At 62.0% G+C, this 114347-nt stretch carries 107 protein-coding genes, 1 tRNA gene, 1 other RNA gene and 1 pseudogene (2 of these 110 running past the window's edge); 76 read left to right on the forward strand and 34 right to left on the reverse strand.

Features of this window, described 5'->3' with window-relative positions; translation table 11 throughout:
* From AAZQ98_RS14590 to AAZQ98_RS14600, 3 genes are all read right to left on the reverse strand, one after another.
* Positions 1-1754 carry the 5' portion of a protein kinase domain-containing protein gene (locus AAZQ98_RS14590; protein WP_434693288.1) on the reverse strand. The gene continues 463 nt to the left of window position 1, outside the view, so only the first 1754 of its 2217 coding nucleotides appear in the window; its start codon is at positions 1752-1754; the stop codon falls past the left edge of the window.
* Between the two features lie 202 nt (positions 1755-1956).
* Positions 1957-2205 carry a WhiB family transcriptional regulator gene (locus AAZQ98_RS14595; RefSeq protein ID WP_013348560.1) on the reverse strand — a complete coding sequence of 83 codons (249 nt, stop codon included), beginning with the start codon at positions 2203-2205 and terminating at the stop codon, positions 1957-1959.
* 638 nt (positions 2206-2843) lie between these two features.
* Complete coding sequence (locus AAZQ98_RS14600) at positions 2844-6653, reverse strand: FtsK/SpoIIIE domain-containing protein (protein WP_434693291.1); 3810 nt, start codon at positions 6651-6653, stop codon at positions 2844-2846.
* A gap of 249 nt (positions 6654-6902) precedes the next feature.
* On the opposite strand from AAZQ98_RS14600, the gene AAZQ98_RS14605 reads away from it, so the two are divergent.
* The 14 genes from AAZQ98_RS14605 to AAZQ98_RS14670 all read left to right on the forward strand — a co-directional run bounded on the left by AAZQ98_RS14605 (position 6903) and on the right by AAZQ98_RS14670 (position 18205).
* Complete coding sequence (locus AAZQ98_RS14605; RefSeq protein ID WP_434693293.1) at positions 6903-8123, forward strand: CpaF family protein; 1221 nt, start codon at positions 6903-6905, stop codon at positions 8121-8123.
* Positions 8124-8125: 2 nt separating this feature from the next.
* Positions 8126-8977 carry a type II secretion system F family protein gene (locus tag AAZQ98_RS14610; RefSeq protein ID WP_434693295.1) on the forward strand — a complete coding sequence of 284 codons (852 nt, stop codon included), beginning with the start codon at positions 8126-8128 and terminating at the stop codon, positions 8975-8977.
* Positions 8974-9915: a type II secretion system F family protein gene (locus AAZQ98_RS14615; RefSeq protein WP_434693297.1), complete on the forward strand. Its 942-nt coding sequence runs from the start codon at positions 8974-8976 to the stop codon at positions 9913-9915. Before AAZQ98_RS14610 ends, AAZQ98_RS14615 begins: the two co-directional genes overlap by 4 nt.
* A gap of 63 nt (positions 9916-9978) precedes the next feature.
* Positions 9979-10212, forward strand: a complete 234-nt coding sequence (locus AAZQ98_RS14620; RefSeq protein WP_434693299.1) for a hypothetical protein — start codon at positions 9979-9981, stop codon at positions 10210-10212.
* Positions 10213-10218: 6 nt separating this feature from the next.
* Positions 10219-10638 carry a TadE family protein gene (locus tag AAZQ98_RS14625; RefSeq protein WP_434693301.1) on the forward strand — a complete coding sequence of 140 codons (420 nt, stop codon included), beginning with the start codon at positions 10219-10221 and terminating at the stop codon, positions 10636-10638.
* The gene (locus tag AAZQ98_RS14630) at positions 10631-11077 is read left to right on the forward strand and encodes a hypothetical protein (protein WP_105658364.1); all 447 of its coding nucleotides are present in this window, start codon (positions 10631-10633) and stop codon (positions 11075-11077) included. Before AAZQ98_RS14625 ends, AAZQ98_RS14630 begins: the two co-directional genes overlap by 8 nt.
* Positions 11078-11126: 49 nt before the next feature.
* Complete coding sequence (locus AAZQ98_RS14635) at positions 11127-11525, forward strand: hypothetical protein (protein ID WP_332487271.1); 399 nt, start codon at positions 11127-11129, stop codon at positions 11523-11525.
* Positions 11526-11917: 392 nt separating this feature from the next.
* Positions 11918-13033 carry a peptide chain release factor 2 gene (prfB, locus tag AAZQ98_RS14640; RefSeq protein WP_105658366.1) on the forward strand — a complete coding sequence of 372 codons (1116 nt, stop codon included), beginning with the start codon at positions 11918-11920 and terminating at the stop codon, positions 13031-13033.
* A 280-nt stretch (positions 13034-13313) separates the two neighbouring features.
* The gene (ftsE, locus tag AAZQ98_RS14645) at positions 13314-14111 is read left to right on the forward strand and encodes a cell division ATP-binding protein FtsE (protein ID WP_105658367.1); all 798 of its coding nucleotides are present in this window, start codon (positions 13314-13316) and stop codon (positions 14109-14111) included.
* Positions 14108-15022, forward strand: coding sequence for a permease-like cell division protein FtsX (ftsX, locus tag AAZQ98_RS14650; protein WP_434693304.1), 915 nt, complete (start codon positions 14108-14110; stop codon positions 15020-15022). The genes ftsE and ftsX overlap by 4 nt, the downstream gene beginning before the upstream one ends.
* A gap of 52 nt (positions 15023-15074) precedes the next feature.
* Positions 15075-16538 carry a peptidoglycan DD-metalloendopeptidase family protein gene (locus tag AAZQ98_RS14655; protein WP_434693306.1) on the forward strand — a complete coding sequence of 488 codons (1464 nt, stop codon included), beginning with the start codon at positions 15075-15077 and terminating at the stop codon, positions 16536-16538.
* A 54-nt stretch (positions 16539-16592) separates the two neighbouring features.
* On the forward strand, positions 16593-17072 hold the full coding sequence (gene smpB, locus AAZQ98_RS14660) for an SsrA-binding protein SmpB (protein WP_105658370.1): 480 nt from the start codon (positions 16593-16595) through the stop codon (positions 17070-17072).
* A gap of 113 nt (positions 17073-17185) precedes the next feature.
* Positions 17186-17554: a transfer-messenger RNA gene (gene ssrA / locus AAZQ98_RS14665) on the forward strand.
* Between the two features lie 177 nt (positions 17555-17731).
* The gene (locus AAZQ98_RS14670; protein ID WP_434693307.1) at positions 17732-18205 is read left to right on the forward strand and encodes a DUF2568 domain-containing protein; all 474 of its coding nucleotides are present in this window, start codon (positions 17732-17734) and stop codon (positions 18203-18205) included.
* A 48-nt stretch (positions 18206-18253) separates the two neighbouring features.
* On the opposite strand, the gene crcB is transcribed toward AAZQ98_RS14670, so the two are convergent.
* The 7 genes from crcB to aroA form a co-directional block, all read right to left on the reverse strand.
* Positions 18254-18634, reverse strand: a complete 381-nt coding sequence (crcB, locus tag AAZQ98_RS14675; RefSeq protein WP_434693310.1) for a fluoride efflux transporter CrcB — start codon at positions 18632-18634, stop codon at positions 18254-18256.
* Positions 18634-19095 carry a CrcB family protein gene (locus AAZQ98_RS14680; protein ID WP_434693312.1) on the reverse strand — a complete coding sequence of 154 codons (462 nt, stop codon included), beginning with the start codon at positions 19093-19095 and terminating at the stop codon, positions 18634-18636. The genes crcB and AAZQ98_RS14680 overlap by 1 nt, the downstream gene beginning before the upstream one ends.
* The gene (locus tag AAZQ98_RS14685) at positions 19092-19577 is read right to left on the reverse strand and encodes a universal stress protein (protein ID WP_434693314.1); all 486 of its coding nucleotides are present in this window, start codon (positions 19575-19577) and stop codon (positions 19092-19094) included. Before AAZQ98_RS14685 ends, AAZQ98_RS14680 begins: the two co-directional genes overlap by 4 nt.
* Before the next feature lie 75 nt (positions 19578-19652).
* Positions 19653-20282, reverse strand: a complete 630-nt coding sequence (locus tag AAZQ98_RS14690; protein ID WP_434693316.1) for a metal-dependent transcriptional regulator — start codon at positions 20280-20282, stop codon at positions 19653-19655.
* Positions 20283-20296: 14 nt separating this feature from the next.
* On the reverse strand, positions 20297-21103 hold the full coding sequence (locus AAZQ98_RS14695; RefSeq protein ID WP_434693318.1) for an inositol monophosphatase family protein: 807 nt from the start codon (positions 21101-21103) through the stop codon (positions 20297-20299).
* A 14-nt stretch (positions 21104-21117) separates the two neighbouring features.
* Entirely contained in the window at positions 21118-22209 is a 1092-nt protein-coding gene (gene rsgA / locus AAZQ98_RS14700; RefSeq protein ID WP_434693320.1) for a ribosome small subunit-dependent GTPase A, read from the reverse strand.
* Complete coding sequence (gene aroA / locus AAZQ98_RS14705; RefSeq protein WP_434693582.1) at positions 22209-23525, reverse strand: 3-phosphoshikimate 1-carboxyvinyltransferase; 1317 nt, start codon at positions 23523-23525, stop codon at positions 22209-22211. Before aroA ends, rsgA begins: the two co-directional genes overlap by 1 nt.
* A gap of 295 nt (positions 23526-23820) precedes the next feature.
* Here aroA and AAZQ98_RS14710 point away from each other — a divergent pair, with 295 nt between their 5' ends.
* Together AAZQ98_RS14710 and rsrA are read left to right on the forward strand one after the other, a co-directional pair.
* On the forward strand, positions 23821-24474 hold the full coding sequence (locus tag AAZQ98_RS14710) for a sigma-70 family RNA polymerase sigma factor (RefSeq protein ID WP_434693323.1): 654 nt from the start codon (positions 23821-23823) through the stop codon (positions 24472-24474).
* Between the two features lies 1 nt (position 24475).
* Entirely contained in the window at positions 24476-24736 is a 261-nt protein-coding gene (gene rsrA / locus AAZQ98_RS14715) for a mycothiol system anti-sigma-R factor (protein WP_105658379.1), read from the forward strand.
* Positions 24737-24809: 73 nt separating this feature from the next.
* Here the strand turns inward: rsrA and AAZQ98_RS14720 are convergent, their stop codons facing one another.
* The 3 genes from AAZQ98_RS14720 to AAZQ98_RS14730 all read right to left on the reverse strand — a co-directional run bounded on the left by AAZQ98_RS14720 (position 24810) and on the right by AAZQ98_RS14730 (position 29562).
* Positions 24810-24884, reverse strand: coding sequence for a 50S ribosomal protein bL37 (locus AAZQ98_RS14720; RefSeq protein WP_369299107.1), 75 nt, complete (start codon positions 24882-24884; stop codon positions 24810-24812).
* Positions 24885-24982: 98 nt separating this feature from the next.
* Positions 24983-25588, reverse strand: coding sequence for a GDSL-type esterase/lipase family protein (locus AAZQ98_RS14725; RefSeq protein WP_105662568.1), 606 nt, complete (start codon positions 25586-25588; stop codon positions 24983-24985).
* A 215-nt stretch (positions 25589-25803) separates the two neighbouring features.
* Positions 25804-29562, reverse strand: coding sequence for a multifunctional oxoglutarate decarboxylase/oxoglutarate dehydrogenase thiamine pyrophosphate-binding subunit/dihydrolipoyllysine-residue succinyltransferase subunit (locus tag AAZQ98_RS14730; protein ID WP_434693326.1), 3759 nt, complete (start codon positions 29560-29562; stop codon positions 25804-25806).
* A 429-nt stretch (positions 29563-29991) separates the two neighbouring features.
* Here AAZQ98_RS14730 and AAZQ98_RS14735 point away from each other — a divergent pair, with 429 nt between their 5' ends.
* The 5 genes from AAZQ98_RS14735 (at position 29992) to AAZQ98_RS14755 (ending at position 34914) form a co-directional block, all read left to right on the forward strand.
* On the forward strand, positions 29992-31308 hold the full coding sequence (locus tag AAZQ98_RS14735; protein ID WP_434693328.1) for a hemolysin family protein: 1317 nt from the start codon (positions 29992-29994) through the stop codon (positions 31306-31308).
* A complete protein-coding gene (locus tag AAZQ98_RS14740) occupies positions 31301-32374 on the forward strand; it encodes a hemolysin family protein (protein ID WP_332594812.1) in 1074 nt (357 codons plus the stop codon). Before AAZQ98_RS14735 ends, AAZQ98_RS14740 begins: the two co-directional genes overlap by 8 nt.
* A gap of 130 nt (positions 32375-32504) precedes the next feature.
* Positions 32505-33338 (forward strand): metal ABC transporter ATP-binding protein, encoded by an 834-nt coding sequence (locus tag AAZQ98_RS14745; protein WP_105662569.1) that lies wholly within the window; start codon positions 32505-32507, stop codon positions 33336-33338.
* Between the two features lie 9 nt (positions 33339-33347).
* On the forward strand, positions 33348-34205 hold the full coding sequence (locus AAZQ98_RS14750; protein ID WP_105658383.1) for a metal ABC transporter permease: 858 nt from the start codon (positions 33348-33350) through the stop codon (positions 34203-34205).
* Positions 34206-34284: 79 nt separating this feature from the next.
* Positions 34285-34914: a maleylpyruvate isomerase family mycothiol-dependent enzyme gene (locus AAZQ98_RS14755; protein ID WP_434693331.1), complete on the forward strand. Its 630-nt coding sequence runs from the start codon at positions 34285-34287 to the stop codon at positions 34912-34914.
* Between the two features lie 45 nt (positions 34915-34959).
* On the opposite strand, the gene AAZQ98_RS14760 is transcribed toward AAZQ98_RS14755, so the two are convergent.
* Both AAZQ98_RS14760 and AAZQ98_RS14765 read right to left on the reverse strand, forming a co-directional pair.
* A complete protein-coding gene (locus AAZQ98_RS14760) occupies positions 34960-36420 on the reverse strand; it encodes an HNH endonuclease (RefSeq protein ID WP_434693333.1) in 1461 nt (486 codons plus the stop codon).
* A 113-nt stretch (positions 36421-36533) separates the two neighbouring features.
* Positions 36534-36959 (reverse strand): Fur family transcriptional regulator, encoded by a 426-nt coding sequence (locus tag AAZQ98_RS14765; protein ID WP_105658386.1) that lies wholly within the window; start codon positions 36957-36959, stop codon positions 36534-36536.
* A 152-nt stretch (positions 36960-37111) separates the two neighbouring features.
* On the opposite strand from AAZQ98_RS14765, the gene AAZQ98_RS14770 reads away from it, so the two are divergent.
* From AAZQ98_RS14770 to AAZQ98_RS14785, 4 genes are read left to right on the forward strand one after another with little or no spacing between them, the layout of a single operon-like run.
* Positions 37112-37816 (forward strand): MBL fold metallo-hydrolase, encoded by a 705-nt coding sequence (locus AAZQ98_RS14770; protein WP_434693335.1) that lies wholly within the window; start codon positions 37112-37114, stop codon positions 37814-37816.
* Positions 37813-38649, forward strand: coding sequence for a sulfurtransferase (locus tag AAZQ98_RS14775; RefSeq protein ID WP_434693338.1), 837 nt, complete (start codon positions 37813-37815; stop codon positions 38647-38649). Before AAZQ98_RS14770 ends, AAZQ98_RS14775 begins: the two co-directional genes overlap by 4 nt.
* A 29-nt stretch (positions 38650-38678) precedes the next feature.
* A complete protein-coding gene (locus AAZQ98_RS14780; RefSeq protein WP_105658389.1) occupies positions 38679-39107 on the forward strand; it encodes an HIT family protein in 429 nt (142 codons plus the stop codon).
* 3 nt (positions 39108-39110) lie between these two features.
* Entirely contained in the window at positions 39111-39491 is a 381-nt protein-coding gene (locus AAZQ98_RS14785) for a hypothetical protein (protein WP_434693340.1), read from the forward strand.
* On the opposite strand, the gene AAZQ98_RS14790 is transcribed toward AAZQ98_RS14785, so the two are convergent.
* Entirely contained in the window at positions 39488-39922 is a 435-nt protein-coding gene (locus tag AAZQ98_RS14790) for an Lrp/AsnC family transcriptional regulator (RefSeq protein ID WP_400290744.1), read from the reverse strand. The genes AAZQ98_RS14785 and AAZQ98_RS14790 overlap by 4 nt on opposite strands.
* A gap of 81 nt (positions 39923-40003) precedes the next feature.
* On the opposite strand from AAZQ98_RS14790, the gene AAZQ98_RS14795 reads away from it, so the two are divergent.
* Together AAZQ98_RS14795 and AAZQ98_RS14800 are read left to right on the forward strand one after the other, a co-directional pair.
* Positions 40004-40780: an AzlC family ABC transporter permease gene (locus tag AAZQ98_RS14795; protein ID WP_434693342.1), complete on the forward strand. Its 777-nt coding sequence runs from the start codon at positions 40004-40006 to the stop codon at positions 40778-40780.
* A complete protein-coding gene (locus AAZQ98_RS14800) occupies positions 40770-41093 on the forward strand; it encodes a branched-chain amino acid transporter permease (protein WP_332504321.1) in 324 nt (107 codons plus the stop codon). Before AAZQ98_RS14795 ends, AAZQ98_RS14800 begins: the two co-directional genes overlap by 11 nt.
* On the opposite strand, the gene hrpA is transcribed toward AAZQ98_RS14800, so the two are convergent.
* Positions 41088-45047: an ATP-dependent RNA helicase HrpA gene (hrpA, locus tag AAZQ98_RS14805; RefSeq protein WP_434693345.1), complete on the reverse strand. Its 3960-nt coding sequence runs from the start codon at positions 45045-45047 to the stop codon at positions 41088-41090. The two genes, AAZQ98_RS14800 and hrpA, sit on opposite strands and share 6 nt — an antisense overlap.
* Positions 45048-45445: 398 nt before the next feature.
* Between hrpA and AAZQ98_RS14810 the strand changes: the two genes are divergently transcribed.
* The 3 genes from AAZQ98_RS14810 (at position 45446) to AAZQ98_RS14820 (ending at position 48242) form a co-directional block, all read left to right on the forward strand.
* Positions 45446-46441 (forward strand): ABC transporter substrate-binding protein, encoded by a 996-nt coding sequence (locus tag AAZQ98_RS14810; protein WP_434693347.1) that lies wholly within the window; start codon positions 45446-45448, stop codon positions 46439-46441.
* A gap of 99 nt (positions 46442-46540) precedes the next feature.
* A complete protein-coding gene (locus AAZQ98_RS14815) occupies positions 46541-47458 on the forward strand; it encodes an ABC transporter permease (RefSeq protein WP_105658396.1) in 918 nt (305 codons plus the stop codon).
* Complete coding sequence (locus AAZQ98_RS14820; protein ID WP_133834474.1) at positions 47451-48242, forward strand: ABC transporter ATP-binding protein; 792 nt, start codon at positions 47451-47453, stop codon at positions 48240-48242. The genes AAZQ98_RS14815 and AAZQ98_RS14820 overlap by 8 nt, the downstream gene beginning before the upstream one ends.
* 261 nt (positions 48243-48503) lie before the next feature.
* On the opposite strand, the gene AAZQ98_RS14825 is transcribed toward AAZQ98_RS14820, so the two are convergent.
* The 4 genes from AAZQ98_RS14825 to AAZQ98_RS14840 form a co-directional block, all read right to left on the reverse strand.
* The gene (locus tag AAZQ98_RS14825; RefSeq protein ID WP_434693349.1) at positions 48504-48629 is read right to left on the reverse strand and encodes a hypothetical protein; all 126 of its coding nucleotides are present in this window, start codon (positions 48627-48629) and stop codon (positions 48504-48506) included.
* An 826-nt stretch (positions 48630-49455) separates the two neighbouring features.
* Positions 49456-49938, reverse strand: a complete 483-nt coding sequence (locus AAZQ98_RS14830; RefSeq protein ID WP_434693352.1) for a hypothetical protein — start codon at positions 49936-49938, stop codon at positions 49456-49458.
* Positions 49939-50214: 276 nt separating this feature from the next.
* Positions 50215-51051: an SDR family NAD(P)-dependent oxidoreductase gene (locus tag AAZQ98_RS14835; RefSeq protein WP_332727315.1), complete on the reverse strand. Its 837-nt coding sequence runs from the start codon at positions 51049-51051 to the stop codon at positions 50215-50217.
* Positions 51052-51234: 183 nt separating this feature from the next.
* Positions 51235-51310, reverse strand: a tRNA-Arg gene (locus AAZQ98_RS14840).
* Between the two features lie 166 nt (positions 51311-51476).
* On the opposite strand from AAZQ98_RS14840, the gene argS reads away from it, so the two are divergent.
* From argS to AAZQ98_RS14945, 21 genes are all read left to right on the forward strand, one after another.
* Complete coding sequence (gene argS, locus AAZQ98_RS14845; RefSeq protein WP_105662579.1) at positions 51477-53120, forward strand: arginine--tRNA ligase; 1644 nt, start codon at positions 51477-51479, stop codon at positions 53118-53120.
* A gap of 6 nt (positions 53121-53126) precedes the next feature.
* Positions 53127-54548 carry a diaminopimelate decarboxylase gene (gene lysA, locus AAZQ98_RS14850; protein WP_434693354.1) on the forward strand — a complete coding sequence of 474 codons (1422 nt, stop codon included), beginning with the start codon at positions 53127-53129 and terminating at the stop codon, positions 54546-54548.
* Complete coding sequence (locus AAZQ98_RS14855) at positions 54549-55835, forward strand: homoserine dehydrogenase (protein ID WP_105662581.1); 1287 nt, start codon at positions 54549-54551, stop codon at positions 55833-55835.
* A gap of 1 nt (position 55836) precedes the next feature.
* Positions 55837-56937, forward strand: a complete 1101-nt coding sequence (gene thrC, locus AAZQ98_RS14860; RefSeq protein ID WP_434693357.1) for a threonine synthase — start codon at positions 55837-55839, stop codon at positions 56935-56937.
* 129 nt (positions 56938-57066) lie between these two features.
* Positions 57067-57999, forward strand: coding sequence for a homoserine kinase (gene thrB, locus AAZQ98_RS14865; RefSeq protein ID WP_434693359.1), 933 nt, complete (start codon positions 57067-57069; stop codon positions 57997-57999).
* A 335-nt stretch (positions 58000-58334) separates the two neighbouring features.
* Entirely contained in the window at positions 58335-60566 is a 2232-nt protein-coding gene (gene rho / locus AAZQ98_RS14870) for a transcription termination factor Rho (RefSeq protein ID WP_434693362.1), read from the forward strand.
* A gap of 188 nt (positions 60567-60754) precedes the next feature.
* On the forward strand, positions 60755-61828 hold the full coding sequence (gene prfA, locus AAZQ98_RS14875) for a peptide chain release factor 1 (protein WP_105658405.1): 1074 nt from the start codon (positions 60755-60757) through the stop codon (positions 61826-61828).
* A gap of 7 nt (positions 61829-61835) precedes the next feature.
* Positions 61836-62693 (forward strand): peptide chain release factor N(5)-glutamine methyltransferase, encoded by an 858-nt coding sequence (gene prmC, locus AAZQ98_RS14880; RefSeq protein WP_400290763.1) that lies wholly within the window; start codon positions 61836-61838, stop codon positions 62691-62693.
* Positions 62694-62727: 34 nt separating this feature from the next.
* Positions 62728-63411, forward strand: coding sequence for an L-threonylcarbamoyladenylate synthase (locus AAZQ98_RS14885; protein WP_105658407.1), 684 nt, complete (start codon positions 62728-62730; stop codon positions 63409-63411).
* Positions 63408-64529, forward strand: coding sequence for an MraY family glycosyltransferase (locus tag AAZQ98_RS14890; protein ID WP_332488148.1), 1122 nt, complete (start codon positions 63408-63410; stop codon positions 64527-64529). Before AAZQ98_RS14885 ends, AAZQ98_RS14890 begins: the two co-directional genes overlap by 4 nt.
* A 247-nt stretch (positions 64530-64776) precedes the next feature.
* Positions 64777-65133 (forward strand): hypothetical protein, encoded by a 357-nt coding sequence (locus AAZQ98_RS14895; RefSeq protein WP_146112315.1) that lies wholly within the window; start codon positions 64777-64779, stop codon positions 65131-65133.
* 285 nt (positions 65134-65418) lie between these two features.
* Positions 65419-66210 carry a F0F1 ATP synthase subunit A gene (atpB, locus tag AAZQ98_RS14900; protein WP_105658410.1) on the forward strand — a complete coding sequence of 264 codons (792 nt, stop codon included), beginning with the start codon at positions 65419-65421 and terminating at the stop codon, positions 66208-66210.
* 107 nt (positions 66211-66317) lie between these two features.
* A complete protein-coding gene (locus tag AAZQ98_RS14905) occupies positions 66318-66530 on the forward strand; it encodes an ATP synthase subunit C (protein ID WP_013348621.1) in 213 nt (70 codons plus the stop codon).
* An 80-nt stretch (positions 66531-66610) separates the two neighbouring features.
* Positions 66611-67165, forward strand: coding sequence for a F0F1 ATP synthase subunit B (locus AAZQ98_RS14910; protein WP_013348622.1), 555 nt, complete (start codon positions 66611-66613; stop codon positions 67163-67165).
* Positions 67165-67977: a F0F1 ATP synthase subunit delta gene (locus tag AAZQ98_RS14915; RefSeq protein ID WP_133834462.1), complete on the forward strand. Its 813-nt coding sequence runs from the start codon at positions 67165-67167 to the stop codon at positions 67975-67977. The genes AAZQ98_RS14910 and AAZQ98_RS14915 overlap by 1 nt, the downstream gene beginning before the upstream one ends.
* A gap of 125 nt (positions 67978-68102) precedes the next feature.
* Positions 68103-69740, forward strand: a complete 1638-nt coding sequence (gene atpA, locus AAZQ98_RS14920) for a F0F1 ATP synthase subunit alpha (protein ID WP_133834461.1) — start codon at positions 68103-68105, stop codon at positions 69738-69740.
* 76 nt (positions 69741-69816) lie between these two features.
* Positions 69817-70710: a F0F1 ATP synthase subunit gamma gene (locus tag AAZQ98_RS14925; RefSeq protein WP_133834460.1), complete on the forward strand. Its 894-nt coding sequence runs from the start codon at positions 69817-69819 to the stop codon at positions 70708-70710.
* A 35-nt stretch (positions 70711-70745) separates the two neighbouring features.
* On the forward strand, positions 70746-72191 hold the full coding sequence (atpD, locus tag AAZQ98_RS14930) for a F0F1 ATP synthase subunit beta (protein ID WP_133834459.1): 1446 nt from the start codon (positions 70746-70748) through the stop codon (positions 72189-72191).
* A gap of 2 nt (positions 72192-72193) precedes the next feature.
* Entirely contained in the window at positions 72194-72463 is a 270-nt protein-coding gene (locus AAZQ98_RS14935) for a F0F1 ATP synthase subunit epsilon (RefSeq protein WP_038990466.1), read from the forward strand.
* An 8-nt stretch (positions 72464-72471) separates the two neighbouring features.
* Positions 72472-72900, forward strand: a complete 429-nt coding sequence (locus AAZQ98_RS14940) for a DUF2550 domain-containing protein (protein WP_105658413.1) — start codon at positions 72472-72474, stop codon at positions 72898-72900.
* Between the two features lie 258 nt (positions 72901-73158).
* Positions 73159-74145, forward strand: a complete 987-nt coding sequence (locus tag AAZQ98_RS14945) for an NAD-dependent epimerase/dehydratase family protein (protein ID WP_434693372.1) — start codon at positions 73159-73161, stop codon at positions 74143-74145.
* Positions 74146-74168: 23 nt separating this feature from the next.
* Here the strand turns inward: AAZQ98_RS14945 and nagA are convergent, their stop codons facing one another.
* The 3 genes from nagA to nucS form a co-directional block, all read right to left on the reverse strand.
* Positions 74169-75377: an N-acetylglucosamine-6-phosphate deacetylase gene (gene nagA / locus AAZQ98_RS14950; RefSeq protein WP_434693374.1), complete on the reverse strand. Its 1209-nt coding sequence runs from the start codon at positions 75375-75377 to the stop codon at positions 74169-74171.
* Positions 75378-75506: 129 nt separating this feature from the next.
* A complete protein-coding gene (locus tag AAZQ98_RS14955; RefSeq protein WP_434693377.1) occupies positions 75507-76229 on the reverse strand; it encodes a DUF4126 domain-containing protein in 723 nt (240 codons plus the stop codon).
* Between the two features lie 200 nt (positions 76230-76429).
* Positions 76430-77125: an endonuclease NucS gene (gene nucS / locus AAZQ98_RS14960; protein ID WP_426734849.1), complete on the reverse strand. Its 696-nt coding sequence runs from the start codon at positions 77123-77125 to the stop codon at positions 76430-76432.
* Positions 77126-77184: 59 nt separating this feature from the next.
* On the opposite strand from nucS, the gene AAZQ98_RS14965 reads away from it, so the two are divergent.
* Positions 77185-77556 (forward strand): hypothetical protein, encoded by a 372-nt coding sequence (locus tag AAZQ98_RS14965; RefSeq protein ID WP_105658418.1) that lies wholly within the window; start codon positions 77185-77187, stop codon positions 77554-77556.
* 23 nt (positions 77557-77579) lie between these two features.
* On the opposite strand, the gene AAZQ98_RS14970 is transcribed toward AAZQ98_RS14965, so the two are convergent.
* The gene (locus AAZQ98_RS14970) at positions 77580-78947 is read right to left on the reverse strand and encodes an AI-2E family transporter (RefSeq protein WP_426734847.1); all 1368 of its coding nucleotides are present in this window, start codon (positions 78945-78947) and stop codon (positions 77580-77582) included.
* Positions 78948-79108: 161 nt separating this feature from the next.
* Between AAZQ98_RS14970 and AAZQ98_RS14975 the strand changes: the two genes are divergently transcribed.
* From AAZQ98_RS14975 to AAZQ98_RS15000, 6 genes are all read left to right on the forward strand, one after another.
* Positions 79109-80803, forward strand: coding sequence for a hypothetical protein (locus AAZQ98_RS14975; protein WP_434693380.1), 1695 nt, complete (start codon positions 79109-79111; stop codon positions 80801-80803).
* Positions 80804-80808: 5 nt separating this feature from the next.
* Positions 80809-81720: a co-chaperone YbbN gene (locus AAZQ98_RS14980; RefSeq protein WP_434693382.1), complete on the forward strand. Its 912-nt coding sequence runs from the start codon at positions 80809-80811 to the stop codon at positions 81718-81720.
* Between the two features lie 139 nt (positions 81721-81859).
* Complete coding sequence (locus AAZQ98_RS14985; RefSeq protein ID WP_105658422.1) at positions 81860-82618, forward strand: ABC transporter ATP-binding protein; 759 nt, start codon at positions 81860-81862, stop codon at positions 82616-82618.
* Positions 82600-84165: a transporter gene (locus AAZQ98_RS14990; protein WP_434693384.1), complete on the forward strand. Its 1566-nt coding sequence runs from the start codon at positions 82600-82602 to the stop codon at positions 84163-84165. Before AAZQ98_RS14985 ends, AAZQ98_RS14990 begins: the two co-directional genes overlap by 19 nt.
* Positions 84166-84466: 301 nt before the next feature.
* On the forward strand, positions 84467-84718 hold the full coding sequence (locus tag AAZQ98_RS14995; RefSeq protein ID WP_105658424.1) for a DUF3039 domain-containing protein: 252 nt from the start codon (positions 84467-84469) through the stop codon (positions 84716-84718).
* A 55-nt stretch (positions 84719-84773) separates the two neighbouring features.
* Complete coding sequence (locus tag AAZQ98_RS15000; RefSeq protein WP_105658425.1) at positions 84774-86540, forward strand: DEAD/DEAH box helicase; 1767 nt, start codon at positions 84774-84776, stop codon at positions 86538-86540.
* Positions 86541-86618: 78 nt separating this feature from the next.
* Here the strand turns inward: AAZQ98_RS15000 and AAZQ98_RS15005 are convergent, their stop codons facing one another.
* Both AAZQ98_RS15005 and AAZQ98_RS15010 read right to left on the reverse strand, forming a co-directional pair.
* Positions 86619-87212: an isochorismatase family protein gene (locus AAZQ98_RS15005; protein ID WP_434693387.1), complete on the reverse strand. Its 594-nt coding sequence runs from the start codon at positions 87210-87212 to the stop codon at positions 86619-86621.
* Positions 87213-87316: 104 nt separating this feature from the next.
* Positions 87317-88615 (reverse strand): nicotinate phosphoribosyltransferase, encoded by a 1299-nt coding sequence (locus AAZQ98_RS15010; RefSeq protein ID WP_105662594.1) that lies wholly within the window; start codon positions 88613-88615, stop codon positions 87317-87319.
* Between the two features lie 142 nt (positions 88616-88757).
* On the opposite strand from AAZQ98_RS15010, the gene clpS reads away from it, so the two are divergent.
* The 4 genes and pseudogenes from clpS to AAZQ98_RS15030 form a co-directional block, all read left to right on the forward strand.
* A complete protein-coding gene (gene clpS, locus AAZQ98_RS15015) occupies positions 88758-89042 on the forward strand; it encodes an ATP-dependent Clp protease adapter ClpS (protein ID WP_105658428.1) in 285 nt (94 codons plus the stop codon).
* A gap of 2 nt (positions 89043-89044) precedes the next feature.
* Positions 89045-89623 carry a DUF2017 domain-containing protein gene (locus AAZQ98_RS15020; RefSeq protein ID WP_434693390.1) on the forward strand — a complete coding sequence of 193 codons (579 nt, stop codon included), beginning with the start codon at positions 89045-89047 and terminating at the stop codon, positions 89621-89623.
* A gap of 3 nt (positions 89624-89626) precedes the next feature.
* Positions 89627-90550 (forward strand): glutamate racemase, encoded by a 924-nt coding sequence (gene murI / locus AAZQ98_RS15025; protein ID WP_434693393.1) that lies wholly within the window; start codon positions 89627-89629, stop codon positions 90548-90550.
* Positions 90547-91341 (forward strand): annotated as a pseudogene (locus AAZQ98_RS15030) (MBL fold metallo-hydrolase); the annotation flags it as partial. The gene murI and the pseudogene AAZQ98_RS15030, both read left to right, overlap by 4 nt.
* 227 nt (positions 91342-91568) lie before the next feature.
* Here the strand turns inward: AAZQ98_RS15030 and AAZQ98_RS15035 are convergent.
* Positions 91569-92033, reverse strand: a complete 465-nt coding sequence (locus AAZQ98_RS15035; RefSeq protein WP_434693395.1) for a hypothetical protein — start codon at positions 92031-92033, stop codon at positions 91569-91571.
* 88 nt (positions 92034-92121) lie between these two features.
* Between AAZQ98_RS15035 and AAZQ98_RS15040 the strand changes: the two genes are divergently transcribed.
* From AAZQ98_RS15040 to rdgB, 3 genes are all read left to right on the forward strand, one after another.
* Positions 92122-92778 carry a helix-turn-helix transcriptional regulator gene (locus tag AAZQ98_RS15040; protein ID WP_434693397.1) on the forward strand — a complete coding sequence of 219 codons (657 nt, stop codon included), beginning with the start codon at positions 92122-92124 and terminating at the stop codon, positions 92776-92778.
* Between the two features lie 89 nt (positions 92779-92867).
* Positions 92868-93602, forward strand: coding sequence for a ribonuclease PH (gene rph, locus AAZQ98_RS15045; RefSeq protein ID WP_105662598.1), 735 nt, complete (start codon positions 92868-92870; stop codon positions 93600-93602).
* On the forward strand, positions 93599-94231 hold the full coding sequence (gene rdgB / locus AAZQ98_RS15050; RefSeq protein WP_434693401.1) for an RdgB/HAM1 family non-canonical purine NTP pyrophosphatase: 633 nt from the start codon (positions 93599-93601) through the stop codon (positions 94229-94231). Before rph ends, rdgB begins: the two co-directional genes overlap by 4 nt.
* Before the next feature lie 66 nt (positions 94232-94297).
* Here the strand turns inward: rdgB and AAZQ98_RS15055 are convergent, their stop codons facing one another.
* Entirely contained in the window at positions 94298-95425 is a 1128-nt protein-coding gene (locus AAZQ98_RS15055; protein ID WP_434693403.1) for an HNH endonuclease, read from the reverse strand.
* Complete coding sequence (locus AAZQ98_RS15060) at positions 95400-95594, reverse strand: hypothetical protein (protein ID WP_434693405.1); 195 nt, start codon at positions 95592-95594, stop codon at positions 95400-95402. The genes AAZQ98_RS15055 and AAZQ98_RS15060 overlap by 26 nt, the downstream gene beginning before the upstream one ends.
* Before the next feature lie 214 nt (positions 95595-95808).
* Between AAZQ98_RS15060 and AAZQ98_RS15065 the strand changes: the two genes are divergently transcribed.
* The 5 genes from AAZQ98_RS15065 to AAZQ98_RS15085 all read left to right on the forward strand — a co-directional run bounded on the left by AAZQ98_RS15065 (position 95809) and on the right by AAZQ98_RS15085 (position 99723).
* Positions 95809-96168, forward strand: a complete 360-nt coding sequence (locus AAZQ98_RS15065) for a GntR family transcriptional regulator (RefSeq protein ID WP_181148913.1) — start codon at positions 95809-95811, stop codon at positions 96166-96168.
* 29 nt (positions 96169-96197) lie between these two features.
* Entirely contained in the window at positions 96198-97115 is a 918-nt protein-coding gene (locus AAZQ98_RS15070) for an ABC transporter ATP-binding protein (RefSeq protein ID WP_434693408.1), read from the forward strand.
* Positions 97112-97807 carry a hypothetical protein gene (locus tag AAZQ98_RS15075; protein WP_400290805.1) on the forward strand — a complete coding sequence of 232 codons (696 nt, stop codon included), beginning with the start codon at positions 97112-97114 and terminating at the stop codon, positions 97805-97807. The genes AAZQ98_RS15070 and AAZQ98_RS15075 overlap by 4 nt, the downstream gene beginning before the upstream one ends.
* A gap of 189 nt (positions 97808-97996) precedes the next feature.
* Positions 97997-98494, forward strand: coding sequence for an SRPBCC family protein (locus tag AAZQ98_RS15080; protein WP_434693410.1), 498 nt, complete (start codon positions 97997-97999; stop codon positions 98492-98494).
* Between the two features lie 227 nt (positions 98495-98721).
* A complete protein-coding gene (locus AAZQ98_RS15085) occupies positions 98722-99723 on the forward strand; it encodes an exonuclease domain-containing protein (protein WP_105658459.1) in 1002 nt (333 codons plus the stop codon).
* 77 nt (positions 99724-99800) lie between these two features.
* On the opposite strand, the gene AAZQ98_RS15090 is transcribed toward AAZQ98_RS15085, so the two are convergent.
* Entirely contained in the window at positions 99801-100739 is a 939-nt protein-coding gene (locus tag AAZQ98_RS15090; RefSeq protein WP_434693412.1) for a hypothetical protein, read from the reverse strand.
* A gap of 51 nt (positions 100740-100790) precedes the next feature.
* On the opposite strand from AAZQ98_RS15090, the gene AAZQ98_RS15095 reads away from it, so the two are divergent.
* From AAZQ98_RS15095 to AAZQ98_RS15105, 3 genes are all read left to right on the forward strand, one after another.
* Entirely contained in the window at positions 100791-101957 is a 1167-nt protein-coding gene (locus tag AAZQ98_RS15095) for an exonuclease SbcCD subunit D (protein ID WP_332498733.1), read from the forward strand.
* Complete coding sequence (locus tag AAZQ98_RS15100; protein WP_434693415.1) at positions 101954-105046, forward strand: AAA family ATPase; 3093 nt, start codon at positions 101954-101956, stop codon at positions 105044-105046. The genes AAZQ98_RS15095 and AAZQ98_RS15100 overlap by 4 nt, the downstream gene beginning before the upstream one ends.
* 113 nt (positions 105047-105159) lie before the next feature.
* Entirely contained in the window at positions 105160-106434 is a 1275-nt protein-coding gene (locus AAZQ98_RS15105; RefSeq protein ID WP_434693418.1) for an MFS transporter, read from the forward strand.
* A gap of 115 nt (positions 106435-106549) precedes the next feature.
* Here AAZQ98_RS15105 and AAZQ98_RS15110 read toward each other — a convergent pair whose 3' ends face one another.
* Positions 106550-107245: an IclR family transcriptional regulator gene (locus AAZQ98_RS15110; RefSeq protein ID WP_434693420.1), complete on the reverse strand. Its 696-nt coding sequence runs from the start codon at positions 107243-107245 to the stop codon at positions 106550-106552.
* 268 nt (positions 107246-107513) lie between these two features.
* On the opposite strand from AAZQ98_RS15110, the gene AAZQ98_RS15115 reads away from it, so the two are divergent.
* Positions 107514-108854, forward strand: coding sequence for an MFS transporter (locus AAZQ98_RS15115; protein WP_105658444.1), 1341 nt, complete (start codon positions 107514-107516; stop codon positions 108852-108854).
* 197 nt (positions 108855-109051) lie between these two features.
* Here AAZQ98_RS15115 and AAZQ98_RS15120 read toward each other — a convergent pair whose 3' ends face one another.
* Positions 109052-110059 (reverse strand): LacI family DNA-binding transcriptional regulator, encoded by a 1008-nt coding sequence (locus AAZQ98_RS15120; protein ID WP_105658460.1) that lies wholly within the window; start codon positions 110057-110059, stop codon positions 109052-109054.
* 112 nt (positions 110060-110171) lie between these two features.
* Positions 110172-111860 (reverse strand): glycoside hydrolase family 13 protein, encoded by a 1689-nt coding sequence (locus tag AAZQ98_RS15125; protein ID WP_434693423.1) that lies wholly within the window; start codon positions 111858-111860, stop codon positions 110172-110174.
* A 268-nt stretch (positions 111861-112128) separates the two neighbouring features.
* On the opposite strand from AAZQ98_RS15125, the gene AAZQ98_RS15130 reads away from it, so the two are divergent.
* A complete protein-coding gene (locus tag AAZQ98_RS15130; RefSeq protein ID WP_105658446.1) occupies positions 112129-113397 on the forward strand; it encodes a sugar ABC transporter substrate-binding protein in 1269 nt (422 codons plus the stop codon).
* Between the two features lie 116 nt (positions 113398-113513).
* On the forward strand, positions 113514-114347 hold the 5' portion of the coding sequence (locus AAZQ98_RS15135) for an ABC transporter permease subunit (protein WP_434693425.1). 762 nt of this gene lie beyond the right edge of the window; only the first 834 of its 1596 coding nucleotides appear in the window; it begins with the start codon at positions 113514-113516; its stop codon lies beyond the right edge, outside the window.

Here is a 114347-nt window from a genome sequence, read left to right on the forward strand (position 1 = left end):
ATCTCGCCCTTCGTCACCGATTCCGAGTAGGCCTCGGATTCCTGGACATCTTCGAAACCGATTTCATCGAGCAACTTGGTGGCCTGATCCAGGGTTTTCCCGGTGAAATCCGGAACTGCAAAAAGCTGAGGGCCTTGCGAAACGATCAGATCGATTCCCTGGAACTTCATGATGTTCTCGCCGGTCCCCGGCTGCGAGTCGACCACCCTGCCGATGGCAATCTCATCGTTGTAGGTCGTGCCTACCCGAACTGGAACACCTTGGCCATCCATTTGCGCGACTGCCTGCGATTGAAGCATGCCGGTCAATGACGGGATGCGGATGACGGTTCCGGGGCCGCGGCCGAAGAACCATCCGGCACCTGCGACCAGAGCCACGATGAGGATCCACATCACGGTGATGACGAACTTCTGCGTGCCCGAGCGAGGCTGACGCAACCGGTGAGTGGGTACCTGTGCTTCCTTGCGCCACTTTCTTGCAGCCTGCTTCTGCGCACGCTTTTGGCCACGTACCGACAGCGGTGCTTCGGAATCGGCGTCATTCTCGTGGGCCGGTTCCAGCTCGCGGCCGCGGGTGTACACCGACGTTGCGGCTATGCCAGAATCAGCGGCAAGATCAGTGGGACGAGGCTGGGCCAGTGTGGCTTGCGCATCGCGAAGATCCAAGACTTCGGTGGCGTCAACCGCGGCAATGACGGTTGTCTGGTCAGGATCGGCGGGGGCATCATCAATAACGTAGCTGTCCTCGTGCTGAGCAGTATTCCGCTTCAGCCATAGCTGTTCACGCTCATCTTCGCGCTCGCGTTGCATCGCATCAAGACGCTGCTGCAGCGTAGTGGGCATCTGCGCCATAGTTTGCGGGGTGAGATCTTCAATCCCGCCGAGGTCCTCGGCGCCCAGGTCCAGTTGCGCATCGTTGAGCGTTGAGCGGATCTGGATGATCTCCTCCAGCAGCAGCGAAGCATCCTGCGGGCGCTTCTCTGGATCCTTCTCGGTGCACCATCGAACCAACTCATCGAGATCTTCGGCCAATCCCGGAACCAAGTCCGAGGGCATGGGCATGGGGGAGTCCAGATGATGCTTCATTAATGCAGCGGCATTGGTCTCGGTATACGGTGCTTGTCCAGTCAGCATCTGGTAGATCATGATGCCCAGTGCGTAGATGTCGCTGCGCGAATCGGCTGGTGCCCCTGAAACTAGTTCGGGGGAGACATGGGACAGCGTGGCGACGAGCGTGGCTGACTGGGTATGGGCGCTGGCAGCACGGGCCAAGCCGAAGTCGGTAACTTTCACTTCGCCGGTATCGGAGAGCAGCACATTTGCCGGTTTCATATCCCGGTGGATGATTCCCTCGCTGTGCGCGGCGCTGAGACCGTGGCAAATTTGTTCAAGGACGCTGAGCGCCTGACGCGGAGTAAAGCGGCCACGTTCTTCAATGACCTGTTCGAGGTTTCGTCCTCGAACATACTCCATCACGAGGTACACCAGATTATCGCTCACGTTGTGATCACGGATGGAGACCACATTCGGATGAGTGATATTCGCAGCGATGACAGCTTCGGATTCGAATCGCTCACGCACTGTATGCTCGCTGGCAAAGTTGTCGTTCAGGATCTTCACGACAACCGCTCGATGCAGGCGCTTGTCCATGCTGCGGTAGATGCGTGACATGCCACCCAGGGCAAGCAGATGGTCCAGTCGGTATCGACCATCCAGCGTCTTGCCCAGGTTGGGGTCAGTCAGGGCCGGGCTCATTTTGCGGTCGCACCTGCCTGAACGGTGCACGCGAAGCGGGCCAGAGTCACTAACGGATCCTTTCGAACATGAATACTACTTTTAATGTACCTAGCTGAGCTGACAATTTGTCGCTTAAACTCGAAATCCGCCAGTGGTGTTTACCTCTGGCGGATTTCGTATAGCGTCTCGGGTTGCGAGAATTACCTCGAGCGCAGCTTAATTATGAAGCGCGGCGAGCTCGTGCTGCGCGACGCTTCAAGGCACGACGCTCATCTTCGCTCATGCCACCCCAGACGCCTGCATCCTGGCCGGACTCAATAGCCCACTGCAGGCAGGTTTCGGTTACTTCACATCGACGGCAGACGCTCTTGGCCTCTTCGATCTGCAACAGGGCCGGACCGGTGTTTCCCACTGGGAAAAACAGTTCCGGGTCCTTTTCCAGACACGCCGCGCGGCTACGCCAATCCATGCTTATTGATGCTCCTTGAAATCTGAGAGGGTGTGAAACACCAACGACAATCAACACACAGGCAAAAAATAACTAGGAGTGAAATGAAATCCTGGTTGCCTAGCGGTTAACATCTGGCGTCTCGAAAGGTCGGAGAAGTCCATTCGGGCACTTCGTTTAACCGACCACATAAGGTTTTCATGTAACGCGGAAGTAAACAAGAGTCACGGTAGCGAAATGTTGCTGAATGCCTGAGTGCTTTCTCACATGGCATTTGGCACTAGGATCCGCTAGTTATCAGAGGTGTGGCGCGAGCAACAGCAAAAGTCAATTGTTGCGGTTTGAGTTCCTGCAGAAGGTCAACGAAAATTGTTGATGTGAGCAACGAAAATGCAATCTCGTCCCGCCCAACCAGTGTTTTCGTGGTTGCCGCGCTTGTCCTAATTGAGGCCCTGGCTGTTCTGGCGTACGCCATCAGCTACATGTTGAACCTCGACACCAACGGAACAGTCAATATGGGCGGGCAGTTATTCATGCTGGCCCTGTGCTTGCTTCTTGCCGTTTGGCAAGGCTCGGTAGCTGTCAACTTCTTCAAGGGAAAAGCGTTCACTCGTGCTCCGATTGTCGTTTGGCAACTATTCCAGCTCATCCTCTCTGTTTCATTCCTGAGCTCCAATATCCCGATGGTGACGGCCGCGGCGGTACTTTCCATCGTGGTCGCCGGAACCACTGTGGTGATGCTCTTCGCGCCGAAGACCACCGCATTCCTCGGAGACCGGCCAAACCGCTGAATTGCCAGCAGATAATTCGTACGGAATATGAATCATCCGCGGTTTGCCTCGTTTGGAGATGACCGCGCACCAGTAGTCTTTGGCTCCTTGATGAGGCACCTGATGGATTGGCTGCCAATTCATCGGTTGAAGATCTTGCGGATGATGGGCTTCGACAGCGACTACCTGGCGATCATCGAGCCCGTTGGCGCTCAATCCCAGGTCGAAGGCCATCCTGCTGGACGGCGGAACGAATAGCGCGACACCGATTCCCCTCGAATTCAGAGCGCTCAAGAGCGGTGGCAACCGAGAGTCATTGGTGGTTTCGAGGAAGAGGCAAAGCAAGTCCTGCCGAACACGGTACGAGCCGTCCTCGAGAGAACGTACGAACCGTTCAAAGTCCGGTAGGCCGCAAATATGCGGGGAGTTCCAACACGCAGCGAGTACGGCAGACAGCTGCAGGCGCTGTTGCGTATCGGGGCACAGCACAACAACCATCGGACCTGCTGGTCGAGGGACCGCTTCACCATCGAAGGGCGAGTATCCCAGAAAGTTTGCCGGTTGAAGGGCAGAACTTGAAGGCATCTGCCAAGCTGAAGGCACTTCGGGCCAGGTGCTTCCGGGGATTTCAGCTAATTGAACTTCGGTGAGTTGGAAGACCTGCGGAGGATGCCCCGAACTCAGCTTGACCCCTCGACCCGGCAAGAGCGAACAGGCCGGGATCTTGGGCCACATCATCTTTAATGACTCGGTAGCGTTGAATGGGAAGAACCATTGCTCTGTACAAAGACCGGTGGACTTCAACGCGTTTTGGTCGCGGTCAACTGAACAAATCACCATAGGCGATTGCGGGCCGCCGAAACGCAATAGCGTACCGAGTGCTTCGTCCAGGCGTTGGAAATGTTGCGGGTGGATATTGGACTGCAACTGGGCCAGTGAATGAACGAGAATGATCAATGCTGGATCACTGGGCATGGATTCCAGGAAGTCGACAGCATCGAAAAAGCCATAGGGATCCTCACCCGTGACAACCTTGACGTTTTCAGTGGCATCCGGGATCGGCGGCGGACCGAAGCAAAGTATTTTTCTGGGCGAACGGGCGAGGGAAGCGAACAGGGTTCGGGCACCGGCTTCTGGCAAGCCGCAGATCAATGTTGATCGTGAACGGGCAGGGTCAAGAATCAAAGGTTCAAGCCGGGCCAAATGCAGATTATCTGCAACGCCGCAGTAAATCGTTCCTCGTTCCTTCCCATCCCACGTATCTGGCGAGTGCGTTGGTTCTGCTGGCCGAGGCAACGCTGGAGCAAACCCAGATACCGGGAGCTCCGAAGTGGACCACTGTGAGGAAAGTTCTGCTGCATGGTTTTGCAAGCGATCTCCGGCGACTGACGCGATGCTCTTTTCGAATCGGCACAACGGACGAAGGCTGAGATCTTGACGATTCCGCTCGAATAGTTCGCCGTGCAGTGGCGGCTCGATGGCCAGCTGGAATTGCATGTTCCTAGTGGGCTTGGAAGCGCCCTTGATGATCGCCTGTCCGGGGTGGAGGAGTTTGGACGCCTCGGTAGAGCCCACCAGTTCCACGGACTCACCCGGGTCGTTTACCCTCAATGCGATTGTCGTGTTTAAGTTCGCCTTGGTTTGTCCCGTCAAAGCGCCAGCCGGACGTTGCGTGCTGAGAATCAGATGGATTCCTAGAGCTCGACCCACCGCAGCTAAACGATCAATTCTGGCGCTGGCTTGAGGAAGCGTTTCGACGAAAACACGGAATTCGTCAATGACTACCAGCAAGCGAGGCAGAATCGGGCCTGATTCGTCGAGATCTTGATATTCCGCAATGTCGCTGCAGCCTTGTGCTGCCAGAAGCTCCTCGCGCCGCCGCACCTCATGTTCTAGTTGTTCCAACGTGCGCTGAGCCGCTGCCTCATCGAGGTCGCTTGCGAAGAGCTGGACATGGGGCAAACCTGCATAGACGCCTAGTCCAGCTCCACCCTTGAAATCAATAAGTGCGAAGGCAAGCTGAGTCGGCGGGTAGTTCCGGGCAAAATCAGCAATCAGGCGCCTGAGCGCTTCTGACTTGCCTGACCCTGTAGTGCCGCAAATCAGTACGTGCGGACCATCCTCATGAAGATCAAGGAACACGTCCTCTTGCTGTTCATCGAGGCCCAGATGTGCCCGTACAGCTAGTGACGGGGATGCAATGGCTTCTGCGTTCTTGGTTATTGCCTGCTTTTGCAGCTGCACATACTGCTGCACCATCCTGTCGAACCGCGAAAGGCTCAGCGTGCTTAGGTTCTGCAGCACTAAGCGTTCGTCGGGCCAACGCGAGGACACGGGGCTTGGAACAATCCAATTCTCCACGGATTCGGCCAGCACCGGTGAAACGCCCAGCACCAGGGCGCCGGAAATAGGTTGAGGTTCCTGGGCAGTGACGTACAACGTCGCCAGGTTGGTTTCCTCTTTCCTGGTGAAGCTCGATTCTTCGGGAATCGACAGGTGGGCCACGGAAACGTTGCTCATCAAAAGCAGCGACGCCGGAAGACACCTGATACTGGGATCGAGCACGAGCCGTATCTGGCCGGAATGTATGGCCGGGAGATAGCGTGCAAGTACTGCGGCCAGAATAGCCCCAGCGCTTTGCCCTTGTGCAGAATTCAGCTGCCAGACGCTCGGGGTACTCGGGAAAAATACTGGACCGAACCAGGGCGCGTCCGACTTCGTCTTCCTGAGGCTACGAAATACTTTGCGGATCCCCGTGGGATCAGAACGAGAAGTGTCCTGCGGAGACCACAGTCCCTCGCCCCAAACCAGTGGTGGTATCCGGGCATGCGACAGTCCCAAAGAAGCGGAATCCAGTCCGGCTACGAACGATTCTCCGAGAGCCGGAGAATATTTACTTCTCGCGATAATGGCGGAAGCTCGTTGCACTTCCATTTCCCTTTTCCATTCGCGACGCTCCACGAACAGTTGACCGGCAGGCACCATGCCCATAAGGGCCGAAACTCCACTCAAGATCAGAAAGAGCATCGAACCGGTAACCAAGGCAAGCAAGACGCCGGAGATGATCGGAACGAATGCTGCGAGGACCAGAGCAATTAAGCGGGACAGCTCGGGCTTGGAAGGTGCTTGGATTTCCAATTGTTCGGGGGTTACCAATTGACCGGATTGGGCGGTTAATGGATCACCGACAGCGAATTCGGTGTTGCCCAGAAAGAAGCGCGATCCGTGCTCCAATTCCACGGACTCGCAGCGGCTGCCATCTGGCATGGCAAGTTGCTGCTCAGAGCAGGCTACTAGGCGCAGGCTCCGGGTTGTCACGAATAACTTCGCGTGAATCCGGGACACCAGCGGATCTTCTAACCATAATGGGGCGGTTCTGCCGATGACATGTTCTCCCTTTGTGAGCGGAATCCAGGCACCAGCGTCGGGGCCGCGAACTACATATAACTTGAGGCACGAAGCTGTGGTGCTTGTGGCGCGAACAGGTTGGGGCAATTCATTGAGCAGAAGACGTTCAGACGCATGCAGGATCCCCAACTCTTCTATCCGCGTTATTCCCGAATACCATCGTTGTCCCGGGAAATGCTGCTGCAGCAGTGCGGCGAGCTGCTCGCCCGATATTCGTCCGGACATGACAAGTTCGAATTGCCGCGGATGCTGGAATTTTCGGGAAATCAGAAGTAATTCATAGCGGACCATGAGGTCTCCTGAATGTAATGGAATGTTGTCGTTCCCATCTAAACCAGCATTGAGGGCGGCGCTGGAAGATAAGAATCTTGGTGTGGAGAAAGTACCAAGAACTATCCACAACTTCGGGAACCTCTTGAAAGCGGTCTCTGCTGCAGATAGCATCCCTTGTCATACGAATAGGTATGCTGCACCGACGACGCGCTCGCCGATAGTCCCCGAGATCGGGATCCTCCAGTAGGGAAGCAAAAGGAGTCAGTCGTGGATGCGCTGTCCATTGTCGAAGACGAAGTACGCGAGCTGGTTCGCCGGCGTGGATTGGACCCGGCAAAGCAGCCAGAGATGATCCGATCACTGATTGAAGAGGTCATTCGCGACTACGACGAACGCGCATTGCTTGGCGCCGTGCCTTCACTTGGATCGCTAGAGGCCGCCCAACGTTCAGTATTCGATAATGTGGCCGGGTTCGGAGCGCTGCAACCCTTATTGGATGATCCTTCTGTTGAAGAGATCTGGGTAAATTCTCCACATCAAGTATTTTGCGCCAGAGGTGGCCAAAGCGAACTGACCCACATACGCATGGAATCGGCAGAAATCGCGGCTCTAGTAGAACGCATGCTCAAAACGTCGGGCAGGCGTCTGGACCTTTCCCAGCCATTCGTCGACTGCCAATTGCCTGATGGGTCTCGTCTTCACGTCGTGATTCCAGACATCACCCATGAGCATTGGGCCATCAACATTCGTAAGTTCATTGCTCGCGCGGGAAAACTTGAAGATCTAGTTGAGCTGGGAGCCTTGAGTGAACAAGCAGCGAGGTTCCTTTCTACGGCAATCAGTGCCGGTCTGAATGTCATCGTTACCGGCCCTACGCAAGCCGGCAAAACGACAATGCTCAACTGTCTGGCATCAGCGATCGGCCCCAGGGAACGCATTATCACCATCGAGGAAATCTTTGAGCTGAATCTTTCACTAAGAGATGTCGTTGCAATGCAAACTCGCCTCGCCAATCTTGAAGGCACCGGTGAAATCACGATGCGCCGGCTGGTCAAGGAGGCCTTGCGCATGCGCCCGGAACGGATCATTATCGGCGAGGTCCGCGAAGCAGAGTCCTTGGATATGCTCATTGCCCTGAACTCGGGAATCGCGGGGCTATGTACCTTGCATGCGAATTCTGCCCGCGACGCCATCACAAAAATTTGCACTTTGCCGTTGCTTGCAGGACCAAATATCACCAGCGACTTCACCATCAAGACCGTGGCTGCATGCATTGACCTTGTGGTTCATTGCGTGCGGAGTCCACAGGGCCATCGCTATGTCAACGAGATTCTCAGCGTGCGCAACCGCGTGGAGGAAGGGCAAATTGAGTCCTCGACGCTATTCGAGCGGCAAGCCGATCGCCTGCTGCCGGCTCGGGGAGCCGATTGGTCCCATGAAAAGTTTGATGTCGCTGGAATCAATATTGCCGAATTGATGGCGGTGTAGCGGTGGTTGCTTTCTTTGCTCTCCTTGGCGGGCTAGGCATTGCTCTCATGGTTGACTGGTTGCTCTTCGCCCCGTGGGCAAAATCGCCCAAACGTAGCTCGGCCATCAAGAATGCTCTTTTGCATGCAGGAATGAGCAATCTGGCTCCGGCAAAATTCATCGTGATTTGCCTGGTCTGCGGGCTGGCTTCCGCGTTGGTGACGTTGGGACTCACCGCTTCGTGGCTCTTCGCCTTGGTGTTTAGCATCTTCGGTTCATTCGCACCATGGGTCTACCTGCGCCATCAAGCCACCAAGCGCCGCGCAGCATTGCAAGAACAATGGCCAGAGGTGGTTGATCACTTGCGAAGTGCCATCCGGGCGGGCCTATCTCTTCCCGAAGCATTGAGCCAATTGGCTGTCGTCGGCCCGCAGGTATTGCGTCCGCTATTTCGGGATTTCGCGTTGGACTATCGAGCCACAGCGAACTTCTCCGTGGCGCTGGACCAGCTGGGCGAACGCTTGGCAGACCCGGTAGCCGACAAGATTCTCACGACATTGCGGATTACTCGTGAAGTCGGGGGCACCGACTTGGGGCATACGCTCACAACTTTGTCGGCATTCTTGCGCGATGACGTGAGAACACGAGGGGAACTCGCGGCCCGCCAATCATGGATTGTCTCGGCAGCGCGTTTGGCAGTCGCCGCGCCATGGATTTTGCTGTTGGTCTTGGGCACCCAGGAAGCTGCGAAGGATGCATATATGACGGTCGGGGGAGTGATAGTGCTATGCCTGGGCATGGTGGTTTCCCTCGTTTGCTATCGAATCATGCTCCGGCTGGGCACCTTGCCAGTAGAAGAACGAGTCCTGGCATGAACAGCTATACGCCGTGGGCGGCGCTTTGCGGTTTGGGACTTGGCATAGGCCTTTGGCTGGTCTTTGTGAATCTGCCGGGCTGGCGAAGAATGGCCTTCGCTGATCGTATTGCGCCCCATGTTCGCGTTGGCGTTCGAAGCTCACGCATGCTGGAAGACTCATGGCACTCTGACTCCGGGCACTCGGCTTTAGGCCAACTCGCTGCCCCCATGCTGCTGCAAATCAAGAAGCTGGCTAGCCTGCACAGTCCTTCGGCAAGTACTCTTCGGAAGCGTCTGAACGCTGCCGGATTGGACATGAGCGTGATTGACTACCGGTCTCAAGAAATTGTTTATGCTCTGGCAGGCCTAGTAGCAGGTTCTGCGTTCATGGCCTTTGCCGCCGTTCAGTATCATGTCTCTTTGATCCTATCGGTGCTAGTCGTTATTGGTTTCGGGATTGTTGGCTATGCATTGCGTGGTTGGTGGCTTGGCGAACAGATCCATCTGCGGGCCAGGAAAATATTGACTCAGTTTCCAACCGTGGCCGAAGTCCTGGCGCTAACTGTCGGCGCAGGCGAATCAACCACCGGGGCCATCGAAAGAATTTCACGAATTTGCCACGGGGTGATCGGTGACGAATTCACCAAGACTTTGAACGACATTCACGCAGGCACTCCGATGGTCCAAGCGATGCAGAATATGTCCGACCGGATGCAAGTTGGGGCCATGACGCGCTTTGTCGATGCAATCGTTGTTGCAACGGAGCGAGGCACACCATTGGCTCAAGTGCTCAGAGACCAAGCACAAGACGTCCGCGATGCGTCCAAACGAGAACTTATGGAAGTTGCAGGAAAACGCGAGATTTCCATGCTGGTCCCGGTCGTGTTCGGAATTCTTCCTCTCACGATCGTTTTCGCCGTATTTCCCGGTCTGGCGTTATTGGAGATGAGTTATTGATCGGAGCATAGAAAAGCTTGAATCTCCCACTTTGAAATCCTTTAGCAAGTTAGAAGGGCCGTCATGAATCACATACAAGAAATGATGCTCAAACTGGTATTGCAAATCACTGCAACCGGTGAACTACTCTTTCGTAAGGTTTCCCCGAAACTCAGGGAAAGCAGAGGCGACGTGCCCGGATGGGTCATGATTACTCTCATGTCCGCGTTGCTGGTTGCCGCCTTGCTGGCCGTTGCAGGGCCTAGGCTGCAGGACCTGTTCAATCAAGCGATCGATCGAGTTTCCGGATTGGGATAACCGCGCATGTGGTCGAGTGCGGGGTCTCCAGGAAATTCGGAATCTGCGGAACTTGTTGATGGCGAGAACGGGTCTGCTGTAGCCGAATTTGTCATGGTCACAACGTTGCTTGTCGTCATCGCAATGGCGCTCATCCAACTCGCGTTGGTACTGCATGTGCGTAACACCCTGATTGACGCAGCATCGAACGGCGCCCATTACGGTGCTTTGGCCAATCGGTCAGTATCCGATGCTCGAAGCAGAACCCGGATGTTGATCACCGAAAGCTTGCATGGCGGATTTGCCCGAGACATTGCTGTGAGCACAACCCGCGTCGGTGATAGCCAGTTGGTAACCGTATCGGTTAACACGAGGGTGCCTTTAATCGGGTTCTTGCCCAACGGGTGGGATTTGCAGGTTCAGGGAGAAGCTGTGCGTTATGGGTAGAGCCAAGTATCTCGCTGCCGCGATGCACAAGAGAATCCGGGCCGAAGATCGCGGCAGCGCGATAGTGGAGTTTATTTTTGCTTCAACTGTCTTGCTGATTCCCATGGTGTACCTGATCCTGGCCGTCGGACAGCTGCAAGGCGGTAGCTATGCCGTGGTTGGAGCTGCTGATCATGCAGCGAAGGTTTTCGCCGCCGCCGATAACCCCGCCCAGGCAAGGTCAGATGCGCACGCAGTCGTACGAAGAACCATGAACAACTTTGGATATGCCGACGCTCGCACATCGATTAGTTGCGACAAGGAATGCTTGAGTCCGGGCAGTGTCGTCACCGTGACGGTAGCGTTGGATGTTCCCCTTCCTTTCGTTTCCGACTGGGCAGAGGTATCTGCTTTCACCGTGGATTCTTCAGCCTCGCAAAGGACTGATCGCTTTGGCTAGGACAAAACGCACTGCCCTGAATCCACGGGACGAGGATGGACAATCCTTAGTGCTGGCAATCGGCTTGTGCGCCATCACTTTGCTGACTATTTCAGTGGTGCTAGCAGTCAGCGCAGTCAACCTCAAAGCGCGTCAGCTGTTGTCAATTGCCGACGGGGCCGTCGTGGCTGCCGTGGATGAATTCGAATTTGTTGCGGACAATGGCGACCCGAGGATTCAGTTGGACCAGCAGCGCGTGCAACAAGCCGTGCAACAGTACCTTTCGGATGTGGGTGCGGCCGGCCGCGTCGACAATCTACGCATTGGCCGGGTGCAGATCACGCCTGATGGGCAAGGTGCGAATCTCGTGCTGCAGGGTTCGGTGCAACCGCCGATAGTGGGGTGGATCGTTCCAGACGGAGTACCAATATCTGTAGATTCATCAGCAAGAACTGTACTGAGCAGGTGAACACATCCGCGCAGAGCAGCATGGATGTTCCAGGGAAGCGGGAAACGCACAAGTACGGGGAAGCAAGAGAAAGAACGTGTCAGCGAGCAACGCTGCTGCATGCCCCAGGAGCGGAATCCAGGAAGGATGGATCCAGCGCAACCGGATCCATCATTTTTGCGGTAGTTCGGGCTTCATTGGAAGCTTGCGGACCCCACCTCGAAATCCCAGTTCAGAAAACACTGTTCGAGAACTGACTGGCCGGCTTCCCGATCGACCCGTGGATGCAAGCCTTGCACGTTGGCTAGGGGTTCCACAGCGTGATTTTCAGTGAATACCTCTATTGGAACTTCTTTTCGGCGATAGCACCGGACTCATTGATCAATGGCTAAATGACGTAGTCTTAGAGGACCATGGCAAAAACTGACTTCTCCGCTGAAATCCGCTCACTGCGTTCTACATTCTCCGCAATTGAAGACGTGAGCGATGTCGAGCAGATCAAAGCTGACATCGCAGTCCTCTCGGAGGAAGCTGGCGTTCCGAACCTCTGGGATGATCCGGCCGCCGCGCAGATCGTTACCAGCAAGCTATCGCATCGCCAGTCTGAGCTGGAACGGCTGACCCGGCTGAAGACCCGCATCGACGATTTGGAAGTCTTGGTTGAGCTTGCTGAACTTGAAGACGACGATGATACGTTGCACGAAGCGGACAGAGAGCTCGTCAGCGTCCAGAAGTCCCTTGCCGAACTCGAAATTGTTACCCTTCTCAACGGTGAATTCGATGCTCGCGGAGCGGTTGTCACGATTCGCTCCGGTGCCGGCGGCGTTGATGCCGCCGATTTCGCAGAGATGCTTTTGCGCATGTACCTGCGCTGGGCTGAACGCCGTGGTTACAAGGCCACCGTTATGGATACCTCGTATGCCGAGGAAGCCGGCCTCAAATCGGCAACCTTCGAAATCGACGCACCATATGCCTTCGGCACACTCTCGGTAGAAGCCGGCACGCACCGTCTGGTTCGCATTTCACCATTCGATAATCAGGGACGTCGCCAGACGTCGTTTGCCGCGGTGGAGGTCGTGCCGCTGATTGAGCAGACTGACACCATCGAAATCCCTGAATCTGAAATTCGCGTGGACGTCTTCCGTTCCTCTGGCCCTGGCGGACAGAGCGTTAACACCACCGACTCTGCAGTACGCATGACGCATATTCCTACCGGAGTTGTCGTCTCGATGCAGAACGAAAAGTCGCAGATCCAGAACCGTGCTGCCGCACTTCGAGTTCTGCAGTCGCGGTTGCTGCTTCTGAAGAAAGAACAAGAAGACGCCCAGAAGAAGGAATTCGCCGGAGATGTGAAGGCATCTTGGGGCGATCAGATGCGTTCCTATGTGCTTAATCCGTACCAAATGGTCAAGGACCTGCGTACCGAACATGAAGTCGGCAATACCCAGGCAGTACTTGATGGTGAAATTGACGATTTCATTGATGCAGGCATCCGCTGGCGTGCAGGACAGCGTCGCCCTAGTAAGTAAGCGAAATCGCGAATTCCAGCTGGTCTAAACGCTTTTGCCACAGAGGGTGTAAGTATCATCACCGTTACGAACTCCGTTTCGCTAATTCCAGCTAGTCATGCCTAAGCTGGGCATTCTGCGTTAGCTGTATGTACGGCATGAATCTCGCAACACACCTTATATTTCGGCTGGTTAGCTACCTGGCACCGATAGTGTTTGGAAGACTGGCGCACCAAAAGACGTTTGATCTCGAGATTGGTATTCGTGGGTCGCGCCCCGACGAAGACTAGCGATTGAAGACATGATTAAATTCGAAAACGTCTCGATGGTTTACGAGCCAAAGCAGCAGAATGCAGCTTTGGACGATATAAACATCGAGATAGACCGTGGCGAGTTCGCCTTCTTGGTTGGCGAATCCGGTTCGGGTAAGTCGACCTTCCTCAGCTTGGTGCTGCGCGAAAAGCGCTCCACCGACGGATCCGTCTACGTGGCGGGACAGAACCTCAACCGCATTCCGAGCCGCCGTGTGCCTAAGCTGCGCCGTGACATCGGTTTCGTTTTCCAGGACTTCCGCCTGCTGCGCGAGCGCACGGTCTTCGACAACGTCGCGTTCGCCATGGAGGTCATTGGAGCTTCACGGGCCCAGATCCGCGAGCGTGTGCCAGATGCACTTAAAATGGTCGGTCTTGAAGATAAGGCGCGTCGCAAGCCAACTGAACTTTCCGGTGGCGAGCAGCAACGCGTCGGCATTGCCCGCGCCATTGTGAACAGGCCCTCGATCCTGCTTGCCGATGAGCCTACGGGTAACCTCGACCGCAAGAACAGCATCGAAGTCATGAACGTGCTCAACCGCATTAACCAGAACGGTACGACTGTCCTGATGGCTACGCACGCACATGAATTGGTGAGCGAATACCGCCACCGCGTTATTGAACTGAGTCGCGGACAGGTCATCCGCGATGAAATTGATGGACAGTACGCCCCGATGACCACCGTGGTGAACCAGGACGGTTCGCGAGAACTGCTCGTCGGCGATTCCGCCGTGGAGTACGACGAAGAGTCACAGGTTGCTGAGGACAAGAAAGACGAGGACCAGTGAGACTAGGATTTATTCTCCGCGAAGCGGCGAAGGGCCTGCGGCAGAATGTCGTCATGGTCGTCTCTGTGGTGCTGGTGACTTTCGTATCGTTGACCTTCGTCGGTGCCTCGGTATTACTGCAGCTCCAGATCAACCAGATGAAGGGCTACTGGTACGACCGCATGGAAGTTGCGGTGTACCTCTGCGATGACACGAGCACTTCGCCCAACTGCGCTGGTAGCGCGGTTTCCGAAGAGCAGCGCCAGAGCATTGAAGAGATGCTCAAATCAGAGCAGCTCGCGCCGTATATCAAGGAATTCGCCTACGAGTCGAAGGACCAGGCATACGAGAACTTCCTCGACCAATACGAGAACTCGGCGTTGGTTGACCAGGTCACTGCTGAGCAGCTGCCTGAATCATTCCGCGTCGCACTGGTAGATCCGGAGAAGTATCCGGTGATCAACGAAGCGTTCTCCACGGTACAAGGCGTTGACTCGGTCATTGACCAACGGGAACTGCTTGAAAAGGTCTTCCAGTTGGTGCGCGTGGCGTCCGCCGCCGCTGCTGTCGTTGCAATCGTGATGATTGTTTGCGCGGTGCTGCTGACCGGTACGACTATCCAGCTCTCAGCCATGCACCGGCGACTCGAAACAACGATCATGCGACTGGTTGGTGCATCGAAAGCAACGATTCAGCTGCCGTTCATTATCGAAGGAGTCATCGCGTCGCTGATTGGTGGATTGCTGGCTTCTGGCACCTTGTGGATGCTGCTGAAGTTCCTCGTCGAGGATAAGTTGGCCAATGAAAACGTCGGTGTAGCGTTCATCTCCACCGGTGAAATATGGCTTGTTGCTCCGATACTCTTGATTATTGGTATCGTTTTGGCCACAATTTCATCAGTGGTAACGTTGAAGCGTTACCTGAAGGTTTAGCTGAACGTTATCTAGGCTTGAACTGAAGTACGCAATTTCTAAAAGGAGCTTTATGCTGTCGAACGCAGTGCGACGTAAATTCTTACGCGCCTCCATCGGTGGAGCAATGGCTCTCGCGCTCACGCTGCCCGCAGGGCTGGTAGCCGCCGATGAGCTGGACGACAAGAAAGCTCAAGTCGAAAAGAACATCGATACCCTCGAGAACGACATGGAATTCTTGGATGCCGACATTCAAGAAACCGACAGGAAATTGCGTGACCAGCAAGCACAGGTTCCTGTAGCCCAGCAGGCATTGGCTGACGCGCAAAGCCGCGTAGCCAATGCACAGGCCACCCTTTCCGATCTCAACAACCGCTTAATCAGCGCGCAAGCGACTCGTGATGAAGTGGCTAAGCAGATCGAGGAAAACGCGGCTAAGCTTTCCGACGCTCAAGATGCGATGGCGCAGATCGCTTCTGAGGCTTATAAGCGCGGCGGCGTTTCTGGCGGGCTGGACATGATCCTCAACATGGATTCCGCGACCAAGATGGCCGATGGCCTGGACATGGCCAACCGCGCCATGGAATCCCAGAATGCCGCATACAATGACCTGGCCCAGGAACAAGCCAGCAATGAAAGCAACAAGCTTCGCCTGGTTGCTGTTGAAAAGGAAATTTCCTCCCTGAAAGCCCAGGCTGAGGAAGCCTTGGCGCAGGAGCAGGCGGCGCGAGATGCTGCGCAGAACGCCAAGAACGAACTGGATGCGCTGGTTGCCAGCACCGAAGAACTCAGTGCTGAACTTGAAGCGCAGAAGCCGCGTATCCAGGCGAAACTGCAATCGCAGCAGAAGGAATACGCCGCGGTCAACCAGCAGATCAAGGAACGCCAGGAGCGCTTGATCAGGGAAGCTGCCGAACGCAAGCGCAAGGCAGAAGAAAAAGCGCGCCGCGAGGCGGCAGCCGAGCGAAAGCGCATCGCTGAGGAAAAGGCGGCCTACGAAGCTGAGCAGGAGCGCAAGGCCGCGGAAGCTCGCGCAGAGAAAAAGGCCTACAAGAAGAAGGCCTATGTAGCACCGAAATCCGAGCCAAAGGCACCGACATATGCCGAGCCAAGCAGCTGGGGTTTGGTTAAGCCCACTACCAGTAACCGATTGACCTCGACCTTCGGCTGGCGCCCGACTCCAGCTGGAACAATCGACTATGGCGGCCGTGGCGGCTATGTCCACGCAGGCATTGACTGGGGATTCGGCGGCCAGTGCGGCTCGCCAATCACGGCTGCTGCCTCCGGTGAAGTGTGGATGGCCGGTTGGGGCGGATCCTCGGGTAACAAGGTCACCGTTTCTCACGGCGTCATCAAGGGCAAGGCCCTGGCCACCAACTATCACCACATGTCCCGCATCGCGGTAAGCGTCGGCCAGCATGTGAAGCAGGGCCAGGTTATAGGCTACGTTGGCACCACCGGCAATTCGACCGGCTGCCATCTGCACTTCGAAACGATCATCAATGGTTCACATGTGAACCCCTTGGGACTTCTCTAGCGCTAGACTTGTAATCTGTGCGCGGGAATCCGCCCGCGACATGCAAGGAGTAACGTGGCTAAGAAGAATCAAGAAGATCGAGTAATCGCGAGCAACCGCAAGGCGCGCCACGATTTCGAAATACTCGACACCTTCGAAGCTGGCATGGTGCTCACGGGTACTGAGGTGAAGTCGCTTCGCGAAGGCAAGGCCTCGCTGGTTGACGGTTTCGGCCAGTTCTACCGTGGCGAGCTGTACATCGAGAACGTCTACATCCCCGAGTACCTCAATGGATCGTGGACCAATCACGCGGCCCGTCGTCGCCGCAAGCTCTTGCTGCACCGCCAGGAACTGCTCAAGATCGAACGCAAAATCAGTGAAGCCGGCCTGACCGTCGTCCCGCTGAGCTTGTACTTCAAATCCGGTCGGGCGAAGCTGGAGATCGGCGTTGCCCGCGGTAAGCGCGAATACGACAAGCGGCAGACCTTGAGGGAAAAGCAGGATAACCGCGAGGCGTTGCGTGCCATGCGCGAACGCAACCGCGGAAACGCATAAGGCTAGCTTGTGGCGCATTTCGCATTGGGGGAAACCCGGGCAGTGCGCTATGATTGGTAGACACGCCCTAGGGTGTGGTTGTACCCGGGAGACCGGGACTGACAACAAAATACGGGGATGATCGGTTTCGACGGTGTGAGTCGCGACAGATGAAGCGGGCCGAGGACGCAAAGTTATCTCGTAAACGCCCTTTGCAAACCAATAAGTGCCGAATCAAAGCGCACTGACTTCGCTCTCGCTGCCTAAGCAGCCAGACGGTCCGTTAGCCAGGGGACGCTATCGCCCCTGTTCCTAACGTCATTTAGATAGCCAATGTATCCAGCGGATGTTGCCGCTTCTGGATACACATTTAGGCAACTGTGCCCGGATCAACCACATGTTTGCGTGATGGTTGGGGCAGAGAAAATCCGCAGCAAACTGCGCCCGGAGAAGACCTGGCAACACCACATCGGACGGGAGTTCAATTCTCCCCATCTCCACAATATCCAGCTCCGGAGCCAGGCCCATAGGTCTGGCTCCGGAGCTTTTTGTTTGTTTCGGAGTCCGCAGTCACATCGCGAGCCTGTTCGCGGGATGGAGAATTTACACATAGACTTGAAATGAAAGTCCAAGGCTTTCGAAACGACAGCGTGTGCAGAAACGGAGTGAGATTGAAGTCGATGGGTAAAAACAGTTCCCAGCGGGTATCGCCTTTCCTTTCAGCAAGCTATGCGGCAGTTGCCTTCCTCTTGGAAGTAGGATTGCTTTTCGCCGCGGCACTAGCCGCTATCGCTTTCATCCCATGGCCGACAATCCCAGCAATCCTTGTAGTAGTTGTCCCGCTGCTGATCCTCTGGTCGATCTTCTTCTCGCCGAAAGCCGTCATCAAGTTGAGGCTGCGAACCCGTCTGCTCCTGGTCCATATCATTTACCTCATCGGAGCCTACGTGCTGTGGCTGAGCGTCGACCATTCCTTCTACGATCAATCGCAGATTTGGGCCATCGGAATGCTTGCGTTGACCGGCATCAGCGCCATTCTGGTCATCGCCACTGGCGGATACGTGGTCCCGCACGATCGAACCAAGCAGCCACCGAAGCAAGTTCCGAGCCGGGCACGAGCGGGTGTTCCCAAGGGACGCCGGGCAGCACGCTAGAACTGATGGAATGCCAAGCCGAAAAGCTTGGCATTTTTTCGTTTGCGGCTAGAAGAGCCCAGCGACGTGGTAGCCGAGCAATGCCGCGAGCACCGCTCCAGCGAGGGTCCCCAATGCATTGGCCAGGCTGGCTGCGAGGCGGCCGGCCTGGAGCAGCCGGACAGTTTCGAAACTGGCCGCCGAAAACGTCGTGTAGCCGCCGAGCAGTCCTGAACCTATGGCCGCAAGCCATTGCGCCGACAACAACTGCTGGGCCATCAGCCCGGTCAGCGCACCCAGCGCGAAGGAGCCGGAGAGATTGACCAGGATCGTGCCCCAGGGCAGCGGGGCTGGAAGCCACCGCTTGATCAGGGCATCGAGCACGAAACGCAGGCAGGCGCCAATGCCGCCGCAGAGCGCAACGATAAGAAATAAGCCGGGGGAGAGCACTAGTGAAGCCCTCCCGATTTCCGGGCCATGCGCCTAGCCCCAGCGGCGATTCCGCACCAGGTTGCCAATGCACCGAAGAACACCGTGAACAGTGCATAGCCCAGGGCATGGAGCGCTGCGCCGGATGCGAACATCTGCATGCTGCCGGTGGCCAGCGCGCTGTAGGTCGTGAAGCCGCCCAAGAAACCGGTGCCCAGCAGCAGCCGCAGCCGGTGATGCTTGGGCTCGTCGTGGCCGGGATGCGAAAGCGCCTCGAGCAGCAGGCCGAGCAGGAACGCCCCCAGCATGTTGGCTAGGAAAATCGCGAGCGGGAAACCGCCGGGATCTGGCAGCAGCAGGCCCAGGCCTTGGCGGCAGGCAGTACCGGCAGCGCCGCCAAGGAATACCAGCAGCAGGAAACGCGGGTTGAGGAAGGAACCCTGCGCGGTGCGCTGGGCCATGGGTGTTGGCGGACGGGTCATGAATTGCGAATCTGTTCTGCGCGGCGTGGCGGGATGAGGAGCACCGGATGGCGCTGTCGATGGGTCAGATGCACCGCTACCGAACCGTTGAGCAGTTCCCGGATGGTGTTGGCCATGGAACGCTCCCGAACCCCGAGCACAATCAGCGCCGCATCATGCTGCAGGGCTAGGTGCGACAGCTGCTGACCGGGGCCACCGGCCGCGGCATGCGCTTGCCATTGCAGTCCCGATCCGCCGAGCTGGGCTTCGAGTTGCTGCAGAAGCCGTGCCGGGAAGCGCTCAATTGCTTCGTCCCCGGATTCGGGATCCAGCGGTGCGCTGCGGATGGTGCCATCGGGAAGCTCTTCGAGCGGATAGCGGGTGGGATCCACATGGACGCAAAGCAACCGCGCTCCGAGCGCGCAGGCCAGGTCTGCGGCTGCGGCCAGAACGTGGGGATCGAGGCGATCCGGGATGCCCAGGATGATCGGTCGTGTCTCCAATGGCCCTCCCTTTTGGCAGCCGGGCGCACCTGGCAGCGCGTCGCTGCTTTTCATTCTTGCACAGCCGGCACGCCGCTAGGCTTTGCGCACCCAGATCAGCGAAGCCTCAATGAAATCCAGCTGATGCGGCAATTCGATGACCGCCCCGGGAACCAGCCCCTGGGCGGCGGCACGACGCAGGAACTGGGGGTCTTCATCGCTGATCCGGTCGATGACGGCCCGGGCACCGGAGAAGCGGTCAAGCCGGATCGCCCCGGAGACCGGCAGTTCCCCTTCCGCGCTGGGAATCGCGTCGCCATGCGGATCGTGGCGCGGGTGGCCCAGCCGGGCTTCCAGGGCGTTGATGAAGCGGTCGGTGACGGTGTGCTCCAGCGCCTCGGCCTCGTTATGCACCTCATCCCAGCCATAGCCCAGCTCATCGCGCAGGAAGGTTTCCAGCAGGCGGTGGCGGCGCACCATGCGCAAGGCCTCGCGCCGGCCGGTGCCGCTGAGCGTAATGGCTCCGCGCGGCACGTGATGGACCAGGTGCTTGGCTGCGAGCTTCTGCACCATGGCGGTGGCCGAGGCAGGGGACAAGCCCAGCTGGTCGGCCAGGGCGCCGGTGCCCACTTCGGTGTCTTCCCATTCGGTGAGCAGGTACACCGCCTTGAGGTAGTCCTCTTCGCTGGTGGTCAGCCCGGCCGGCCCGCGTCGTGCAGTTGCCATCGTCCTCGCGCTGCCTAGCTGCGGTTCAGGTAGGGAAGGATCGCCTCGTGCAGCTTGCCGTTGGTGGCCAGGGCGTTGCCGCCATGGCAGCCCTCTTCCCCGGCCACCGAGGTGAAGCGGCCCCCGGCTTCGCGTACCACCGGCACCAGGGCGGCCATGTCGTAGAGCTCCAGTTCGGGTTCGAAGGCCGCGTCGACCGCGCCTTCGGCCAGCAGCGCGTAGGACAGGAAATCCCCGTAGCCGCGGGTGCGCCACGCGGTATCCAGCAGTTCCAGGAAGCCCTCGAGCTTGCCGGCCTCCTTCCAGCCGTTCAGCGAGGCGTAGGCCAGTGAGGAGTCAGACAGCTCGCTCACCGAGGAGACCTTGATCTGGCGGGTGGCGGTGGTACCGGCCGTGGCACCCGGTTCGGTGACGAACGCGCCCAGGCCGCTCGCGGCGTGCCAGCGGCGGGTCATGGCCGGGGCGGAGATGACTCCCAGCACCGGTTCGCCGTCGATCTCCAGCGCGATCAGCGTGGCCCAGACGGGTACGCGGCGCACGAAGTTCTTGGTGCCGTCGATCGGGTCGATGACCCAGCGCCGGGAGCCGGTGCCGTGCACGCCGAATTCTTCGCCGAGCACCGAATCATCGGGACGGTGGGCGGCCAGTTCGGCCAGGATCAGCTGCTCGGCGCCGCGGTCGGCGTCGGAGACCGGGGTCATGTCCGGCTTGGATTCGACCACCAGGTCGTTGGCGCCGTAGCGGGCCAGGGTGAAGGCGTCGACCTTCCCGGCCAGGGCCAGGGCGAAGTCGAGATCTTGCTGCAGGGTGTATTCAGCCATGGTGTTGCGGGCGCCTAGAGCGCGCCGAGCTCCTTTTCGTGCGTGGTTTCCTCGGTGGTGACCAGCCGGCGGTAGGAGGCCAACCGGTCTGCGGCCTGGGTGCCTTCGGCATTTTCGGCCCAGGCTTCCAGCGCGCAGCCCGCCTCGCCGGCGGCATGGGTGCAACCGCGCGGGCAGCCGGTGGCGATTTCTGCCAGGTCCTCGAAGGCGGCCAGGATATTGTCCCGGTCCACCAGTCCCAGCCCGAAAGAACGGATGCCAGGGGTGTCGATCAGCCAGGATCCAGGGGTTTCGCCCAGGCGCAGGGCCAGGGCGTTGGAAGAGGTATGGCGTCCGCGGCCGGTGACCGCGTTGACGTGCCCGGTGGCGCGGGTCGAACCGGTCAGGGCGTTGACCAGGGTGGACTTGCCTACTCCGGAGTGGCCCAGCACTACCGAGACGCAGCCGGAGAGGATCTCTTCGAATTCGGCCAGCGCGCCGGCATCCAGCCGGGCGCTGGAACCGTCGGCGCCGCGCGCGTCCACACCGGAGGCGTCGGCAGTGGTGGTACGGGAGATGACCACGGGGAACTCCAGTCCCTCGTAGTGCTTGAGGAAGTCGGCCGGATCCTTCACATCCGCTTTGGTCACGCACAGCACCGGCTGGATGCCGGCGTCGAAGGCGGCGACCAGCGCGCGGTCCACGAAGCCGGTGCGCGGCTCGGGATTCGCGGCGGCCACGACGATGACCAGCTTGTCCACATTGGCCACGACCACGCGCTCGGTGGCGTCGGTGTCGTCGGCGCTGCGGCGCAGCAGCGTGGTGCGCTCTTCGATGCGGATCAGCCGGGCCAGGGTATCGGGCTTTCCGGAGGTGTCGCCCACCAGTCCCACCAGGTCCCCGGGCACGATCGCCTGGCGGCGCAGCTCGCGGGCCCGGGCGGCGATGACGATGCGCTCCGTGGCGGTGTCCTCATCCAGGATTGCAGTGTAGCGGCCGCGGTCCACGGTGATGATGCGGCCGATGACCGCCTGTTCGTAGGCCGGGCGGTCCTTGGTGCGCGGACGGCTGCCCTTCTTGTTGGGGCGGACGCGGACCGAGGATTCGTCGTAGTCGGAGTAGCGCATTAGCCCTGGCCCTTTGCGGTAGCCGCCATGCGGGACCATAGCTGCGGGAAATCCGGCATGGTCTTGGCGGTGGTGGCGATGTTTTCCACGCGCACCCCGTCGATGGCCAGGCCCAGCAGGGCACCGGCGGTCGCCATGCGGTGGTCCTCGTAGGAATCGATATCCGCTGCCTGCAGGGTTCCGGGAACGATTTCCAGGGCGTCCGCGGTGGCGGTGATTCTGGCGCCCACCTTGGACAATTCGGTTTCCAGCGCGGCCAGACGATCGGTTTCATGGCCGCGCAGGTGCCCGATGCCGGTCAGCTTGCTCGGCGAATCGGCCAGCACGCACAGTGCTGCCAGGGTAGGGGCCAGCTCGGAGGCATCGGCGTAGTCGATGCCGCGGATGACTCCGGTTCCGCGCACGGTGAGCACGCCATCGCCGCCGTGGCTGACTTCCGCTCCCATCGCGGCCAGTATTTCTACCCACTTGCCGCCGACCTGGGTGGTCCGGGCAGGCCAGAAGGGCACGCGCACGGTGCCGTGGCTCGCCAGCGCGGCGGCCAGGAACGGCCCGGCGTTGGACAGGTCCGGTTCCACGGTGACGGTGAAGCCCGCCAGCTGGCCCGGGGCGATGCTCCAGCCGCGCGCGTCGGCATCGACGCTTACCTCTACGCCCAAATCGCGCAGGGTCTGGACGGTCATCGCGATGTGGTCCGGGGAAGCGATAGGCCCCGGCGCGGCGCGCAGCTTCAGCCCGCCGGGCAGTGCCTGGCCAACCAGCAGCAGCGCGGAGATGAACTGGGAGCTGCCCGACGCGTCGATGACCACTTCGGCATCCTGCTTCAGCTCGCTGGCGTCAATGGTGAAGGGCAGCATGCCGGTGGTTCCGGCGTAGTCGATGCGGGCGCCCAGGGCTGCCAGCGCGTCCAGTACCGGGGCCATGGGCCGCACGCGGGCCGCGGCGTCGCCGTCGAAGGCCACCTTGGCGCCGGCGACGGCAGCCAATGGGGGAACGAAGCGCATCACCGTGCCGGCCAAGCCGCAGTCGATCGCCAGCGGTCCGGCGGCCAGCTGGCCCGGGGTGATGTCCACGGTGGTGGAGCCGTCGGCCTGCTCGGTGCGCTTGATCCCGACCCCGAATCCGGCCAGGGCGCTGAGCATCAGCTCGGTGTCGCGGCTGATCAGCGTGTTGTGGATCGTGGATGGCGAGGAGGCCAGGGCCGCAAGGATCAGATACCGGTTGGTCAGCGACTTCGAAGCTGGCACCGGGACGGTTGCATCCAGTCCGGTGGCGGCATAGGGCGCTGCCCACCAGTTCTTTTCTGCGTCGTGCAGCTGATCGAGGGGGCTCCCGGGGGCGCTTGCAGTGCTGATTGGTAGATCCTTAGGCTCGAGGCTTCAATTCGGGGCCGCTGGCAGTACCGCAAGTACTGTGCGCCCACTGCCTAATTCTAGCCGAGATCGGTGCGGGAATAAGGCTTTAGCTCCGCTGGTTATACCTACTGTGACGATACGACAGGACACTTCAAACGCCGGCGGCACCGCTTGCGCCGTCGCCGAGCAACCGCGGCCGGCCCGGGCCCGCGCTGGCACGCGCATAAAGCCGTTCGAACGCGTAGACTCGGCAGTGATGAACAACAAGAGTGTGGACGAGAATTTGCCCGATGCGGCCTCCGAGTCCGAGCAGCAGCGCCGCGAACGCTTCGAGCGTGACGCGATGCAATACGTGGACCAGCTCTATTCGGCTGCCCTGCGCATGGCGCGCAACCCGTCGGATGCCGAGGATCTGGTGCAGGAGGCCTACACCAAGGCCTATTCCGCCTTCCACCAGTACAAGCCGGGCACCAACCTGAAGGCCTGGCTGTACCGCATCCTGACCAACACGTACATCAATTTGTACCGCAAGCGCCAGCGCGAGCCGCTGCGCACTTCCACCGATACGGTCGAGGATTGGCAGATGGCCCAGGCCATGGAGCATTCGCCGACCGGCTTGCGCTCGGCCGAGGCCGAGGCGCTGGACCACCTTCCGGATTCGGATGTGAAAGCCGCGCTGCAGTCGATCGGCGAGGATTTCCGCATGGCCGTCTACTTCGTGGATGTCGAGGGCTTCAGCTACAAGGAAGCCAGCGAGATCCTGGGCGTGCCGATCGGCACCGTGATGTCCCGGTTGCATCGCGGACGCAAGAACTTGAGGGAACTGCTGGCCGATTACGCAGCAGATCGTGGGATCGCCACCGGCACCCAGAGCAAGAGTGCCGCCAAGGCTGACCGAGGAGCGAAATAAGATGGATTGCAATTCAATGGGTGATTGCGCCGATGACCGCATCGTCCGCATCTACGAGTACCTCGACGGAGCGCTGACGCTCGATGACCTCAAGGAGGTCAAGTCCCACCTGGATGGCTGCCCGGAATGCACCGAGCAGTACGATCTGGAGTGCATCATCCGCTCGGTGGTGCGCCGCAGCTGCCAGGAGCATGCCCCGCAGACCTTGAAGGCCAGCATCATCGCGCGAATCTCGCAGATCCGCGTGGAATCAGGCCACTAGCACGGCAAAGAGAAACCCCGTATCTTCCGAGTTGATCTCGAAGGGTACGGGGTTCTTTTTTTGTTCGCTTCGCTTAGCTGTTTGGGCGCTTGCCGTGGTTGGCACCGCCACGCTTGCGATCGCGACGCTTACGAGCGCGCTTCGACATGGTGACTCCTTAGAGGGAACAATATTGCTTCCCGAAAATTCGGGCCGGCTCATAGTCTTTCACACTTCCGGCCGATTTTCCTAACGGACCGGCGGTCCCTAGCCCTCGCCTGGCTCAGGCAACTCCAGCCAGGAATACCAGCCGCGGTGCAGCACCAGCCAGGCCATCAGCCCGTAGCCTGCCTGGCCGGGCACCCCGCCGGAAGCGTTCAGATCGGCACGCCACTGGGCATGGGAACGCAGGGGCGTGAAGGTGTCGACGTAGTGGTGGTTGCGGCGCAGCGCCACATCCGAGTAGACGCGGTTCAGTTCTGCCACGCGCTGGTTGCGCGCATCATCCAGGCCCGGGGCCGGGCCGACCAGCAAGGCCTTGATGTTCATCTGCGAAGCCGAATCCAGGATGTTGGCCAGGTTCAGCCGGCTGCGCGCGGTGGTGACATCCAGATCGACGTCGCGGTCCGAGAGCGCGATGACCAGGCGGTTTTCGTATTGGTCGCTGAATCGGCGGGAGGCTTCCCCCAGCCAGCGTTCGGCCAGCGCTTCGGATCCCTCGGCCGGGGAAGCCAGGACGAAGGACTGCAGGCGCAGGGCCGGATCCTGGGTGCGGGCCATGACGCGGCCGAACCAGCCCAGGCCCCGCGGGTCGCCATGTCCGGCCAGTAGCTCATCTCCGATTGCGGTAATTCGGATTGTGCGTAACTCCAACTGGGCGACCTTTCGTTGGCTCAAAAATGATGAATCGCTCCCCACCTTAGCAGTCGGAACGCTGGCATCGGGGGAGGCGGTCATTGGTTAAACCCCACAATTCCCTGCGAAAAACCAGCACCGGGGTTAAAGCGCTGTTGCCGGCGAACCTCCGAGGTGGAACCCCCGGATAGTTCGCCGGCAACAGTTGGCCAGCAGCGTTCAGGCGATGCGGTCTAGCGGGCGAAAGCCTGCTGGATCAGCACTGCGTTTTCTGCGTCGTGGCGCTTTGCATTGCCAGCGGAGGTCGCAGCCGATGCCGGGCGGGAGATCAAGGTGATCTTCTGCTCCAGTGCCGGTGCAACGTACAAGCCGAAGAACGGCCATGGACCCTGGTTCGCAGGCTCGTCCTGGACCCAAGCCACCTCGGCGTTCGGGTACTTGGCCAGTTCGGCAGCGATCTGCTCGGCCGGAGCCGGGTAGAGCTGCTCGACGCGTACCAGTGCGGTCTTGGTGTCGTTCGCCTTGGTGCGAGCGGCCAGCAGATCGTAGTAGACGCGGCCCGAGCACAGCAGCACCTTGTCCACGGCGTTCGCATCGGTGATCGACGCATCGCCGATGACCTCGCGGAAGCCTCCGGTGGTGAAGTCCTCTACCGAGCTGGCCGCGGCCTTCAGGCGAAGCAGCTGCTTCGGGGTGAAGACGATCAGCGGCTTGCGCGGACGGGCGTAGGCCTGGCGGCGCAGCAGGTGGAAGTGGTTTGCACCGGTGGAAGGCTGGGCAACGACCATGTTGTTCTCGGCGCACAGCTGCAAGAAGCGCTCGATGCGGGCCGAGGAGTGGTCCGGGCCCTGGCCTTCGTAGCCGTGCGGCAGCAGCATGACCAGCGAGGAGGACTGCGACCACTTCTGCTCTGCGGAGGAGATGAACTCGTCGATCACGGTCTGCGCGCCATTGACGAAGTCGCCGAACTGCGCTTCCCACATGACCAGTGCATCCGGGCGTTCTACCGAGTAGCCGTACTCGAAGCCGAGCGCGGCGTATTCGGAGAGCAGGGAGTCGTAGATCCACAGCGGTGCCTGGTCTTCGGCCAGGTGGTGCAGCGGGTACCACTCGGTGTCGTTCTCGCGGTCGTGGAAGACTGCGTGGCGCTGCACGAAGGTGCCGCGGCGCGAGTCCTGGCCTGCCAGGCGGACCGGCACGCCTTCCATGGTCAAGGTGCCCAGGGCTGCCAGTTCTGCGAAGCCCCAGTCGATGCCGCCTTCGCGGGACATCTTCTCGCGGCGCTCGAGCAGCGACTTCAGCTTGGTATGCATGGTGAAGCCGGCCGGGATATCCAGGTGGGCGGCACCAATCTTCGCCAGCGTCTGGGCGGTGATGGCCGAGCCGCGTGCGCCGTCGACGGTGTTCTCGTCGGCAGCCTGGGCGAAGGGCTTCTCCAGGTCGTTGATGGTCGAGCCCGGGGTGATGATCGGGATCGGCGAAGTCTGGGCGGCATGCGTCTCGGCGAAGATGCGCTCCAGGTTCTCCTTGTACTCGGCCAGCACGTTCTCGGCTTCTTCCTGCGTGATGTCGCCGCGGCCTACCAGGGCCTCGGTGTACAGCTTGCGGGTCGAGCGCTTGGCTTCGATCAGGTTGTACATGATCGGCTGGGTCATCGAAGGGTCATCGCCCTCGTTGTGGCCGCGGCGGCGGTAGCACACCAGGTCGATGACGACGTCCTTGCCGAACTTCTGGCGGTACTCGAAGGCCAGCTGGCCCACGTGCACCACTGCCTCCGGGTCATCCCCGTTGACGTGGAAGATCGGAGCCTGCACGGTGCGTGCAACGTCGGTTGCGTACACCGAGGAGCGCGAGGAGCTCGGCGCGGTGGTGAAGCCGATCTGGTTGTTCACGATCACGTGGACGGTGCCGCCGGTCTTGTAGCCGGGCAGCTGGCTCATGGCCAGTACCTCGGAGACCACGCCCTGGCCGGCGAATGCGGCATCGCCGTGGACCAGGATCGGCAGCACGGTGTTCTTCTGGTTCAGGCGGTCCAGCTTGGCGCGGGTGATGCCCTCGAGCACTGGATCGACTGCTTCCAGGTGCGATGGGTTGGCAGCCAGGTAGATCTTGGTCTGGTTGCCCGCATCCGAGGTGTACGAACCCTCGGTGCCCAGGTGGTACTTCACATCGCCCGAACCCTGGACCGAGCCCGGGGTTGCGGTGCCTTCGAATTCGCGGAAGACCTGTGCGTAGGTCTTGCCGGCGATATTGGTCAGCACGTTCAGGCGGCCGCGGTGGGCCATGCCGATCGCGACCTCGTCCAGCTGCTCGTCGGCTGCGTCGGAGATGATCGCATCCAGCAGTGGAATCAGCGATTCGCCGCCTTCCAGCGAGAAGCGCTTCTGGCCGACGAACTTGGTCTGCAGGAAGGTCTCGAAAGCCTCGGCGGAGTTCAGCTTCGACAGGATGCGCAGCTGCTCTTCGCGGCTTGGCTTGGCGTAGCCGGATTCCAGCTTGGCCTGGAACCATTCGCGCTCTTCGGGGTTCTGCAGGTGCATGTACTCGGTGCCGATGGTGCGGCAGTAGGCATCGCGCAGCACGCCGAGGATGTCGCGCAGCAGGCCGCGGTCCTTGCCGCCCAGGCCGCCGGCCAGCCATTCGCGGTCCAGATCCCACAGGGTCAGGCCGTAGGAATTGATGTCCAGGTCCGGGTGCTTGCGCTGGACGTATTCCAGCGGGTTGGTATCGGCCATCAGGTGGCCGCGCACGCGGTAGGAGTTGATCAGGTGCTGGATGCGGGCAACCTTGTTGACCTGCAGGTCGATGTCGACCTGGTTGTCAACGGCCCAGCGAACCGGCTCGTAAGGGATGCGCAGCTGCTCGAAGATCTCGTCGTAGAAACCCTGCTCGCCCAGCAGCAGCGACTCGACCAGCTTCAGGAATTCGCCCGAACCTGCACCCTGGATGACGCGGTGGTCGTAGGTGGAGGTCAGGGTGATGTGCTTGCCGATACCCAGGGCGGCCACGGTCTTCTCCGAGGAGCCGCGGTACTCTGCCGGGTATTCCAGTGCGCCAACGCCGATGATCGCGGCCTGGCCCTTGGACAGGCGTGGAACCGAGTGAACGGTGCCGATGCCGCCTGGGTTGGTCAGCGAAACGGTGGTGCCTGCGTAGTCGTCAGCGGTCAGCTTGTTGCCGCGGGCGCGCTTGATCAGGTCTTCGTAGGTGGCCCAGAACTCGTTGAAGCTCAGGGTCTCGGCAGCCTTGATGTTCGGCACGGCCAGCATGCGGGTGCCATCCGGCTTCGGCATGTCGATCGCGATGCCGAAGTTCACGTGGGCTGGCTGGATCGCAGTTGGCTTCTTGTCGATCACGTCGTAGGTGACGTTCATCGACGGGATCTGCTTCAGCGCACGGATCACGGCGAAGCCGATCAGGTGTGTGAAGGAGATCTTGCCGCCGCGAGCGCGCTTGAGGTGGTTGTTGATGACAATGCGGTTGTCGATCATCACCTTGGCCGGTACGGCACGCACGGTGGTGGCGGTAGGCACGGTGAGGGAGGCATCCATGTTGGTTGCGATGGCCTTCATTGGTCCACGCAGCGGGGTGCGCTTTTCCTCACCGAAAAGTTCGGTGGACGGCGTAGCCTTCGGAGCCTGTGCCGGGATCGGCGCAGTCTTCGGTGCTGGCTCGGCCTTCTTGGCTTCAGCGGCCGGAGCTGGTGCTGCCTTGGCAGCCGGTGCTGGTTCGGAGGCACGGGCCTGGGCTGCGGCGCGTGGCGCGCCCTGCCCGTTGGCTGCAGACCCAGCGGCAGGTGCTGCCGCTGCTGGCGCCGGCTGCGCTGCCGGTGCTGCTGGTGCCTTCTTTTCGGCGGCGAGAGATTCGAAAATATCCCACCATTTCTTATCTACCGAGTTCTTGTCGACGAGATACTGTTCGAACAGCTCGTCAACTAGCCACTCGTTTCCACCAAACTCTTCAGTAAGTCGGTGGTGTGCTTGCTCTGGCACGTGCAACGCCTCTTCCCTGATTTCTACGTTGTTCTAGCTTGAGCCGGTGGTCTTTCGAGGACGTGATACGACCACTGCGGCCCACAAGATTTCTAGACCTGCGCACCAGTCTAGTGACTTTTCCGCCCACTTGGCCACGGCACGTATGTAATGTCACGAAAGTGTTGCGCCTAACATGCCGTTCAGCGTATCCAAAGCACCGCTGGGCGAGCATGTGTCGAAGTGGTGCGCAATGGCCCTTCGTTCGATAGACTAATTCGCACTATGGAATCCCACTCTCCAAGCCGGTGTGCCGCCCAAGGGCGCAGTGCCGGCCACAACAGTCCATGTTCAGGAAGTTCCGCCTCCCTTTTGGAGCCTTCTAGTTGCCGCCCTGTCGGCACTGGAACTGAACTTCGCACGCCAGTGAATAGGCGGCGGTAAACGCCTATGGAATGGCTCTCAATACTTTTCGGCCTGCTGCTGATTCTCGGCACCGGCTTCTTCGTGGCCGTGGAATTCTCCCTGGTTGCCCTGGATAAAAGCACCGTGCAGCGTGCCGTTAATGACGGCGAGCGTGGCGCCAAGCCGCTGCTGCAGTGCCTCACCTCCCTTTCTACCCAGCTGTCCAGCTGCCAGCTGGGCATTACGCTGACCACGCTGCTGACCGGCTACGTGCTTGAACCCGCAATGAGCGCGCTGCTCGAGCCGTTGATGGAACAATTCGGCATTCCGGCCGCAAGTTCGCTGGCCATTGCCGTGGTGATCTCGATGGTCGTTGCCACCTTGCTTTCGATGCTGATCGGCGAACTGGTCCCGAAGAACATGGCAATTGCCCAGGCGATGAAGGTTGGCAAGCTGCTGGCCCGCCCGCAGCTGGTTTTCACCGCAGTCTTCAAGCCGGCCATCATCGTGCTCAACGGCTTCTCGAATGCGGTACTGCGCAAGTTCTTCGGACTCGAAGCCAAGGAAGAAATCTCCGCGGCCCGCTCCTCGCAGGAACTGGCATCGCTGGTCCGCCGTTCGGCTCAGCTGGGCACCTTGGATGTGCAGACCGCTCGCTTCGTGGAATCCACCATTGAATTCTCCGAGCGCACCGCCGCCGACGTGATGACCCCGCGAACCTCGATGTCCACCATCGATTCCGAGGCGGCCCTTTCCGAGCTGATCGAGGTCAGCGCGGACACCGGCTTCTCGCGTTTCCCGGTCACCACCGGATCCACCGATGAAATCCAGGGCATCTGCCACGTCAAGGCAATTGTCTCGGTGCCCCGTGAACGCCGCGCAGCGCTGCAGGTGGGCGAGTTCGCCCGCGACGCGCTGTACGTTCCGGAAACCATTCACCTGGATGTGCTGCTTGAGCAGTTGCGCGCCGCCGAATTCCAGGTCGCGATCGTGATGGACGAATACGGTGGAACCGCTGGACTGGTGACCCTTGAAGACCTGGTCGAAGAAATCGTCGGCGAAGTTTCCGATGAGCACGACGAGGACGAGGAAGAAGCGGTCACCCAGCCCGACGGCAACTGGCTGTTCCCGGGCATGTACCGCCCGGACCAGATCAACGAGAACTTCGATACGGACGTCATCCCGGAAGAGTCGACCTACGAAACCATCGGCGGCTTCATGCTCGCCGAACTGGGCCGCTTGGCTGAACTCAATGACCGCGTCGCCACCGAGCATGGCGCCTTCACGGTGACCGAGCTCGATGGCCGCCGCATCTCGCAGGTTCGTTTCGAACCAGCAGTGCAGGAGGATGGCAATGAATGACTTCATGGGCCTGGTCTGGCTGATTGTGCTGCTGGCTGGCAATGCCTTCTTCGTTGCCGGCGAATTCGCGGTGATGAGTGCGCGTCGTTCGCAGATTGAACCCTTAGCCGACGAGGGCAATAAGCGGGCAAAGATCGCGCTGTACGCCATGGAGCATGTTTCGATCATGCTCGCGGTGTGCCAGTTGGGCATTACCGTTTGCTCGCTGCTGATCCTGAATATTTCGGAGCCGGCGATCCACCACCTGCTGGCCGAACCGCTGACCATGATCGGCATGGCCGAATCAGCTGCGGACACCGTAGCGTTCCTGATTGCCTTGATCGTGGTGACCTTCCTGCACGTGACCTTCGGCGAAATGGTGCCGAAGAACATTTCGGTTTCCGTTGCGGACAAGGCCGTGCTGCTGCTGGCCATGCCACTGGTCGGCCTGTCCAAGGTGCTCAAGCCGATTACGGCGTCGCTCAATGGCGTGGCGAACCTGGTGCTGCACGCCTTCGGTATCGAACCGAAGGACGAGGTGGCCAGCTCGTATACCGCCGCTGAAGTCCGATCGATCATCGATGCTTCATCCGAGGAAGGCGCGCTGGATGAGGACGATGCCGCACGCTTGACCAAAGCGCTGGAATTCTCCTCGGTTACCGCGCGCAGCTGCATGGTTCCGCTGGATGACCTGTTCACCTTGGAATACGGGCAGACCACCGCGCGCGCCTTCGAGAAGAAGGTCGGCAAGACCGGTTTCTCGCGCATGGTGATCACCAAGAACGAGGTTCCGGTGGGCTACTGGCATGTGAAGGACGTGATGCTCATCGATGATGCCCACTCCACGCAGCCACTGCTTGATTTGCCATTGCACCCGCTGGGCCGGTTGGAGCAGGACACCGAAATCGAGGCCGCCCTGGAAGCGATGCGGCAGGAAGGCAACCACCTTTCGGCGGTTGTCGACGAGTCGGGGGCAACGCTCGGCGTGCTCTTCCTGGAGGACGTGATCGAGGTGCTGGTCGGTGAAATCACCGATACCACGCGAAAACGCGTCAACCCGCCTCGCAGCGAAAAAAGGGCAAATTAGCTCAAGCTCACCCCAGAGTGCATATTGCGAATGACTCGCAACTGATACGATTGACTGCGGCGCCCATTGCGGGTGCCGCAGTTTTTCGTTGCCGGCCCATCCTCAGCCAGCGCAATCCAGAAAGCAGTCAATGACAGAAACCCCCATCGTCAGGTTTGAAGACGCGCGCCTTGCCTATGGCTCCCGCGTGCTCTGGGATGAACTCAACCTATCCATAGCGGCGGGGGAGTTCCTTGCAGTTCTAGGGCCCAACGGCTCGGGCAAGACCAGCTTCATCAACACGATGCTCGGCACCACCGCGCTTAATCGAGGCAGGGTCTCGATTGCAGGGGAGGCCGTGCGCCGGGGATCGGCTGCCGTAGGGTTGATCCCGCAGCAGCGCCCCTTCGGGGACAACGTTCCCCTGCGCGCTCGCGATCTGGTCGCACTGGGACTGGATGGAACCCGGCCCGGAATTCGCGTGGCCCGCAGGGCCGTGCGCAACAAGGTCGACGAACTGCTGGAACTGGTCGGCGCTACCGCCTACGCCAACCGTGCGGTGTCCGACCTTTCCGGAGGCGAGCAGCAGCGCCTGCGCGCAGCGCAGGCTTTGGCCAGTGATCCCCGGGTCCTGCTATGCGACGAGCCGCTGCTCTCCCTGGACCTCAATCACCAGCAGGCGATCAGCGAAGTGATACACCGCCAGGCCGCAGAGCGCGGCAGCGCGGTAGTCTTCGTGACGCACGAGATCAACCCGATCCTGCCCTATGTCGACCGCGTCTTGTACCTGGCCGAAGGCCGCTTCCATCTGGGCAGCGTGGATGAAGTCATGCAGTCTGCGGTGCTCACCGAACTTTACGGTGCTCCGGTCGAGGTGCTGCGGGTCAATGGCCGCATCGTGGTGGTCTCGGGCGATGGCAATCGGGCATTGCCAGCCGATGGGCACGACCACGTTGAAGAAATCGATCTAGAGACCGGAAAGTAGGAGCAGGACATGGACTTTTCGGATCTCATCGAGAAGGCGTTCAACTTCCAGGATTACGGACTGCTGCTTCCGCTGGTGACCAATTCCCTGATTGCCGGTGCAGTTTTGGGCGTGGTTGGCGGTCTGATCGGCATCTTCATCATGATGCGGGACATGGCTTTCGCCGTGCACGGCATCGCTGAGCTGTCCTTTGCGGGGGCGGCCTTCGCCTTGCTCATCGGCGCCGACGTGGTGACTGGCTCGGTGTTCGGGTCCATGATCGCGGCGCTGATCCTTGGCATTCTCGGAACCCGGGCCAGGGATCGGAATTCCATCACCGGCGTGCTGATGCCTTTCGGCCTTGGCCTGGGCATCTTGTTCCTGTCGCTGTATGAGGGGCGAAGCGCCAACAAGTTTGGCCTGCTGACCGGCCAGATCGTGGCCGTGGATGACGTGCAATTGACAGGAATGCTGGTCCTTTCGGCGGTGGTAGTGATCGCGCTGCTGGTTATTTGGCGTCCGCTGACCTTCGCTTCGGTGGACCCGGTGGTTGCCAATGCCCGGGGCGTGCGCACTGCTGGCCTGTCCATCGTCTTCATGATGATCCTGGCGCTGGCTGTAGCGGTGACGATTCAAGTGGTCGGTGCCTTGCTGGTGCTGGCGCTGCTGATCACGCCCGCCGCAGCCGCCATGCGCGTGAGCTCCAATCCGGTCATCACCGTCGTGCTCTCCATCGTGTTCGCGGAACTGGCTGTCGTGGGCGGCATCCTTCTTGCCCTGGCTGGTTCCTTGCCGATCAGTCCGTATGTGACCACGATTTCGTTCGTGATCTATGTGGTCTGCCGTGGAATCGAAGCGGTGCGTTCCCCTCGCCGCCACCAAGTCTAGGAGCTGCATTTCGGCCAGCACGCGTCCGCTGGTTCCGGGCTTGGTTGACTAGCCGGCAGCCGAACCTCCAAGCTGGAGCATGAGCAAAATTCCAGCCAGTGAGATCTGGCTTTTGGTGCATGCCGAACGCCTGGCCCTGATCGATGATCTGGGAACTTTGGATCCGGATCAGTGGGAAGTTCCCTCCTTGTGCGATGGGTGGAGCGTCCATGACGTGGCTGCTCATTTGGCAGATAACGCGCGTGCGACTTTCTTCCGCCTGCTTGCCGGGATGGCCAAGGCCGGATTCAGCTTGGACCGCCAGAACGACAATGGCGTGGCCGCCGAGAAGGCCGCAACTCCCGATGGGACATTGCGCCGGCTCGTCGAGGTCGCGGCTTTGCGGGCCACTCCACCGGTTCCGCTTGCCAGCAGGTTGGTGGAGGAAATTGCCCATGGGGAAGACATTCGTCGTGCTGTGGGCCTGAAACGGGCCTATCCTCCAGAATCCCTGGAGCCAGCAATCAAATACCAGGCAGCCACGCCGCAAGGTATTGGGGGTGCCAAGGAATTAGCGAGCAGGGTCCAGCTGTGCAGCGACGACGAAGGCTTCCGGCTGGGCATCGGCCCGCAGATTGCAGGACCGCGCCTTGAACTGCTGATGCTGGTTTCAGGCCGAGGCAAGCACGCGGTGGGCCTGTCGGGTCCGGGGCTGGCCCTCGTGCGGTAAATTGCAGAAAGGTGAGGGGCTGCGCGGCAGAACGCGCGCCGCTGCCTAGGTTTCAGTAGTTCCTGGTCCGTCGGGCCTGGTGAGCCGTTCCTTGAAATCAGCGAACCATTTCGAGTCGCGCATTAGTTGCGGGAATGGCTTGTGCATGGATCCAGTTGCCGGTGGCGCGGTGGATCGATAGGACATCGCCGAGCCCGGACAGATTATCATCGAGTGCCGATCGCGGAAAGCGGTGTACTCGTACCAGCCGTCGGCCTGCTTCGCCTTATTGCAGGTCGCGCAACGGCCCGAGGCATTGGCCACGGTCGTCTTGCCGCCACGTGCATACTGGAGCACGTGGTCTGTTTCTTCGACCAGCCCGTCGCAGAAGGGCGTTCGGCAATGCCGATCGCGAATCCCGATGAACCTCTTGAGCTTATCCGGGAAGATCCGGGCTTTGGAATCCATCGCGATCAGTTCCTGGTCCCCGGGAGCGGTGTAGAGACGAGTTATCTCCGTCATCACTTCGATCCGCTCAATATTCTCGGGGGTGAGTTCGGCTTCCATTTCCGCGAAGGTCAGTTCATTGGGAATCTGGTGGCCGCCAATGAGTTCCCGCGCGGTCTGCGCGGGGATGAAGCCGTAGCCTTCCAAGTAGGCCGGTTCGCGATCACCCATGAACAGTGCTCTATCGGTCATGACCAGTCCGAGCTGGACGTTGATCTTCTGCTCATTGTTTTCATCGAAGAACATGTAGCGGGCCAGCAGGTCGGCCTGGATCTGGGTGCGGGTGCGGGCATCGCCCTTGCGCTTGATCCTGCATGACTGGTTTCGCAGCGTCATCTGCAATCCGGTTCCGCCAACGATAGGCAAACGGGCCTGGAGGAAGACGCACCCTGCTTCCCGATCGGTGCGGAAGCGAACGTAGCGTTGCTGGTTGGCTTCCTTCAGCTTCTTGTCTTCCCGATCCGATGCGTACTTGATCGTGAAGCTGGTGACCGTTTCCTTGATGCGCTTGGGGCCCATGGATTCGAACATGTCTGGATTCTGCCCGTAGATCGCATCGAACTCGTTGCGGCGCAATGGCCGGACTTCCTGCAGCGGGGTGAGCATTGCATTGATCTGCGCTTCGGTGAATTCACCACGGGAAAATGCGGCAGCGATATTCGGGGTGTCCTCGAAGAGGATGCGGCAATTGGCCAGGTAGTTCCTGGAACCGCGTTGAGTCTGCTTGCGGGCGATGGCAACGCGGCTGGCCGCTCCGCGGACCTGGTCATCGATGTTGGTGCCGCGCTCTTCATTCTCGCGCAGGACTTCCTTCTCCAACTGGTGAGCCAGGCCGGCTTGCTGATAGCGCAAGGATGAGACCAGTCCTTCGACGGACTCGATAACCCGGGCGCACGCAGCCTTGCCGCCGTGGTCATGGAACCATGACAGGTCGTTCTGCAGCTGGATCAGGTGGGATTCGAAATCCGGCTGATCTGCTGGGCGGGCTAGGCTGTTTCCGTGCGCCTTTGCTTGGAACATAGTACTAGTATACGCCCATTGTTCGAATATGTCTTCGAATAATTCAGCTGGGGATTACCGAATTCTTGGGGCGCCGAACAGTCCGCTGGACCCAGGTCCAGGCAGCGGAAGGGCTACGAGGCAGCGGGGGCGCCAGCCTTGGCTTTGGCACGGCAGTCGGCGCAGAGGCCGTAGATTTCCACGGTGTGCTCGGGATCGGAGAAGTCGTGCTCCGCGGCAACCCGAGCGGCCCAGCGCTCGACGGAAGGGGCTAGTACCTCGACGGTCTTGGAGCAAACGCGGCAGACCAGATGATGGTGGTGGACCTCGGTGACGCACTGGCGGAAGCGGGCTTCGCCATCTCCGCTGCGCAGCACATCGACTAGGCCATCGTCGGCCATGGACTGCAGCAGGCGGTACACGGTGGCCAGCGAAACCTTCTTCTCCGAATCCTGCAGCCAGCGATGCAACTGCTGGGCGGTGGCGAAATCATCGACCTCGCCCAGTGCCTCGGTGACGGCCAGGCGCTGCTTGGTGACCCGGGTTTCTGGCTGGGACATCGACGTGCACCATTCCTTGAGTTTGTTGCGGACCGGCGACGTGCCAGCGAACTGGGCCAATCACCTGCGGTTTCCCTCAATTTTAGCCAACTTTGCGTTGCAATGCGTGTCTGGCTCTGGCATGGGCGGGGCGCTGAGCCTACGCTAAGGATATGCGCATCAAACTTAGGGGCCATTCCTGCTTGGAAGCGAGCACGATCGACGGCAAGGTCTTGCTGGATCCGGGCGGATTTTCGCAGCTTGACGACGCGTTCGACGGCATCAGTGCCGTGCTGGTCACCCATGAGCATGCTGACCATGCCGACCAGCCGGCCATTGCCGCCGCGCTGGAGGCGAATTCCATCCTGGAGCTCTACGCGCCGGCCGCGCTGGCGCAGGCGATGCGCGACCAGCTGCCGCCAGCGGCCCAATCCCAGGTGGTGACGGTGCGAGCCGGGGCCGACTTCATTGTCGGCGGCATTCGCGTACGGACTTTCGGCGGCACCCACGCCACCATCCACCATTCCATTGCAGTGGTTGCCAACGTGGGCTACCTCCTGGGGGACCGCGCGGTAGGCCAGCTGGAGGTCTTCCACCCGGGCGACAGCTACCAGGTGCCGGTGGGGGCGCAGCCGGATGTGCTGCTGCTGCCGGTGATGGCCCCGTGGGGCAAGATGGCCGAGGCCGCCGACTTCGCGGTGGCCGTGGATGCTAAGTGCTGGATGCCGATCCACGACGGGCTGCTCAACGCCAACGGACTGGGGCTTTTCGATCGCCAGCTCGGCGCGATCGCCCAGCGGGCAGGATGCAGCTATGTGCGCTTGGAACCTGGAATCGAACATCATCTCGACGAGTTGCTGGGAGGCACCAACGAATGAACCCCTTGATAAACGCCGCGCAGCTTCGCGAAATCCTGGACGCCGGGGGCCAACCGGTGCTGCTCGATGTGCGGTGGGTCCTGGGCCGCGACGACGGGGCGCAGAGCTACGCTGCCGGGCATATCCCGGGCGCGGTGTTCGCTGACCTGGAAAAAGAGCTTTCCGGTGCGCCGGGCGAGCATACCGGCCGCCACCCGCTGCCTTTGCCGGCGGACTTCGAGCAGGCCGCGCGCGGCTGGGGCATCAATGCCCAGAGCCACGTGGTGGCGTACGACAACTCCGGAGCCCTCGCCGCGGCCCGGGCCTGGTGGCTGCTGCGCCATGCCGGATTCGACCGCGTGCAGGTGCTCGACGGCGGGCTCGGGGCCTGGACGGACGCCGGCGGAGAACTGGCGCTGGGCTACGAGCAGGCCGCCAAGGGCAGCGTTTCGCTGTCGTGGGGCCGGATGCCGGTGGTGGAGTACGAGGAGCTGGACACCTTGCCCGGCACGCTGATCGACTCGCGGGCCACCGCGCGCTACCTGGGCATCGAGGAGCCCATCGACCCGGTGGCCGGGCATATTCCCGGTGCGCTGAACCGTCCCACCACTGACAACCTCGACGCGCAGATGCGTTTCCGGGCGCCGGAGGTGCTGCATTCCAGCTTCGTGACGCTGGGTGCCCACAGGCCGGGATCGGCCGCCTACTGCGGTTCGGGGATCACCGCGGCGCACCAGGTATTGGCCGCGGCAAGTGCCGGGATCCCGCTGGGGCTCTTCCCCGGCAGCTGGTCCGAATACTGCTCCTACCCGGATGCGCCGGTCGCCACGAGCGACGAGAAGCACCGCCACTAGAATTCAGCCATCGAGCAAGAAAGGCAGCAATGAGTACGCTGTTCACCAAGATCATCAACGGGCAGATCCCGGGCCGCTTCGTGTGGGAGGACGAAACCTGCGTGGCGTTCTTGTCCATCGGGCCGCTCTCCGACGGGCACGCACTGGTGGTTCCGCGCGAGGAAATCGACGAGTTCACCGATGCCTCCGACGAGCTGGTTGCGCATCTGACCCTGGTCGCGGCCAAGATCGGGCGCACCCAGAAGCGCGTGTTCTCCGCGCAGCGCGCGGGCCTGATGATCGCCGGATTCGAGGTGCCGCACCTGCATGTGCATGTCTGGCCGACCAACTCGCTGGCGGACTTCGACCTGTCCAATGCGGCCGATAACCCGGATCCGGCGGCCATGGACAAGAACGCGCAAGCGCTTCGCGCGGGCCTGCGCGAAGATGGCCACGGGGAATTCGTGCCCGAGGCCTAGCCGGTGCAATTCATCCGCTACCAGGGCACCGAGCCCAACCACCGCGGCGTGCACCTGGGGATTTTCGCGCTGGCCAATTCCCTGGGCCGCGGCGGGAAGCTGAGCGCCGCCGAACACGCCATCTGGCGTGCGGGCAATGACTGGTACGACGCTGCCTATCCGAACCCGAGCCGCACCCATCGGGATATCTACGATCATGCGATCAACCCCGGGGCCGTGGCGTGGTTCAAGGGCAGCGCGCAGCACCTGCTGGAGCGCGTCGAGCCGTATTTGCGGTTGCTCGACGCGCACCGGATCGGCTGGGAGAAGCTGGAAAGCAGTGCTCCGGGCACCATCATCTACGAAGATGGCGTGCAGGTGATCGCCACGCCCGCAGTGCCCTAGCCCTTCACCCGGCGCATGGTCATGTGGGAGGTGACGCGGCGGACCGCCGGCAGGGCGGTCAGCTTGGGAATCAGGTCCCGGTCGTAGGCCTCGGCATCGGCCACCTGGATGCGCAGGAAGTAGTCGGGCTGGCCGTAGAGGCGGCGTATTTCGGTAACGCCGGCAACGGTGTCCACCGCCTTCTCGAATTCGTCGAGGCTGTGCTCGTTGTTCATTTCGACGTCAATGGCCACGGTGACCTCGAAGCCCCTGCCATAGGCCTTGGGATTGACGATCGCCTTGTAGCCATGGATGATTCCGTCGGCCTCCAGGCGCTGGACGCGGCGCAGGCAGGGAGCGGGGGTCAGGCCCACCCTGCGCGAGAGCTCGAGGTTGCTGATGCGGCCGTCATTTTCCAGTTCGGCAATAATTGCGCGGTCAAGATCATCCATGCATCTATTATTGCCGATCCAACCCGCCAGTTGGCTAGAATTGGCAACCATATTTGGCCCCGAATTTCCTAATATTGCTTCATGAGCGAAAAACTGGCAATTAAAGGTTCCCGGCCTTTGTCCGACGAGGGCCGATGGCAGCAGATCAGGCTGGGCGCTAAAAATGTGCTTCCCGCCAGTCTTGCAGTGATGCCATTGGGACTGGCCCTGGGCGTGCTGCTGGTGCGCTCGGGATTGCCCTGGTGGTCGGCTCCCTTGCTTGCCGGGCTGGTGTTCGCCGGTTCCCTGGAATTCCTCTTGATCGGGCTGCTTGCCGCCGTGGCGCCGCTGTCCCATATCGCCCTGACCACGCTGGTAGTCAATTTCCGCCACGTATTCTATGCGATCTCTTTCCCGCTGCACCGGGTCAAGGGCAAGGGGGCGAAGATCTACAGCATGTTTGCGCTGACCGATGAGGCCTATGCGCTGACCCTGCAGGCCGAGCGGAAGGACTATTCCTCGACGCGGATCCTGGCCATCCAGAGCCTGTTCCATGCAAGCTGGACCACCAGCGTGCTGGGCGGATCGCTGCTGGGATCGATGATCCCCGAATCCATCAGGGGCCTGGAATTCGCGGTGACCGCATTGTTTGCCGTACTGGCGATCGAAGCGTTCAAGGCCTACCGCAGTGTGCCGCTGTCCATGCTGGCGTTGATCAGCGCCGTGGCGGCCAGCTGGATCGCACCGCAGAGCATGATGGTGGTGGCCATGGCGATTTTCCTGGCCGGACTTGCGGCGGCCTACCTGCTGCGCCGGCGCACCGGCATCGCTCAGCAGGCCGGCGGGCAGCAGGCGAGAGAAGCAGCCGATGCCCGATAGCCTCTACCTCTTCTCGGCCATCGCGCTGAGCACCGCAGTGACCTTCGGGCTGCGCGCCTTGCCCTTCGCCTTCATCGCCAAATTGCGCAGCAACGCGTTCATCAACTACCTGGCGCTGCGCATGCCCTTGGGAATCATGGTGGTGCTGGTTGCTTCCACGGTGCCTGCAGGCATTGCGGATCCGGCCGTGGCGTGGCCGGTGGCCACCGCCCTGGCGTCCACCGTGGTGCTGCACCTGCTCAAGTCCAATGCGGTGCTCAGCGTGCTGGGCGGCACCGCCGTCTACGTTGGGATCCTCAGCTGGCCGCTATAGCTGCGCCAGCGAATCCCTGATCGCCTTGCGGATGCGCTTTTCGCTGACCGAATAGGCGGTGCCCAGCTCCTGGGCGAACAGCGAAATGCGCATTTCCTCCAGCATCCACTTCACCTGGGCCAAGTCCGCCGGCACCCGGGCTCCGGGCGGAACCCGATCCAGGGCGGTATCGTATTCGTCTTCCAGCTTCTGGATCACGACCAGGGCCTGGGAATCACGGGTGACCGCACCTGCGCGCAGCTTCTCCAAGCGCTTCTCGATGCCCTGCACGTAGCGCGGCAGGCGCATCAGGTTCGCTGCCCCGGTGGCCGCGATGAAGCCCGGATAGATCAGCTGCTCGAGCTGCGAGCGGATATCGGTGACTGCCGCGAACATCGCCAGGGAGTTGGTGCTCTTCAGATCCTTGTTGATCCGGGTCGAGGAGCCGAAGACCTTCGCCACGATCGCGGTGATTGTGAAGACCGTGTCGATTTGCTCGGCGCGTACCGTCTCGAACAGCGCCTCGAATTCGGCGCGGTTCATCGGCAGCTTCTCGGGCACCAGCTGGTCTACCGCGGCCATGGTGCAATCGGCAATCAGCTTCTCGATGGACCCGTGCGGGTTCTGCGTGAACACCAGCTTCTCAGCGTTCTTCAGGTGCGAAATCACGAACTTCCCGGCAGGCGGCAAGCGCAGCATCAGCAACCGGATGACACCGGTGCGGTGCGCCGCATCGCGCTCGGCCTGGGTGCGGAAAACACTCAGGTCGACCTTTTCGCCGGTGTCCATCAGCCCCGGATAGGCGGTGATCTGCTGGCCCATCACCGTGGTGGTGACCTTGGCAGGCAGCGTATCGCCCAGGGTATCGCCTGATGATTCCAGCTGCGGCCAATGATCCAGCGACTTCTGGTCCCAGGCGCCGGTGGCCGCCGCTGCGGTGGCCGCGGCGCCCTTCTTCCTGGACTGCGCCTTTGACGCGGCCGCAGGCTTGCCAGGCATGCCCGGCTTGCCGGTGGCGGCACCGGGGGAGTTGACCCCGCTGGCCAGCGCGGCGCGGTTGGCCGCGGCGAACTTGTACTGCAAGGCGGCCAGGTCATCGCCGCTGCCCAGCACCTTCCCCGATGCATCGGTGACGGTGAAGCCGAAGCGCAGATGCGCAGGCAGGGTCGAGAAGTCGAAGACCGAAGGCTCGACGACCATGCCACGCAGCCGGCGCAGCACCAAGGCCAGGGAGTCGGCCAGGTCATCGGCCGCCGGGTCGAAGTCCGCCTCCAGCATGGCCAGCGCCTTGGCCGCCACATCCGGGGCAGGCACGAAGTTCTTGCGGATGGCCTTGGGCATCGAACGGATCAGCGCGGTGAGCAGTTCGTGGCGCAACCCCGGAATCAGCCAGGCGAAGCGCGCGGGATCCAGCTGGTTCAAGAACACCACCGGGACCGTGAGCGACACGCCATCGCCTTCTCCCGGGGCGGCCGCCGGGTTGTACTCGTAGGACAGCGGCAGGTGGATGCTGCCCAGCTGCCAGGTGGTGGGGAACGCGGCCTCGTCAACCGCATCGGACTCGGCCAGCAGCGCCTCGGGGTCGAAGTCCAGCAGCGACGGATCGGTGGCGCGGGCCTTCTTCCACCAGCGGTCGAAGTGGCGCTCGGAGTAGACCTCGGCGCCCACCCGGGCATCGTAGAAGGCGAACAGGTCCTCATCGGAAATGCGCAGGTCATGGCGGCGCATGCGGGTTTCGAGCTCTTCGACTTCTTCGAGCAGCGCCCGGTTCTTGGCGAAGAACTTATGGTGGGTGCGCCAATCGCCCTCCACCAGCGCGTGGCGGATGAACAGCTCGCGAGCCAGGTCCTTATCCACCCGCCAGTAGTGGAACTGGCGGCGCGGGATGATCGGCAGCCCGAAAAGCGTGACCTTCTCGTAGCCCATGACCGAACCGGTGCGCTTGGACCAGTGCGGCTCGGAGTGGGTGCGCTTGAGCAGGTGCGGAGCCAGCTCTTCCACCCATTCGGGGGAGATGGCCGCGTTGGTGCGGGCCCACAACCGCGAGGTTTCCACCAGCTCGGCGGACATCACCCAGGTCGGGGACTTCTTGAACAGGCCCGAGCCGGGGAAGATCGCAAAACGGGTGCCGCGCGCGCCCTGATAGTCGCGCTTGCGCTCATCGTAGAGCCCGATGTGCCCCAGCAGGCCCGACAGCAGCGACTTGTGCACCTGGTCCTCATTGGCCGCCGGGTCGATCGGGGCGGCCGCCATGGTGATGCCCAGCGGCTTGGCCAGCTGGCGCAGCTGGGTGAACAGGTCCTGCCACTCGCGCACGCGCAGGTAGTTGATGAACTCGTTCTTGCACAGCCGGCGGAAAGCCGAGGAGGACAACTCCTTCTGCTGCTCCTGCAGGTAGGCCCACAAATTCAGCAGCGCAATGAAGTCGGACTTGTCATCGGCGAAGCGCTTATGCAGCTCCACCGCACGATCACGCTGCCCGGTTTCCTCGCTGGGACGCTCGCGCGGGTCCTGGATGCTCAGCCCGGCAGCCAGCACCATCACTTCCTTGGCGACCCCGCGCTGTGCGGACTCGACGATCATCCGGCCCAGGCGCACATCCAGCGGCAGCACCGCCAGCGCCCTGCCGGTTTCGGTCAGCTTCGCGGCCTTGTCCTGCTCCAGCGCACCGAGCTCGCGCAGCAGGTTCACGCCATCGGTGATGGCCTTGGCTTCGGGCGGCTGGACGAACGGGAAGCTGGCCACCTCGGCGGCCGAAGCGACCACGCCCATGGAGATCATCTGCAGGATCACGCTGGCCAGGTTGGTGCGCAGGATTTCCGGGTCGGTGAACTCGGGACGCGCCTCGTAGTCGGGCTCCGAGTACAAGCGGATGGCGATGCCCTCCGACACGCGGCCGCAACGTCCCGAACGCTGGTTGGCGCTGGCCTGCGACACGCGCTCGATGGGCAGGCGCTGCACCTTGGTGCGGTGCGAATAGCGCGAAATGCGCGCGGTACCGGTATCGATCACGTACTTGATGCCCGGCACCGTCAGCGAGGTCTCGGCGACGTTGGTGGCCAGGATGATGCGCGGGGCGCCACCGGGGTGGAAGACCCGGTGCTGCTCGGCCAGCGACAGCCGGGCGAACAGCGGGAGCACCTCATAGCGCGGCAGGCGCCTATTGGCGGTGACCATGGCGCGCAAGGCTTCGGCCGCGTCGCGGATTTCGCGCTCGCCGGAGAAGAAGATCAGGATGTCCCCGGGCGCTTCGCCGCTCAGTTCCTTGACCGCGTCGGTGACCGCATCCAGTGGGTCGCGTTCTTCCTCCAGCGAGTTCTCCGCAGCCTCATCCGCGTCGACATCGAGCTCGGCCTGCAGCGGGCGGTAGCGCAATTCGACGGGGAAGGTGCGCCCGGAAACTTCGAGGATCGGGGCAGGCTCGACGCCGCCGCCGGGCAGCGGCTTGCCGAAGTGCTCGGCGAAGCGCTGCGGGTCGATGGTGGCCGAGGTGATGATGATCTTCAGCTCGGGGCGCTTGGGCATGATCTGCTTGAGGTAGCCCAGCAGGAAGTCGATGTTCAGGGAGCGCTCGTGGGCCTCGTCGATGATGATTGCCGAGTATTTCTTGAGCAGCTTGTCGCGCTTGATCTCGGCCAGCAGGATGCCGTCGGTCATCACCTTCAGCTTGGTCTTGCGCGAGACCTCGCCGGTGAAGCGCACGTGGAAGCCGACTTCCTCACCGATTTCGGTGCCCATTTCCTCGGCGATGCGCTCGGCCACGGTGCGCGCGGCCAGGCGGCGCGGCTGGGTGTGCCCGATCATGCCCTTCTCGGCCAGGCCGAGCTCGATGAGCATCTTGGGAAGCTGGGTGGTCTTGCCCGAACCGGTTTCGCCGGCGATTACCACGACCTGGTTTTCGCGGACCGCGGCGAGGATGTCCTCGCGGCGGGCTGAAACGGGAAGGGCTTCGGGATACGTAATGCTGAGCGCCATGATGTTCCCATTCTATTCGCGCCACGCATTTTCGTGGTGGCCGCCGGGCCGAAGCCCGATTCGGGGCAGGAAATGTGCGCCCGGACGCATTGCTCCATGAGTCAAATTTTCAGATTGTCCAAGCAATTGTCGACAAGTTCGGGCCGGTAAATACAAAACTTCCAGATTCTGCTTCCCGGCGGAGCATTTGTGTCCACAAGAATCCGTATCAAGATGCAAACGTCTAGGAATAGACCTTGATTGTAGGCAAGGTGAGGTCGTTCACATGTAAGATCGAGGGTAATCATCGACGTGATGCCTGGACGGTTCCCGCATGCTGCGCACCAGTTGCGCTTCATAACCAGGCTTCCGCGCTATCGGTGGGAATCACTCGCAAGGGAACTTTGAAAGGAACTTCAATGAAGAGCTTCACCGCCATGAAATTCGCTGCCATCGCAGCAGCTGGCGCTCTGGCCCTGACCGCCTGCGGCGGCAGTGGCGAGCAGGGCACCGCGGAGGGCGGCGACGAGGCCGTCAAGATCGGCATCTCCCAGTTCGTCTCGCACCCTTCGCTGGACGCAGTGGTCACCGGCTTCAAGGCAGGCATGGAAGAAGCCGGCTACTCCGGCGAGAAGATCAGCTACGACGAGAACAACGCCGAAACCGATCAGGCTACCAACACCTCGATTGCCGGCAAGCTCGCCGCTGATTCGGATATCGACCTGGTGCTGGCAATTGCTACCCCGTCGGCCCAGGCCGCGGCGCAGGCGATCACCAAGGTTCCGGTGCTCTTCTCCGCTGTGACCGACCCGGTTGATGCCAAGCTGGTTGCCTCCAATGAAGCTCCGGGCGCGAATGTCACCGGCACGTCGGACATGAACCCGGTCGACGAGCAGCTGCAGTTGCTCAAGGACCTGGTGCCCGATGCCAAGAAGGTCGGCATTGTCTACTCCTCGGGTGAAGCCAATTCCGCAGTCCAGGTGAAGATGGCCAAGGAAGCAGCCAAGGGCCTGGGCTTGACCATTGAAGAAGCCGCTGTCTCGGCGTCCAGCGAAGTCCAGCAGGCCGCCAGCTCGCTGGATGTCGACGCGTACTACGTTCCGACGGACAACGCTGTCGTTTCCGCCCTGGAAGGCCTGCTGCAGGTTGCCGAGAAGAACGGCGTGCCGGTCATTTCGGCTGACGGCGAGTCCGTCAAGCGCGGTGCTACCGCAACCTACGGCATCAACTACGAGAAGCTGGGCGCGCAGACCGCTGCCATGGCCGTGAAGCTGCTCAAGGGCGAGGCCGAGCCGGCAACCCTGCCGGTGGAGACCATCTCCGAGGTCGATCTCTACCTGAATGAAGATGCCGCCAAGAAGGCAGGCATCGAATTCACCGACGAGATGAAGTCCGAAGCCGTAGAGGTCTACTAAGCCCCGGCAACAACTTACCGACGCAAGGCGAGGCGCATAACCTGGTGCCTCGCCTTTCGTCGTGATTACCTGCAAAACTTACAACTCAAGGATCCACACATGATCACAGCGGTTGAACTCGGCCTGATTTACGCCATCATGGCGCTCGGGGTGTACCTGACCTTCCGTATCCTGGACTTTCCCGACCTGACTGTCGACGGCAGCTTCACCACCGGTGCCGCCGTCGCCTCGGTGGGCATCGTGAACGGGATGAATCCCTGGCTGGCCACCGTGCTGGCCTTCTTCGCCGGCATGGTTGCCGGTGTCATTACCGGCCTGCTGCATACCAAGGGCAAGATCGACGGCCTGCTCGCCGGCATCCTGACCATGATCGCGCTGTACTCGATCAACCTGCGCATCATGGGCAAGGCCAACACCCCCTTGCTGGGGGAGGAGACCCTGATCAGCCCGATGCGCGTCTCGGGCCTGCTCGGCTCATGGGCGTCGGTGGCCATCCTCTTTGCCGTCTGCCTGGTCTTCGTGGCAGCGATCGTCTGGTTCCTGCACACCGAGCTGGGCATGGCCATGCGGGCCACCGGCGACAACCAGGAAATGATCCGTTCCTTCGGCGTGAGCACCGACAACCAGAAGATCCTGGGCCTGGCGCTGTCCAACGGCCTGGTGGCGCTGTCCGGTGCGGTCATCGCCCAGTACCAGGGCTTCGCCGATATCGGCATGGGCATCGGCCTGATCCTGATCGGCCTGGCCTCGGTCATCGTCGGCCAGGCGATCTTCACCCAGCGCTACATCTGGCTGGCCGCCATTGCGGTGGTCTTCGGCGCAGTGATCTACCGCCTGGTGATCCAGATGGCCCTGTCGGCAGGCCTGGAGGTCAACGACATGAAGCTGATCTCCGCGGTCCTCGTCGTCGTCGCCCTGCTGCTGCCGAAGTGGAAGGGCTTCCAGAAGATCATCAAGAACTTCAAGCGCACCCCAGCAGCAGTTGAAACCAAGGAAGAGGTTCGCACCAATGCTTGAAATCAAGAACCTGTCGCGCACGTTCTTCCCGGGAACTGTCAACGAACGCAAGGCGCTGCGCAACATCAACCTGAACCTGTCCGACGGTGAATTCGTCACCGTCATCGGCTCCAACGGTGCCGGCAAGTCCACCGTGCTGAACATGGTTGCAGGCAAGCTGCAGCCCGATGCCGGTTCGGTGTCCATCGCGGGGAAGAACGTCACCAGGATGGCCGACTACACCCGCGCCAAGTACATCGGCCGGGTATTCCAGGACCCGATGGCCGGCACTGCGCCGACCATGTCCATCGAGGAGAATATGGCTCTGGCCTACGCCCGCGGCCGTTTCCGCGGGCTGGGCCTGGGCGTAGGCTCCAAGCGGCGCGAGCTGTTCGTCGAGGAGCTCAAGAGCCTGGAACTCGGTTTGGAAGGCCGCTTGAAGACCAAGGTGGGCCTGCTCTCGGGCGGCCAGCGCCAGGCGCTGAGCTTGCTGATGGCCACCTTCTCCAAGCCCAAGATCCTGCTGCTCGATGAGCACACCGCGGCCCTGGATCCGCAGCGTGCCGCGCTGGTCTCGCGCCTGACCAAGGAAATTGTCGAACGCCACCAGCTGACCACGTTGATGGTGACGCACAATATGGAACAGGCGTTGCAGCTGGGCACCCGGCTGATCATGATGCACGACGGGCAGATCATCCTGGACCTGGACCAGGAAGAGAAGTCCAAGATGACCGTCAAGGGCCTGCTGGAGGAATTCAGCAAGATCAAGGGCGCACAGCTCGATGACAAGACCATGCTGCAGTAGCCGCTGGCCAGCATCTGCGCAGGCTCCGCACCCGATGGGTGCGGGGCCTGTCGGGTTTAAGGCAGCGGTTTGCGCAGGCGGTGCTCGACGCGTCCTGAGCTCCGGTCGATGACTTGCTGTCCTGTCCATTGGTACCCGCAACGGCGATAGGGCCCCTCGGCACGTGCATTGCCGGCGATGAGCAGACTGGACATGGCTGGGGCAGTGACCAGCAGGATGGATCAGTTCTACACCTGTCGGCCTGCCTGCGCTGTCAAGATCCTAGTTCACGAGGTACGGCATGGTGGAAGACTCGATTTCTGCCGTTTCAACTGCTGGCTCATGAGAGAGCGCGACATGCGCGGCCGTAGCTCTGACATCGTAGTTGGCATTAATGGGTTTACTCATGCAGCTGATCTTCGATACTCAATATGAATTTGAGAAATATTCATGCAGTTAAAGATGCATTGCTATAAACCTGCCTAGGATTAACACCTTCTGCGAAACGAATGGTGGACTCTTGAGAACCCAAGCGGCGCCCATAGCTGCAGCGACAGGAATCGTCGGTCTGGCTCTCATCACTGGATTGCTGTCGGGTTGCTCTTTGACTGGGAAATACTCCGATGAAACCTGCGATGGCCGCAAACCCGTCAGCTCGTTAGAGCAGGCGGGCACGGAATTGGTAGTTGCTGCGTATGCTGGCGATCGCACTGGAGTTTGCCGGGTTACTTCGCCATTTCCAGGAGGAAACCTGGATGACGAGATGGTCAGCCAGACTCGGCAGATTCTAGAGAACCACGGCATTACACCTGAAAATGTGTCGGTCGTGGTTGGAGAGCAGTTTGGAAGCGCAGTATCCGTTCACCTGACTGACGGTAACCAGTATGCTCGGCACTCACTGTGGGTCGGTGGCCATAGTATCCGTGAGGAAGGATTCACTATAGGGCTACCGGAGGAACTGTATCCTGCTGCGCCCGAGCATCCGGCGTCCCAGTCATCCACGGTTGATCCCTAAGCTTTGCAATTCTAGTGATTCAGGATTCTTGGTATCCGGGTATCTCGTAAGCGCGATACAAAGCGAAATTTCCCCGGCTATTGCTCTAAGTGGAGCTTTGGTTCCCTCTCGGCAATGCCGGTTAGGCTTTCGCCGAATCATTAGCGCGGACAGTCAGCTGCCGCGCGATGTCTTTAGGCTTTTCGCCTAGTGTCCAAATGAAACATCGGAAACGCCTGTTTAGTCTTCATTCGTGGCATAAACAGTGACCCAGACTCCCACCGGCTCTTTGAATTCGAGCTGTACCTCATTGGTGTTGATTTGATGTGCCGGGGTAGAAAGACTCGTATATATTTCTGAATTCGAATCGCAACCACTCGCACCGGTTTTTGATCCACCTAGCAGGATAATCTCCCAAGGGGACGTTGCATCACATGAAATTATGAAGCCAACTGAATCAAATCCTCCGGGAAGATCCCCGAGGCGCAGAGTGGTCGAGCCCACGGAATGAGTTTCATTGAGAATCTGGAAGGAGTCTTCGCTCTGGGCGAGGAATTCGGCATGCTTCCTTAGGGGAACTGGCGATTCCGAGGTGCTGGCCGACGTATCTGACGAAGGAATCTCTCCAAGCGCTGTCTCAGGGGAAGTCGAAGGGCTGCATGAAGACAGTGCCAAAGCAATCACAGAAGCAAGTGAAATGATTCCAAAGAGGCGTTTCGTCATGTGTCAAGATTATCTTTTAGCGGGATAAAATCAAGAGTTCATGAGAGTACTTCGATTTCCCGCGTTTTCGCTCGGGTAGTTTGCCGAGGAACTCTTGAATGGCAGCGATGCGAATTCAGTGTCGAGTGGATGGAGTATCGCTCTTTCCATCAAGCGGTGGGCAGTTAGCGGCCGCGGGCAATTTGATGCGGGTATCGCCATCTCGGATTGGTGACGAGCCCGGTCCATGCCGGCAGTAGTTCCCGAATAGGCCGGTCGGGTCGACTCCGAGATCCCCTATGTGCAGTTCTGGATTTGAAGCAAGGCCGCCGAGCGGTCCCAGAGTTGCTTCGCTAGTACCTCATCATGGATCAGCGGGTTGACCTTCGATGCGATCTTTCCCGACTCGTAGTAGGCGCCCGGTTCGAATTGCACGCCAGGCTTCGCCTCCGCAAGCCAGACGAGCTGGTCGGCACCCTTGCTCGAGTCGACCGTGAAGAAGCGCCTAAGCGGACCGTGGTAAAGGAACTTCAATAACCCCTTGGAGTCCGAGGCGAAACTGGTGCCAACGATCCCGGGGTGGAACGCCACGGCGTTAATCCCGGAACCGCCAAAGCGCCGCTGTAATTCCGAGGTGAACAGAATGTTCGCCAACTTTGCATTGCCGTAGGCGGCCCTCGGTGAGTAGCTGTTTTCGCCCTGTAGGTCCGCAATGTCGAATTTGGCCATGAGACGCGCAGCCATGCTGGCGGTCTGAATGACCGTGGCACCCGAATCGATTAGTCGTTGCAACAACAGATTCGTGAGCAGGAAGGGCGCGAGGTGATTGACTTGGAAAGTCTTTTCGAATCCATCCACGGTCAGTTCGCGCTCTGCCTTGATCCCGCCGGCATTATTAGCCAGCACATCAATTCGGGGATACTTCTGGAGCAACTGCGTGGCCAGGCCGCGTACCTGTGCGAGCTGGCTGAAGTCTGCCACGAAATAGCTGGCGCCTAGCTCATGGGCGATGGCCTGGGTTTTGGTTTGCGACCGACCGACAACGACAATCTGGTGCCCCTGTCGTGAAAGTTCTCGGGCCGATGCGGCCCCGATCCCGTCGCTGGCTCCGGTAATGAGAATGGTTTTTTTCATGGTGCCCTTAAGCGCTTGTTGGTTTATCCGAGTTTAGGGCCTAGCCGAAGCTAAAGGTTGTGGCGACGGGGAAGCTGCCAGAAAATGCTGAACGGAGAAGATTCGTGGCCTCGCGCGAGCTGCGGCGTGAGAAGAAGAGCGAAAAAAATAGCAGGCCCTGGTAACCAGGACCTGCAATTTAGGTGGTGCCCCTGAAAGGAATCGAACCTTCGGCCTTCTGCTCCGGAGGCAGACGCTCTATCCACTGAGCTACAGAGGCGTGTTGCTGGGCAACAGGAAAAATACTATCAGGTCGTCACTTGATCTGCGCAATTCCAGCACCCTGGCACGCATGTGTTGCAAAAGTCACCGGGTTGGGCCAGTCTCACAGGCGATGCAAGTCATGAATGCTGAAGAAGCACGGCAATTGCCGGTATTCTTGAACGGTGACTCCTGAAGAACTCTCCGCAGCAATATCCGCATGCCTCACCGAAGCCGTAGCCGCCGGCGAAATCTCCGTCGAGGTGCCAGAGACCGTACGCGTGGACCGCCCGAAGAGCCGTGAACACGGCGACTGGGCGACCAACATCGCGCTGCAGCTGGGCAAGAAGGCCGGCATGGCCCCGCGCGACTTCGCCCAGATCCTGGCCACCCGACTTGCTTCGGTCCCAGGAGTCGGCGCCGTGGACATCGCAGGTCCCGGCTTCCTGAACATCACCCTCGAAGCCGGCGCTGCCGGCGAGTTGGCCCGCACCATCGTCGAGGCTGGTTCCGCCTACGGCAGCAACGAGGCCCTGGCCGGCCACGTGGTCAACATGGAATTCGTTTCCGCGAACCCCACCGGCCCGCTGCACATCGGCCACACCCGCTGGGCCGCGCTGGGAGATGCCATCTCCCGCGTGCTGCGCGCTTCGGGCGCTTCGGTGACCAGCGAGTACTACATTAACGATGCCGGCAACCAGATGAACGTCTTCGCCCGTTCGGTGTACAACCGCATCCACGGCCTGCCAGTGCCAGAGGGCGGCTACCCGGGCGAATACATCAAGGAACTGGGCGACGCCGTCCTGGCCGAAGCCCCGCAGCTGCGCGAGCTGGACGAAGCAGAAGCCATTCCTGCCCTGCGCGACGCCGCCTACAAGGCGCAGCTCGAAGACATCAAGTCCACCCTGGCCGACTTCGGCGTCAGCTTCGACGTGTTCTTCTCCGAAACCACCTTGCATGAGGGCGGTGCGGTGGCTGACGCCGTGGCCCGCCTGCGCGAGCAGGGCCACATCTTCGATCTGGAGGGCGCGGTTTGGCTGCGCACCACCGACTTCGGCGATGACAAGGACCGCGTGCTGATCCGCGCCAACGGCGAGCCGACCTACTTCGCCGCGGATGCCGCCTACTACCTGTCCAAGAAAGACCGCGGCTTCGAAGAGAAGATCTACCTGCTGGGTGCCGACCACCACGGCTACGTCAACCGCCTGAAGGCGATCGCCGCCTGCGCGGGAGATGACAAGGACAAGAACATCGAGGTGCTGATCGGCCAGCTGATCTCTGTCAACGGAGCCAAGCTGTCCAAGCGCGCGGGCAACATCATCGAGCTGCGCGATTTGATCAACTGGATCGGCGCCGACGCGCTGCGCTACTCGCTGGCCCGTTTCCCGGCTGATTCGCCGATCGCGCTGGACCCCGAGCAGCTGAAGAAGAACACCAATGACAACCCGGTGTTCTACGTCCAGTACGCCCATGCCCGTTCGTGCGCCGCGGCCCGCAATGCCGCCGCCAAGGGCGTGACCCGTGACGGCTTCGATGCCGCGCTGCTGACCGACCCGACCGAAAACGAGCTGCTGGCCGTGCTCGGCCAGTTCCCGTCGGTGGTTGCCGGTGCCGCGGAATTCCGCGAACCGCACCGCATTGCCCGTTACCTGGAGCAGGTCGCCGGCGCCTACCACTCGTGGTACGCCGCAACCCGCATCACCCCGGTGGGCGAAGGTGAAGCGGTCGCGCCGGTGCACGGCACCCGCCTGTGGCTGAACGACGCCGCCACCACCGTTTTGGCAAATGGATTGGAACTGCTGGGCGTTTCCGCCCCAGAGAGGATGTAAGACCTTATGGCCGTATCGCCGCTAGCCCCGCAATGGCTGCAATTCCCGGAAAACATCAACGCACTTCGACAGATCGAGTGGGCTTCGGGGGTTTCCCGCGAGGCTGGCGGCGAACTGTCCATCCAGGGCCTTCCCGTCTCCCAGCTGGCCGCCGAGTTCGGCACCCCGCTGTTCGTGCTCGACGAGAACGACTTCCGCGCCCGCGCCCGGGGTTTCAAGACCGCCTTCGACGACGCGTTCAGGCAGCTGTGCGGGGGAGTCGACGTCTACTACGCCGGCAAGGCGTTCTTGTGCACCGAGGTGGCCCGCTGGGTGACCGACGAGGGCCTGCGCCTGGATACCTGCTCCGGGGGCGAACTGGCCGTGGCCAACGCCGCCAAGGTGCCCGCTGCCAACCTCTCGCTGCACGGGAACAACAAGTCGGCTGCTGAGATCACCCGCGCCATCGAAATGGGCGTCGGGCGCCTGGTCATCGACTCGCTGGACGAGCTGGACCGGGTGATTTCGATCGCTGACGCCATGGGCCAGAGCGCGCAGGTCATGCTGCGCATTACCCCCGGCGTGCACGCCTCCACCCATGAGGCCATTGCCACCGCGCACGAGGACCAGAAGTTCGGGCTGTCCATCCTGGATGATGCCTCCGGCACTTCTCCTGCGCTGCGTGCGGTCGCCCAGGCGATCGAGGCGCAGAACATCAACCTGCTGGGCCTGCACGCCCACATCGGTTCGCAGATCTTCGAGGCCGAGGGCTTCGCAATGGTCGCCCGCACCATGCTCGGCCTGCTGGCCAAGGTCCGCTCGATCCATGGTGTTTCCCTGCCCGAACTGGATCTGGGCGGCGGCTACGGCATTGCCTACACCTCCGAGGACCACCCCTCCACCCCGGCCAAGCTGGCCGGCCAGATGGCCGAAGTGGTCTCGGCGACCTGCGCCGAACTCGAGCTGGAATGCCCGCGCATTTCCATCGAGCCGGGCCGCGCCATCGCCGGCCCGAGCACCTTCACCCTCTACGAGGCCGGCGTGCGCAAGGACGTCCAGGTGGAAGACGAGGCCGGAGCCCTGCACCCGCGCCGCTACATTTCAGTGGACGGCGGGATGAGCGACAACCCGCGCCCGGTGCTCTACGACGCGCAATATACCGCCGTGCTGGCTAGCCGTATGACGCAAAACGACGCAATTATTTCTCGTGTAGTTGGGAAACATTGCGAGTCAGGTGACATAGTCGTGAAGGACGTTTACCTGCCCGATGACGTGGCGGCCGGCGATTTGATCGCCGTTCCGGCCACCGGCGCCTACTGCTGGGCGCTGTCGAGCAACTACAACTACCTCACCCGCCCCGCGGTGGTAGCGGTACGCGATGGCCAAGCCCGTCTGATCGTGCGCAGGGAAACGGAAACAGACTTGTTGGCCCGTGACATGGGAGTTTAATTGAGCGGCGAAAAGAACCTGAAGGTAGCCCTGCTGGGTTGCGGCACGGTCGGAGCCCAGGTGGCCCGGATCCTGCTGGAAGATGCAAACGAACTGGCTGCCCGCTCGGGCGCCGGCCTGCAACTGATCGGCATTGCCGTGCGCAACCCGGATGCCAAGCGCGATGCAGTGCTGCCCCAGGAGCTTTTCACCACCGACGCCCACGGGCTGATCGCCCAGGCCGATGTGGTCATCGAACTGCTCGGCGGCATGGAGCCGGCCGGCGAATACATCGCCGCCGCCCTTGCCAAGGGTGCCAGCGTCATCACCGGCAACAAGGCGCTGATTGCACTCAAGGGCGCCGAACTGAACGCGATCGCTGCCGGCAACGGCGCCCAGCTGCGCTACGAGGCCGCGGTGGCCGGGGCCATCCCGATCCTGCGCCCGATTGCGGACTCGCTGGCCGGGGACCACATCACCAAGGTGATGGGCATCGTCAATGGCACCACCAACTTCATCCTCGACGCCATGGACACCACCGGTGCCGCGTTCGACGACGTGCTGGCCGAAGCCCAGGCGCTGGGCTACGCGGAAGCCGATCCAACCGCCGACGTGGGCGGGCACGATGCCGCCGCGAAGGCCGCGATCCTGGCTTCGCTGGCCTTCCACACCACCGTGTCCTCGGACCAGGTCTGGACCCAGGGCATCACCGAAGTCAGCGCCGCCGATGTCGCGGCCGCGGCCGCCGCCGGCTACGTGATCAAGCTGCTGGCCATCGCCGAGCAGGCCGAAGCCGGGATTTCGGTGCGCGTCTACCCGGCGCTGGTGCGCCGCAGCCACCCGCTGGCTACCGTGCATGGCGCGTTCAACGCCGTGTTCGTCGAAGCGCAGAACGCCGGCGACCTGATGTTCTACGGGGCTGGAGCCGGCGGCAACCCGACCGCGTCGGCGGTCATGGGCGACGTCGTTGCCGTGGCCCGCCAGATCGCTGCCGGAGCCCCGCTGCCCAACGGCTCGGTCAACCAGGCGCCACGGATGCTGGACTTCGAGGCCATCGACACCCGCTACTGGATTGGCCTGTCGGTCAAGGACCAGTCCGGCGTGCTGGCAGCCATCGCCACCGTCTTCGGCGAGCACGGGGTCTCCATCGAGTCGATGAGCCAGCAGGTGGACGCCGAAGCCGGCGCGCAGCTGCGCATCCTGACCCACCAGGGCACCGAAGCGGCCCTGGCCAGCACCGTCGAGGCGCTGACCGCGCTGGACGCGGTGCACTCTGTTCTATCCGTTATGCGAGTTGAAGGAAACTAACGTGGCTCACCAGTGGCGCGGAGTGATCCGCGAATATGCCGATCGCCTGCCAGTAGACGAAAACACCAAGGTCATCACCCTGGGCGAGGGCGGCACCCCGCTGGTCTACGCCCCGGCGCTGTCGGCGCAGACCGGCAACGAGGTGTACCTGAAGGTCGAGGGCATGAACCCGACCGGTTCCTTCAAGGACCGCGGAATGACCATGGCGATGACCGCCGCGGTGGCTGCCGGCGCCAAGGCCGTGGTGTGCGCCTCCACCGGCAACACCTCCGCTTCGGCCGCCGCCTACGCAACCCAGGCCGGGCTGAAGTGCGCGGTGCTGGTTCCGGATGGCAAGATCTCCATGGGCAAGATGTCCCAGGCGATCGCCCACGGTGCGGACATCATCCAGATCGACGGCAACTTCGACAACTGCCTGGAAGTTGCGCGCAAGCTCAGCGAGAACTACCCGGTGTTCCTGGTGAATTCGGTGAACCCGGCCCGCATCCAGGGCCAGAAGACCGGCGCCTTCGAGGTCGTCGACTTCCTGGGCGACGCCCCGGATTACCACCTGCTGCCGGTAGGCAACGCGGGCAACATCACCGCGTACTGGAAGGGCTACAAGGAGTATTCCTCCAAGTGGACCAACGAAGCCGGCAAGGAACTGGAGCCGGTGTCCACCAAGAACCCGGTCATGTGGGGGTTCCAGGCTGCCGGGGCCGCCCCGATCGTGGCCGGCCACCCGATCACCGAACCGGATACCATCGCCACCGCCATCCGCATCGGCAATCCGGCATCCTGGGAACAGGCCGAAGCCGCCCGCGACGAATCCGGCGGGCAGATCGACTCGGTCACCGACGAGCAGATCCTCAAAGCCCACCGTTGGCTTTCCAGCCGCGAAGGCGTCTTCGTGGAGCCAGCTTCGGCAGCCGGCGTGGCCGGCCTGCTCAAGCACCACGCCGCCGGCACTGCGCCGACCGGCAAGAAGATCGTGATCACCGTGACCGGCCACGGCCTGAAGGACCCGGACTGGGCCCTGAAGCAGGCCGACGGCTCGGAAGTTGCGCCGAAGAAGGTGGCCTTCGACGTGGTCGAGGTCGCCGGCGCGCTGGGCCTGGCCTAGCAGCTTTTCGCCGGCCAGCCGCCGGCAGCACGACGGCCCGCCGCGTTATTGGCTCTCCCGGACCGGGGAGACAATCGCGGCGGGCCGTTGCGCACCTGATACCTATCGCACCGAATTCTTGAAGGAACCATGACGCAGCAGATCGCCCTGGGCCAGAAGTTGATCGTTTCCCCGCCGGCCACCTCAGCCAACCTCGGTCCTGGCTTCGACTCGCTGGGCCTGGCTCTGGAATACCGCGACCGCCTCGAAGTGCGCACCGCGCAGTCCAGCAGCGTCGAGATTTTCGGCGATGGGGCGCAGGAGCTGCCACGCGATGAGTCGCATCTGATCATCAAGGAAATGCACCGTTACTGGAACGACGCCGGTTTTGAACCGGTAGGCGTCCAGCTGGTCGCGCATAACAACATCCCGCACGCGCGCGGCATGGGATCCTCGGCCGCGGCGATCGTCGCGGCCTACGCCGCCGCCGATGCGCTGCTTCCGGCCCCAGCCCGTGGCGGGACCGAGCGGATCTTCCAGGCGGCTGCAGCGTGGGAAGGGCACCCGGACAATGTGGCTCCGGCGGTCTTTGGCGGACTAAGCATCTCTGCCACCGATGCCGCCGGCAGCTTCAGCTCGGTGCAGGTGCCCCTGCACCCGGACCTGCGCGCAGTGCTGGCGATCCCGTCCAATGGCTTGTCCACCGAGGTCGCGCGCGGCGCGCTGCCTGCACAGGTCGACCACGCGGTAGCCGCGGCGAACAGCGCGAGCGCCGCGCTGCTGATCCATGCGCTGAGCAACGATCCGCGCCAGCTGCTGGGCGGCACCAAGGACTACCTGCACCAGGACTATCGCGCCGCGGCCATGCCCGAAAGCGCGGCGCTGATTGCCAAGCTGCGCGGTGCAGGACTGGCCGCAGTGGTGTCCGGCGCCGGACCGACCGTGTTGACCCTGGTGGCCCGCGATGAACAGGTCGCTGCCGTGCAAGCGGCCATCGATGAATTCTCTGCAGGATCTCCAGTGTCTTGGCGTGCTGAAGTTCCCAAGCTGGCCGCCAACGGTGTTACAGTAGAAGTGCTGTAACACCATGGCAGGCCGGATAGCTGGGCAGTAGCCCGGTCCGAATCCTTTGTGGCCAGTGTTGATGCGGATAAATTCGGTTCTCGAACCCCATTTCATCCGTCCAGCCGTCCCGGATCTTCCTGCAGTTCGCAGCAACTTTGATATCCCGCATTCAGGTACGTCTTCGTGCCTAGGAGATGTCAGTCTCTCTAATCCACTGCAGTTTTGCCCCGAATTCTGGGCCATCTTGCGGGGAGAAAGTGAAGTAGCCACGAAATCTTCGGCTGCTGAACATCATTTACGGCATAGTGGGCCTGCCTTGAAGCGGCCCATCCTACGAGTCAGAAGGAACTTTCGTGACCGAAACCACGAGCCTCAACGAAGGCGTGGACACCAAGACTTCCGAAAACAAGAGCGCCGGACTGGCCTCTTTGAAAATGACCCAGCTCCAGCAGTTGGCTTCGCAGCTGGGTATCACCGGCGGTTCGCGGATGCGCAAGGCTGATCTGGTCAAGGCCATCGGCGACCACCAGCGCGGTGGCTCCGTTGCCGCCAAGGACGCCAAGGCCGCACAGGAAGCGAAGTCTGCCAAGACCGAAGCTCCCGCAGCGAAGGCTGAAGCTCCAGCCGAGCAGGCCAAGGAAACCAAGACCCGTGCACGTCGTGCGCCAAAGGCCGCGGCCCAGGCGCAGGCTGAGACCGAGAGCGCACCAGAGGCCGGCGCGACTGCTGAAGATCCGGCTGAAAAGCCAGCTCGCGCACGCCGCACCTCGCGCCGTGTGACCGACTCGGGCAAGGTTGCGGCTCCTGCCGAAGCCAACGAAGCCGCTACCGAGGCTCCAGCCGAGAACCAGGCAGCAGCCGAGGAGTCCAAGGCTCCACGCCAGCGCCGCAACTCGCGGAACAACAAGCCGGTTGACCAGCCAGCAGAGCAGGTAGCCGAGCAGGCCGAGGCACCGGCGGAGAACGCCGAGAACAACGGCGAAGCACGCGAAGAGCGCCGCGAGCGCGGCAATCGCCGTGAGCGTGGCAACCGCCGCGATCGCAACACCGAGCGCACCGAGCGCACCGAAGTTGCCGAGTCGGAGAACGCTGAAGAGCGCACCGACCGCCGCGAAGAGCGCCGCGAGCGCAACAACCGCCGCAACGAGCGCAACAACGACCGCAACGAGCGCAATAACGATCGTGCTGAGCGCAATAACGATCGCAACGATCGCAACAACGACTCGAACGACTCGGAGAACACCGAGGACCGTTCCGAGCGTGGCGACCGCAATGACCGCCGCGAACGCCGCGAGCGCAACAACGACCGCAACGATCGCAATGACCGCAGCAACCGCCGCGAGCGCAACAATGATCGCAACGATCGCAACAACGACCGTAACGATCGCAACAACCGCAACCGCCGCAACCGCCGTGATGACGACGAGCCGCAGCTGAGCGAGGACGACGTCGTATTGCCGATCGCCGGCATCCTGGACGTGCTGGAGAACTACGCCTTCGTGCGCACCTCCGGCTACCTGCCCGGCCCGAACGACGTCTACGTCACCCTGGGCCAGGTCAAGAAGTACAACCTGCGCAAGGGCGACGCCATCGTTGGCGCCATCCGCCAGCCACGCGAGGGCGAGACCCCGAACCCGCGCCAGAAGTTCAACGCCCTGGTGCAGCTGACTTCGGTCAACGGCAAGAAGCCAGAGGACAACCGCGAACGCGTCGAGTTCAACAAGCTCGTCCCGCTGTACCCGACCGAGCGCCTGCGCCTGGAAACCGATCCGAAGCTGGTCGGCCCGCGCGTCATCGACCTGGTCGCGCCAATCGGCAAGGGCCAGCGCGGCCTGATCGTTTCGCCTCCGAAGGCCGGCAAGACCTTGATCCTGCAGGCCATTGCCAACGCGATCACCATCAACAACCCGGAAGTGCACCTGATGATGGTGCTCGTTGATGAGCGTCCCGAAGAAGTCACCGACATGCAGCGCACCGTGAAGGGCGAGGTCATCGCCTCGACCTTCGACCGTCCGGCCGATGACCACACCACCGTGGCCGAGCTGGCCATCGAGCGCGCCAAGCGCCTGGTGGAAATGGGCATGGATGTCGTGGTCCTGCTGGACTCGATGACCCGCCTGGGCCGTGCCTACAACCTGGCCGCTCCGGCCTCGGGCCGCATCCTCTCCGGCGGCGTCGACTCGGCAGCGCTGTACCCGCCGAAGCGCTTCTTCGGTGCAGCCCGCAACATCGAGAATGGCGGCTCGCTGACCATCCTGGCTACCGCCCTGGTGGAGACCGGTTCCAAGATGGACGAGGTCATCTTCGAGGAATTCAAGGGCACCGGCAACATGGAGCTGCGCCTTTCGCGCCAGCTGGCCGAGAAGCGCATCTTCCCGGCAGTGGATGTCAACGCTTCCTCGACCCGCCGCGAAGAGCAGCTGATGAGTGCCGAAGAGGTGCGCATCATGTGGCGCCTGCGCCGCATGCTCTCGGGCATCGATCCGCAGCAGGCACTGGAAGTGCTCACCGGGAAGATCCGCGAAACCGGATCGAACGCGGAATTCTTGATGCTGGTCAACAAGACCACTCCAAACAAGGATTAGCACCACCCACCGCCATGGCGTCCAGCCAGCTTGCCGCACCGGCAGCTGGCTGGACGCCATCGGCGCGTAGTGACACCTCGCACGCCGGCCCCGGCCGGCGCAGCGTTTAGAATTGAATTCCAGCAGTGCCCCAGCCGCAATAGCCGGCGGCACTGCGCGGAAAACGCCAACAAGGAAGCACACCCACCATGTTCGAGTCCGTCAAGTCGCTACTAGAAGAGCATGCCGCAATCCAGGCGCAGCTCTCGGATCCAGCGGTGTACGCCGACCAGGCGCTGGCCCGCAAGCTCGGCCGCCGCTCGGCACAGCTGAACGGCATCGTCGAGGCCTACAACAAGTGGCACGCCGCCACCGAGGACCTGGAAGCAGCCAAGGAAATGGCTGACGAGGATCCGGACTTCGCAGAAGAGGTGGAAACCCTCACCGCCGCCCTGCCAGAGCTCGAGGAGAAGCTGCGCCGCCTGCTGATCCCGCGCGACGAGAACGACGGCCGCGACGTGATCCTCGAAGTCAAGGGCGGCGAGGGCGGCGACGAAGCAGCGCTGTTCGCAGCCGACCTGCTGCGCATGTACACCCGTTTCGCCGAGCACAAGGGCTGGAAGGTGGAGATGATCTCCTTCAACGAGTCCGACCTCGGCGGCTACAAGGACGCCCAGGTTGCCATCAAGGGCAAATCGAATGACCCGGCCGAAGGCGTCTACGCCCAGCTGAAGTTCGAAGGCGGCGTGCACCGCGTGCAGCGCGTGCCGGTCACCGAATCCCAGGGCCGCATCCACACCTCGGCTGCCGGCGTGCTGGTCCTGCCCGAAGTGGACGAGCCCGAAGAAGTCGACATCCACCAGAACGACCTGAAGATCGACGTCTACCGTTCCTCGGGCCCCGGCGGCCAGTCGGTGAACACCACCGACTCCGCGGTGCGCATTACCCACCTGCCCACCGGCATCGTGGTGGCCATGCAGAACGAGAAGTCGCAGATCCAGAACCGCGAAGCCGCGATGCGCGTGCTGCGTTCGCGCCTGCTGGCCCACCAGCAGGAGATCATCGACAAGGAGAATTCGGCCCAGCGTGCAAGCCAGATCCGCACCATGGACCGCTCCGAGCGCATCCGCACCTACAACTACCCGGAAAACCGCATTGCCGACCACCGCACCGGCTACAAGGCCTACAACCTTGACGCCGTGATGGACGGGGACCTGCAGCCGGTGGTTGAATCCTGCATCCAGATGGACGAGGAAGAGCGCTTGGCAGCGCTGGGCGAGTAACGACGCCTTGGAAGAACTCACTGCCGTACGCCGCCAGGCGATTGCGGCGCTGGCCGACGCCGGGGTGCCAAGCCCCGGCGTCGACGTCGACCTGCTGCTGTGCCACGTGCTGGGCATTGACCGCTCGGAACTGAAGCTGCGCGAACTGCGTGGCGAGGGCCTCGACCCTGGAAGCCGGGAGCAGTTCACCGCCCTGGTGGCCGCCCGGCGCACCCGCATCCCGCTGCAGCACCTGACTGGCGTGGCGTACTTCCGCTACCTGGAGCTGAAGGTGGGACCGGGAGTATTCACCCCGCGGCCGGAAACCGAAACCGTGGTGCAGCTCGGCCTTGATTTCCTGGCCGGCCAAGGCATCGGCACCCCGCGGTGCATTGATTTGTGCTCGGGCTCCGGCGCCATTGCAGCGTCCGTGGCCAGCGAAGTGCCAGCAGCCAGCGTCTGGGCCGTGGAGCTCTCGGACGATGCCATTGGCTACACCCGGGCCAACTGCGAGCCGCACCGGGTCACCGTGCTGCACCAGGATGCCACGCAAGTTCCCGGGGAGCTGGAAGGCACCATGGACCTGGTGATCTCCAATCCGCCGTATATTCCGCCCAACGCGGTTCCGCGCGAAGTGGAAGTGCGCGAGCACGACCCGGAAATGGCGTTATACGGGCTCGGGGAAGACGGACTGGACATTCCGCGAGCCATTACCGCCCAAGCCATGAAGCTCTTGCGTCCCGGCGGCTACTACGTGATGGAACACGCCGAAGTGCAGCGCGAAACCGCGGCAGCCATGCTGCACGCGGCCGGTTTCACGCAGGTAGCTGGCCATGAAGATTTGACCGGGCGCGCCCGCGCCACATCCGGCTACGCGCCGCAATAACCAAACCACACCCAGTGCATGAAAGAATGATCCCGTGAGCACAACATTTTCGGTAAGCAACGAGCAGGAACACGCTGAAGGCATCGCCGCAGCCAAGGCCGCGCTGGCGGACAAGCGCTGCATCGTCTTGCCTACAGATACCGTCTACGGGATCGGCGCCGATGCATTCAGCGCCCAGGGCGTGGCGATGCTGCTGGCCGCCAAAGGCCGCAACCGCACCATGCCCCCGCCGGTGCTGATCGCCCAGAGTTCCACCATGGACGGATTGGCCAGGGACATCCCCGAGGCCGCGCGCAAGCTGGCCGAAGCGTTCTGGCCAGGCGGACTGACCCTGATCCTGCAGGCCCAGCCTTCGCTGACCTGGGATCTGGGGGAGACCCGCGGCACCGTGGCGCTGCGCGTGCCCAACGACGACACCGCCTTGGAACTCCTGGGCCAGACCGGCCCGCTGGCCGTGTCCTCGGCCAACCGCACCGGCAACGCGGCGGCGCTGGATGTCGAGCAGGCTTTCGCTCAGCTCGGGGAGTCGGTGGATGTCTACCTCGACGGCGGCCCGCGCGGCGAGGCCGGGGAAGAGGTCCTGCCATCGACCATCATCGATTGCACCGGCCAGAACCTGCAGGTGGTTCGCTCGGGCGCGATTTCCATTGAGGAATTGCGCGTGGTCGTCCCTGGCATTCTCGATTTGGGACAGGACGCACCGGAAACCGGCGCATGAGAACATACGTACTGCTCATAGCATTCAGCTTTACGGTTTCGTTCCTGCTCACCCCGATCATCCGCACCCTTGGCCACCGTTTCACCGGCAACCAGCTGGTGCGCGAACGCGACCAGCACGAAAAACCGATCGTGAAGTTCGGCGGCCTGGCGATTATCGCCGCTTTCGCCGCAGGGCTATGGCTGGCCAGCAACTTCCACTTCTTCCGCGGGGTCTTCGGCAATGACGACGCCATCCGCGGAATCGCCTACGCCCTGGGCGTCATCGTGCTCATGGGCCTGGCCGATGACATGTTCGACCTCAAATGGTGGCTGAAGCTCGCCGGCCAGATCCTGATCGGCTGGCTGGTCGCCACCAACGGAATCGTCATCCAGTCCCTGCCAGTGGGTTCGTGGCAGATCGATGAGCAATGGATGCAGATTTCGGTGACGATTTTCCTGATCGTGCTGACCATGAACGCGATCAACTTCTCCGATGGATTGGATGGCCTGGCCGCGGGCCTGGCCGCCATTGGCGCGGCGACCTTCTTCGTGTACTCCTATGTACTGGCCACGCACGTGAGCGCCGATGACTACGCGAACATCGGGGCCTTGCTCTGCGCCTTGCTGCTCGGTGCCTGCCTGGGCTTCTTGCCGCACAACTTCAACCCGGCGAATATCTTCATGGGGGAGACCGGCGTTCTCGCCATCGGCATGATCCTCTCGGTGGCCGCGGTGGCGGTGACCGGTGATGTGCAGGGCCTGGAGGCCCGGCGCTTCCGCAACATCCCGGCCTACATGCCGATGCTGCTGCCGATGGTGATCGTCTTCCTACCAGTACTGGACCTTGTACTCTCGGTCTTCCGCCGGCTGGCCAACAAACGCTCACCCTTTTCCCCGGATGCCAAGCACATCCACCACCGGATGCTGGCCCAGGGCCACTCGGTGCGCCAATCGGTAGTTCTGCTCTACCTGTGGGCCGCCGTGATTGCAGTCTCAGTGGTTTCCATCGCCTTCATCCCGGTCATTCTGGTGGTCCCGATGGCCTTGCTGTTGTTCCTAGTGGCAGCGGTTGCAACGTGGCGCCCCCTGGTGATCAAGCGGGTCGAGGCCTTACGCAAGCGCATGGGCAAAGCCTAGCCCGATCAAATAGCGGGGTAACGCACAAGCAATCTGTTTCTATCTCGTGTAGAATTCAATCTGGATCTTCTTTCATCTGTTCTTTAGGGAATAGGTGGAAGTTTCAAGTTTCATCAGCATCGATGGGTGCACGATGGTTCCTCGGTGTTGACGAAGAAAGGTTGCGGACGTGAATTCTGGTTCTGCCCGCGTCAGTGCTTCGTCAGCCCCGAAATCCATCTGGTTGCCGATTCTTGGCTTGTCACTGGTGTATTCGCTGATCGCTACCGCCATATTTTTCCTGATTTCATGGTTGGTTGCCGATCTTCGCTACGCGCTTTCTGGCGCGCTGGCTGCCGGGATTGTGATTGGCTTTTTCGCGATTGGCATTCTCATTGCCGAAGCTGCAGGGCGAATTCGCCACTCGTGGGCCATGCCCGCGTTCTTGGGTGTCTTTGTCATCAAGGTTTTTGGCATCGCCTTCGTGTTGTTGAACCTGGGGTTGCCCGATTGGGTTAATCGCCAGGGATTCGTTCTTGCAGCAGCTATCTCCCTTGTTGCCTGGCAGGTTGGCGAGGTGCGTGCTTTCATGAAGGCGCGCCTGGCTATCTACAACGAGGAATAGAGTATTCCGCGCGACTTTGTGTCGGTGGGGTGCTGTGAGTTTGATAAGCTTACTTCGGGTCATTTTTGGCCGTCCGCTCAACTGCGGGCGGAATACGCAATATGCATCCGCGGGGTAACCCGCAGATGGACCTTCATCAGGGTTGATGCTTCTGGCATGGGCCATGATGGGATCCCCGTTTGATCTTTTCTTCACACGGTGAGAGGCAGTTACCGCCAGTCACCGCCTTTTGCCCGTGACCGTTACTGCAGAGAGGACAGCGCGTTGTTCGCGTTTGCGCTCCCAATGGCCTCAGAAGAAGGCGGCTTCGTACCGCCATCCGTTTCCGATACCCACCTCCCGGATCTTTTCCCGTGGATGGCTGAGTACGGCACGGGTTTCGGCAAGCAGATGCTCATGATCGTTTTGTCGATCGTGCTTATCTCTTGGTTCTTCACCGTGGCCATCAAGAACCCGAAGCTGGTTCCAGGCAAGATGCAGTACATCGCTGAGTCCGGTTACGCGTTTGTACGTAACGGAATTGGCCGCGACATCATCGGCGAGAAGAACTTCCGTCCTTGGATTCCTCTGCTGTTCGCGACCTTCTTCTTCGTACTGCTGAACAACCTCTTCGGCGCGATTCCGTTCCTGCAGCTTCCATCGTTCTCACACGCTGGTTCTGCATACGCGATGGCTATCATCATCTACGGCACCTGGATTGCTGTAGGCCTGAAGAACCACGGTATCCGCTACTTCAAGTTGGCCGTCGTCCCGTCCGGTGTTCCGGGCTGGATCATGCCACTGATGATTCCGTTGGAAATCATTTCTAACTTCATCGTTCGCCCGCTGACGCACTCGCTGCGTTTGATGGCAACGATGCTGGCCGGTCACATGATCGTGATGCTGGCAGCTGCCGGCGCTCGTCACCTGATCGTTGTCCAGGACTCCCTGGCCATGAACGGCCTTGGCATCCTGGTCATCGTTGGCTCGGTCGCCATGTACTTCCTGGAACTGCTGATCATGGTCCTGCAGGCGTTTGTTTTCGCCCTGCTGACCGCGATCTACCTCCAGGGTGCAATCGAAGCCGACGCCCACTAGGCCAACACTTCTTTTCTTCCAACCCATAAAGATCTTCCTTGAGTCGCTCAAGGAATACCTCACAACCTACCGGCAAAAGCTCGGTATCTTGAAAGGAACATAATCACATGTTGCACGGCTCCCTGAATATGATCGGCTACGGCCTGGCTGCTATCGGTTCGGCTATCGGCGTTGGCTTGATCTTCGCTGCCTACATCAACGGTGTTGCACGTCAGCCTGAGGCTCAGCGCATCCTGCAGCCAATCGCCATGCTTGGCTTCGCACTTGCTGAAGCACTGGCCATCCTGGGCCTGGTCTTCGCTTTCGTCATCGGCGCCTAGTCTTTTCGCAACTGTAGTGGCCTCGCCACTATCGCGAGGCGTACACACAAGCGGAAACTAGTAGATAAGGAATAGTGAGAATGAACAGCACTGATTTCATCCTCGCTGCGAGCGAATCGGTCAACCCGCTGTTGCCGAACCCGTGGGAAATTCTCGTCACGGGTGTTGGTTTCGCGGTCCTTCTGTTCATCGTCATCAAGGTAATTGCTCCAAAGTTCGAGCAGTCCTATGAAGATCGCGTCACCGCGATCGAAGGTGGCCTTGAGAAGGCTGAAGCAGCGCAGAAGGAAGCAGAGGAGACCTTGGCACAGTACAAGGCCCAGCTTCTGGAAGCACGCACCGAAGCAAACCGCATCCGTGAGGAAGCTCGTAGCGAAGGTGCTCAGATCCTTGCGGATCTGAAGACCAAGGCAACCGATGAGGCAGCTCGTATCACCGAGCAGTCGCACCGCCAGATCGAAGCTGAGCGCGTATCCGCTCTGGCTTCGCTCCGCACCGACGTGGGCGCATTGGCTACCGAGCTTGCAAGCAAGGTTGTTGACGAAGCTCTGCAGGACGATGCCCGTGCCCAGCGCGTGGTTGACAAGTTCCTGACCGATTTGGAAGCTCAGCAGAACGCAGGTGCATCGAACTAATGGCAAGTGTATCGAGCGAGTCACTGGCAAAGGCTTTGGCGTTCCTGGAACCCAAGCTGGCACTGGCATCTATTGAGCTGCCTAAGGAACTGTTCGCGGTCCTGGAAGTACTGGATGCAAATGCCGGTCTCCGCCGCGCAATGACTGACCCAGCCCGTGGAAATGCCGACAAGGCAGGCCTTTTGGCTCAGCTGCTGCACGGAAAGGTCTCGGCTGACGCCGAGGACGTCGTCGCACAGCTGGCTTCTACCCGCTGGAGCTCGGAACGCGACATTAGCGATGCGCTCGAATCGCTGGCTGTCACTGCGGTCACCGCAGTAGCAGAGCAGCAGGACGGCGCTTCGGGGCTGAACAAGCTGGAGCAGGATCTGTTCTCCTTCATCGAGGCAGTGCGTGGCAATCACGAACTGCAGCGTGCGTTGGATGATGCACAGGCCCCAGTCGAGGCTAAGCGCACTCTCGCGCTGAAGCTCGTGCCTAACGCGTCGCAGACCTCGCAGGTTTTGATCTCCCAGGCAGTTTCGAACCCCCGCGGTTTGAAGCCAGCAGCCTTGGTTGGACGTTTCGTAGAGCTCGTGGCCAAGCGCCAGCAGCGCTGGATTGCCTCGGTAACCAGCTCTGTAGAACTTTCCGAAGCCCAGCTTTCGCGCCTGGAGACCAGCCTGAACAAGCTATACGGTCGTCAGCTCAAGCTCAACGCCACTACCGACCCATCGCTGGTCGGTGGACTGGTAGTCAAGGTTGGCGACGAAGTTGTCGACGCTTCCGTGGCATCACGCGTGGCCGAGTTGCGCCGCGCCTTGGCCAGCTAGGACTCATTGGGCTAGGGAGTGATCCTTCGCCTGGTGTTCCTGGCTGCCAGGACCACAACAGACTTCATTCACATTCGATTCGGTCCAATGGACCGGATCACAATTTAGGAGAGCAGGGACTGCAGATGGCCGATTTGACCATCAATGCCAACGACGTCCGCGATGCCCTAAACGAGTTCGCATCTTCCTACGAACCGGGTAAGGCAGAGCGCACCGAGGTGGGACGCGTCGTCGCCGCGAGCGACGGCATCGCCAGAGTGGAAGGCCTTCCTTCCGTCATGGCCAACGAGTTGCTGAAGTTCGAAGATGGCACCCTGGGCCTGGCCCAGAACCTCGATACCCGCGAAATCGGTGTCGTTGTGCTTGGTGACTTCACCGGCATCGAAGCTGGCCAGAAGGTAGAGCGCACCGGCGAGATCCTTTCGGTTCCAGTCGGCGACGGCTACCTGGGCCGCGTGGTCGACCCGTTGGGCGAGCCACTGGACAACCTGGGCCCCATCGCTGCCGAGGGCCGCCGCGCCCTGGAGCTGCAGGCACCAGGCGTAACCCAGCGCAAGAGCGTGCACGAGCCAATGCAGACCGGTCTGAAGGCTATCGACGCCATGATCCCGATCGGCCGTGGCCAGCGTCAGCTGATCATTGGCGACCGCCAGACCGGCAAGACCGCTATCGCGGTTGACACCATCCTGAACCAGCGTGCTAACTGGGAATCCGGCGATCAGACCAAGCAGGTCCGCTGCGTCTACGTGGCAATTGGCCAGAAGGCATCGACCATCGCTGCCGTTCGCCAGACCCTCGAAGAGCAGGGCGCACTGGAGTACACCACCATCGTGGCGTCCCCGGCATCCGACCCAGCCGGCTTCAAGTACTTGGCTCCATACGCAGGCTCGGCCATCGGCCAGCACTGGATGTACGGCGGCAAGCACGTTCTGATCGTCTTCGATGATCTGTCGAAGCAGGCTGAAGCCTACCGTGCCGTGTCCCTGCTGCTGCGCCGTCCGCCAGGACGCGAAGCCTACCCAGGCGACGTCTTCTACCTGCACTCCCGCCTGCTTGAGCGTTGCGCCAAGCTGTCGGACGAGCTGGGTGCAGGCTCGATGACTGGCTTGCCAATCATCGAAACCAAGGCCAACGACGTGGGCGCGTTCATCCCGACCAACGTCATCTCGATCACCGACGGCCAGATCTTCTTGCAGTCGGATCTCTTCAACGCCAACCAGCGTCCAGCTGTCGACGTGGGTATCTCGGTATCCCGTGTTGGCGGTTCGGCACAGGTCAAGGCCATGAAGAAGGTCTCCGGTACCTTGAAGCTGGAATTGGCCCAGTACCGCGACATGCAGGCATTCGCAATGTTCGCCTCGGACCTGGATGCTGCTTCCAAGCAGCAGCTGACCCGTGGTGCGCGCCTGATGGAACTGCTCAAGCAGGGCCAGTACACCCCGTACCCGGTTGAGGACCAGGTCGTTTCGATCTGGGCCGGCACCAACGGCTACCTGGACGATGTCCCGGTTGAGGATGTACGCCGCTTCGAGGGCGAGTTCATCGACTACCTGCGCCACCGCACCGATGTACTGACCGTGATTGGCCAGACCGGCAAGCTGGAGAACGAGACTCTGGAAGCCATGAAGACCGCTGTTGCGGACTTCAAGGCCGGCTTCTTCGGCGAAGGCGACGACAAGCTTGTCGCCGCCGGGCACGAAGAGCACGACGCTCTCGATTCCGAGTCCGTTGACCAGGAAAAGATCGTCAAGCAGAAGCGCTGACAATTTCCTTGCCAAGGGGGAGCGGCGCCGGTAACGGCGCCGCCCTCCCGAGGTAGGGGATAAGGAAAGGACACACATGGGAGCCCAGATTCGGGTCTACCGCCAGAAGATCGGATCGACCAAGTCGATGCGCAAGATCTTCAAGGCGATGGAACTGATCGCTGCATCCCGCATTGGTAAGGCACGTACGCGTGTCTCGGCTTCGCTGCCGTATGCCAATGCGATTACCCGTGCAGTAACCGCCGTCGCGTCCCAGGCCGATGTCGAGCATCCACTGACCACCGAGCCGGCGCAGGTACGCCGTGCCGCGGTCTTGGTGATGACTTCGGACCGAGGACTTGCCGGGTCCTACTCCGCCAGCGTTCTGAAGCAGGCAGAGCACCTCGTGGAACTCCTGCGTGAAGAAGGCAAGGAAGTCAAGACCTACTTGGTCGGCCGCAAGGCCCAGGCTTACTTTGATTTCCGTTCACGCGAGTACGCACGAGTGTGGACCGGGGAAACTGATTCCCCGCGTTTCGAAACCGCACGCGAGCTGCGCGATGTCCTCCTGGAGGACTTCGACACCGATTTCGAGCAGGGTGGCGTGGACGAGATCCACGTCGTCTACACCCAGTTCAAGTCGATGGTCACGCAGGAACCGACGGTCATCCGTCTGTTGCCGTTGGAGGTTGTCGAGGATGAATCCGAGACTCCAACCGACGAGCTGTTGCCACTGTACGAGTTTGAGCCATCGCCGGAAGAAGTGCTTGACGCACTGCTTCCGCGCTACATCGATTCTCGACTGTTCAACTGCCAGTTGCAGTCCGCTGCTTCCGAGCTCGCTGCCCGCCAGCGCGCCATGAAGGCCGCAGGCGACAACGCTGGTGAACTGATCAAGAAGTACACCCGATTGCTCAACAATGCCCGTCAGGCTGAAATCACCCAGGAGCTTTCGGAAATTATCGCCGGCGCCGACGCGCTGAACAGCTAATTACCGATACTCCGACCAGACAAGAAGTGAGAAAGATGACTGCCCAACTCAACGAGCAGGTTACCGCAGGGGCCATCGGTCGCATCGCGCGCGTGACTGGCCCGGTCGTGGACGTCGAGTTCCCAGCCGACGCACTGCCTGCTATCTACAACGCACTGACCGCTGAGCTGACCCTCAACGGCGAAACCAAGAAGATCACCTTCGAGACCAGCCAGCACCTCGGTGAGGGCCTGGTCCGCGCAGTATCGCTGCAGGCCACCGACGGCCTGGTCCGCGGTGCTTCGGTGACCGATACCGGCGCTGCCATCTCCGTCCCAGTAGGCGACGGCGTCAAGGGCCACATCTTCAACGTTCTGGGCGACGCCCTGGACGTTGACAACTCGGAGATCCAGGTCACCGAGCGTTGGCCAATCCACCGCCAGCCTCCGAAGTTCTCGGAGCTCGAGGGCTCGACCGAAATGCTGGAAACCGGCATCAAGTCGATCGACCTCCTGACCCCGTACATCAAGGGCGGCAAGATCGGCCTGTTCGGTGGCGCCGGCGTTGGCAAGACCGTGCTGATCCAGGAAATGATCACCCGTGTTGCACGCAACTTCGGTGGTACCTCGGTATTCGCCGGTGTTGGCGAGCGCACCCGTGAAGGCAACGACCTCTGGGTCGAAATGGACGAGGCAAACGTCCTGAAGGACACCGCACTGGTGTTCGGCCAGATGGATGAGCCACCTGGAACCCGTCTGCGCGTGGCACTGTCGGCTCTGACCATGGCGGAATACTTCCGCGATGTCCAGAACCAGGACGTGCTGCTGTTCATCGACAACATCTTCCGCTTCACCCAGGCCGGTTCCGAGGTGTCGACCCTGCTGGGCCGCATGCCTTCCGCCGTGGGCTACCAGCCGAACTTGGCCGATGAAATGGGTCTGCTGCAGGAACGCATCACCTCGACGAAGGGCCGCTCGATCACCTCGATGCAGGCTGTCTACGTCCCGGCCGATGACTACACCGACCCGGCTCCAGCAGCAACCTTCGCCCACTTGGATGCAACCACCGAGCTGTCGCGTGAAATCGCGTCGCGCGGCCTGTACCCGGCGATCGACCCGCTGACCTCGACCTCGCGAATCCTGGATCCGCAGTACATTGGCCAGGATCACTACGATGTAGCCATCCGCGTGAAGGCCATTCTGCAGAAGAACAAGGAACTGCAGGACATCATCGCGATCCTCGGTATCGACGAGCTGGGCGAAGAGGACAAGATCGTCGTTGCCCGTGCACGCCGTATCCAGCAGTTCCTCTCGCAGAACACCTACACCGCAAAGCAGTTCACCGGTGTCGAGGGCTCGACCGTATCGATCAAGGACACCATCGAAGGCTTCAAGGCCATTTGCGATGGCGAATTGGACCACATTGCAGAGCAGGCGTTCTTCAACATCGGCGGTCTTGACGACGTCGAGCGCCAGTGGGCCGAAATCCAGAAGGCCAGCTAATTATGGCTGAGCTTCAGGTCGAAATCGTCGCGGCTGACCACTTCGTGTGGTCGGGCGCTGCGAAGCTGGTCAAGGCTCGTTCGGTGGACGGCGAGATCGGTGTTCTGCCCGGTCACGTTCCGATGCTGTCCGTGCTTGCCGCTGGGGACCTGGAAATCGAACCGGTTTCCGAGTCCCGCTTCTCGGTCCAGATCGACGGAGGCTTCTTCTCTGTTGATTCGGATCGCGTAGTGATCGTTGCTGACAACGCTGTGCTTGGTACCGCAGCGTAGGCGATGAATTGTTTGAGATAACCGCACCAGTTCTGATCGCGTTGCTGATCCTGATCGGCATCGCCATGTTCTTCGGGGCCATGGCAGTGCGCCGCATCCAATTGCGGCGCACGCTGGGCACCTTCGATGCATCCATCCTGGCGCCTTCGGGCAAATGGATGATGGTCATCGGCCGCTACGGCGGAGCGCATGTGGACCTGTTGCGGTTTTTCTCTGTCTCCCCGGTCCCGAGCTTCGTGATCGAGCGCCGTGGCCTGGATATCACCGGGACACGCCAGCCCACCGATGAGGAAACCTCGCGGATTCCGCCAGGATTCATCATCGTGATGCTGGTGCGCAGCGGTGATGAGCTGCTGCTGGCCATGGACTACCGCGACTACACCGGCTTCTCGGCCTGGCTCGAAGCCGGGCCGATCGCCGGGAGCTGGCAGATCTAGAACTCGATAAAGCAAAACCGCCGTTGCAGATGCAGCGGCGGTTTTTGCGTTCCGGGGCCGGGCAATGCTGGCAGGCCGCGTTGGCAGGCTGGGGAAGCCGCTGCGGATCGCCTGCGTGCTCGGCGCACTGCTCGGCTGCGCGTGTGCGATCACCGGAGCACCCATGGTTCTGAATCCGGAACTGGCCTGCAGCCGGCAGGCACTGCGCTGAGTGCGAAATGCCTGGGCGCGTGGCGCAGGACGTAGTTGACTGTTCGCATGAAACGAACATTGATCCTTGGCGGCACCGCGTGGCTCGGCCGCGAGCTGGCGCGGCAGCTGATCCGCAGTGGCCACGAAGTCACCTGCTTGGCGCGCGGCAATTCCGGCGAGGTTGCCCAGCGCGCGCAGCTGGTGCGTGCCGACCGGAGCCAGCCCGGGGCCTATGACGCCGTGCAGGGCATCGAATTCGACTCGGTCATCGAGCTGTCCTATGAGCCGCAATGGGTGCAAGAAGCGCTGGCGGCCCTGGCCGCGACTGCGCGGCACTGGACCCTGGTTTCCTCCATCTCGGTGTATGCCAGCGCGCAGCTGCCCGGTGCCGGCGAAGACGCGCAACTGCATGAACCGTCCGATCCCGGCGACTACGGGCATGCAAAGGTCCTTGCCGAACAGGCCAGCACGGCGATGGTTGCCGACCGGCTGCTCATTGCCCGTCCGGGGCTGCTTGCCGGACCTGGCGATCCCAGTGACCGCTTTTCCTACTGGGTTTCGCGCCTGGCCTTGGCCGGTGCCGGCCAGGTCCTCATCCCGCCAACCGCGGGCCGCCATGTGCAGGTCATCGACGTGCGCGATGCCGCCGCGTGGATCATCGACGCCGCCGCGCGTTCGCTCACCGGAACCTTCAACGTGGCCGGAACATCCCATGGCTTCGCCCAATTCCTCAGTACGGCCGCGCGGATCGCGGGATTCAGCGGGGAACTGGTCACCGCCCAGGACGCATGGCTGCGCGAACGCCAGGTCAATTACTGGGCCGGGGCGCGTTCGCTGCCGCTGTGGCTTGCGCTGGAGGACCACGGCTTCGCCCAGCGCAGCAACCAGCGGTACGCCTTGGCCGGTGGCCCGGAACGGGACCTGGAGGACTTGCTCGGCGACGTGCTGGCCGATGAACGGGCGCGCGGACTGGACCGGTCCCGGCGTGCTGGCCTGGACCGGGCCGAGGAGCTTGAGCTGCTCGGCCAGCTCGCGCGGATCCCGCAGGGCTAGCGCAGTCCGGGATTTTCGGTGGGCTAGAGGTATTCCCCGTTGCGGATCGTCTGGACCAGCTGCAGATTGGCATCCAGGATCAGTGCATCGGCGGCGAAGCCGTAGTGCAGGGAACCGACCTCGTCGGCCAGGCCAATGAGCGAGGCGGGGATGGACGTAGCCGAGTTGACCGCCTGGACCAGAGAGACCCCGGCCTGCACGGCGCGCTGCACGATCTCCAGCAGCGTGCAGGTGCCGCCGGCCAGGGAATCGTCGCTGGCCAGCCGCGCCTGGCCCAGGGCCACATTCACATCCTGCGGACCGAGGGTGTACTGCCCATCGGCCAAGCCGGTGGCCGCCATGGAATCGCTGACCAGCAAGATGTTCTCCGCACCGACCAAGCGGAAGACCAGGCGCACGGTATCGGGGGACAGGTGCACCCCGTCGGCGATCAGCTCCACGAACGCATTGCGGTTCACCGCCTCTTCCAGGCAGGCGGCCACCGGACCGGGTTCGCGGTGGTGCAGCGAAGGCATGCCGTTGAACAGGTGGGTGACCGTAGGGCGTTCGGTGAAGCCGTCCACCCCGGCGCTGCGCAGCTGTTCGCGGGCAAAGCGCAGGGAATCCGCGGTGATCTGGGCGCTGGCATCGGTGTGCCCCAGCGACGGGACCACGCCGTGGGAGACCAGCTGCTCAACGAGTTCCTCGCTGCCGGCCAATTCCGGCGCGTAGGTCATGGTGCGCAGCTGGCCGCGGCTGGCAGCCACCAGCTCGCTGACGAATTCCGGATCCGGATCCTGAAGGAAGCGCGGGTCCTGGGCGCCGCAGCGGGCTACGGAGAGGAACGGACCTTCGGCATGGATGCCGGCAATCTGGCCGGCCTCCGCCAGCTCGGCGAGCAGCTCGGCGGCCTCGATCATGGAAGAGGGCTCTGCGGTGACCAGCGACGCGAGCAGGGTAGTGGTGCCCGAGCGGTGCAGATATTCCACCGCTTCGGTGACGCTCGAATGGTCCGGTGCCGAGAAGTCCGCACCGAGGGCGCCATGGCAATGCAGGTCGATCAGGCCCGGGATGATGATGGAGCCGGGGGCTACCTCGCGTACCGGGTAGTCGGCAGCATCGGACAGGGCGTTGAAGTCATCGCGGTTGCCGGCAAAGCGGATGCGGTCGCCTTCCACGGCGAGCACGCCATCGGTGACCTTGAGGCCATCGGAAATCAGGGTGGCATGAAGGGCGTAGCGCGTCGTAGTCATGTTCCCAGCTTAGAAGAGAGAACGCGTCCAGTCACCGACTCGACGGATTATTTTCTCAGCGGACTTGGCATTTAGCGATTCGGGAACACAGCGGCCCCAGTGAGCCGGGCACCTGGCCACGGCAAGGCGCTAGCTGCCCTTGCCTGCAGGATCTTCGGAAGCCGGCGCGTTGCCGGTGGCCAGGGCCTGCAGCGCCTGCAGCGTGCTGGTCTTCGCGCCGGAGGCCAGCTGCGCTTCGCGCGCGGAGTGCGCGGCGGCCCGGTTCTGCCTGATGCTGCCGACCCGGTTCTTCATTGACCGGTAGACCTTGCGGAACATGCGGTAGAGGAAGAAGCCGATGGCAATGGCAACGAGTCCGAGCACGGCAGCCAGTACCGGAACCAGCACAGCCGCGAAGACGAGAACCAGCGCGCCAAGATCTTCTGCCAGGCTGCGCACCCATTGGGTGATGGGTTCGGGAACGGCATTGGTCGCCGCGGTCATCGACGATTTGCCCAGGCTCACCGACAGCGCGGAGCCCGCGCCGAGCAGTCCGGTGAGGACGGCAACCTCGACTCCCGAATTGGCGCCAAGGCCGATGCCAACCAGGGCGCCGAAAACAGGCCGCAGCCACACCGAGATGGTTTCCATGGACAGATTGAGGAAAGGGATCTTATCCAGGCCGGCCTCGCCGATGGCAAGTACGGCACAGATGGCCAGGACCCACGGATTGGTGATGCTTTCAGGAATCTGCCGTGCCGCAGAAGCGATCATGTCAGGTGCGGTATCGGGGATCACCAGTCCCGCGATGCCCAGGGCCAATACCGTGAAATACGGCCGCAGGCCCGCAGCGGAACCGCTGCCAATGGCCATGAGCGAAGCTGTCAGCGGATCCAATGGACCTCCCGAGCCTGGCGGCCCGGGCCGTGCGGCACCGAGCGCATTTGGTAGAGGAGATCAGACTAGCAGTCGGGATGCAGTTTTCTGCAGGGCCAAGCTAAGGCTGCCAGGCAGCAGCATCCGGCCGGCGGCGGATGCGCCAGGGCCAGGCAGCCCGGGGAGGATCCGCAACCCTAGAAGAGGCGTCCTGCCGAGTCGTCCACTCCGCGCATTGCGTCGTAATCCAAGGTGAGGCAGCGGATGCCGCGGTCCTCGGCCAAGGTGCGGGCCTGCGGCTTAATCTGCTGGGCGGCGAAAATGCCGGTAACCGGCTTGAGCAGCGGATCGCGGTTCAGCAGCTCCAGGTAGCGGGTCAGCTGTTCCACTCCGTCGATATCGCCACGGCGCTTGAGCTCAACGGCAACCGTGGCGCCCTTGGCATCACGGGCCAGGATATCCACCGGGCCGATGGCGGTCATGTATTCACGGCGGATCAGCTGGTGGCCGGCGCCGAGCAACTCGATCTGCTCGGCCAGCAGGCGCTGCAGGTCGGCCTCGACGCCATCCTTGATCAGCCCCGGATCGGTGCCCAGGATGTGGGCTGAGTCGTGCTCGAAGCTATGGAAGTGGATGGTCAGCTTGTCATCGGTCTTCGCGCTGGACACGGTCCAGGTAGCGGTGGCACCCAAGGCCGCGGCGTCCTCATCGGGATCTGCCTCGCGCAGGATCAACGGGGGATTCATCCAGTTCAGCGGCTTGTAGCTGCCGCCGTCCGAGTGGATGAGTACCGAGCCGTCGGCCTTGACCATGATCAAGCGGGTCGCCAACGGAAGGTGGGCTCGAAGACGGCCCTCGTAATCAACTGAACACTTCGCTACCACTAAACGCACCCCACACACTTTACTAGCTGGTTGCGACTTGTGCCGGGAGATACGGCATGATTAAAGACATGCCACGTTCCAACCGCCCGCGCCGCTCCAAGAATTCCCGACCCGCCCAAGGCCGGAACTCCGGCTCCGGCTACGGTTCCGGGGATGAAGAGCAGGGCTACGGTTCGGGCCAGGAAGAGTGGATGCAGCGTGCCCGCTTCGGCGTGGTGCTGCGCCAGGATGCCCCCGACGGCCAATGGCATGTGCGCAAGATTGCGCCGATGAACGCCAACAAGCCCTATTCCTGCCCGGGGTGCCACCGTTCCATCGGAGTTGGAGTTGCCCATGTGGTCGCCTGGCGCGCGGACCACTGGTCGGGCGATGACGCCGCGGCCAACGCGCGCCGCCACTGGCATCCGCACTGCTGGGAAACCCGGTCCTACCGCTACTAGGCCAGCTGCTTGGAGGGCAGGTGCTAGCGGCGGTCCTGCCGCGCGATGAAGACTTCGCGCAGCAGGATCATGGCGCTGGCTGCCACCGGGATGGCCATGAGTGCACCGGTGACCCCGGCCAGGGTGCCGCCGGCAATCACCGAGATCACCGCGACCGCGCCGGGCACAGCCACCGCACGGCGCATGATGCGCGGCGAAACGAAATATGCCTCGACTTGCAGGTAGCCGAAGTAGCACACCGCGTAGATCAGGGCGGTCTGCCAGCCCAGTGACAATGTCACCAAGGTGACCAGCACGCCGGCAATCACCCCGCCGACCAATGGGATGAAGGCCAGCATCGCCACCAGCAAGGTGAGCAGCGCGGTGAATGGAACACCCAGGATGCTCATCAGCACCAGCGCCACCAGGCAGTTCAGTATGGCCACGGTGGCTTGGCCCATCACGTAATTGCCCACGGAGCGGGTAATGCGCACGGTCAATTCGGCCACGCGGTCGCGTTTGGAGCGCGGTGCCAGGCGCAGCGAGAAGCCCATCATCCCTGGCAGCGAAGCCAGGAAGTAAATGGCCAGCACCAGCACGATCAGCACGCCGAACATGGACTGGGCGACGGTCTGCGATACGCCCAGGACGCCGCCGAACACATTGGTCACCGCGCCCGAATCGCCAAAGAAACGGTCGACCTCGGTAGTGATGCGCTGGGAAACCGCGTATTGCCGGTCGATTTCCCGGACCCAATCGCTATTGAGGAAATCATCCACGATTTCCGGCGCCCGCGTGATGAAGGCGGTGATCTGGTTGACCAGGGTAGGGATGATCAAGGCCATGAAGCCGCCGAAGATCGCCAGCAAGCTGACCATGGTCGCGGCCACAGCCAGCGGACGGGTCAATCCCTTGCGCATCATGAAGCGCACAATCGGATCAAGGCCCAAGGCGATGAACAGCGCAATGGCAATCCAGGTCATCAGCGAACCGACGTTGGTCAGCAGGTAGTAGCCGCCCAGGGCGATGCCCACGCCGATGGTGCCCAAGAAGCCCATGGAAATAGGGTGCAGCGCCGGAATCGGTTCCGGCGAGCCATCCAGCGGATGCTCCGGTTCCTCGCCCAGGGCCGCACTGCGCTGCGGGGTGTTGAGCATCTTGCCCACGCGTTCGGCGATCTTCTTGGTCCAGCCCTCGCGGGACGCATTAGCGCCCGTCGGCGCAGCGCCCGGATAACGGGCCTGCGCGCTGGCGGCCGCAGGTGATTCCGGTTGGGAATTGCCCTCATGAGGCTGGGAATGCGCTGTGGATTCCGGGCCGGAGGTTGCAGGCCCGGAAGAGCGATCCGACGCGTCGGAACGCTGCTCGGGTACGTGCTTATCGCGATGCGGGTGCGGCTGATCAGGCTCCATGGGTCAGAGCATATCGCGCATCGGGCACTGTTAAGTGGTTCAAGACACCGTGCTGTTGCGTTGTTGAGCCAGTTCACAGGCGCGGATCGGAACCATGATCGGCCGCAACTCGTTAGACTTGTCAAAGAACAGCTGTGAGACGTAGGCGAATAGGTGAACTTGTGCGAAAAGTAATCTCCGTGATCGCGATGCTGCTGGGGGCCGCGGCCTTGGTAGTCGGCATCGGACAGAAGACCTTTTGGGCCCCGCCCGAAACGGTGACCGCGAGCATGCCGCAACTAGCTGATGAGGCACCGCTGACCCTGATTGAATCCTCGGTCAACGACCCCAAGCTGGACCCGGTGGAACTGGTGATCAAGTCGAAGGGTGAATTCACTGCTTCCTTGGGCCGCGACTATGACGTCGAGGCGTGGATCGGCGATGCATCGCATGTATCGGTCACCGGCATCGACACCGAAAACCACAAGATGATCGCCGAGCACGCCAAGGGCAAGGCCGATGCGCCTAATCCCGCCGGTGATGACATCTTCTTCGACTCGCAGACCGCGGATCAGACCATGACCTACCGCTGGACCGCTCCGGATTCCGGCGACTGGTCCTTGCTGCTGGCCGCAGGCGGAAAGGATGCCGCTCCGGTGGATATCTCGGTAACCTACGCGAACGACGACGCCATGCCATTTGCCCTGCCGCTGATCATTGCCGGCTCGCTGCTGCTGGTCTTCGGACTGGCCCTGCTGGTCATGCGCCCGGGCAAGCCGAAGAGCGGGTCGAACACCCAGCACTCGGTCGCCGCCGTGGCCGTGGTCGCCCTGGCGATCTCCGGTGTTTCGCTGCCCATGGCGCCAAGCGACGAGTCCAGCGCCAAGCCTTCGGAATCCGAGCAGAAGTCGGAGGACGCCAAGGCGTCCGATGATGACAAGGGCTCCGAGTCCGCCTCTTCCTCGGTTGAAGAGGTATCCAGCTTCCCGGTCATCACCGAAGAACAGCTCAAGCGCGTTCTGGCCGATGCCCAGAAGCAGGTAGCCAAGGCCGATGAGAAGAGTGACGCCAAGGCCCTGGAACCACGCAGCGCCGGTGCGTTCAAGTACCTGCGCGATAAGCGCTACGACATGCTCAAGGAGAAGTTCGAGGTAGACAAGCCGCTGGCGCTCACTACCCAGGTCATCCGCTCGGCCGCTGTGCCGAATGCGAATGAAGCCAAGTTCCCCCGCGTGATCTCGGTGGTGACCGCGAAGAACAATGATGCCGACACCCTGCCGCAGGCGCTGACCCTGGTGCAGGCCAACGCCCGCGATAACTTCAAGGTGGTCTTCGCCGGCCAGATGCTGCCGAACTCCACCTTCCCGGGCATCGCCGTTGGCGACCCGTCGACCAAGCAGCTGGCTGCCAACGCCGAGGGCCTGCAGATGACCCCGGAGAAGGCCCTGGAAGCATTGGGCAAAGTGCTGACCGATGGCGATGCCAAGGACAAGGACAAGTTTGCCGAATCGGACTTCATCAAGGCGGTGCACGCAGCCCAGAAGGATGAGTCCAAGGAAGCCAACGAGGCGGACGTCAAGTACAACCGCACGGTTACCAAGGGCGACACCAAGGTGGTTTCCACCCCGGATGGCGGAGCGATTGTTACCGGCAAGCTGAACAACAAGGCGCTCTTCGTGCGCACCGAAGACGCTGACCCGCTCAAGAGCACCGACAAGCTGACCGAACAGCTGCTGGGATCCAGCTCCTCGAACGGCGACGTGGAAAGCACCTACGCCGAACCAGTGATGTTCTACCTGCCAGCCGACGGTTCCAAGGACAAGATCCAGCTGATCTCTGCAAGCCAGATCCTGCTCGATGTGAAGGAAGTTGACTAACCCCCATGACTGATCAGAACATTCCCTCAACCCGCGGTGCGGTAGATCTCTCCGCCCTGGCCAGCCAAGGCCCGGAAGCTACCGGCAGCATGCCGGCTGGTCCGGCAAGCTGGACCACCAATCTGGATGAGGCTGCGTTCCAGCAGTTCGTCGGCATGTCCCAGCAGGTACCTGCCATCGTTTCCCTCGGCTCGCCTCGCGTGCAGGTCTCGGCAGACCTGGATGCGACGCTGCGCAAGCTGGTGGATGCCAAGGGCGGCAAATTCATCCTCGGCCTGGTGGATGCAGAAACCTACCCGCAGATCGCCCAGGCCTTCCAGGCGCAGCAGATCCCGATGGTGGTTGCGCTGATCAAGGGCCAGCCGGTGCCGCTGTTCCAGGGGCCTGCCGATGAACAGCAGATTGTCCAGGTTTTCGCACAGCTTGAACAGCTCGCAGTCCAGCAGGGCATGAGCGGTACCGCCCCGGCATTCTCCGGGCAGGCCGGCGAGCCTGAGCCAGAGCTGCCGCCGCTGCACCAGAAGGCCGTGGACGCCATCGATGCCGGGGACTACGCCGCCGCCGAGGCCGCCTACTTGGAAGCGTTGAACGAGAAGCCGAACGACAAGGACGCGCAGATCGGCGTGTACCAGGTTCGACTGCTCTCGCGCACGCACAACCTGGATCTGAACAAGTCCCGCGAGCAAGCCGCGCAGAACCCTGAAGACATCGCGGCGCAGCTGGATGTAGCAGATCTGGATGTAGTGGGCGGACATGTCGAAGATGCCTTCGCCCGACTGGTTTCGCTGATCTCCCGCCTGGCTGATGAAGACCGCGAGCGGGTCCGCCGTCGCCTGATTGAGCTCTATGCGGTGATCGGCAACAGCGATCCACGCGTAGCTGCCTCGCGTCAGAAACTGGCACGCGTACTCTTCTAGGCTGACGTCCAGGGACTGGACCAAGCAGTACAACCGCCGCGACCCAGGGTTTTTCCCTGGGTCGCGGCGGTTGTCTTATCCCTGGGTTTAACTCCAAAGGATGATGCGTTCTGACTAGGGGCATTGCTAGCCTTAAGCTATGAATCAGATCGCACTGGACATTCGGGGTCTTGCCAAGCAATTCGGCGCCAAGATTGCCGTGAACAACGTCAGCCTGCAAGTTCCTGCGGGTTCCTTCTACGGTCTTGTCGGACCCAATGGTGCCGGCAAGACCACCATGCTTTCCATGGCCACTGGATTGCTGCGCCCGGATTCAGGCCAAGCGCTGGTCAACGGCGTGGATATCTGGGCTGATCCGCAAGCGGCCAAAGCCACCTTGGGAGTCCTGGCTGATGGCGTGCGCCAGTTTGACCGGCTGACCGGCCGCCAGCTGGTGACCTACTCGGGATTGCTGCGCGGCATGGAACGCGCAGAAGTTGCCCAGCGTACCGAAGACTTGCTGCGCGTGATGGATTTGCTCGATGACGGCGACAAGCTGGTGGTGGACTACTCGGCCGGCATGACCAAGAAGATTTCCTTGGCTACCGCGATGATCCACTCGCCAAAGCTGCTGGTTCTTGACGAGCCGTTCGAGGCGGTGGACCCGGTATCGGCGGCGAATATCCGCGACATCCTGAATAACTACGTTGAATTCGGCGGCACCGTCATCGTTTCCTCGCATGTGATGGACCTCGTCCAGCGCATGTGCACGCATGTCGCGGTCATTTCCGATGGCATGCTCAAGGCGCAGGGCACCGTGGATGAAGTCCGCGGCGGCATGAGCCTGGAAGATCGCTTCGTCGATCTGGTGGGCGGCCGCGCCAATAATGAGGGGCTGTCATGGTTGCGCACGTCCTAAGCCTGAAACTGCGCTTGCTCGCCAACGGCTTCAAGCGCTCCGTCGGCCAGCTCATTGGCGTCATCATCGGTGGCCTGTACGCACTGGGCATGATCACCATGCTGACCGTGGCCATGTGGTTTACCGCCGGCGATATTCCTTTCCAGGGCGAAATCTTCACCCTGATCGGCTCGGCCGTGGTGCTGGGCTGGGCCATTATCCCGCCGCTGCTGACCGGTGTTGACCTCACCCTGGAACCTTCACGCTTTGTCCACTTCGGGATTCCGGAAAAGACCTTGGGGCCAGCGCTGGTGCTGGCTGGCTTCATCTCGATTCCCGCGGTGCTGACCATTGCGGGCCTGCTCGGCGCCTCGCTGATGTGGCGCTTCGATGCGGGCGCGCTCATGCTTGCCCTGCTGGCAGCGGTGGCGACCGCGGTGATGGCGATTCTGCTTTGCCAGTATCTGGTGATCATGGCGACCGCACTGCGGGCCAAGCGCCGATTCCGTGAATTGACCTTCGTCCTGCTGTTCGTGGTGCTCATCGCCTTGGGGCCGATCGTGACCTCGGCATTGGCTGCCGCGCAGAGCATGAGCGACTGGATCCAGCCGATTGCCTCGGTCTTGGGCTACACCCCGTTGGGTGCCTTTGCCGCGATTCCCGGGGCTTTTGCTTCGGCGCACTACGGCCAGATGGCGATCCATATGGCGCTGGGCTTGCTCTACCTTGGCGGACTGTACCTCCTGCTGGCTCGGGCTACCGCCAAAGCCACGGTGACCCCGCCGCCAGAGCAGCGCGCTGCCACGGCCAAGGGGCTGGGCTTCTTCAAGTTGATGCCGGCCACGCCAACGGGCGCCGTGGCTGCCCGCGCACTGACCTACTGGTTCAAGGATCCGCGCTATGCCATTGGCGTGCTCATTGTGCCGATGCTGCCGTTGCTCTTCTGGTTCACCGGCAACCAGACCGGCAGCTACGTGATGATGTTCCTGCTGGGCCCGTTGATCGGCATCTTGATGGGCTTCTCCATCTCGGCCGACATTTCCTATGACAACACCGCCTTTGCGCTGCACGCGCTGACCGGCATTTCCGGACGTGCAGATCGGGCAGGGCGAGTGCTGTCCTGTTTCCTGATTGCCATCGTTCCGGTTCTGGCGGCAGCCATTTTGCCGGGCCTCATCTCCGGTGCGCTGTGGCGCATCCCGGGAGACCTGGGCCTGTCACTGGCTGGGCTGCTCATCGCGTTGGGCGTCGCGTCGGTCTCCTCGGCCCGCTACACCTATTCGGTGCCGCTGCCGGGTGATAACCCGATGAAGACCCCTCCGGGCAATGGCATGCGCGTTGCGCTGACCCAGCTGGGAATCATGTTTGCCATGGGCCTCCTGCTGATCCCGGTTCTCATTCCCTACATCATCGGCTGGGTGAAGCAGTCGCAGTCCTTCGGCTTCATCACCTTGGGCGCGGGCCTGGTCGTGGGTATCGGACTGATGCTCGGCGGCATTGCCCTCGGTGGCAAATGGTACGAAAAGCGCACTCCTGAGCTGATGCAGTCGGTCATCCTCAATAAGTAGGCGCAGCAGCCGAATTGCTGCCTTCGGCCGTCTAGCGGGACGCTGTTTTCCGCTAGGCGGCCTTTTGCCTGTCTTGGGTGCAAGGAGGTTCACAGGATATTGATCGGGTCGCGCCCAATTGGCGCAATATCGACTTCCAACGGCACCGCAATGCATCGCAAGAACACTTGAAAATGGTTGTTGACTTGCAGGGAGAAAGAAAACGATGGGGCGGCCTAGCGCAGCGCGGCAAAGTCAATGTGGACAAGCTCCCATGCTTTCCACGCGGACAGCAGTGGCAATCCGTATTAGACTTGGAGGCATGGTGGAACAGTCTGAAGAAACCCGCGGTGGCACTGCCACGATTGAACGTACCGAGACAACCCAGAGTGTCGAGGCCGGAGATCATGAGCGTTTTGCTCACTACGTGCAGAAGGAAAAGATCATGGAGTCGGCAATGACCGGCGACCCAGTGATCGCTCTGTGCGGCAAGGTCTGGACGCCGGGCCGAGATCCGCAGAAGTTCCCGGTATGCCCCGAGTGCAAGGAAGTCTACGACTCCATGATGGGGTAGTGCTGCGAATGAACTAGCACTACTTCACACAATGCACGCGGCCGGGAAAAGGTAAATGACCGAGACACTTTTTGATTTTGGCGACAAGCTTCCACTAGAAGACAAGCTGCCGGTAGCGTATCCGGAACGTGCGGCTTGGGGAACTGGGCCGAAGCTGCGTGCCTGGCAGGCCGAGGCCTTGGCTCTGTACTTCGACACGGAGCCCAAGGACTTCATGGCAGTGGCGACCCCTGGCGCAGGTAAGACCACCTTCGCGCTGCGCCTGGCCAAAGTGCTGATCGACTCGGGCAAGATCAACCGCATGATCGTTGTCGCGCCCACCGACCACCTGAAAAAGCAGTGGGCGGATGCGGCAGCGCGTGTGGGCATCTCACTGGACCCGAACTACAAGAACTCCGACGGCCGGCACGGCTCGCACTACATGGGCGTGGTGGTGACCTATGCCCAGGTCTCGCTGAAGCCCGCGGTGCACCGCGCGAAAACCGAAGATGCCCGCACCCTGGTGATCATGGATGAGGTCCACCACGCCGGCGATGCCCTGTCCTGGGGCGATGGCATTCGTGAAGCATTCGAACCGGCTACCCGGCGGCTTGCCCTGACCGGTACCCCGTTCCGTTCCGATGCGGCCCCGATTCCTTTCGTGCAGTATGTGGACGAGGGCGATGGCATTCGCCGTTCCAAGGCGGACTACACCTACGGCTACGGCAGCGCCCTGGCCGACCACGTGGTCCGTCCGGTGCTGTTCATGGCCTATTCGGGCAATATGCGCTGGCGTACCTCCGGCGGCGAGGAGATGGAAGCCAACCTCGGCGAAGGCTTCACCAAGGATGTCACCGCCCATGCCTGGCGCACCGCGCTGGATCCGCACGGCGACTGGATCCCGTCGGTGCTGCAGGCCGCTGACCGTCGGCTCTCGGAGGTCCGCCGCACCGTGAAGGACGCCGGCGGCCTGATCATCGCCACCGACCACGAGGACGCGCGCGGCTACGCGGCCCAGCTCGAAGCGATCTGCGGCGAGAAGGTCACCACCATTCTTTCCGATGACCCCAAGGCATCGCAGAAGATCGACGATTTCTCCGAATCCGACGCGCGCTGGATGGTTGCGGTGCGGATGGTGTCCGAAGGCGTGGACGTTCCGCGTCTTTGCGTGGGCGTTTATGCGACATCCACCTCCACTCCGTTGTTCTTCGCCCAGGCGGTCGGCCGCTTCGTGCGTAGCCGCAAGCGCGGCGAGGTAGCTTCGGTCTTCCTGCCCTCGGTGCCGATCCTGATGGCCTTGGCCAACGAGATGGAAGTCGAACGCGACCACGCCTTGGACCGCGAAGGTTCCAAGGACGAAGACGGGCTGGACGATTCGCTGCTGGAAGCGGCGAACAAGGAAGACAAGGCCAGCGACGAGCTGACGCGCAACAAGTTCGAGGCGCTGAACTCGCAGGCCTCCTTTGACCGCGTGCTCTTCGACGGCGGCGAATTCGGTACCGGTGCCGACATCGGCAGTGAAGAAGAACTCGGCTTCCTGGGGATCCCTGGCCTGCTGGATACCGAACAGGTTTCCGAACTGCTGCGCAAGCAGCAGAACAAGCAGATTTCCAAGGGCGGCACCAAGCCCGAGCCGGTCTCCGACCACCGCCGCATGATGGAACTGCGCACCAAGCTGTCGAAGAATGTCTCGGCATGGGCTGCCCGCACCGGCACCCCGCACGGGCAGATCCACAACAAGCTGCGCAGCGTCTGCGGCGGGCCTGCGGTGCCGCAGGCTACAGCTGATCAGCTGCAGGCGCGCATTGACAAGCTGCAGGACTGGTTCGTCGGGCGAAAATAGGCTCCACGAGAGAACGGCTTTGCCCCTGACCGGAAAATCCTGTCAGGAGCAAAGCCGTTTCTGGTTTCCGGGGGATCATCAACCCAGCGAAATCACCGTTACCCCGGCTGCCCTCAGTTCCTCGCGTATCGCCGGCAGATTCTCCGGCGAGACTGCTGCGGTCAACGGAGAAATGATGGTCGTGGTGAATCCTGCTTCAGCGGCATCGAAGGCGGTCGCCTTTACGCAATGATCTGCGGCGAGCCCTACGACATCGACAGAGTCAATGCCTCTGGCCTTGAGCCAGGGGCCTAGCAGTTCTCCGCTTTCATCAGCCTGGTCAGCCGATGGATCCAGCACTCTGGCTTCGAAACCCGAATAGGCTGCGGTGAAGCGCCCCTTGGCGAAGTGCGCATCCAGGGGCACCTCGGCGAGCTGCGGATGCAGGGCGGCGCCAGGTGTTCCGGCGACACAGTGCACCGGCCAGGAATCAACGAAGTCCGGGGTTTCCGAGAAATGATTCCCCGGCTCGATATGCCAATCCTGGGTGGTGACGATTGCCGAGTAGGCATCGCGGCGTTCGGCAATATCCGCGGCAATGGCCGTTGCGACGGCGTTGCCGCCGGTCACGGCCAGGGCTCCGCCTTCGCAGAAGTCGGGTTGGACATCAATGATCAACAGGGCTCTGCTCATCGCTGCCTCCTGGCTGGGGGAAGTGTAGAGATTGGAAAACTGCGGACCGCAGGATCCTTGAATCTGGATCCTACGTCCCGCAGCTGGGATTTTCGTGTGTTCGACTAGTCCTGGATCATGACGGTCGGGATGACCGGTTCGCCACGCTGCATCTTGCGGGCCACGCCTGGCAGTTCCTGGACCGATGCGAAGTGGCGCTCGGTGGCGAGCTTGACGCCAGCTGCACCCACGTAAGCCTGATCGATCTCGCCATGGCGCACCAACGGGACCACCAGATCCCGCTCGGGGCCGCCGGTGGTGTACTCGGAAGTGGAGACGATTTCAGCGACAGCGCGGTTGCGTTCATTGAGCTGGCGCACCGCGTACTTGCGCCCGCCCACGCTGGCCTTGTTCGCCGCGGCCTTGGCGACCGGAATCCATTGCCCCGAATCGTCTTGGCGGGCAACGAGCTTGTAAACCATCGACGCGGTTGGATGGCCGGAGCCGGTGACCAATGCCGTGCCGACGCCATAGGCGTCAACCGGGGCGCTGGCCAGGGCGGCGATCGCGTACTCGTCGAGGTCCGAGGTCACGGTGATCTTGGTGTTCCAGTTGCCCAGGTCATCAAGCAGCTCGCGAACCCAGCCTGCCTGCTGCACCAGGTCGCCCGAGTCCAGCCGGACGCCGCCCAGTTCCGGACCCGCAACTTCAACTGCGGTGCGTACGCCCTTCTCCACGTCGTAGGTATCCACCAGCAAGATGGTGTCCTTGCCCAGCGAGGCAACCTGCGCTTCGAAGGCGGCGCGCTCGGTGTCGTGAAGCAGGGTGAACGAGTGGGCCGAAGTGCCAACGGTCTTCAAGCCATAGCGGGCACCGGCTTCCAAATTGGATGTCGAAGTGAACCCGGCAATCATGGCGGCCCGCGCGGCAGCCACTGCTGATTCCTCATGGGTGCGGCGCGAGCCCATCTCGATGCAGGGGCGTTCGCCGGCCGAGGCGATCATTCGCGATGCCGCCGAAGCGATGGCCGAATCATGGTTCATGACCGAGAGCAGGAAAGTCTCGATAACGCAGGCTTCAGCGAAAGTCGACTCCACGGTCAGCAGCGGCGAATTCGGGAAGTACAACTCGCCCTCGGCGTAGCCGGAGATGCTGCCGGTGAAGCGGAAGTTCTCCAGGTACTTGATGGTTTCCGCGTTGACTACCTTGTTGTCGCTGAGGAAACGCAGCTGTTCGTCATCGAAGCGGAAATTTGCCAACCCTTCGAGCACGCGTCCAGTACCTGCGACCACGCCATAGCGCCGGCCCTCGGGCAAGCGGCGAGCGAATGCCTCGAAGACAGACGGGCGGTGAGCTGCACCGGATCCCAGCGCTGCTTGGAGCATGGTCAGCTCATAGTGGTCGGTGAAGAGACTGGTGCGCATGTGACGCTCCTGATGATCGGAAAAGGCCTTATACGGTGCTGCTTGGGAAAGCGGACCGGTTTTACTGTATAACGGCTCACGCTCAAGGTGATATTTGCCGTGTCCGGTGTTGCGTTCAGCTTCCAAGCGTAAAATGGAAGCCATGACCGCAATGCCCGATGTACTTTCCGAATTTGAAACCCTGGTATCCCAAGACAAGCCCTGGCGCTTGGTCGTGTGGAATGATCCAGTGAACTTGATGAGCTACGTATCCTACGTGTTCCGTTCCTACTTTGGTTTCAGCGCGGAAAAAGCCGAGAAGCTCATGCTGCAGGTGCACCATGACGGCTTCTGCACGGTGCGCAGCGGCAGCCGCGAAGCTATCGAATCCGATGTGCAGGCAATGCACGGGTTCGGCCTGAACGCAACGATGACCCAGGGAGCCTGAACGTGGCGAAGGCCTTCAAGAACGGTTCCAAGGGCATTACCGGAACACTGCACTCCGCAGAACGAAAACTGATCCGCGAACTCTTCGGCGATGTCATTGGAATGCTCGAGGAGCGCGCGCAGCTGCACCAGCTGCCCGAAGATATTGATCCGCTCTACGCCCTGACCGGCATGCGGCCCGAGTCCATGGATCTGCCGCCGGTTTCCGATCCGGCGCTGGCCAGGCTGCTGCCGGATGCCAGCGATGACGCAGTGGCCGCCGCGGAGCATCGCCGGCTGACCGAGGCTGACCTGATCGCGCAAAAGGTTGGCCGCCTGCGCGAGGCCCAGATGCTGCTTGAAACCGAAAAGCTGGTCTTGGACAAGGACACCGCGACGCGTTTTGCCCAAGCGCTGAACGACGTGCGCCTGGTGCTCGCAGAGCGCCTGGAAATCCGCAGTGAAGAGGATTCGGCGCGGGTCGCAGAGGTGCTCGATGCATCCGAGGTGAACACCCCGGAAGAATACATGTCCTTGGTGTACAACCTGATTTCATGGGTCCTCGATACCCTGATGGCTGCACTGATGGATGCGGAGTTCTAATCCATGAATTCCTACTTTGCTACCGGGCAGGTCTCGGCCCCGGAGGCCAATACCCCCATCGGCATTTTCGACTCGGGCGTTGGCGGGCTGACCGTGGCCCGCGCGATCATTGACCAGCTGCCGGGCGAATCGCTGATCTACGTGGGGGATACCGCCAACTCTCCCTATGGCCCGCTGCCCATTGCCCAGGTTCGTGCCAATGCGCTGGGGGTGATGGATGAGCTGGTCGATGGTGGCGTGAAGCTGCTGGTGATTGCCTGCAATTCGGCCTCTGCCGCGGTGCTGCGCGATGCTCGCGAGCGCTATACCGCGCGCTATGGCATCCCGGTCGTCGAGGTCATCCAGCCGGCGGTGCGCCGTGCGGTAGCCGGCACGAAGAATGGCAAGATCGGCATCATCGGCACCCAGGCGACTGTTGGTTCACGCGCCTACGAGGACGCCTTTGCGGCCGCGCCGAACTTGCAGGTCTCCACCGTGGCCTGCCCGCGCTTCGTGGAGTTCGTGGAGTCCGGCATTACCGCCGGTGCCGAGCTGCTGGAAATCGCGCAGGAATACCTGGCGCCGCTGCAGGCCGCCGAGGTAGACACGCTGGTTCTGGGATGCACGCACTATCCGTTGCTGACCGGCGTGATCTCCTATGTCATGGGCGATTCGGTCAGCTTGGTTTCGAGTGCCGAGGAAACGGCAAAGGACGTTTTCCGGGCGTTGACCTGCCATGCCCTGGTGCGCAACGACGGCGCCGCGGCGCGTCATGAGTTCCTAGCCACAGGCAACGCTGATAGCTTTGGTGTACTGGCTCGCCGATTCCTCGGACCCGAGGTGCTGCAGGTGCGCCACGTGGACCATGTAGCCGCCCACTATCCGACCGGAGCTATTTCGCGGATAACCCCGCAGATGATTGCCGCGTCGAAAGCGAGTAACGAATGAAGCTGACCATCATTGGATGCACCGGGTCATTCCCAGGGCCGGGATCGCCCGCTTCCTGCTACCTGGTGTCGGCCTTTGATGGCACGCGCGACTGGAAGATCCTGCTGGATCTGGGCTCCGGCGCATTGGGCGTGCTTCAGCGTTACACCGATTTAAAAGACATTGACGGGATCATGATTTCCCATCTGCATCCGGACCACTGCATGGACCTTTGCGGTTTGCATGTGGCGATTCGCTGGGACCCGACGGGCTGGGGCCGGGACCGGATGCTGGTGCACGGTCCGGAAGATACCGCCGAACGCATCGAAACGGCCTACTCCCTGCCCGATGGCGACACCATGGCCAAGGACTACGACTTCCAGGTCTGGAAATCCTTGCAGCCGGTGAACATCGGTCCCTTCACCATCACTCCCTACCCAGTGCGCCACCCGATCAAGGAAGCCTATGCGCTGCGCGTGGAAGCGCACGAGCCGGGCCCCGACGGCGAGCTGCTGACCAGCGTGCTGACCTATTCCGGGGACACCGACAGCTGCGATGGCCTGGTTGAAGCCGCCCGCGGCGCGGACATGTTCCTGTGCGAAGCGGCCTTCGAAGAGGGCCGCGATGACCATATCGACGGCGTGCACCTGACGGGCAAGCGTGCTGGCGAAATGGCGACCGCGGCCGGTGCCGAGCGTATGCTGCTGACGCACATTCCGGTATGGACCGACATCAACAAGGTGGTCGAAGAAGCCAAGGAAACCTACGACGGCGGGATCGCTGTTGCCGTTTCCGGGGTGACTTACGGCGTGTACTCCGGCAGCCTGAAGGAAGTCAAGGACCCGGCCCTGTTCAAGGGGGAGCGCGGTACCGACTACCTGAAGACCCGTACCGGCACCATGCCGACCATCAAATACGAGAAGACCCGCAAGTTCCCCTTGCTCAAACGCAAGAAGTAGGCACGCGGAACCGGGAAAAGCACTGGCGGACAGGAAGAAATATCCTCTCCGCCGGTGCTTTTCGCTTTCCCGGAAGAAGCCTAGCCGGCGCCGTGCTTGGTGCCCCATGGCTTGTCGTATTTGCTGGCCAGTCGGGTCAAGGCCAATGCGGCGACCAGCAGTCCCACGTCGCGCAGGGCGACATCGAGGAAGAGGCCCATCGAGACCAGATTGACGATGATGCCCAGCAGCCACAGTGACAGCACATAGCTCGCGTAGCGCGGCTTGATGATCATCGATGCGGCGGCAACCAGTTCCACCACGCCAACGAAATGCATGGCGGTTTGCGCGGAGAACGGCACGATGGCAATGATCCACGGCGCCAGGTATTCCGGCCAGTAGGTCATCACATTCGCGAACTTGTCCAGTCCCATCAGCAGGGGCAGGACGACAAATCCAATGCGCAGGATCCAGAATGCGCTCAACGACGGGTCGGTGTTGACTCGTGCAGCTGTTGTTGCCCGTATGTGCGAGACCGGATGCTTCTCGCTCCATGAGGCGCTCATGGCGATCACCCTCCAAAGGTTTGAACGTATACCCAGAATTCGCCTCTCGGGCCTATTTGTCAAGATCCATTGTTGATAGAATTCTGGCATGTCGACAGAACTGAGCTTGCAACAAGATGCGGTCCTCAAATCGCTCAACGATCCGGTTCGGCGGCGACTGTTCGAATTCATTTCGCAAAGCCCGCAACCGGCAGGACGCGACGCGGCATCCAAGGCCGCAGGAATCAGCCGGACCCTGGCCGCCTACCATCTGGACCGGCTGGCAAGCGCAGGATTGCTGGCGGTGACTTTCGCGCGGCCGGAGGGCAAAAACGGGCCGGGTGCCGGGCGCACCGCGAAACTTTACGCGCTCGCCCAAGAAGAAGTCGCCGTGAGCTTGCCAGCACGCAATTACCGCCTCTTGGGCAGCTTGCTGGCCAACGCGGCCAGTGCCGATGCCTCGGGAGTCGTGCTCCAGGCGCTGCGTCAGGCGGCACGAGGCGAGGGGCAGAATCTGGGGCAGGCCGGTGACGGGCTCGTGCCGCTGCTGGACGAGCTGGGCTATGCGCCTGAAGCAGACGAGCGAGGAGAGATCTCCATTGGGAACTGCCCCTTCCATCTGGTCGCGCAGCAGCAGACCGAACTGGTCTGCTCCATGAACTATGAACTGGTTTCAGGCGTTTTGGAGGGGTGCCAGTTGGATTGCAGCCGGGCCGAGCTGAGCCCGCGTCCCGGGCGCTGCTGCGTTGTGGTGCATCCGCAGTAGCTGCCAAGGATGCGCCACGAGGTGCATTTCACCGTAACTCGCGGGTTCACCCGTACAGATCGCGCGGTGCGCGTGGTTAGGATGGAAGCATGACTTTACGCGCTGACGGCCGAGGAGCCGCGCAACTTCGAGACATTACCATCACCCGTGGCTGGTCCGCTCAGGCCGAAGGCTCGGCGCTGATCGAATTCGGCAACACCCGCGTGCTATGCACCGCGTCCTTCACCGAGGGCGTGCCACGCTGGCTCAAGGGCGAAGGCACCGGCTGGGTCACCGCTGAATACGCGATGCTCCCACGTGCTACCAACACCCGCAACTCCCGCGAATCGGTCCGGGGCAAGCTCTCGGGCCGCACCCATGAGATTTCCCGCCTGATCGGCCGCTCGCTGCGTGCCGTCGTGGACACCAAGGCCCTGGGCGAAAACACCATCGTGCTGGACTGCGATGTCCTGCAGGCCGACGGCGGCACCCGCACTGCCGCGATCACCGGTGCCTACGTGGCACTGGCAGAAGCAATTTCCTGGGCCCGTTCGCAGGGCATCGTGAAGGCCAACGCCAAGGTGCTCACCGACTCGGTCGCCGCGATCTCGGTGGGCATCATCGATGGCACCCCGATGCTGGACCTGCCCTACGAGGAAGATGTTCGCGCCGAGACCGACATGAACGTCGTGGTCACCGGATCCGGCGACTTCGTCGAGGTCCAGGGCACCGCCGAAGGGGTTCCATTCAAGCGCGAGGAGCTGGATGCCCTGCTGGACCTGGCCCTTGGCGGTACCAACGAGCTGGCCGAGATCCAGCGTGAAACCCTGAGCAGCACCAAATGAGCCAGCCGGTACTGGTGCTTGCCTCGCGCAACCAGGGCAAGCTGCGCGAATTGCGCGAATTGCTGCGCGGGCAGGTGCCGGGCCTGGATGTTGACAGCCAGGTCATTGACGCCGCCACCGCTGGGGCTGCCGACCCGGTTGAAGACCAGGTCACCTTCCAGGGCAATGCGCTGAAGAAGGCCCGCGAGATCTCGGCATCCACCGGCCTGGTGGCACTGGCCGATGATTCCGGGTTGAGCGTGGATGTGCTCGGGGGAGCGCCGGGAATCTTCTCGGCGCGCTGGTCCGGGGTGCACGGCAATGACGAAGCGAATATCGATCTGCTGCTCGGCCAGCTCGGCGATATTGCAGCCGAGCACCGCGCAGCGCAGTTCGTCTGCGCCGCGGCACTGGCTACCCCAGAGGGTGCCGAGCACGTGGAACTGGGCAAGGTCGAGGGCGTGCTGCGCACCGAGCGTGCCGGCGAGCATGGGTTCGGCTATGACCCGATCTTCGAACCTGCCGGTGCCGGCAAGTCCATGGCCCAGCACACTCCGGAGGAGAAGAACGCGATCTCGCACCGGGCTCGCGCCTTCTCCGCATTGCTGCCCAGCATCATCGACGAGGTCACCAAGGCCTTGGCCAAGTAGCCTCCAAATCCTGGATAGAACTAGAACGCCAGCAAATCCTGAAACGGATTTGCTGGCGTTCTTGCGCTAGTGCGGGAAGTTCTCGCCGGACCGTGCCAGGGCCAGGTAGGGCCGCTCGTCGAACTCGGTCACCAGGTATTGGGTTTCGCATGCGCGGCACTGCCACTGTGCGGGAGGCCCCACAGGCATCATGCAGCCAGCGGTGACGTACTCGTCCTCATCGGGCATGAAGCTTGGCATTCCCCAGATGATCTTCAGCGGATTGCGTTCCCCGCATTCCGGGCAGGCAGGCTTCGCGAACTTCCGGAGCTGTTCCAGAGTTGGCTGGTGGGCCATGTCGTGGCAGCCACGGCAAAGCAGCACCACCTCATCGGCATGGTCCTGGATCTCCCAACGCAGCCCGTTGTGATGGCTCTGCGGCAGATGGACCTCGGGCTTGGCAGAAATATCCCGATCGCAGATTTCGCAAGCAAGCGGTTCATATGGTGAAGCCTTCTGGAGGATGGCCACAACGCCCAGCACCTCATTGGCCTTCGCGGGCTGCGAGGGAGTGCAAGGACCGGCGGTGACGAATATCGGGCGGGGGCGTTCGAGCAGATCCCCGATGCTGCCCAGAAGCGTCTGGGCAAGGGAATCCGCCAAGTACTGCGAGCGTCCTGGAAGTTCTGCGCCGATCATGGACTCGAGCTCAGCCACGGAGATCGGGTCGGTGAAGGTCGCCAAATTGGTGAAGGTGAGCCGCTCCGCCTCATCCGCTTCGGTGATTTCAAGGCTGGCAATCAACGCTGGAGTGCCCTCCAATGCCGTCAGGACGAGATCGCCTGCCCGCAGGGGTTCCTCCAAATTCCAGCGGAATGCCTCGTTCTCCTGCCCCAGAGCCGCGGCGGAAGCCAGTGCATTCGACTGGCGGCACCAATATACCGGCTGGCCCTTCGTGCCGGTGAGCAGTGCGCGATTCAATGCCGCATGGTTCGGGCGGCGCAAGGGGTAGTCCAGGATATTGCGGCCGGGGCGCTGCACGGTGCCAGCGCGCGAGTCCTGGATCCTGGCGATCAGCTCGCGCCGGGTAGCGCGGGCCATTTCTTCACCGGTGGATTCGGGGAAAAGCACCTTGTACAGCCCGAGCAGGATCTGGCGATCCAATGCTCCGAGAAGCGGATCCGGAGCCTCAAGGCGATTGAAAAGTTCTTGCATGGTCCCTCCCATAAAGGCCTGCAATCCGTGGATTGCGGTCATTGCCCAGCGTGCGATCACTATTTTCCTGGGCCAGATACTGCAAATCATTTGTAGCCATCGCCAGCCCTTCCCGGTTTCGGGTTGCGCCATGCGTTGTCTCGGTCTGCAGCACCATTTCCTTGCTCACCACGGTGAACGCATCATCGCCAGTGCCCGTTACAGGCCGCCCCGTCGACAGTTCCCAGCATAGATAGCAAGGCGGACAGTTTGGGGTACCGGTTTTTCCGTGGATATTTTGCCGCCCCGCTATTGCACAGAACCGAACTAGGTTCTATGGTTAGTTACATGAGTAACTAACCCACTAACTAACCTAGTGGAAATGAGCACGGAGAGGAGCCAGCATGATTGATGATTCAAAACCGATCTTCTTGCAGATTGCTGAGCTGATTGAGAACGACATCATCTCTGGTGTTCTTGCAGAAGAAGCGCAAGTTCCATCAACCAATGAATTCGCAGCGTTCTACCGGATCAATCCGGCCACAGCAGCCAAGGGAATCAACCGGCTCGTGGAAGACGGACTGCTCTACAAGAAGCGGGGGATCGGCATGTTCGTCACCGAAGGTGCACCGCGGCGGCTGCGAGAACAGCGCCGCGAGAAATTCCAACAGCAATTCATCACCCCATTGACCGCAGAAGCCTCCAAGCTGGGCATTGGCCTGGATGAGCTGGTCGCCATGATCAAGACCGGTTCGGATTCTTGAAACATCTCTACTAGGCAGGGAGGAACGACATGCCACGAACGACAGCAATCGCCACACGCGAGCTGAGCAAGACCTACAAGGACGTGCGAGCGCTCGACAACGTCAGCCTGGAACTGGAACCCGACCGGATCTACGGGCTGCTTGGACGCAACGGAGCCGGCAAGACCACGCTCATGTCCATCCTGACCGGGCAGAACTATGCGGACCAAGGCACCGCCGAAATCTTCGGCCACGCCCCGTTCGAGCATGATCCGACGCTCTCGCGCATCTGCTTCATCCGCGAATCACAGAAGTACCCCGATGACTTCAAGGTCCACCAGGCCTTCAAATCCGCAGCCCTGTTCTTCGAGAACTGGGATGAGGAACTGGCCCAGGATCTCGTCGAGGCGTTCGCGCTGCCCACCAGGCGCAGGATCAAGAAGCTCTCCCGCGGGCAGCTGTCCGCGGTGGGCGTGATCATCGGCATGGCCTCGCGGGCGGACATCACGTTCTTCGACGAACCCTACCTCGGCCTGGACGCGGTAGCGAGGCAGATCTTCTATGACCGCCTCGTCGAAGACTTCGCGGAATATCCACGCACCATCGTGCTCTCCAGCCACCTGATCGATGAAGTCGCCAACCTGCTCGAGCACGTCATCGTGATCGACAAGGGGCGAATCGTCATCGACTCGGATGCCGAAGAGCTGCGCGGCACCGCGGTAACGGTGACTGGCGAGGACGCCAAGGTCCAGGAATTCATCGGCTCCGCGCAGGTGATCCATCGTGATGCACTCGGCGCCCTGGCCAGCGTCACCATCAAGGCCAAGGTGGATTCGGACCAGCGCGAACAAGCGAAGCTCATGGGCCTGGACCTGAGTCCGGTGTCGCTGCAGCAACTGGTAGTCCGCAGCGCCTTGAGCAGCACCACCGAAACAGGGATCGACGAACGGACGGAGGCAAGAAAATGAACCGCATCATCAAAGTCGCCCGCATGCAACTGATCAACAAAGCCACTTTCATTGGAATCCCGCTGATGATCCTGTGCGCATCGTTCCTCTTCACACTGGCCATCTGGTGGCTGGTCCGGCGCAACGGCAGCGACGAAGGCCTGTACAGCGGCGGCGCCCAAGCGCCGATGTGGTACTTCCTGGCCCTGGGTATCCAGGCGCTGACGCTGACCTTCCCGTTCTCCATGGCCATGAGCATTTCGCGGCGTACCTTCTATCTGGGAACCGTGGCACTGTTCTCCGTCTGCGCACTGGTTCTGTCGGTGTTCTACTACCTGATTGGATTGCTGGAAGTCGCCACCGGTGGATGGGGCATGGGCGGCCAGTTCTTCGCCCTGCAATGGATTGCGGATAACAACTGGCTGGTCCAGATCCTGTTCTACTTCGTGCTGATGGTGCTGCTGTTCATGGTCGGCTTCCTGATAGCGACCATCTACATGAGGTGGCGCACCACGGGCATGGTGGTTTTCTTCACCCTGCTGGGTGTGGTGGTGCTGGGAATCATCGCCCTGTTCACCTTCGGCAATTACTGGGACCAGTTCTGGAGCTGGGCCCTGACCTGGACCGCCGCGGGGATCACGCTGTGGGGCGGCCTGGTGGCCCTGCTGATGGCAGGCGGATCCTATCTCACCTTGCGCAAGGCAACCGCCTAGCCCGGGTCGGAAATACAGGGCAAATGGGCACCGGTTCCCTTCCCCTTGGGGGAAGGGAACCGGTGCCTGCTTTTGCAAGAAGGCGCCCAGCGGCCCGGGACCGCGATTTGCTATTCTTCAATGACTGCCGGTGAAGGCGCTGGAGCCGCCCGTGCCGCGGCGGCAGGGGAGCAACCCAGGAGAGAAATCATGAGCGCCTCGCCGACCGGAATTCGAACCGCAGACGGAGCGCTGGAATTGCGCCGCGAGTTCACCCAATCCCCGAGCAGGATCTGGCGCTATCTGGCAGACTCCCAGTGCTTGGCGCTCTGGTATGGCCCATGGCACGGGGACCCGGAGCGCCGCGCGGTGGACGTAGTGATGCTGCTCGAGGACGGTTCACCCACCGAACGAGTCGAAATCCTGCGTTGCGATCCGCGCATGCACCATCTGCAGGTGCAACTTGGAACAGGCCCCACGGCCTGGCGGCTGGAGCTCGCGGTGCAGCCCTGCGGCGAGGGCAGTTCCCTGGTCTTCCGGATGCCGGGGCTTGACCCGCAGCTCGCCGGCTCCGTCGGGCCGGGCTGGGACTACTACCTGGACCGCCTGGCAGCCGTGGTGAACGGAGCCGATGCCGACAGCGTGGACTTCGAGGCCGATTACTATCCGGCGCTCAGCGAGCATTACGAGGAGCTGTTCGGGCGCTGAGTTCCCTGCGTGCGGGGTTCGACTCGCTCAATGCGGCCGGCTGATGATTGTGAGATGCCCTGCCTTGCGCCCAAGCCGGCCAGGCCGCCGATAACTTGATCGATACAGGTCAAAATCGGGTTGCAGCGAATTATTGGCACGTTATCGCCCGGCGGTCACCGCGCGGTGCACGGTGCGCGGATGTCACGCATGCTGGTGCCAGCGATTAAGCGAGTAAGCTATTGGGCGTGGCATTGGACTTCACAGCAGTAGATTTTGAGACAGCAAACGGTTTTATCGGCTCCGCCTGTTCGGTGGGCCTGGTCAAGGTACGCTCCGGGCAAATCGTCGAAACCGAACAGTGGCTCATGCAGCCGCCGGCAGGTTTCGACCACTTCGACCCGCGCAACGTCTCGATCCACCACATCACCCCCGACATGGTGAGCGCCGCGCCACGGGTGACCGACAGGATTCCGGAATTGCTGGAATTCATCGGATCCGATGTGCTGGTGGCCCACAATTCTTCGTTCGATTCCGGAGTGATCCGCGCGGCGTGCGAAGCCGGCGAACTGCCGGTACCGGAAATTGCGCACCTGTGCACCGTCAAGCTCTCCCGCAAGGCCTACGATCTGCCCAGCTACTCGCTGCCGTTCGTTGCCGAAGAAGCCGGGCACCCTATCGAAAACCACCACGAGGCCCTGGCTGACGCTGTGGCCTGTGCCTGGGCAATGATCGATATCGCCGGGCGCAGCGGACAGCAGTCCGTGTTGGAGACGGCAGACCACTATGGCGTCCGGCTGAGCCTGACCCAGCCGTGGCAGCCAGGCCACGAACTGTCCCGCGCCACCCGCGACGCCCAAGGCTGGCTGGCTGCAGGCAACCCGTTGCCGCCGCAGGATTCCTTCAACAACTGGCCGCAGGAAGGGCCGAACCCGAAGCCGAGCGACAACGCGGATCCCAGCCATCCGCTGTTCGGCCAGATCATGGTGTTCACCGGCAACCTGTCCATGCCGCGCCCCAAGGCCAAGGAACTGGCCGCCGAACACGGCGCGCAGACCGCCTCGCGGGTCACCCGCGCCACCACGGCGCTGGTCGTCGGAGACGGCTTCGTCCCGGAGGATCTGGCCAACGGGCGGCTGACCAACAAGGCCAAGCACGTACTCCGGCTGCGCGAAAAGGGCCAGCGGGTCAGCATCATCTCCGAAGGCGAGTTCATGCAGATGGTTGGCGGGTTCGGGCTGACCGCCTAGCAAACCGCAGAAGCCCGGCCGGCACAGTTCGAATCTGTGCCGGCCGGGCTTCTGCCATTTTTCTCTGGGCGCGGTTCCTAGACCAGCAGCGCCATCCAGCGGTCATGCAGCTCGGAGATGATGTCATCCAGTGCGCTCGCGGGGCGCTCGCCGACGGCTTCGGTGCCGTAGATGGCAGCCAGCAGCGCTACAGCGTAGGCATCGGCCTCGGGATCCCGGGTGGTTTCTTCTTCGGCGGTTGCCGCCGGGGCGGCCTCGATGTCCGAGTCCCCGTCCTGCTCGGCGGCATGCTCGCCGAAGTACGCCGCGTAGGCCTCTTCGGGGGACAGCGAGATGTTCTCGGCGATCCTGGTGGCCACCTCGCGCAGCGCATCGGCCGACGGGCCCTGCAGGCCAACGAGCAGCTCGGCCCATTCGCCGGCGGCGGCCTCGGAGCGTTCCATGGCCGAGCGGATGATCTTCGCCGCGGCAATGGCGGTCTTGGCCGCCTGGTCGTCGTGGGTCAGGAAGGCGGCCGAACGGGCCAGGGTCTCGGTGGTGCCCACAGGGACCCGGGCCAGCAGCGCGGCAATCGCGGCACGCGGCAGCACGCCGGTGGAGTCGGCGCCAGCGCCGGTGGGACGCCCCGGCTGTCCCATGTCGGGGCTGTCCAGGCCGGCGAGGTTCTGCGGATCGCCGTCCAGGATCTTCTCGAAGATCTCGACGTTGGCGAATTCCTTGTCGATCCAGCGGCCCAGCGGTTGCGGGGCGCGTTCCGGGAAGGAGCCGGCGATCTTGCTGTAGCCGCGCAGGGCCGCAAGCCACATGCAGGCCGCTTCGTCGCTGGCGACACCGTCGTTGGCCCATTCCAGCGCTTCCAGCAGGCCGTCGGCCAGGTAGAGCGGGAGGATTTCGGTGGCCCCGGGGTCAATTTCGTCACGGGCGTGGGTTGCGCCATCGGCTAGGCCGAGGAGGATCGCAAACACCTTGTCTGAGTAGTTCTCTGGCAGGAGTGCAGTTTCACCGGTTTCATTCACATCACCATTCTAATGTCCAAGTTGTCCGCGGCATTGCATAAGGTTGGACACATGCGATTGCTTCACACCTCGGACTGGCATTTGGGACGGACCTTCCACGGGGCCTCCCTGATCGAAGCGCAGCGCGCAGTGCTGCAGGAAATCATCGATATCACGATTAATCAGCAGGTTGATGCGGTGCTGATTTCCGGTGACATCTACGACCGCGCGCTGCCGCATGTGGATGCCGTCCAGTTGTGCAACTGGGTGCTGCGCGAGCTGCGCGCCACCGGGGCCGCCGTCGTGGTCACCAGCGGCAACCACGACTCGGCCTCCCGTCTGGGCTTCGGCGCAGAGCTCTTGGACAGCGCCGGGGTGCACATCATCGCCGACCTCCAGCGCATGCTGCTGCCGGTTATCCACGATGCCGGCGATCACCGGGTGGCCATCTACGGCATCCCGTACCTGGAACCGCGCATGGTGATGGAACGCCTGGGCGTGGAAAAGGCCAGCCACGAAGCGGTGGTCCGTGCGGCCATCGCGCAGATCGAAGAAGATCTTGCGCAACTGCGGGCAGGGGAAAAACCGGTAGTTTCCATCGCGATGGCCCACCTGTTCGCCGCCGGCGGCTACGGCAGCGACTCCGAACGCGAGCTGAGCACCGGCAACCTCGACGTGGTTCCGGCAGAGCTTTTCGAGCGCTTCGACTACTCGGCGCTGGGGCACCTGCATGGACGGCAGAAGGTCAAGGAGCACGTGCGCTATTCGGGCTCTCCGCTGGCATACTCCTTCTCCGAGGCAACGCAGCGCAAGGGCGTATGGCTGATCGACACCAACGCCCGGGGCATAGAGTCCGTGCAGGAAGTCCTGCTTCCGGTGCCGAAGAAATTGGCCATCCTCAAGGGCAAGCTCGCTGAGCTCCTGGCGGATCCGGAACTGGAATCCGCCGCCGATGCATGGTGCCAGGTCACGCTGACCGATAGCGAACGCCCCGCCGACGCGATGGCAACGATTCGAACCCGTTTCCCCGACACTGTGGTGCTGAATTTCGCCCCCGAACACGCCGGCGGGGATGCCAAGCCGGCGAGCTATGCCGAGCGCATGGCCAAGGCCGCCAGCACCGAACAAGTGGTGGGGGACTTCATGGAACATGTCCGCGAACGCGCGGCCGATGAACTGGAACGGGAAGTCATCGGCGCCGTCATCCAAGCCACCCGAGAGGCACAGGCCAGCCAGTGAGAATCCACAAACTCCAGATCCAGGCGTTCGGGCCCTTCGCAGGCACCGAAGAGATCGACTTCGATGAATTGGCCGAAGGCGGGCTGTTCCTGCTTGATGGCCCCACCGGTGCCGGCAAGTCCAGCATCCTGGATGCGATCTGCTACGCCCTGTACGGTGCGTTGCCCGGAAGCCGCGCCGGCAGCCGGCAGATCCGTTCGGACCATGCCCCGGCCGGTTTGGCTCCGGAAGTGGTCTGCGAGCTGACCATCGGCGACCGGCGCTTCGAGGTCACCCGTTCGCCGGCCTGGATGCGCCCGTCCAAGCGCGGCAAGAACAAGACCACCGAGCAGAAGGCCGCCAGCTTCCTGCGCGAGTTCACCGGTTCGGGCTGGAAGGAACTGTCCACCCGCAACGACGAGGTGGGCCACGTCCTGGGCAGCCTGCTGGGTCTGGACCGCGAGCAGTTCACCAAGGTAGTCATGCTGCCGCAGGGCGGCTTTGCGGACTTCCTGCGGGCCAAGGCCAAGGACCGCGAAGATCTCCTGGCGAATCTCTTCGATACCAGCGGCTATGCGCGGATCGAGGATGAATTCGCCGCTCGGCTGGCCGAAGAGCGCAAGAAAACCGAGAGCCTGGAAGCACGCCTGAGCGCCAGCGAAGAGGCCATCCATTCCGCTGCCCGGGCGTTCCTCGCTGGCCGCGAAGCCAGCGATGAGCCCGCCGAGGCCGACGGCGAAGCGAACGCCGACGCCGATGGCGCTGGACAGGCCGCGGCGGTGGACCTGAGCAGTGCCGAGCAGTTCGCCGGCTATCACCGCCGGATCGCGGCGGTTCACCGGGACTCGGCCCTCGAAGCGGCCAAACTGCGCACCGAGATGACCCGCACCCGCGAGCAGGCGCAGGCCCTGGAGGAACGCCGCCGGATCTTCGCGCGCCTGGCCGAGCTGCGCGGCATGCAGGCCGGCTATGCCCAGAACCATGAAGCGGCCGCAGCGGCTGCCGCGCGCTTGGACAGCGATGCCAAGGCAGGCGCGGTGCGTGCCTACCAGGCCCAGCTCCAGGAGGCATCCGTCGCCCAGGAGCAGGCCAAGGCAACCTGGCTGGACAGCAAGCTGTGGCTTGAAACCGAACAGGGGCTGGACCCCAGCGCCGACGCTGCCGGTCTGGAGCAGCTGCGCCTGCCGGCGCAGCAAGCGGCCGAAGAACTAGCGGTGGCCAAGGCGGGCCTGGACGATGAAAAGCGCCGCGGCGTCCTGGCCGGCCAGGCACGCAAGGCCGCCGAACTGGCCGCTGCGCAGGAAGAGACCCGTGCCCAGGCCGAAGCCGAAGTTGCCTTGCTCAAGGCCGAACGTGCTGCGCTGGAAGCCGCGGACCTCGACCAGGTAGCCGCCGGCGGCAAGGTCCAGCAGGCCAAGGAACACGTGAAGGGGCTGGAGACCAGGATCCAGCATGCCACCGAGCGCGACACCCTGGAGAAGCAGGCGCTGTCCGCACGGGAGCAGTCCAGCGCACAAGAGCTGGAGATTGTAGGCGTAGCCAATACCTTGCTTGACCTGCGTACCGAGCAGCTGGCCCAGAGCGCTTTGCGATTGGCTGCCGCGCTGGAAGACGGGCAACCGTGCCTGGTCTGCGGTGCGCAAGAGCATCCCGCCCCGGCCCGGGCGGATGCCGATGCGCCGCTAATCGACGATGAGCAGATCCAGGCGCTGGAAGCCGCGGTGGCTGCGGCAAGAGCTGCCGGGCAACGGGCCGCGCAGGCGCGCGACATCCTGGTGGCCAAGTTCCAGGCCGCGCAGGAAGCCGCGGGCGATGCCCCGGTCGCGGACCTGCGGACGGAGCTTGCCACGGCGCAGGCCGGGCTGGAACGGGAGCAGAAGCAGCAAGGAGAAATCGCTGCCCGCGCGGCAAAGCTGGATGCGGTGCGCCAGCGTACCGAGCAGCAGAACGCGCGGGCATCCCAGGCCGTACTCGAGCACGCCACCGCGAAGCAGCGTGCGCAGTCCCTGCAAACCCAGCTGGCAGAACTCGATGCCAAGCTGGAGCAGCTGCGCCAAGGCCGGGAGAACCTGGCTGAACTTGTGGCGCAGCTGTCCGCCACGTCCCAGGGCTTGGCCAGTGCGGTGCAGAACCTGCGCCGTTTCCTTGAGGCTAGCGAGGCGCTGGAGAAGGCCGAGGCCACCTGGAATAGCCAGCGCACGGCCGCCGGTTTCGAGAATCCGGCTGCCTTCGAGGCCGCCTTGCTGGACAGCGCCGAACGCGAGCGCCTGCGCCAGCTGCAGCGCGCCGATGCCGACCTGGCCAGTGCCATTGCCACGCTTGAAGCGTCGCAGGACTGCCGCAAGGCCCAGGAATTATCCGCGCAGGGCCTGGAAGGGCCAAGCGAAGAAGGGATTGCCGAAGCGAAGCTGCTCTCTTCCCTCGCCGAAGAACGCTTCGAAACGGCGCGGGAACAAGAAGTGCTGGCGCAGACCCAGCTCGCTCGCCACGAGCAAGCAGCCACTGATCTTGAACGCCAGCGGACCGAGGCAGGCCCGGTCATCGAAGCCTACCGCCGGTTGCGAGGACTGGCTGAAGTGATTCGTGGCGGGGGAGAGAACCTCTACAAGATGACGCTGAGCACCTATGTGCTCGCTGCCCGGCTGGAGGAAGTGGCCACCGCCGCAACGCAGCGCCTGGGCATGATGTCCGGCGGCCGCTACTCGCTGCACCATGATGATTCCAAGCAGGGCAATTCGAAGTCCGGGTTGGGGCTGCAGGTGCTCGATTCGTGGACCGGGAAGCGCCGGGAGACCCAGACGCTCTCCGGAGGCGAGACCTTCATGGCCTCCCTGGCCCTGGCACTGGGCCTGGCGGATGTCATTTCGCACCATTCCGGGGCCGTGGACATGCAGACGCTCTTCGTCGATGAAGGCTTCGGTTCCCTGGATGCCGAGACGCTGGAAGAAGTCATGCAGGCGCTGGAAAACTTGCGTGCCGGCGGACGGACCATCGGCTTGGTCTCCCACGTGGCGGAGATGAAGCAGCGCATCACCAATCGGATTTCGGTCAGCAAGACCCAGCACGGTTCCACCATAGAACGCGATGGCACTGTGATCTTGGCTGGATAGATTGGACTTGCCCCAGGGCAGTAGCTATCTTGAAAGTAGTGCCATCAGGCATGCCTGGGAAATTTTGTGCGTCGGGGGGTGTGGGACGACGCACGCTTCGTCATGGAGTTTTGTTGACTCAGCCTACTTTGTCGAAGGAAAACAGTGAGGAATCCGAGAAGATGTCCGGATACTCCGCGTTAGTTCCTTTGGTAGGAGCACCCTTCCTGCCGCTTACTTTCCTTGCACGCCTCCCGCTGGCGATGCTCACCATCGGGTCCATGACCCTGGTAACTGCTACCACCGGCTCATATGCCATGGGCGGCTTGGCCGCGGCCATGGTTGGCCTGGGGTCCGCCATTGGCGGTCCGAGCATCGGCTATCTGGCTGACCGGGTGGGCCAGCGTCCGGTATTGACCACTGTCGCGGTCATCCACACCATCCTGCTGGTTGCCCTGACGCTGTTTGCCGATTCGGGACCGGACATGTCCGCGGCCTTGCTCTCGATCATGTGCCTGGCCACCGGTGCCACCGGCCCGCAGGTCGGCCCGATGTCCCGCGTCCGCTGGATTGCAATCACCCGCCAGCAGAAGAAGAACCACAAGGTCCTTTCGGCGGCACTGAGCCTGGAGTCCATGTTCGATGAATTGGGCTTCGTCTTCGGCCCGGTTGCCGTGGGCCTGCTGGCATCCCTGGTGGATCCGGTGCTGCCGCTCTACCTTGCTGCCCTGCTGACCCTGGTGCTGGTGCCGGTGTTCGCCTCGCACCGTACCGGCAATGCGGTGAAGCCGGTCAGAACCGCCGAGCACACTCCCAAGGTCTCGATCAGCGGCGCGCAGGTTGCCGCGATCGGCGCCCTGGTCCTGGGCATGATGGCGCTGGGCACGGTCTTCGGTTCCTCGGCGGCCGGTACCCTGGCTTTCGCCGGGGCGCAGGGCGATTCCAACTCCGGCGGCCTGCTCTATGGCGCCATGGGCTTCTCCAGCGCGATTGCCGCGATTTCCGTGGCTGCTTGGCCGCAGGCCTTCAAGCAGATCAACCGCTGGATCCTGTGCGGCGCAGCACTGACCGTGCTCAGCTTCGGCCTGCACGTGGCCGGCAATGTCCCGCTGATGCTGGTTGCCCTGTTCATCGCAGGATTTGCAGTAGGGCCGGTGATCGTCACCGTCATGACCCTGGGCGGCGAAGTCGCTCCGCCGCAGCGCCTGTCCACCGTGATGACCATGCTCTCAGCCGGCATCGTTGTGGGAACCGCGATCGGAAACGGCTTGGCCGGCGTCTTCGCCGAAACCCTGGGCTACCTCGGCGCCTTCTGGGTCTCCACCGGTGGCGCACTGGTGATCTTCCTGGCCGCTGTGGCGATGAAGATCGTTGTCGCGAAGTCCCCGTCGCTGGCCCGCGTCCGCTAGGGCAAGAACTCTGCGCATCTTGCGGCCGGCCAGCAAAGCTGGATAAGAAGCATCCCGTTGCACCTCGCCCAGCAGGCGAAAGGCAGCGGGATGCTTCTTTCCCCGCCGGGAATTGCTAGTGCGCGAGCTTTTCGCTGATGCGCGCCGCTGCGTGCTTGAGTTCCTCGATCATGCGTTCGTACCCGCCGACCGTGCTGGCGGCGAAGACGACGGCCAAGGCCGCCGGGGTTTGCCCGGAATGCTGGATCGGAACGGCAATGGACGTCACGCCCTGGATGACTTCATTCTCGCTGGTGGCATAGCCGTCAACCCGGGCCGCGACGGCAGCTTCGCGGTACTCGATGCCCGTGTCCAGGGCATCCCACTCGGACTTGGCATAGCGCGACTGGATCGCGATGCCGGCTGCTCCCACATCCATGCCGTGCACCGAGCCCGGGCGGTGGACGATTGCGCGCTGGGAGTTCAACGGGGAGACCGACTGCAAGGTGGTGCACAGGTCGTGTTCCCAGACGGCCACGAAAGCAGTCATCGACAGCTCGTTGGCCAGCGCGGTGAGTTCCGGGGTGGCGGCCGCCTGCAGGTCGCGCTGGACCGAGCGGGCGAGCACGGCCAAGCCGGAAGCGGAACGGATATGCCCGGCCTCATCGCGGTTGAGCAGGTGATGCTGCTCCAGGGTGCGGATGATGCGGTAGGCAATGGAGCGGTGGACTTCCAGTTTCGCGGCGATTTCCGCGATGGATAGATTGACCGGGGAATTGGCGACGATTTCAAGGACGCGGATTCCACGCGAAAGCGTCTGGGAGGTAGGCATTGTTCTTCAATCTGGCGTGCGGCGCTGCTGGAACGTCGTCGAGGGCCTTCGTAGTGAACCGGGGGGACCTGGCGGTCGGTGATCTATATCCGATTTTAGTCGTTCTCTATTGGAACACCGAATTCCCGGCCCAGTGCGGGAGAGGGTGCCTGGCTGTAGCTGGTCACGATTTGGATAGATCTTGTGATCTGCTTCACTGTGGGCATATGATGGTGTGCGACATAAACCGTCCGAACGGTCGGTAAACAACTCGCAAAAAGGCCAACTCATGTCATCGACTGTCACTCGCACCCAGGAGGAGCGCCGGGTTCTTGCCGGCACCCTGGTGGGCACCACCATTGAGTGGTACGACTTCTTCATTTTCGCCCAGCTCACCGCGACCCTGCTGACCCCGTTGTTCCTCGAGCCCCTGGGGCAGTCGAATCCGGGTGTCGCGCAGATCCTTTCCTTCGCAATGATTGGCATCTCCTTCTTCTTCCGTCCCCTGGGCGCAGTGGTTGCCGGCCACCTGGGCGACCGCTACGGACGCAAGCGCATCCTGGTGCTCACCCTGATCCTCATGGGCGTTGCCACCGCGGCCATTGGCCTGTTGCCAACCTACGCGTCCATCGGCGTGGCCGCGCCAATCCTGCTGGTGCTCCTGCGCGTGGTCCAGGGCTTCTCGGCCGGTGGCGAATGGGGCGGTGCGGCCTTGATGGCGGTAGAGCACGCGCCAAAGGATCGCCGCGGCTACTTCGGCGCCTACCCGCAGATCGGCGTGCCCATCGGCATGATCCTGGCTACCGGCCTGCTCTACATCCTGCGCGTTGCGATGAGCCCGGAAGAGTTCGCCGCATGGGGCTGGCGCATTCCGTTCCTGCTCTCCATTGCGCTGATCTTCGTGGGCTACATGATCCGCCGTGCGGTCGAGGAATCCCCGGTCTTCAAGCAGCTCGCCCAGCGCAAGGCTTCCGAGCACACCCCGCTGCGCGAGCTGATGACCAGCCATTCCAAGCAGGTCCTGCAGGCAGCGCTGATCTTCATTTCGAACAACGCCGCCGGTTACCTGGTGATCGCGTTCTTCATTTCCTACACCACCAAGGTCCTCGAGATGCCGGTGGCGCCGATCCTCCTGGCTACCACCATCGGTTCGGTGGGCTGGCTGATCTTCACCCTGGTCGGCGGCTGGCTCTCGGACAAGATCGGGCGCCGCAATACCTTCGTGATCGGCTACGCGCTGGTGTTCATCTGGATGATCCCGATGTTCCTGATGGTCGACACCGGAAACATCGTGCTGTACACCATTGCGATCTTCGTGCTGACCGTTGGCCTGGGCTTGTCCTACGGCCCGCAGTCGGCGATGTACGCGGAGATGTTCCCGGCGCAGATCCGCTACTCGGGCATCTCCATTGGCTACGCCATTGGCGCTATTTTGGGCGGTGCCTTCGCGGCCACCGTGGCGCAGATCCTGCTGGAGACCACAGGTTCTTCGATCTCGATTGCCATCTACATCATGGTGCTGACCATCATTTCCGTGGCAGCGGTGCTCTGGGTGGGCGAGACTCGTGGACGCAACCTGCACGTGGAAGAAATCGAGGGCGAACAGGCCGACTCGCGCGTGGCGCACTAGTTTCGCGGCAGTACAATGCCCGCGCAGGCAAGCGATCAAGCGATCCTGGCCCGCGCGGGCATTTGCGCGTCTGGCGACCGGTGGTTTGCCGATCAGTGGGCGGATGCAGCGGGCAGTTTGCTGCACGGCCAAATTCCGGCCACCGCCATCCCTTGCGCCTAGGCCGCCGGCATGCGGGACCCGACTGCCTGGCCAGGTTACTGGGCGGGGCGGGTGGTGGAGGAACGCACGATCAGCCGATGGCCCAACTCGTGGGCCTGCGCCGGTTCCTGGCCACGGATAGCACGCAGCAGCATGGCGACCGCCAGCTGCCCCTGCTCATGCGGACGCTGCTCGACGGTGGTCAAGCCGAAGAGCTCGGCCAGGTCGTGATTGTCCACGCCGATGACCGACAGGTCATGGGGCAGCTGCAAACCGAGATCGCGGGCGGCCAGGATCGCGCCAATGGCCATTTCATCACTGGCTGCGAACACTGCCGTCGGTCGGGATGCCGGGTTGCCCAGCAGCTGCTTGGCCACCGCGTAGCCCTGGGCCATGGAGAAGTCCGCGCTGGCGAACAGCGACTCATCCAGTTCAAGTCCAGCCTCGGCCAGCGCCCGCTCGTAGCCGGTGCGGCGGTGGGTGGGCACCATGAAATCCACATCGGTTTCCGCGTTGCCGCCGATGAAGCCAATGCGTTCATGGCCCAGGGAGATGAGGTGCCCGGTCGCGAGGGCAGAAATCGCTTCGTCATTCACGTGCAGGGTCGGCACACCGGGAAGCGGTCCTCCCACGCCAACCAGGGGCTTGTCCATGGCCAGCAGCGCCTGGACCTCGTCCCCAGCCAACTCGACGTTGACCGCGATCACCGCATCCACGCGCTGGCGCAGCAGGAAATCGGAGAAGATCTTCTCGCGCTGGGTGCGGTCCTTGGTCAGCTGATAGAGGGTGGTGTCATAGCCCTCGTCCATCAAGCGGCTGGAAATGCCTTCCAGCACGCAGGCATAGAACCAGTGGTTGATCACCGGAACGAGCACGCCGATGTTGCGGGTGCGTCCCGAGGCCAGCCCGGACGCGGAAGATGAGACCACATAGCCCAGCTCGGTGGCGGCGCGCTGCACAGCCTCCTGCGCTGACGCGGAGACAGAACCCCGGCCAGATAATGCGCGCGAGACGGTGGCAATGGATACGCCAGCGGCTTGTGCGACGTCTTTGATCCCGGCCACTTCTCTTCCTTCCTTCATGGGCACAGCCGTGGCTAGGGGAAATTCCTTCCCCTGGCCACGGCTCCTGCCCAACATTACCCGGTGCGGCTGCATCCGGTCATCAGATGGCCGGCTACGGCAACTGGAACCAGAGCGTGGTTTCGCCCGGAATCATTTCCGGTTCCGCCGAAATCTCGCCTTGGCTGCGCACCAGTTCGGTGGCGCCCTGCGCACAGGCAGGCAAGGGCTGTGCAGTTGCAGCGTAGTTGGCCACGACCAGCACAGTGCCGTTGGTGAAAGCCAGAACATCATCCGCAGTGCCTTCGACCCAATCCAAGGTGCCGGTGCCCAGTGCGTGATCCTGGCGCAGCTGCAACAGGCGGCGGTACAGGTTCAGCGTGGAAGACTGGTCATCGACCTGCGCATCGCGGGCATAGGAATCCCAGCCTTCCGGCTGCGGCAGCCAGCTTTCACCGGTCGCGCTGAAGCCGAAAGCGGGCTTGCCGCTTTCCCAGGGCAAGGGCACCCGGCAGCCGTCACGTCCGTAGCGCTCGCCATTGGTGCGCAACCAGGTAGGATCCTGGCGCGCCTCATCTGGCAGTTCAACGGCTTCTGGCAGGCCCAGCTCTTCGCCCTGGTAGATATAGGCGCCACCTGGCAGGGCCAGCATCAACGCGCTGGAAGCACGAGCACGACGCAATCCCACGGCAGCCTCCGGCAGGTTTGGGGTGTTCAGGCCGATGCCCTCGCCTTGCGGGTTCTCATCGGTCAGCGCCAAGCGGGTCGCATGGCGCACCACGTCATGGTTGGAGAGCACCCAGGTGCTCGGGGCGCCGACCTTGCCGAACTCCTCCAGGGACTGGTCGATGGTTTCGCGGATCTGCTGGGCATCGAAGTCGCAGGAGAGGTAAGGGAAGTTGAAAGCCTGGTGCATCTCGTCCTCGCGCACCCACTTGGCCATCAGCGACAGGGGATTGACCCAAGCCTCGGCGCACAGCACGCGCTCGCCGTCGTACTCGTCCATGACCTTGCGCCAGTCGCGGTAGATCTCATGCACGCCATCCTGGCCCCACCACGGAGCCAGTTCGTCGGTGCCGCCCATGGAAGCTCCGGATGGGTCCGGGGTGAAGTCCGGCAAGCCCTCGGCCTTGATCAGCCCGTGGGCCACGTCAACGCGGAAGCCGTCGGTGCCCCGGTCCAGCCAGAAGCGCAGGACGTCGCGGAACATCGCGCGCACTTCCTCGTTGTGCCAATTGAAGTCCGGCTGCGAGGAGTCGAAGATATGCAGGTAGGACTGGCCGGCGCTGCCATCAGGATTCCTGGTTTCGGTCCACATCGGGCCGCCGAAGACCGAATCCCAATTATTCGGGCGCCCGGTTGCCGGGGTGTCCTTGAAGATGAAGCGGTCGCGTTCGGGGGAGCCGGGCGCCGCCTTGAGCGCTTCCTGGAACCACGGGTGCTGGTCCGAGCAGTGGTTCGGAACCAGGTCGATGATGACGCGCAGGCCCAATGCGTGGGCCTTGGCCACCATCGCGTCGTAGTCCTCCAGGGTTCCAAACAGCGGATCCACATCGCAGTAGTCCGATACGTCGTATCCGGCGTCCTTTTGCGGGGAAGTGAAGAATGGCGACAGCCAAATCGCGTCGACCGAAAGCTGCGCGATGCTTTCCAGGCGTTGGGTAATGCCGCGCAGATCACCCATCCCATCGCCATTGGAATCGGCGAAGGAGCGCGGGTAGATCTGGTAGATCACCGAGGAGCGCCACCACTGCGAGTCTTCGGATTGCAGAAGGGAATCAGCTGCTGAACGAATTGAAGTCATGACGGTAACGATAAATGATTCACCACAGTTTGTAAACGCTTGCAATTATGCTTCAAAGCCTTCGTTCCATGATGAGGTCTGAATTCGTGCCTCGGCCGATAAAAACTGATTTTTATCGGCGTTGTTGTCAATTTTCATGATCTGTGCCACGCTGTAAACGCTTACAATCAATGTGTTACTCGCACCACTAAAGACCCGACCGGCAGGCCCAGCGGAAATCGCGGCCGACCCGGTCCCTGATGACACAGTTGTCACGAAAGGACATCCCATGAAGGTGAATAAGCACCCTTGGCTTCTCGGCGGAGCACTGACGGCCATTGCCGCACTCTCGCTCACCGCCTGCGGCGGGTCTGGCTCCAACACGCCAGCAGTTTCCTCCAGCCCCGCAGCGGCGCAATCCTCGCCGGCAGCTGCCTCCGGCGGCAAGCTGACCGTCTGGGTCGACGCCAACCGCGAGCCAGTGCTCAAGGATGCAGCAGCTGACTTCGAGAAGCAGTCCGGGGTCAAGGTGGACCTCGTGATCAAGGACTTCTCCAAGATCCAGGAAGACTTCCTGCGCCAGGTTCCAACCGGCAAGGGCCCGGATATCACCATCGGCGCCCACGACTGGTTGGGCAACCTGGTCAACAACGGCGTAGTCCAGCCAGTTGAGCTGGGCGACAAGGCCGGCGAGTTCCAGGACGTCGCGGTCAACGCCATGAGCTACGAGGGCAACACCTACGGCGTTCCCTACGCCACCGAGAACCTGGCCCTGCTGCGCAATGCGGATCTGGTCAAGGAAGCTCCAAAGAGCTTCGATGACATGATTGCCGCCGGCGAGAAGGCCGGCACCGAATTCCCGTTCCTGGTCCAGGTCTCTGACGTCGGCGATCCATTCCACGCCTACCCGTTCCAGACCTCCTTCGGCGCACCGGTGTTCGGCACCGATGATACGGGCGCCTATGACCCGGCAGATCTGCAGATCGGCAACGAGGGCGGCATCGAATTCGCCAAGTGGCTGGCTGAAGAGGGCGAAGAAGGCAACCTGAAGACCAGCCTCGACGGGGACATTGCCAAGGAGAAGTTCGTCTCCGGCGACTCGCCATTCTTCCTGACCGGTCCATGGAACGTGGAAGCAGTAGAAGAAGCTGAAATCAACCTGGAAATCGACCCGATTCCATCGGCCGGTGGCGAGCAGGCCCAGCCATTCGTCGCCGTGCAGGGTTTCTTCGTTTCCGCGAAGACCGAGAACCTGCTGGCCGCTACCGAATTCCTGACCAACTACATCGGCACCGAAGAAGTCCAGACCGAACTGTACGAGGTGGGCAACCGCCCGCCGGCAAACAAGGCAGCATTCGAAGCGGCCAAGGCCGATGAAACCATCGCTGCCTTCGGCGAGGTCGGCGCCAACGGCGTGCCGATGCCGAACATCCCGGAAATGGCTGCCGTATGGGAGTTCTGGGGCGTAGCCGAGGCCGAGATCATCACCGGCAAGGCTGATCCGGCCAAGCGCTGGAAGCAGATGACCTCGGATATCGAAAAGGCCATCTCGAAGTAGGAACGCCTGCCACCAGGCACAACGATGGGCGCTGGGGCCGGGAGGAACTCCTCCGGGTCCCAGCGCCTGCAATTCACCAGCGCTAACTGCACTTGATCGACAGGGACATCTGGAAGATGACAAAGACCGCCCGCCAAGGGCCGCAACCCGGCACCGAGGAGACGAAGCCCAAGCTGTCACCGGCAGCCAGGCGCTTCGCCAACGCCACCAGCACCTCCACTGGCGCCATGCTCGCCAAGATCATCCTGGTGGCGATCGTCGATGCGACCGCGCTCTTCGCGGTCTTCACCGCACTGGGGCGCGAAGCCTGGGCGATCGCCGCGGTGATCGCGGCCATTACCGTGCTGATCAACGTGGTCTACTTCAAGCGCGGATGGCTGCCGGCAAAGTACCTGCTGCCGGGCACCATCTTCCTGCTGATCTTCCAGGTCTTCGTGATCGGCTACACCGGGTATATCGCCTTCACCAACTACGGTTCGGGGCACAACTCGGATAAGGATGACGCGATCAGCGCGCTGCTGCAATCCAACCAGAACCGCGTCGAGGGATCAGCCGGCTACCCGGTGTCCATCCTCGAGGGGCAAGACGGGCTGGCGATGCTCATTGAGCGCGATGGCCAGCAGCTGCTCGGCGATGCGGATGATCCTTTCGTCCCGGTAGACCCCGCTGGCCTGGGGGACTACTCCGAACTGGCTTTCGCCGATTTGCTGGGCCGCCAGCAGGAAGTCACCTCGCTGGCCGTTCCATTCACCGAGAACCCGGCAGATGGCACCGTGCGCACCAGCGATGGCCGCACCGCCTACCAGTACACTTCCTCCATCAAGCATGATGAAGCCGCGGACACCATGACCGATCAGCAGACCGGCGTGGTGTACCGGGACACCGGCGTGGGCGCGTATACCGCGCAGGACGGCTCGCAGCTGATGCCCGGCTGGTCCATCAACGTGGGC

Source organism: Glutamicibacter sp. Je.9.36 (assembly GCF_051129975.1).
GTDB lineage: Bacteria > Actinomycetota > Actinomycetes > Actinomycetales > Micrococcaceae > Glutamicibacter.

Coding starts and splice junctions, on each gene's coding strand:
- AAZQ98_RS14835 (WP_332727315.1), bottom strand. CDS start 51,051: ATGAAAAAAACCATTCTCATTACCGGAGCCAGCGACGGGATCGGGGCC.
- AAZQ98_RS15055 (WP_434693403.1), bottom strand. CDS start 95,425: ATGCAAGAACTTTTCAATCGCCTTGAGGCTCCGGATCCGCTTCTCGGA.
- AAZQ98_RS15000 (WP_105658425.1), top strand. CDS start 84,774: ATGACCGAGACACTTTTTGATTTTGGCGACAAGCTTCCACTAGAAGAC.
- AAZQ98_RS14985 (WP_105658422.1), top strand. CDS start 81,860: ATGAATCAGATCGCACTGGACATTCGGGGTCTTGCCAAGCAATTCGGC.
- murI (WP_434693393.1), top strand. CDS start 89,627: ATGAATTCCTACTTTGCTACCGGGCAGGTCTCGGCCCCGGAGGCCAAT.
- rdgB (WP_434693401.1), top strand. CDS start 93,599: ATGAGCCAGCCGGTACTGGTGCTTGCCTCGCGCAACCAGGGCAAGCTG.
- AAZQ98_RS14955 (WP_434693377.1), bottom strand. CDS start 76,229: ATGGCCATTGGCAGCGGTTCCGCTGCGGGCCTGCGGCCGTATTTCACG.
- AAZQ98_RS15005 (WP_434693387.1), bottom strand. CDS start 87,212: ATGAGCAGAGCCCTGTTGATCATTGATGTCCAACCCGACTTCTGCGAA.
- prfA (WP_105658405.1), top strand. CDS start 60,755: ATGTTCGAGTCCGTCAAGTCGCTACTAGAAGAGCATGCCGCAATCCAG.
- AAZQ98_RS15010 (WP_105662594.1), bottom strand. CDS start 88,615: ATGCGCACCAGTCTCTTCACCGACCACTATGAGCTGACCATGCTCCAA.
- AAZQ98_RS14810 (WP_434693347.1), top strand. CDS start 45,446: ATGAAGAGCTTCACCGCCATGAAATTCGCTGCCATCGCAGCAGCTGGC.
- ftsE (WP_105658367.1), top strand. CDS start 13,314: ATGATTAAATTCGAAAACGTCTCGATGGTTTACGAGCCAAAGCAGCAG.
- AAZQ98_RS14820 (WP_133834474.1), top strand. CDS start 47,451: ATGCTTGAAATCAAGAACCTGTCGCGCACGTTCTTCCCGGGAACTGTC.
- AAZQ98_RS15070 (WP_434693408.1), top strand. CDS start 96,198: ATGCCACGAACGACAGCAATCGCCACACGCGAGCTGAGCAAGACCTAC.
- AAZQ98_RS14760 (WP_434693333.1), bottom strand. CDS start 36,420: ATGTTCCAAGCAAAGGCGCACGGAAACAGCCTAGCCCGCCCAGCAGAT.
- AAZQ98_RS14765 (WP_105658386.1), bottom strand. CDS start 36,959: ATGTCCCAGCCAGAAACCCGGGTCACCAAGCAGCGCCTGGCCGTCACC.
- AAZQ98_RS14770 (WP_434693335.1), top strand. CDS start 37,112: ATGCGCATCAAACTTAGGGGCCATTCCTGCTTGGAAGCGAGCACGATC.
- AAZQ98_RS14980 (WP_434693382.1), top strand. CDS start 80,809: ATGACTGATCAGAACATTCCCTCAACCCGCGGTGCGGTAGATCTCTCC.
- AAZQ98_RS14830 (WP_434693352.1), bottom strand. CDS start 49,938: ATGACGAAACGCCTCTTTGGAATCATTTCACTTGCTTCTGTGATTGCT.
- prfB (WP_105658366.1), top strand. CDS start 11,918: ATGGCAAAAACTGACTTCTCCGCTGAAATCCGCTCACTGCGTTCTACA.
- rph (WP_105662598.1), top strand. CDS start 92,868: ATGACTTTACGCGCTGACGGCCGAGGAGCCGCGCAACTTCGAGACATT.
- AAZQ98_RS14925 (WP_133834460.1), top strand. CDS start 69,817: ATGGGAGCCCAGATTCGGGTCTACCGCCAGAAGATCGGATCGACCAAG.
- AAZQ98_RS14800 (WP_332504321.1), top strand. CDS start 40,770: ATGCCCGATAGCCTCTACCTCTTCTCGGCCATCGCGCTGAGCACCGCA.
- AAZQ98_RS15110 (WP_434693420.1), bottom strand. CDS start 107,245: ATGCCTACCTCCCAGACGCTTTCGCGTGGAATCCGCGTCCTTGAAATC.
- AAZQ98_RS14815 (WP_105658396.1), top strand. CDS start 46,541: ATGATCACAGCGGTTGAACTCGGCCTGATTTACGCCATCATGGCGCTC.
- nagA (WP_434693374.1), bottom strand. CDS start 75,377: ATGACTACGACGCGCTACGCCCTTCATGCCACCCTGATTTCCGATGGC.
- AAZQ98_RS14995 (WP_105658424.1), top strand. CDS start 84,467: ATGGTGGAACAGTCTGAAGAAACCCGCGGTGGCACTGCCACGATTGAA.
- AAZQ98_RS14670 (WP_434693307.1), top strand. CDS start 17,732: ATGGGTAAAAACAGTTCCCAGCGGGTATCGCCTTTCCTTTCAGCAAGC.
- AAZQ98_RS14780 (WP_105658389.1), top strand. CDS start 38,679: ATGAGTACGCTGTTCACCAAGATCATCAACGGGCAGATCCCGGGCCGC.
- AAZQ98_RS14890 (WP_332488148.1), top strand. CDS start 63,408: ATGAGAACATACGTACTGCTCATAGCATTCAGCTTTACGGTTTCGTTC.
- AAZQ98_RS14620 (WP_434693299.1), top strand. CDS start 9,979: ATGAATCACATACAAGAAATGATGCTCAAACTGGTATTGCAAATCACT.
- AAZQ98_RS14615 (WP_434693297.1), top strand. CDS start 8,974: ATGAACAGCTATACGCCGTGGGCGGCGCTTTGCGGTTTGGGACTTGGC.
- AAZQ98_RS14600 (WP_434693291.1), bottom strand. CDS start 6,653: ATGGTCCGCTATGAATTACTTCTGATTTCCCGAAAATTCCAGCATCCG.
- AAZQ98_RS14965 (WP_105658418.1), top strand. CDS start 77,185: ATGCCACGTTCCAACCGCCCGCGCCGCTCCAAGAATTCCCGACCCGCC.
- AAZQ98_RS15040 (WP_434693397.1), top strand. CDS start 92,122: ATGTCGACAGAACTGAGCTTGCAACAAGATGCGGTCCTCAAATCGCTC.
- clpS (WP_105658428.1), top strand. CDS start 88,758: ATGACCGCAATGCCCGATGTACTTTCCGAATTTGAAACCCTGGTATCC.
- hrpA (WP_434693345.1), bottom strand. CDS start 45,047: ATGGCGCTCAGCATTACGTATCCCGAAGCCCTTCCCGTTTCAGCCCGC.
- AAZQ98_RS14595 (WP_013348560.1), bottom strand. CDS start 2,205: ATGGATTGGCGTAGCCGCGCGGCGTGTCTGGAAAAGGACCCGGAACTG.
- AAZQ98_RS14795 (WP_434693342.1), top strand. CDS start 40,004: ATGAGCGAAAAACTGGCAATTAAAGGTTCCCGGCCTTTGTCCGACGAG.
- AAZQ98_RS14735 (WP_434693328.1), top strand. CDS start 29,992: ATGGAATGGCTCTCAATACTTTTCGGCCTGCTGCTGATTCTCGGCACC.
- AAZQ98_RS14630 (WP_105658364.1), top strand. CDS start 10,631: ATGGGTAGAGCCAAGTATCTCGCTGCCGCGATGCACAAGAGAATCCGG.
- AAZQ98_RS15065 (WP_181148913.1), top strand. CDS start 95,809: ATGATTGATGATTCAAAACCGATCTTCTTGCAGATTGCTGAGCTGATT.
- atpA (WP_133834461.1), top strand. CDS start 68,103: ATGGCCGATTTGACCATCAATGCCAACGACGTCCGCGATGCCCTAAAC.
- AAZQ98_RS14690 (WP_434693316.1), bottom strand. CDS start 20,282: ATGGCAACTGCACGACGCGGGCCGGCCGGGCTGACCACCAGCGAAGAG.
- atpD (WP_133834459.1), top strand. CDS start 70,746: ATGACTGCCCAACTCAACGAGCAGGTTACCGCAGGGGCCATCGGTCGC.
- atpB (WP_105658410.1), top strand. CDS start 65,419: ATGGCCTCAGAAGAAGGCGGCTTCGTACCGCCATCCGTTTCCGATACC.
- thrB (WP_434693359.1), top strand. CDS start 57,067: ATGACGCAGCAGATCGCCCTGGGCCAGAAGTTGATCGTTTCCCCGCCG.
- AAZQ98_RS14970 (WP_426734847.1), bottom strand. CDS start 78,947: ATGGAGCCTGATCAGCCGCACCCGCATCGCGATAAGCACGTACCCGAG.
- AAZQ98_RS14915 (WP_133834462.1), top strand. CDS start 67,165: ATGGCAAGTGTATCGAGCGAGTCACTGGCAAAGGCTTTGGCGTTCCTG.
- lysA (WP_434693354.1), top strand. CDS start 53,127: ATGGCCGTATCGCCGCTAGCCCCGCAATGGCTGCAATTCCCGGAAAAC.
- AAZQ98_RS14945 (WP_434693372.1), top strand. CDS start 73,159: ATGAAACGAACATTGATCCTTGGCGGCACCGCGTGGCTCGGCCGCGAG.
- AAZQ98_RS14775 (WP_434693338.1), top strand. CDS start 37,813: ATGAACCCCTTGATAAACGCCGCGCAGCTTCGCGAAATCCTGGACGCC.
- AAZQ98_RS14655 (WP_434693306.1), top strand. CDS start 15,075: ATGCTGTCGAACGCAGTGCGACGTAAATTCTTACGCGCCTCCATCGGT.
- AAZQ98_RS14825 (WP_434693349.1), bottom strand. CDS start 48,629: ATGAGTAAACCCATTAATGCCAACTACGATGTCAGAGCTACGGCCGCG.
- AAZQ98_RS15080 (WP_434693410.1), top strand. CDS start 97,997: ATGAGCGCCTCGCCGACCGGAATTCGAACCGCAGACGGAGCGCTGGAA.
- rsgA (WP_434693320.1), bottom strand. CDS start 22,209: ATGCGCTACTCCGACTACGACGAATCCTCGGTCCGCGTCCGCCCCAAC.
- AAZQ98_RS14935 (WP_038990466.1), top strand. CDS start 72,194: ATGGCTGAGCTTCAGGTCGAAATCGTCGCGGCTGACCACTTCGTGTGG.
- AAZQ98_RS15095 (WP_332498733.1), top strand. CDS start 100,791: ATGCGATTGCTTCACACCTCGGACTGGCATTTGGGACGGACCTTCCAC.
- AAZQ98_RS14750 (WP_105658383.1), top strand. CDS start 33,348: ATGGACTTTTCGGATCTCATCGAGAAGGCGTTCAACTTCCAGGATTAC.
- AAZQ98_RS15075 (WP_400290805.1), top strand. CDS start 97,112: ATGAACCGCATCATCAAAGTCGCCCGCATGCAACTGATCAACAAAGCC.
- AAZQ98_RS14755 (WP_434693331.1), top strand. CDS start 34,285: ATGAGCAAAATTCCAGCCAGTGAGATCTGGCTTTTGGTGCATGCCGAA.
- AAZQ98_RS15035 (WP_434693395.1), bottom strand. CDS start 92,033: ATGAGCGCCTCATGGAGCGAGAAGCATCCGGTCTCGCACATACGGGCA.
- AAZQ98_RS14710 (WP_434693323.1), top strand. CDS start 23,821: ATGAACAACAAGAGTGTGGACGAGAATTTGCCCGATGCGGCCTCCGAG.
- AAZQ98_RS14745 (WP_105662569.1), top strand. CDS start 32,505: ATGACAGAAACCCCCATCGTCAGGTTTGAAGACGCGCGCCTTGCCTAT.
- AAZQ98_RS14905 (WP_013348621.1), top strand. CDS start 66,318: ATGTTGCACGGCTCCCTGAATATGATCGGCTACGGCCTGGCTGCTATC.
- AAZQ98_RS14680 (WP_434693312.1), bottom strand. CDS start 19,095: ATGACCCGTCCGCCAACACCCATGGCCCAGCGCACCGCGCAGGGTTCC.
- AAZQ98_RS15130 (WP_105658446.1), top strand. CDS start 112,129: ATGAAGGTGAATAAGCACCCTTGGCTTCTCGGCGGAGCACTGACGGCC.
- AAZQ98_RS14695 (WP_434693318.1), bottom strand. CDS start 21,103: ATGGCTGAATACACCCTGCAGCAAGATCTCGACTTCGCCCTGGCCCTG.
- AAZQ98_RS15125 (WP_434693423.1), bottom strand. CDS start 111,860: ATGACTTCAATTCGTTCAGCAGCTGATTCCCTTCTGCAATCCGAAGAC.
- AAZQ98_RS14790 (WP_400290744.1), bottom strand. CDS start 39,922: ATGGATGATCTTGACCGCGCAATTATTGCCGAACTGGAAAATGACGGC.
- AAZQ98_RS14625 (WP_434693301.1), top strand. CDS start 10,219: ATGTGGTCGAGTGCGGGGTCTCCAGGAAATTCGGAATCTGCGGAACTT.
- rsrA (WP_105658379.1), top strand. CDS start 24,476: ATGGATTGCAATTCAATGGGTGATTGCGCCGATGACCGCATCGTCCGC.
- AAZQ98_RS15115 (WP_105658444.1), top strand. CDS start 107,514: ATGTCATCGACTGTCACTCGCACCCAGGAGGAGCGCCGGGTTCTTGCC.
- AAZQ98_RS14990 (WP_434693384.1), top strand. CDS start 82,600: ATGGTTGCGCACGTCCTAAGCCTGAAACTGCGCTTGCTCGCCAACGGC.
- AAZQ98_RS14740 (WP_332594812.1), top strand. CDS start 31,301: ATGAATGACTTCATGGGCCTGGTCTGGCTGATTGTGCTGCTGGCTGGC.
- AAZQ98_RS14910 (WP_013348622.1), top strand. CDS start 66,611: ATGAACAGCACTGATTTCATCCTCGCTGCGAGCGAATCGGTCAACCCG.